The following is a 115,343-nucleotide window of genomic DNA, read 5'->3' on the forward strand; positions in this document are numbered from 1 at the left end:
AAAAATTATGGAAGAACTATTATCTAAAAAGTCCTATTATTGTAAACCAATAACAGGACTAAAAATGAATTGTAAATCTATTTTAGGATTAAGGATAAATATGTAAACTTATTTTAGGACGAGACATCATTGCGGGCACGAGCGGGACGCTCGCGCTAGCATCGTAAGTTAAATTAGTAATCTTAAACTTCTACTAACCCATCGCTGGCGCGAGCGTCCCGCTCGTGAATCTACACCCAGTAAGTTCTAATTATAAATACCTTTGTATATTCAAACTAGACAAAACATCTCATACCCAACAAGTTTTCTGCTTATTACTGCATTTCTAAGCAACAAAAAAGAACAAAAAATCTAAAATCTAAAATATTCCCCCCAACAAGATGCAACTTGTCCGATTCTCTCCTCAAAATTGTCTTTTCACACCCCTAATGTATTGATATTTAGAACGTACATTTGTTATACTAATTTCTAAATCATACCAAATGAACACACAAGATTTTACCACAACCCTCATAACTAATCATTCTCCGGAAGACGTTTTTAATGCCATTACCAATGTTCGCGGCTGGTGGTCGGAAGAGATTGAAGGAAATACAGCAAAACTAAATGATGAATTTAAGTATCATTACGAAGACGTGCATCGCTGCAAAATAAAATTGACAGAAGTAATTCCGAATCAAAAAATTGTCTGGTTGATAGAAGAAAACTATTTCAAATTTACAGCAGACGAAAAAGAATGGACCGGCACAAAACCTACTTTTGAGATCACAGAGAACGATGGCCAAACAGCGCTGCGATTTACTCATATTGGTTTGGTTCCCGATTATGAATGTTTTGAAATTTGTAGAGACTCCTGGACAAATTACATTCAAAACAGTCTAAAAAAACTAATTACAACCGGAAAAGGCCAGCCAAACGGCAAAGACAAACCACAAACCGAAAACGAAAAGAGATTGTCGGAAAAGTAATTAAATACCAACAAACTGTACTTTTATAAATTCATGACTTCATCAGATTAGAAAGTTAATAAAGCGATAATTTTTTAAATTCATAAACAGTTATTTCATAACTTAGTTAGCTTTTTAATCTTTGAAATCATGACTAAGAAATATATTGCAAAAGACTTTTTAAAACTTGCTGCAAAAGGGCATTCGCATGAAGCATTTCGCCTGTATGTCAGTAAGGATTTTAAGCATCATAATGTTTATTTTAAAGGGGATGCCAATACACTGATGCTGGCAATGGAAGAATCCTCCAGACAAAATCCGAATAAAACTATTGAAATTCATCACGCAATAGCAGATAAAGATTTAGTTGCCGTACATTCACATGTCAAACAAAATGCCAATGATTCGGGTGTGGCCGTAGTTCATATCTTTAGATTTGAGTCCGGAAAAATAGTAGAACTTTGGGATCTGGGACAAAGTGTTCCCGCCAAAATGATCAATGAAAATGGAATGTTTTGAAAAAAATGTGAGTTGTAAAATGTAATCTGAGAATGAAAACTGAAACTGAAAACTGAAACTGAAAACTGAGACTGAAAACTAAAACCGTGACTAAAAAAACAAAAAAGACCAAAAACACCAAATGACCACACTTCTACGAACTTCTATTTTAGTATCCGTTCTGTTACTACTTTCAAGCAGCCCTTCCTTTTCGCAAAAAAAAGACCACTTATACACCCAAATAGACAGTTTAATTAAAGTTAGTGATCCTAAATTTAATGGTGTACTTCTTATTTCAAAAAAAGGAAAAACAGTTTATGCTAAAGCGCTGGGTTCTGCTGATTTTAATAAAAAGATCCCATTGACAATCAACAGCCAATTTGAAATCATGTCAAACAGCAAGCAAATCACCGCTGTTTTGATTTTAAAAGAAGTTGAAAAAGGGCGTATTGATTTACAGGCACCTATTAAAAAATATCTTCCGCATCTCACACAAACCTGGGCAGATTCTGTTACAATTCATCAGTTATTAAATCATACCCACGGAATTATCGATTTACAAAAACCGCTATTGTTTAAACCCGGAACTGATTTTAAATATGGTGATTTAAGTTTTTCTTTACTGGGACAAATTGTTGCCTTTAGTACCCAAAAAAAATATCCGGAAGTAGCAGCTGATTTGTTTAAAAAATTAAACATGAAAAACACTTACTGTTATTCTAAAGACAAAACAACACAATTGGTTTCGGGCTATATTAATGACAAAAATGTTTTTACAAAAAATGATAAATCCGGAATAACCGCCGAAACCGTTTCTGCTAATGGGATTATATCAACGGTTACCGATTTAGCAATTTGGAACAATAATCTCCATAAAGGAAAAATCCTGAAACCCGAGACCTACCAATTGATGCTTCGTTATACTATCAAGGCGCAGCACAATCTTTTTGGGAAAGAAAAAGAAGGCTATGGTTATGGACTACGAATCGTCGATCAGGGAAATCCAAAATATATGGGGCATTCCGGGCTGGGCGATGGCTTTTCTTCCGTAAATTTATACTTCCCGAAAAGTGATGTCAGTTTGATCGTTTTAGAAAATCAGATGAATACAAACTCTGAATTGTTTTACCAAACCGAAATCAAAATCAAGGCGCTTTTATTAAAAAGTGATTTATTAAATAAAAAATAATCTGTCATGGCTGTAAACAAAACAATAGAAACGGAAGGCAGTGTTAACGATTTCATTAACGCTGTTGAGGACAGTACGAAACGAAACGACTCGTTTGAACTTGTTAAATTAATGCAGGAACAAACCGGTTTTGAAGCCAAAATGTGGGGACCCGCCATTATTGGTTTTGGAAGTTACCATTACAAATATGCCAGCGGTCGTGAAGGCGATGCACCGCTTGTCGGATTTTCACCAAGAAAAGAAGCAATTTCTCTTTATTGTTATGTTACATCTGAAAACAGAGAAGAACTTCTTTCTAAATTTGGAAAACATAAATCCGGAAAAGGCTGCATTTACATCAAAAAACTAACCGATATTGATGTTGAAGTGCTCAAAAAAATGATTTCCCTTTCGGTTGAAAACTTAAATGAATTATACCCACCAAAATAAACCATGACAATAACTTTTATACTACTGCTTGTCCTTTTAGCCGTTTATCTTTTTTTACAGGATGCCCGATTTGGTAAAGCTCCCACTGGCGAAAGACTTGCATTAATCAAAAAATCTCCGAATTATAAAAACGGAAAGTTTGAAAATGAACATTTTACACCGGACCTTACGGAAGGATACACGATGACAGGAGTGTTGTTTGAGTTTTTATTCAAAAAAAAGGAACACAGAATTCCTGCGGATTTAATTCCTTCAATAAAAACAGATTTGTTAAACCTACCTTTAGATAAAGACATTTTAGTCTGGTTTGGACATTCTTCTTATTTTATTCAGATGGAAGGAAAGCGAATTTTAGTCGATCCTGTTTTTAGCGGTAACGCCTCCCCTATTGCCGGCACTACGAAGGCTTTTAAAGGAACCGATATCTATACCGTTGATGATCTTCCTGAAATTGACTACCTATTGATTACACACGATCATTACGATCACTTGGATTATAAAACGATTCTTAAACTAAAGTCCAAAACAAAGCAAATTGTCTGTGGTCTCGGTGTAGGTTCCCACTTTGAATTTTGGGGATTTTCATCCGATAGCATTATTGAAAAAGACTGGTATGAAAAAATAGAACTTGACGCCAATATTACACTTTATACAGCGCCAACAAGACATTTTTCCGGTCGTGCTTTCAAACGTTGCAATACACTATGGCTCTCTTTTATTTTACAAACCCCAACCTATAAAATGTATTTGGGAGGAGACAGCGGTTACGATACTCATTTTGCTGCTATTGGAGAGAAATATGGTCCCTTTGATCTTGCTTTGGTTGATAATGGCCAATACGACATCAAATGGAAATACATTCACAACCTGCCTGAAAATGTAATTCAAGCTGCAAAAGATCTAAAAACGAAACGATTGTTTCCGGTTCATTCTTCAAAATTTCCATTGGCCAATCATGCCTGGGATGAGCCTTTGAAAAGAGTAACCCAATTAAATCAAAACGAAACAAATCCGATTCCGCTAATTACGCCAATGATTGGTGAGTTAGTTGAACTAAAAAATGAAAAACAGGAATTCCGTCAATGGTGGAAAAATGTAAAATAAAAGTACCGAATATGAATCCTTCAGCCTATACAATTCGAAATGCCGATCCTTCAGAATTTAACAAAATTGGAGAACTTCTTATTCTTGTTTATTCACAATTAGATGGCTTTCCAAAAGAAAATGAACAGCCCAATTATTATAAAATGTTAGCTAATATTGGCGATTTCACCAATCATCCTGGAACAGAACTTTTAGTTGTGGCTGATGATCAGGATACAATTCTTGGTGCTGTAGTTTATTTTAATGACATGAAATATTACGGTTCCGGAGGTATTGCAACTCAGGAACAAAATACGGCAGGTTTTAGATTATTGGCTGTAGATCCCGTTGCCCGCGGAAAAGGAATTGGCAAATTACTGACTGAGGAATGTATTGGCAAAGCCAAAGCAAACCAACTGGATCAACTTATTATTCACAGTACTTTGTCTATGAAAACAGCATGGAAAATATATGAAAATTTAGGTTTCAAACGGTCTGAAGATTTGGATTTCATGCAGGGAGAACTTGCCGTTTTTGGATTTAGATATCCGTTAAAGTAAACACATTCTTCAAATAGTAAAAGCATATAAAAAGTAAAACAGCAATACATCAAAAAAATTGAAACAGACAATATCCATTTTCCTGATCACATTTTTATTAAGCATTTCTTTAAGCGCTCAAAATACCTACGTTTTTCTGGGTTCTTATAACAGAGACAAAACTGCAGCATCCATTCTGGTATATCAATTAGATACTGTAAAAGGAAAACTGACCCAAGTGGCGTCGGTCAAAAACCTCATTAACCCCTCGTTTTTAACGGTTTCACCAAACGGAAAATATGTTTATGCCTGTACCGACAGTAAAACTCCAAATGCAGGAAGCGTAAGCAGTTTTGAATTCAATCCACAAAATAAGACACTTACTTTTTTAAATAAACAATCTAGCGGTGGCGAGAATCCGGTCTATGTTTCCGTTCATAAAAGTGGGAAATGGCTGGTAAACGGCAATTACACCGAAGGAAGTGTTTCTGTATATCCGTTATTGGAAAATGGAAAAATCGATTCGATAGCACAAAATTTTCAATATCAGGACGGAAGTGTAAACAAAGAAAGACAGGCCCGCTCACACATCCATTCCACAATATTTTCTCCGCAGTACGACTATCTATTTCTACCCGACTTAGGAGCCGATAAAATACGTTGTTATCAATTTGATGCCACACAAAAACAGCCATTAACAGCAACCGAAATTCCATTTACAAAAACAGATCCTGAAAGCGGACCACGTCATTTGACTTTTCATCCCAATCAAAAATTTGCGTATTGTATTGAAGAAATGTTAGGAACAATCAGTGCTTATGGCTATGAAAATGGGGCTCTGCAAAAAATACAGAAAGTAAATACACATCCCGACACTATTACAGAGGGTTTCGAAAGTTCGGACATTCACATTTCACCTGACGGAAAATTTTTGTACGCTACAAACCGAGGAAAAGAAAACAATATTGCCATTTTTACTATTGATGAAAAAGGACTTTTAGCCAATATCGGTTATCAGTCGACCTTAGGAAAACATCCGAGAATTTTTGCGATTGATGAAACCGGAAAATTCCTGATCGCATCCAATGTGCTAACTGGAAATGTGGTGGTTTTTAAACGAAATCTAAAAACGGGATTGCTTAAAAAAACGGGGAAAGAAGTACAACTGGAAAATGTTTCCTGTGTTCAAATCAAAAAAATATAATTTAAAAACACCATTAAATATGAGTACATCACTTTTAAATTTGCAGCCTGAAGTATTAGAAAACGAATTTGTAAAATTAGTTCCATTACAGCAAACTGATTTTGAAGGTCTTTTTGAAGTGGCTTCTGATCCGTTAGTATGGGAACAACATCCAAATAAAAACAGGTACGAGAGAGAAGTCTTTCAAAACTTTTTTGAAGGAGCAATGGAAAGCAAAGGCGCTTTTCTGATCCTTGATAAAAGTACAAACGAAATAGCCGGAAGCACCCGTTTTTATGAATATGAACCAGAAAATAAAAGTATTTTTATCGGTTATACTTTTTACGGAAGAAAATTTTGGGGAACAGGATTTAATTCCCATGTGAAAAAAATAATGCTCGACTATGCTTTTGATGCTGTTGATAAAGTTCAATTTCATGTTGGAGCAGAAAATTATCGTTCACAAAAAGCAGTTGGAAAACTGGGAGCAACAAAAGTAGAAGAAATAGACGTTGCTTATTACAATGAACCCTCTCGTCATAATTTTGTGTACGAGCTAAAAAAATAAACCAATACAAAATGAAAAGAATAAGCATTTTCTGCGGTTCCAGTTTTGGAACGGAAGCAATCTACCAAGAGCAAGCCACTTTGCTCGGACAAACATTAGCAAAACAAAATATAGAATTGGTATACGGCGGTGCAGACGTAGGTTTAATGGGTGCTCTTGCTGACGGCGCTTTAAGTGAAGGCGGAAAAGTAATTGGAGTACTTCCCGGCTTTCTGCGTTCAAAAGAAATTGCACACAAAGGCCTAACCGAATTAATTTTGGTAGAAAGCATGCACGAAAGAAAAACCAAAATAAACGATTTATCAGACGGTGTCATAGCACTTCCGGGTGGTTTTGGAACACTTGACGAGCTTTTCGAAATGCTGACCTGGGCACAGTTAGGACTGCATAAAAAACCAATTGCAATCTTAAACATCAACGGCTATTATGATTCCTTGTTAGAACTTACACATACTATGGTTGAAAAAGGTTTCTTAAAAAATGTAAATCAGGAAATGCTTTTAGTAAGCGATTGTATTGATGATCTATTGGAAAAAATGAGGAATTACAGCCCGCCAACAGTTGGAAAATGGATTGATAAGGAGAAAGTGTAAATCTTTATTTGCTTTAAAAGTAAACGACTAATCAGGGGGCTACGTTGGTAACTCCCATTGTAAAACATCAATTAAAAGCAAGAATAAAGGAAAGCCCTTGCGTAGCCTTCGACTTCGCTCAGGGTGACATTGGGCGACAAAATAATGGATTGGTAAGGTAACTGTGGTTTTAAGAAAGACAATCCATAATCTCACCTTTTACAAATATCATTTCACAATACCATTTTACAAACCTCTTTTCACAAAAAAGTTCTTCTCAAACAAATCGTATTACTTTTCAAACAAGTCATGAATAATCAATATTTCTAATTTTACATTGTTAACCAAACGACATAAATATGGACACATTTATTATTGATACAAAAACCGTTACACTTCTATTAGCCACTCTATTTACGGGGCTTTTAGCGGGTATTTTCTTTACTTGGGCTAATGCCGTAACACCGGGAATCGGTAAACTTGATGATATAAATTATCTCAGAGCCTTTCAAAATATGAACCGTACGATTCAAAATCCGCTATTCTTTTTGGTCTTTTTCGGTTCGATGCTGTTTTCTTTTATAGCAGCGTATTGCTATAAATCCAATAATGCTGTTTTTTGGGTTGTTACTGCTGCAGCTCTCCTTTATTTTATTGGTGTTTTTCTTGTAACGATTCTGGGAAACATCCCGCTGAACGAAATGCTCGACAAAACCAACCTGACCTCTATCACGCTCCAAGAAGCCACTATTTTGCGAGGTAAATTTGAAGCAAAATGGAATACCCTGCATCTTATCCGAACCGTCATCTCCTTACTTTCTTTTTTACTTTTAATTATTGGCTGTCTGTTAAAAAACAATACTGTTCATTAACTAAAAGCGAAACAATAATTTTTTATCTTAGAAGGTCTGAAAAAAAGTTTCACGTTTCACGTTTCATGTTTCAGGTTTCAGGTTACTGGCTATAAATTTCACGGCATACATTTTACAATTCACATCTCACACCTATACAAAATGAAAACAGAAAACAACAAATTCGCAAAAGCCGAAATGCTGATAAGAAAACCTGTTTCAGAAGTTTTTCAGGCTTTTATAGATCCGGAAATCACAAGTAAATTTTGGTTTACCAAAGGCTCCGGAAAATTAGTAGAGTACCAGCCAATCGAATGGGTCTGGGAAATGTATGGTTTTTCGTTGACGGTTTTAACAAAGGTCATAGAAGAAAACAAAAAGATTGTCGTTGAATGGGGAAATACCGGAGAAACCACAACAGTAGAATGGATTTTTACTCCATTAAACAAAAATGAAACTTTTGTAAGCATTACAAATTCAGGTTTTGTTGGCGATACAGACAAAATAATAGATCAGGTTAGGAATTCAACAGAAGGCTTTACATTGGTTTTAGCCGGAGCCAAAGCATATCTAGAACATCAAATTCAATTGAATTTGGTTTTAGATCGTTTTCCTAAAGGGCTGGCTTGAGTGAGCTGTTTCTTGCGAAATGTATCTTGTGAAATGTAAAATATTTTACTTAGCATGTCATTTCGACTTTAGGAGAAATCACACCAGAAACTCCGTTTCTATTTTCCGCAATTTTGTCATACTGAGGAACGAAGTATCTCCGTTCGCTGAATCGATACCGTTGAGCTTCACTTTACGGATTATCTCATGAATTTTCCTCAATCTTGTCATACTGAGGAACGAAGTATCTCCGTTCGTTGAATCGATACCGTTGAGCCTCAATTTACGGATTATCTCATGAATTTTCCGCAATCTTGTCATACTGAGGAACGAAGTATCTTAGTTCGCTGAATCGATACCGTTGAGCTTCACTTTATGGATTATCTCATGAAGATACTTCGTTCCTCAGTATGACAAACTGGGCGTGAGCTGCGTGTGGGATTTCTCGACTTCGCTCGAAATGACAAAATTCAGACATCCCTGAAACCAGTAATCAGTAATCAGTAATCAGTAACCTAAAACCTAAAACCTGAAACTTGAAACTTGAAACCTGTAAAAATGTAAAAATGCAAAATGCGAAACATAAAGTGTGAAACTTGAAACATAAAACGTCTAAAAACGAAAATGTGAAATATGAAACGTGTAACCTGAAACCTGAAACAATAAAACCAATGACCATCAAAAAACCCACCACCATAAACGAATACATCGGTTCTTTCCCAAACGACGTACAAGAAATTTTAGAAAAAATACGAATGACGATTCAGAAAGCGGCTCCTGATGCCAAGGAAAAAATCAGCTACTCCATGCCTGCTTTTGATCAAAATGGGATCGTTGTTTATTTTGCTGCTTTCAAAAACCATATTGGTTTATATGCTTTGCCAAGTGGACATGAAACTTTTAAGGAAGAACTTTCAAAATACAAATCCGGAAAAGGATCTGTCCAATTTCCTTTAAACGAACCGATGCCTTTTGCTCTGATAACTAAAATTGTAAAATTCAGAGTAAAAGAAAATTTAGAGAAAAAAGTAAAAATATAAAGTATGGAAATACACTCCATATCACCTACTCTATTTTGTTAATAAAACTTATATTTTAAGAAATTTAAGCACTACATATTCTTTTATCTTTGAGTTTTAAAAACCAAAAAAACGGAAGCTGAAGTGCACAAAAAATTATACGGACTAGATCATTTAAGAACATTTGCAATCAGTTTTGTTTTTTTATTCCATTATCAAATTCCAATTTTTGGGCATCCGGAATGGTTGACCGATTTTGCTAAATTTGGCTGGACAGGAGTAGATTTATTTTTTGTATTAAGTGGTTTTTTAATCTCTTCTCAACTTTTTTTTCAAATTAAAAATGGAACCGAAATCTCGTTTAAAGATTTCTTTATAAAACGTTTTTTCAGAATACTTCCGGCTTTTTGGTTTGTTACGGCAATCTATTTTTTATTTCCTTATTTCAGAGAGAAAGAAGCACTTGCACCCATATGGAAATTTGTAACTTTTACACAGAATATAGGATTAAACATCCAGGATTTTGGGACTTTCTCTCATGCCTGGTCCCTTTGTGTGGAGGAGCATTTTTATCTGATATTGCCAATCGTACTTCTCTTTTTACTTAGAAACAACCTTTTTTATAAATCCTACTGGATTCTAATAGTCTTATTTGCTTTTGGTTTTGCGATTCGCTTTTTTAGTTGGCAGCATTTATACCTTCCTTTTATTGAAGCAGAAAATTCATGGCTGTATTGGCACAAATACATCTATTATCCTACTTACAACCGCTTAGACGGACTTTTGATTGGTGTTTCTATCGCCGGAGTTTATCAATTTATGCCCGATTTATGGGGAAGGCTTTCAAAATTCGGGAATTACTTTTTAGCCATTAGTCTATTTATACTAACCGCTGCCTACTTTTTATGTATGGAAGAAAGATCTTTTTACGCTTCTATTTTCGGATTTCCACTTGTTGCTTTAGGGTACGGATTTATGGTTTTGGGTGCCATATCTCCCACCAGTATTTTGTACAAATGGAATTCTAAAACAACCTCTTTTATTGCAGCACTTTCCTATGGAATTTATTTAACCCACAAAGGAATTATTCATATTACCCAACAATTACTTCTAAAACTTACTATTGATATTGATAGTAATTTATCGCTCATAATTAGTACTCTATCCTGTATAATTGCTGCATTCCTACTTCATCAGACAATTGAAAAGCCCTTTATGAGATTACGGGCTAAATTTTTAAAAGAGCAATAGGTTTTATTTCTTAAACTCCCCAAAGTGCCACAAAACACCGGACGGGTCATGTAAAAAACATTCCCTTCCCCAGTCGAGATTTCGAATTGGTGTTAATTTTACTCCGGCATATTTCTCCGGAAGATTTAAGGCTAAAAGTTCCTTGTAATAACGGTCAACATCATCGACTTCTAAGAAAATCATCGTGTTTTCTATCCACTCTTTAGCATAATAATCCTGAAGGTAAAATGCCGTTTCCCCCGATTTGAAAACAGAGAAGTTAGCTTCTAATACGCCTTCTTCAAAGCCCAAATCACTGTAAAAACGTCTTGATAATTCAAAATCTTTTGCTCCGATAAACGGTCGTATTGACTTGATTTTATGTTCCATGATATCTTTTTTTAAATTAATATCGTAACGCTAAAAATCCGGTTTTACTTATTAGAACCAAGCTGACTACGCAAATCAACATTCAGGCTATATTGCTCTTCCACCGGAATAATTTTTCGGGAGTTCTTATTAATATCTCCTCCTTCTTTTGACCAAAGAAACGGATAAAAGTTAAAAACCTCGTCTCCTTTTAATTTTGAAACCTCTTCTCTCCATCCTTTCCATCTGTTGCCCTCATAAAATTTATCCAAATCATTATAAAAGCAAAATTGTAAAAATTCAGTGTACGTAATATCAAGTGGTTCGTATTCTAAATTATCAGGCGAAAAATAATATATCTTTCCTAAGTCTGTTCCCAGTCCGCCACCATTTAAGAGATAAAAACCGCCTATTGCATCATCTGCCACGATCAAAAAAGAAGGTGCTTCTCCAAATTCCTTAAATGCTTTTCCCTTGTTCCAATCCGGAAGTGTGCGATTAAATTTTGTATTTCCGGAACCTAAAATTCTAATCCATCCATCATCAATTAAAAGACCTCCTGTCATAAAAACTATAGCCCCCATTGGTGATTGGGTCGTAACTTGTGTTTTGTACAATACTTCTTTTGCTTTTGCCGCATCAACCGGTAAAATTTCAACTTTATTCGTTGCTGTTTTAATCCAACCTTCAACAACTGTCCAGCCCGGATCAGTTTTGTTTATGAGTTTATCTACTGCTTGCATTTTCGTTTGAGCTGTTGTTACAAAAGTTATAGATAGCGCTATAACGGCAAAAAAATTTCGTGTCATTGTCAAGGGTACCAATTCTTATTCTATTTTTCTTAATTTTTCTTCAATATACTTCCCAGACCTCTACCAATTTGCTCAATCGCCTCAATACTTTTCTTAAGCGGCGTTGCGGTAAAATCTTCGTAGGCATCCATGGCACTTTCTTTACGATCGTCCTGAGGATATACCAATATTATGTTATTATCATCAAATGATTTTTCGAATTTCTGCGGCAATTTGTCAAAGATCGACTGGTAGGATACCGAACCTTTACGGGATAAATTAAAAACAATTAAGTCAGTTGGTTTAATTTCATCCGAAATAGCATCAAAATCTTCCCAATCCAAAATACTTTTAAAACCTAGTTTTGCATTTAATCTCAAATTAGCCGCAATTTGCGTAATGGACTGATGCGTTTTATACTCGGCATAAATAACGATCGGGATGCTTAATTCCTGAGACAATCGACTTATTTTTTGCAGCAAAAGATGAAATCCGATTCCTCTTTCTGAAAAAGGAGGACAAATAAAAACCAGCCTTTTTTCTTCTATAAATGTTTTCTGAAATCTGCAGATAAACAAACTCTTATCTACATTATTGATTATTGAATCTACGTTTTCTCCAAAAATCTTATCCAGAAAACCTGTTTTTCTTGGCCAGCCGATAATCACAATATCGGACATAATTTCTTTTGAAGTACGCGCAATTCCACTTGCCGGATTGTGGTCAATTCTGGCGATTGTGGTGATTTTTACTTCAGAGGCAGAACCTTGAATTACAAATTTATCAACCGCTTTTTTATATTTTAAAATATTAATTTCGGCCTGATCGTTGTTCGGAACAATCGTTAACAGCGTCACCGGATTTTTAGATTTTTTATCCTTGATCAAAAGAGCAAAATCCAAAAGACTGGACGTTGCAGAAGTTTTAGCCAGCGGAATCAAAATGTGTTCTTCTAAAGTCTGATCTTTATTAGCATCTTCCGTAGAAACTTCTTCTTCGCAAATTGCGATTTTTTTAGCCGCTTTTTCAGTGGCAAAAGAAGCCACAATACAGGTTATCAGAATTAAAATAATTGTTCCGTTTAAAATATTTTCATCCAGAATTTTCGCCTTAAATCCAACCAATATAACCGCCAGAGTTGCTGCTGCGTGCGCACTACTCAATCCGAAAATAAGCTGTCTCTCGGTTTTTGTATATTTAAAGACTACTTGTGTAAAAAACGCCGCAATCCATTTTCCAAAAATAGCTACAACACTCAGGGTTCCTGCCACGATTAAAGCGGTCGGTCCACTTAGAATTACACTAATATCAACCAGCATCCCAACAGAAATCAGGAAAAAAGGAATAAACAAAGAATTCCCGATAAACTCGATTCTGTTCATTAACGCAGAAGAATGCGGAATAAGAGGATTTAATGCCAAACCGGCAACGAAAGCACCAATAATAGGCTCTACTCCTGCTACTTCGGCTAAAAATGCCGCAAAGAAAACAACCGAAAGTACAAAGATATAGTGGGCGTGTTTTTCACTTTCCAATTTTTTAAAGAACCATTTGGCAATCCTCGGAATAACCAAAAACATAATGGCAGAGAAAATAGCCAATGAAACCCCTAATTTTATCCAGAAAGCCTGATTCAGATTTCCCTGACTGCTTCCCATAATTACCGCAAGAATAATCAAAACCGCGGTATCGGTCAAAATGGTTCCCCCGACTGTTATTGCAACGGCCTGATTTTTGGCAATTCCCAATTTACTAACAATTGGATAGGCCACCAATGTATGAGTTGCAAACATGCTCGCTGTTAAAAAACTGGCATTAAAATCGTACTGCAACAAATAAAAACAAACCGGAAATCCAATACAAAGCGGGAAAATAAAGGTGAATAAACCGAACAATAAACTTTTATTTCTGTTGGCTTTAAATTCATTCATATCGAGTTCCAAACCAGCAATAAACATAATATAAAGTAGTCCGATGGTCGAAAACAAATCGACTGCAGAGTTTTTTGCCAGGATATTAAGTCCGTGAGGCCCAATGATTACACCTGAAATAATCAATCCGATTATACCCGGAATATTTATTTTCTTTAATAAAATTGGAGACAATAAAATAATGAAAAGTATCAACGAAAAGATCAATACTGGATTGCTTAGTGGTAATTCGAATTCTTGTAAAAAATGCTTGAAAAATTCTATCATAGTTAAATTTTATCTTCTTTATGCTATTCCGTTTTTCGTCAAAGGACACCTTATTTTAAATGAAATCTCAGAACTTCGTTTTACTGATTTCTATAAAAAAAATCAAATTCTCCGGCATTTATTTCCTCACAAAAATACCTAAAAAAAACACGAACTTTTTACGAAAGTTCGATATTAAGAATTTAAATTTACATCGTTGCCAAATTATTAAAATTTAATATCTTTTTTAACAAAACTGCAACATTAACAAATGAAAATTAAGCTTCTTTGCATTATTCAATTATCTTTGTCTTAATAAAAATTGTACAATGGAAGAATGTATCTCTGTTTTTGATATGCTTAAAATTGGTGTTGGGCCTTCAAGCTCACACACTCTTGGTCCTTGGCGTGCTGCCGAACGTTTTTTAGAAGAATTAAAAGACGAATCTATTTTAGACGAAACTGCCAGAGTTAAAGTCGATCTTTACGGATCTCTTTCTCTAACCGGTAAAGGTCACGCCACAGATTTGGCTGTGATGTTAGGTTTAAGCGGTCAGGATCCTGAATATATTCCGGTGGAAGATATCGCTGGAATTATCAAAAATATTGAGACCAAAAACGAAATCATTCTTGGAAATCACAGTACGATTCCGTTTTATTTTCTTCAGGACATTGTTTTCAATAAAGACTTTCTTCCGTTTCATGCAAACGGATTAAAATTTACTGCATACAAAGCCGATAATTCAGAATACGAATCTACTTTTTATTCTATTGGTGGAGGTTTTGTTGTGAAAGAAGAACGCACCACCGCCAAAATAAAAGAGGAAATAAAATGTGCCTTTCCATTCCCTATTCAAAACGCCGTTGAACTATTAGACTATACCGTTACAGAAAACAAATTGATTTCTGAAATTGTGTACGAGAATGAAAAATCAATGCGTTCCGAGGCAGAAATTCATTCCGAATTAATGCGTATTTGGAACACTATGCTCGAATGTATGTATATTGGTTGTCACTCTGAAGGAATTCTTCCGGGTGGACTAAACGTGCGTAGAAGAGCTTTTGACATGCACCAAAACCTAATCGGATTATCCAATTATAATTCTCCGCAAACGTGGTTAGAAGAAATTAGAAAAACGGAAGTAAAATTTCGTCAGATCTTAAAATGGGTAAGTTGTTTTGCACTTGCCGTGAATGAAGTAAATGCCTCCTTAGGACGTGTGGTTACCGCACCAACTAATGGAAGCGCCGGAGTAATTCCAGCCGTTTTGATGTATTATTTGGTAATCGAAAATCACGATGCCGGAGAAAAAGAAATCAAACAATTTTTGATGGTTGCCGGAGAAATTGGAAGTATCTTCAAAAAAGGTTCTACGATTTCTGCCGCAATGGGTGGTTGTCAAGCCGAAATTGGCGTTTCGTCTTCTATGGCTGCAGCTGCACTTTGCGAATTGATGGGCGGAACTCCTGCACAGGTTTTAATGGCTGCCGAAATCGCCATGGAACACCACTTAGGTTTAACTTGTGACCCGATTGGCGGTCTGGTTCAAATTCCGTGTATTGAAAGAAATACCATGGGTGCCATAAAAGCCATAAATGCAGCAGAACTGGCTTTAGAAACCGATTCTAAAAATGCAAAAGTGCCTTTAGACAAAGTAATCAATACGATGTGGCAAACCGCTAAAGACATGAACTCTAAATACAAAGAAACTTCTGAAGGAGGTTTGGCAATTGCAGTGAACATGGCAGATTGCTAAAATAAAATTATTGCCACAAATTTCACGAATTTACATTAATCTCATAACAGAGAGTAAAAAAACAATTCGTGAAAATTCGTGAAATTCGTGGCAAAAAAATCAAAAACAACTCTTCATGAAAAAATACCACTTTATATTATTTTTTCTATTTTCCACACTGGTTCATTCTCAAGATCGTTATCACTTAAAATCAGACACCAGACTATTCACTTCAAAAAATAATACAGGAGAATTTTTAGGCTATTTCAAGTACGGAGCAGAAATTCAGTTATTATCCGAAAATGAAAAGGGTTGGTATAAAGTACAATCAGATAATTTTTCTGAAGGATATGTAGAAGCAAAATTTGTTTCGAAAACCTTAAATGCTGCCGATATTAAAATAAAAGACAAAGAGAATCCAATCATAGAAGGCAATGATAGCTATTATGGAGGGAATCATCTTTTTGTTTTAGTTGCCGGTTTAAAAGCAAGAACCTTACCCGACAGAAATTCAAAAGTAAAAGAAATTTTATTTACAGGAGATCCGGTTGCTGTAAACTATCTTCCTAAAAATCTAGAAGAATGGGTTAATATAAATGGTAGTTTTACCCCTGAGTATGCCCAATACACCATAGGAAAGTTTATTGGAGAAAGACCCGATTTTAATGCCTTGTTAAAGAATTTTGATCAACTTGATGTTACTGCCATTCCCGAACGTAAAACCATTGGAGAACGAATTGTAGAATTGGCCTGGAATAGTGATGTTTCAAAATTAGCTCCCGCGTATCAAAGATATTATGAAGTTGTCAAGCAATTAAATGACCCCAAACTAATTGCTGAAACCGATCTTAATATTGCTATAACCAAAGGGTTAGCAAAACCTAAAACGCCTGAACAGATTATGGCTTTGTGCAAAAAAGCTGAATTTATTCTCAAAGAACAAAAAACAAAATCACTCTATCTTACGCAAAAAGAGCTAGAAAAAACTTTTGGAAAACCAATTAAAAAAGCAACTATCAGCGACGACTGTGGGATTTATTTAAGCAATCTCTTTTATTATTACCCGGATTTAGAAGCTTCAGTTGATGAAAAACAAAACCAAGCAGAAATCATAAAGGTTTTCATCAACGAAAACAACAAACTAGTGCTGAATGCCAATTCAATACTCGACCATTCGATATCAGAAAAAGCTTTTATAGCAAAATACGGCAACTATATTGGTGCTTCTATAAAAACGCCACATTATTACACTTTACTATTGGGAGATGGTCATTTTACAATCGAATTTAAAGACGGAAAACTCCTTTCCATTGAAATAATCTTTTATTGCTGATTCCAATCTATAATTATTCAATACTTTTACATTCTCAAAAAAAATAAAATGTCAGTAGCAAAAAAAGATTATAAAAGAATCACAACAAAGTCATTGATCGAAATGAAAAGCAATGGAGAAAAAATCTCTATGTTAACTGCTTATGATTTTACAATGGCAAAAATTGTTGATACCGCAGGAGTCGATGTGATTCTGGTGGGTGATTCAGCATCCAATGTGATGGCAGGTCACGAAACGACTTTGCCGATTACTTTAGACCAAATGATTTACCACGCTTCGTCTGTAGTTCGCGCTATCGAAAGAGCTTTGGTTGTAGTAGATTTACCTTTTGGAAGTTATCAGTCTGACCCTAAAGAAGCTTTACGCTCTGCGATCAGAATCATGAAAGAAAGCGGTGGTCATGCTGTAAAACTGGAAGGTGGAAAAGAAATTAAAGACTCTATCAAAAAAATATTAAACGCAGGAATTCCGGTTATGGGTCACTTGGGTTTAACACCACAATCGATCTACAAATTCGGAACATACAGCGTTCGCGCCAAAGAAGAAGATGAAGCCGAAAAACTAATTGAAGACGCTAAAATGCTCGAGAAAATTGGTTGTTTTGGTGTAGTTCTTGAAAAAATCCCGGCACATCTGGCCGAAAAAGTAGCCAAAAGCATCTCAATCCCAGTTATCGGAATAGGAGCCGGTGGCGGTGTAGACGGACAAGTTTTGGTTATTCATGACATGTTAGGAATGAATAATGAGTTCAGTCCACGTTTTTTACGTCGTTATTTAGATTTATATCACGAAATGACTACTGCAATCGGTCAATACGTAACCGACGTAAAATCCAGTGATTTCCCGAATGAAAAGGAACAGTATTAAGAAAAGGTTCTAAGTTACTGAGTCGCTAAGTTTCTAAGTTTTCAACTTGAAACCTGAAACTTGAAACCTGAAACCTGAAACTTGAAACTTTAAAAATCTAAAATCTCCCCCCTCTAAGCCTTTCTAATGAAAATCGTTTCCGATAAAAATAACCTCCAGGTACTGCATGAAGACAACCATATTATTGTGGTCAACAAACGTGTAGGCGATATTGTACAAGGTGACAAAACAGGTGATAAACCATTGTCAGATGTCGTTAAAGAATATATTAAAGACAAATACAAGAAACCTGGTGATGTATTCCTTGGAGTGATTCACCGTTTAGACAGACCCACTACGGGAATTGTCGTTTTTGCACGAACAAGTAAAGCATTATCGCGAATGAACGAAATGTTCTCTAACCGCGAAACACAGAAAACCTATTGGGCAGTTGTAAAGAACAAACCTCTTGAAACAACTGCCAAATTGGTTCATTTTTTAAAAAGAAATGAAAAGAATAATACTTCAAAAGCACATGTAAAAGAAGTTCCGGACAGTAAAATAGCCAGTTTGGATTATACTGTTTTCAAAGAACTCCAGAACTATGTTGCTTTGGAAATCAATCTTCATACCGGTCGCCATCATCAGATTCGTGCGCAGTTATCCGCCATTGGATCTCCGATAAAAGGAGATTTAAAATACGGTTTTGACCGCAGTAATCCTGACGGAGGTATCCATCTGCACGCCCGCAAGTTAGTTTTTGTGCATCCTGTTTCTAAAGAAGATATCATAATTATTGCTCCTACTCCAGATGAAACGATCTGGAATGCGCTGTGATTTTATGATTAAATTGTTAACTTTTTAAATTTTATCAATTAACTTGCATAGAGAAAAATCAAGTTAAACATAAAAATGGACTACAGAAACGACATCGGATACAGAAAAGAAACGCTAAAAAAGTTACTCTATAACATTCAGAAAAGCGAGGATTTGATTGTAAAAGCGTTATACGATGATTTTAAAAAACCCGAATTTGAAGCTGTTTTAACCGAAACCAACTATGTTATTTCGGAATTGAAGGATACGATTAGAAACATTCGCAATTGGGCAAAACCAAAACCTGTTTTCCCGTCCCTTCTTAATTTTCCTTCCACTGATTATATTTTCAAAGAACCTTACGGAAATGTTTTGGTTATCGCGCCTTGGAATTATCCTTTCCAACTCGCCCTATGCCCTTTAATTTCTGCTGTTGCAGCAGGAAACAGAGTGGTTCTAAAACCTTCCGAACTTACTCCGCATACATCCGCAATAATAGCCAAAATCATCCAGAAAACATTTCATGTCAACCATGTAGAAGTTTTTGAAGGTGGTGTGGAAGTTTCCAATAAATTACTAGCACAACGCTGGGATTATATTTTCTTTACAGGAAGTGTCGCTGTAGGTAAAATTGTCGCCAAAGCCGCTGCCGAAAATCTGACACCTGTTACCCTTGAATTAGGTGGTAAAAACCCCTGTATCATTGATGAAACAGCCGATTTAAAATTAGCCGCCAAAAGAATTGTCTGGGGTAAATTTATCAATGCCGGTCAAACCTGCATTGCTCCGGATTACATCCTGATTCAGAAAAATATGAAAATCAATTTCATTTCTTTTCTGATGCAGGAAATCACAAAAGCTTATGGCAAAAAGATAGAAAAATCACCCGATTTTGCGCGCATTGTCAACACCAAAAACTGGCTGCGTTTGGCGAATATGATTGATCCGGAAAGAGTGTTATTTGGTGGAGAAACAGATGCTAATGCCTTATACATTTCACCAACTCTGATCGAAGAGCCAAGTTTGGACAGTGCCGTAATGAAAGAAGAAATTTTTGGACCAATTTTACCGATCCTTACCTATGAAACAGAAGAAGATATTAAAAATGTAATCAGCAGATATGAGAAACCTCTTGCTTTTTATGTTTTTAGCGACAACAAATCTTTTGCTAAAAAATTAATTACGACCTATTCTTTTGGAGGTGGCTGTATTAACGATACTGTTATACATTTTTCTAACAAAAGACTCCCTTTTGGTGGTGTTGGTCATAGCGGAATAGGAGCTTATCACGGACAATTGAGTTTCGATATTTTTTCCCATCATAAAGGGGTGGTCAAAAAAGCAAATTGGCTGGATTTACCTATGCGCTATGCTCCCTATAAAGAAAAATTAGTCGCCATTAAGCGCATATTAGACTGGCTATAAGCACTAAAACATTTTAGTAATGTTTCACCGATTTTAATAAGGAATTGATTAAAAATATTATATTTACGTCAGAAAAACAGCTAAACAGACCAAATATAAAACAACTTTACTCAAAAAAATGAAATCAACACTTTACCAAATTGAAGAAATTAGGAAAAATGGCTATGCATTAGATTTTTCTAATGTGTTTAACCATGCCTTCGAAAATTACAAAAAAATAGCGTTGTATGCAGGATTAATCTTATTGGTTTTTTCAATTCTTGCTTTTTTTCTTGGCAGTGGAATTTTGATTTCGCTATACGGTGTTCAACATTTTAATGAAGAATTCTTCAAGAATTTACAAAACGAACAACCTGAAAATTCAGTATTCCTTATTTATTCGGTAGTGATCGCTTTTGTTGCTGCGATTTTTAGTCCGTTTGCTGCAGGTTTTTTAAAAATGGCCGATTGCGCGGATAGAGATGAATCTTTTAGCGCCTCTACCATTTTTTCGTATTACACTTCACGTTATTTCCCGCCACTTTTTATTGCCACTCTAATAATCTCTCTACTTGGAGGTTTAATTTCAGTACTCTTTAACCTCATAGGCGTTCTGTATGTAGAGACTATCTTTACAGTTGCAATATCATTTTTCACGACACTTACTATTCCTTTGATCATTTTCGGTAACCTGAATGCAACCGATGCGATAAAATCAAGCATTATGATTGTAAGCAAACAACCTTTAACAATTCTGCTTTTAATTATTGTTGGTTCGTTGGCCTCTATGGTTGGTTTTATTGGTTGTTGTATAGGAATCGTGTTTACAATTCCGATTACCTACTCTGTAAAATATGCTATTTATTGTGCAATATTCAATATGGAAGATGAGAATTCTATTGATTCAATCGGTAAGTCAGATTTAGAATAATAATCGATTTCTAAATAGAAAAAGAGCTTAACCTACTCTTAAGAAAACTCCCCAAAAGCTAATTACTCAACCAAACCTACCCAAAATACAATGGTACAAGGCTATAGTTCCTTTAATTCATTGCTTTCAGGAATCCCCATTTTTGGAGATCTCTTGAAATCAAATGTATTAAATTGGTTTGTATTTACTTCTGACATCATTTTCTATAACAGCCCTAAAATCATCATTTTAGCACTGTCCTTATTTGGTTTTCTTGGTTTACTGATTTATCAATTTTTTAGAATTAAAACCAAAATTGGGTACTTCATCGAAAAAAAGAAAGAAGACGAAGCCGCAGACCGTGAATACCAACTCTACATATTATTCTTTGGGATAGCGGTTATTGTAATCGAAATTATTAATGAAATTTTTAAAATCAGACCCAAAAGTTTATTGATCTTAAATGTATCTATTGGTTTTTTAGTACTGATGGTGTACTTAATAACAGATAAAGTAAAGTTTCTGAGGAATAAAATTCAGCCGATTTTTATCTTCTTTTTCTTTGTTTACATCTCTTATGTTGGACACAATATTATCTACCTCTCCAATGATGTTGTACCGATAATTGTTTTTCTGATCTCTTTTTTCTTTTCTTATAACATTCTGAAGCCCATAAAAATCTATTGGTTTTTTGTTGGTCTGACTTTTACCTTTCAGATTATAACGGTAGTTTTTCATTTGATTCCGTTAAAATCGTCTATACTCTTAATTAATTTCTCGATACTCATCTTCATTATCAATCAGGTAAAATATGCCATTTTACTGAACAATCGTGATAATTTCAGATTTACAAATGAGATCGTCCACAAAGGAAACTCCTTGACAATTGCAACAAATAAAAAAGGAGAAATCTTATTTTGCAGCGAAACCATTACTTCAATTCTGGGTTATTCTCCGGACGATGTTATGGCAAAAAAATTCTGGAAACTCAATGAAGACCACGAGGTAAAACAAGAAAACTACATTAAAAAACAGATTGACGATAAACTCTATATTCAGAAATTAAAAAATACAAATGGCGAGTATAAATACATCCAATGGAAAGACAAAAAGTTTTCCGACGATTTAATTATTAGCATTGGTCAGGATGTCACCGAACAAATCATCGTTCAGGATCAATATAAAAATCTGATTCAGACGGCCACCGATATCATATTTGAAATCAATGCAAATGGGTATTTTACTTTTGTAAATGAGTTCGGATTTTCGATCTTAGGGTATGCTGAAAATGAAATAATTCTACAACATTATTCGAATTTTATTCATGACGATTACATCAAAAATGCGGTTGATTTTTATGAAAATTTAGAACAAAACGAAACCAATTACCCTACTATTGAAATTCCGGTACTAAAGAAAAACGGAGAGGAATTATGGATTTCGCAGAAAGTAATTATCCGCAAAAATGACCTGAATCAGACTATTGGTTTTGCCGGTATTGCTCGGGATATTACCGAAATAAAAAACATTGAAAACGAAAAAAGAAGACGTCACGAAAAAATTGAGGCGTATAACAATTCAACCAAAAAATTATCAACTACCGATTTCCGTAATTACAACACTTTTCAAACGGTAATTGATTCAATTATTGAGGAAGCAGCAACGGTATCAAAAACAAACAGAGTCAGTTTCTGGAGATATTCAAATGATATTATTACCTGTGAAAATTTATTCAGCAGTGACAAACAAACCACAAATGATAAAAATATTCTGGACAAGGAGTCTTATCCCATTTATTTTGAAACCTTAAAAAACAAGGCAATCATAAATGCTCCTGATGTTTTTGACAAATTAGAAACATCTGAATTTAAGCGCATTTATTTCACAAAAAACAAAATCAAGTCGATGCTTGATGCGCCCATTTTCCTAAACGGACAGTTGGCCGGTGTGGCTTGTTTTGAAAGTACCGAAGAAAAAAGAGAATGGGACAATGAAGATATTAATTATGCCAAAACCATATCGGATGTAATCTCACTCGCCATTTCCTCCCAAATGCGACTCAGAGCAGAGAAAAAACTGGAACTTAAAAGTGAATTACTTTCGGCTTTGGCACTGTGTACAGAAAAATTCTTAATGAGTAAAAGCACGGAGAAAATGTTTGAAGAAACCTATGAAATTATAGGAGAAGCTTCAAAAGTAGATCATATATTTTATTATCAAAAAGATTTTGACACCCAAACCATTAGTCAACAGTACAAATGGTCAAGAGAAGGCGTAAAACACCAAATAAGTGATTTACAGAAATTTACAGAAGATAATTTAAAAGAAATTGTTCTTCATTCTCAAAGAAAAAAAGTCTTGAGCACGCTGACGAAAAACCTTGAAGAAACTTTCTTCAAAAAATTACTGATTGCCAACGAGATTAAATCGATTTTAATATTGCCTTTATATGCCAACAATAACTTTTCCGGTTTTATTGGTTTCGACGATTGCACCAGAGAAAGAAAATGGACAGATGACGAGATTTACATCTTTCAGACACTTGCCAATAACATTTCATCGGCTTTAGAACGAAACAGAAATCAGGCAAAAATTAAGGAAAGTGAAGCCGCGATAAAAGCCAAAGAATTAGCAGAAGCAGCAAATAAATCGAAATCTGATTTTTTGGCCAATATGTCACACGAAATCCGAACGCCTTTAAACGGCATCATTGGATTCACACATTTATTGATGAAAACTAATCTTGAAGAAATTCAGGAAAAGTACATGACCACTATTAATCAATCGGCTCATTCGTTATTGGAAATTATCAATGACATTCTGGATTTTTCTAAAATTGAAGCCGGAAAACTGGAGCTTTTCATCGACTTATACGACATTCAGAAAATATTAGGACAAATCTTTGATCTGATTGTTTACGAATCCAATCAGAAGAGTCTTCAACTTGAATTAAATGTTGACCCGAATGTACCAAAATACATCTGGACCGATATCGTGCGCTTAAAACAAATTCTGATCAATCTGTTGTCAAATGCCATTAAATTCACAAATGAAGGTTCTATCAAACTTGCTGTTTCTATCCTTGAAAAAAAATCGGAAGAAAATTATACCATCCGTTTCGCGGTAATAGATACCGGAATTGGAATATTAGAAAAAAATCAGAAAAAAATATTCAAAGCTTTTTCCCAAGAAGATAGCTCTACAACGAGAAAATTTGGAGGAACCGGTTTAGGACTTACCATTTCAAATCAGCTATTGGCTTTAATGGAAAGCCGACTGCAGCTTAAAAGTAAAATAAACAGCGGAAGCACTTTCTTTTTTGACCTGAATTTAAATACCAGTCATAAAAACAACAATGAGAAATATAAAATTATTTCTAAAACGGTTGATGAGGAATACGATTTAGACCATTATGTGAATCATAAAAAAGTAAGTATTTTGATTGTGGAAGACAATAAAGTAAACATGCTGCTTCTAAAAACGATTTTAAAGAATCTGAATATCAACACCATCATTTACGAATGCGAAAATGGCTATGAAGCGGTAAATCAAATCGAAAATATCAATCCTGATCTGGTTTTTATGGACATTCAAATGCCAATTATGAATGGTTATGAAGCGACAAGAGCCATTAGAAACACCATAAACGGCAAACACATTCCGATCATTGCGGTCACGGCAGGCGCCGAAAAAGACGAGCGAAACAAATGTTTGTCGGCCGGAATGAATGATTACATTTCAAAACCAATTATTCGTGGCACTGTTGAAGAAGCCCTATCAAAATGGATAAGATAATTAACTCTACTACCTTTAGATAAATAAAAAGTTAATCCTCCTGATTGGCTTTTGTTTCAAAAAAATATATAAATTCGTAAGACCATAACCACAATAACCACTAATACAACACGATATGAAATGGCAAGGCAGAAGACAAAGTGACAATGTTGAAGACAGAAGATCTATTTCCGGCGGAAAAGTAGCCGTAGGAGGCGGAATTATTGGTATTATTATACTATTAGTAAACATTTTTGGCGGTGAAAATGCGCAACTTATAACCCCGGTTTTAGAACAACTACAAGGCGGACAACAAACCCAGACTGAAGCTGCTGCTCCACTAAGCAAAGAAGATGAAGAAATGGGCAATTTTGTCCGAGTTATGTTGGCTTATAATGAAGACACCTGGAGCAAAATATTCGAAGAAAATGGTATGACATACCAAAAGCCAAAACTGGTACTTTTTAGAGGTTCTGTTCAAACGGCCTGCGGAGGCGCCTCATCGTCTTCCGGTCCTTTCTATTGTCCGGGCGATAAAAAAGTATATATGGATTTAGGCTTCTTTGAGGAACTAAAATCTAAATTTGGTGCCAAGGGTGGCGACTTTGCCATTTCATACGTTATAGCGCATGAAATTGGCCATCACATCCAGACTTTACTGGGCACCTCAGCAAAAATGCGAGAAGCGCAACAAGGAAAAAGTGAAGCGGAAGCCAATAAACTCTCTGTTGCATTAGAACTACAAGCTGATTTTTATGCCGGAGTCTGGGCACATCATAATAAAGAAAACCTCGATGCAGGCGATATTGACGAAGCTTTGAGCGCTGCAAGTGCCGTGGGCGATGATGCCATACAAAGTAAAATGCAGGGGCATGTAGTTCCCGACTCTTTTACTCATGGTTCTTCTGAACAAAGAATGTATTGGTTCGAGAAAGGCTTTAATACTGGTGACATTAAACAAGGAAATACTTTTTCAGAAGTTAGATAATTCACAAAACTAAATTATAACAACCCGAAAGGCATGATTTTTACGATCGTGCTTTTTTTGTTTTTAAACCATTTAAGTGATGTGAGTTACTATAAGCTGGGATGCTAAATTTACGGGATTGTTCTGACTGTTTCAAATCTAATTTAATCCTCAAAAAACGGATCAATGCAAAAAACTGGGACGTAGTAGAAATTATTTCTCGCAAAGACACAGAGTCGCGAAGTTAAAAAATCAAAACAAAAACTTAGCGACTCCGCGTCTTTGCGAGATTTTTTTAGAAGTTTTTCCAGAACTTAAGCATCAAACTTACATCACTCATATGCTTCGAAAAAAAGACCACAAAAAAAGCCTTGAATTTCTTCAAGGCTTTCCAAAATCCTGGGTGGCTGACCGGGTTCGAACCGGCGACCCTCGGCACCACAAACCAATACTCTAACCAGCTGAGCTACAACCACCATTTTCTTTGCGGTTGCAAATATACAATAAAGGTTTACTTCTGCAAAGAAAAAAATGGCATATCAGTGATGTAAATTCATTAAAAATTGTATTTGCTTGTAAATCACTTAGAATGTACTTGATTTTTTTTTGAAAAATTGCTGCGTCTGCTTGTTGATGAACAAACTGAAGTTTCTATATCATTAGTGGTTTATAGTGTTGAAGATTGATTCGAGCTTAAAAGACGCGTAGTTCCTTACGTAGCCTTCGACTTCGCTCAGGGCGACATTTGGTTTTACTTTGAGTCACAGTCCAATTCGTTTCTTGAAGCTTTCGACTGCGCTCAGAGTGATATTCGCATTTCTAAAGAATTCCGAATCAAGAACAAAATCTGGTGAGGAAATGTCAAAATAAAATAGCACGCAGATTTAGCAGATTTTTATCACTGCTTTTGCAAGAATCTGCTAAATCTGCCTGAAAAAGAAAAGTAAAATAAACTTTGATTCAAGTCTGAAGATCCTGTAGTTCCTTGCGTAGCCTTCGACTTCGCTCAGGGTGACATTTGGCTTTTTTAAAGATGTTCTTTATGCGCTTTAGAAATTGGAGATTATTGGCACTTAAAACAAAAAAGGTTGCTTTTTTTAATCCCGAGGATGGGATTATAGTAAACTGATGAAGCGTTTTCAAGAATTAAGCATCCCAGCTTATATTAACTTACATGACTTATATGGTTTCAAAAAAAAAAGACCACAAAAAAAGCCTTGAATTTCTTCAAGGCTTTCCAAAATCCTGGGTGGCTGACCGGGTTCGAACCGGCGACCCTCGGCACCACAAACCAATACTCTAACCAGCTGAGCTACAACCACCATTTTTCTTTGCGGTTGCAAATATACAACAAAGGTTTACTTCCACAAATAAAAAAATGAAAAATTTACAATAAATCTTCTAAACTATTGACTGCCAAACACCTTTCAACAGTGAATCCTTCGGCAAAATCCTTTCCAACGAGTCTTCCTAAGTCCTGTGCACGATAATTTAAACTTTCTAAGAAGTTTTTACTCGTAATTGGCGTTGCAGGTTCTTCTGAATTGGCATCATAAAATTGCGTTTTATAGGCCAAAATGGCTTCGATCTTTTTTTCTTCGAATCCAGTGATGTCTACAACAAAATCCGGTTCAATGTTTTTCCACTGAATATAATGATAGACTACTTTCGGTCTCCAAGCCTCCTGACTTACGCCGTCAACCAATGTTTTAATTTTTACTAATCCTGACAAAAAGCAAGCGTCTGAAACTAATTTACTTCCTTTTCCGTGATCAATATGACGGTCATCAATGGCATTGCACAAAACGATCTCAGGTTTATACTTTCGGATCATTTTAATGACTTCTAATTGATGATTTTCATCATTAATAAAAAAGCCATCGCGCATTGCTAAATTCTCCCGAACTACAACTCCTAATATCTTTGCAGCAGCAGCTGCTTCCTGATCTCTGATTTCTGCTGTACCACGGGTTCCCAATTCACCACGGGTTAAATCTACAACGCCCACTTTTTTTCCAAGTGATACTTCTTTTAAAATGGTTCCGGCACAACCTAATTCTACATCGTCAGGGTGTGCTCCGAAGGCTAATATGTCTAGTTTCATTTTTTTTTATTTTTTTGTTTCTTTTTGTTTTTTTTGTTTCAGGTTTCAAGTTTCAAGTTGCAGTTTACAGTACAAACTGAGACTGAGACTGAAAACCGAGACTATATCACTTTAATAGACAAAGCTCTCTTCATGGTCATTGATTTATTCACGCTTTCCTCCCACTCTTTTTCGGGAATACTTTCTTTGGTAATACCGCAGCCCATATACAAAATGGCCTTGTTTTCCTGAATCTGCATGCTGCGTAAATTTACAAATAAATCAGAACTTACGGCACTTGAAGCCAAACTGCTGTTTAACTCGCCTAGAAAACCCGTATAAAAAGTGCGGTCGTAATTTTCATTTTCAAGGATAAATGCTTTTGCTTTCTTTTTCGGTAAACCACAAACAGCCGGTGTTGGATGTAAGGTATCAATCACTTCTTCTAAAGTAGAATTTTCGTTTAAAACACCCGAAATATCGGTTTTGATATGCCAGATTGATCCTGCTTTTATACTGTAAGGCTCCGTAACGTTTACAGACAAAGCCACTTCACGAAGTCTTTTAATGATAAAATCGGTCACATATTGCTGCTCCTCTTTTTCTTTTTGTTGCCACAAAATCTCCACTTCCGAATTGGCTTTTTGTGTTCCGGCCAATGCAGTGGTCTCAAATTCATTTCCGTTTGCTTTAAGCAGTTGTTCCGGCGTTGCTCCCATCCAAAATCCGACTTTGGGATGAAAAAAGCAATAACAGAAAGTCGTCGGATACAATTGAATCAATTGCTGGAAAACAACGGTAAAATCAAATTCGGCTAAGGCAACGCTTTCGCTTCTTGACAAAACCACTTTTTTGAATTCATCGTTTTTAATTGCCTCAATTCCTTTGGCAACTAAATCTTCATAGTGTTTTTTAGCTGTTGCATCAAAACCCGAATCATTTATTTCAGTTAGAGCAATCGTTACACTTTCCTGCTCAGAAGTAATTATTTCCGATTCATTTTCAGGAATCAGGATCAGTTGTTTTTCATCAAAAGAAGCAAAAACAAAACCTTTCTCCGTAAAATTTGAAACGGTGTGTAAATCATTATTTTGTTGTAAAAGTCCAATTATTCTGTTCGAATTGGGTTTGGAATAAAGCACAAAGGGTAAATTTTGTGCTTTATGATTTTTTATTATAGAAAAGAAATTATTCATGATACTGTAAAAGTTGAGCTTTATACTCTAAAAGTTCTTTTTTGGTTTTAAAAAATGTTTTTGACAAAACATCCTGATAATCAATCATCGATTTCGATAGCAACTCCAAAACTTCATCTAAATATTGATTACCATTAAAATAAACCCATTCTTCCGATAAATACTTATTAAAGGAGACTCTCATCTCAATTGTTATTGCTTCCCTATAAACATTACTTTCCAGCATTTTTTCAATTTGAATCTTAAATTGACTTTCCTCTTCTTTTAGTAGCAACATATTCTTTTCAATAGCATCAAAAGTAGCCACATGATGCATAAATTCAGAGACTTTCAGCATCTTCATATAATACTCGAATTTTTCATCGTAGTTCTTATCTACATCAAAAAAACTATCATATCTGTTTTTTAACTCTCCCCCTTTACCCTGACTATTTGCCAATTCTAAAAATACAGAATAAATACGAATATCATTTTCAAGAATTTCCTCTTTAATTTCTTTCAAATCAACTGTTAATTTATCGATCAACTCATCGCAATTTTTTGATGAAATTTTATGTCCATCATAATTGAATGATTTCACTTTATAACTTCCATTTGAAATTTGTTTTAAAACTTGAATGTCATTTTCTAATGAAATTGAACTGTATATCAAATCAATTGAAGCGTTACTAAACAAATCACTCAATTCATATTTTTCAGCTGAAGAATTTAATTCCTGAGTTTTACAATCAGGATTCTTGTTATCGTAATAATTATTGTAAACCTCATCAAAAGACCCGGACAAAAACTCACTTTCAAACTCTTCAAAAAATTGCTCGTTTTTGTTGTAAACGACCGCATCCGGATACGAAACTGCCAAAAACAACTTGTCTGTAAACTTATTCTGCAAATCAACACGATTGTTTAGCAAACAGGTTGCTAATTTGTCGCTTGCAATAGACTTTTCTATCCCTAATTTTTTTAGTTCCGAAATTCGGTCTTCAATACTAGGATGCGTATCCCATTTATTTTCGATTACAAGCTTTGATTTATTATACCGATTCAAAAAATCTGTAGTCAATTGTGGCAAATCATTCTGAACTTGTAATTTACTTTTAGCTGCAATAAAATTCATCACCAAAGTCTGTTGCTCATATATGTTTTTTGTACTAATAGATTTCGGGATTTTATCTCCATAATAATCTAAAACCTTATTAAACGAATGATTAGCAAGATCCAGACGGAGTAAAGAAGTGATTAAAGGTTCAGAACCCGTTACATTTGCAGCAACGGCATCAGCATGAAATTCCATTTGTCTGGATAAACTGTAATAACTTAAATTTACAACCTCATAAACCTGCCTCAAAACCCATTGAATTCCTTGCACAATTTTTACTGCTAATCCGGCAAAAAAAGCAAAATACCCATTTACACTTCCCCAGCTTTGTGCAATAGAATTATAAGAATCATTATCAAAGAGCATATTATGGATAATCCTGTTTACATTATAAACATAACTTCCTACTTTCATGCTTCTTTGCGAAAAATGACCAAATTCGTGAGCCAAAATAGCTTTAAGTTCTAATTCTGAAACTGAATTGATAAGTCCAACACCAATTTGAAGATTTTTCTTAATCGGTAAAAACATACTCCAAAAATTAGAATCATAAAAAACTGCAGCATTAACATCTGATGATAAATACACTTTTTTTGGAAAATCTGTCTTTACAGCACCTACAATCTCTTCAATAAAATCAAATAATTTAGGTTCTTCCTCTCTCGTAATTTCGACTAAATGAGATCGGTCAACTACATTTTTCACAAAAATAAACTTGAACAAAAAGATCAAGATTAAAATTCCCATACACAATAATCCACCACCAATCATAAAGGTCAAAAAACTAGGTTTGGCAACAATAAGCATTAGTCCTCCATAACCTGCCAAAACAGTAAGACCAATACCTGAAATAATGAGTAAAAGATAGACAATAAAAAAGAAGATAACAGAAAGAATCGCTTTTACGGTCCTCTCTCTAAACGTAGCAGAAACTGCCGCTGAATTTGTTTGAGCCATTAATTTTTTAAAATATTATTTTTAACTTTTCTTTCTATCCAAAACCATATTCGTCAATTTGCAGAGCGAAATCAGATTCCCAGCTTCATCTGTGATTTTAATTTCCCAAAGATGAATGCTTTTTCCCTTGTGAATAATTCGTGCTGTTCCGAAAACATAACCTTCTCGAATACTTTTTAGGTGGTTGGCAGAAATTTCGATTCCGCGAACTTCTTGTTCATTCGGATCTATAAAGAAAAAAGAGGCTGCGCTACCGACACTTTCAGCCAAAGCGACTGAAGCTCCTCCGTGCAATAATCCCATTGGTTGGTAAACAGCAGGGTTTACTGGCATTTTTGCCGTCAAAAAATCTTCTCCGGCGTCAATATATTCTATTTTTAACGTTTCCATCAAAGTGTTTTTCGAAAACTCGTTGCAGTGCGCTAAAATTTGTTCTTTTGTATACTTCATTAAAATAGGCTTTAAAATCGTAAAATTAAAGAAAAGATGAGATACAAATCCGAAAATCCAATTCTAATATTAAAATTCATTTATAAACCTGTCAGATTTTTGCTATTTTTACCAAAACATAAATCAAAGGCAAATACATTTTCAATAAAATTCAATGCCTTGGATTTCACAGATTATTAAGGAAGAAGGTATTAAGATTAAATAAACAAAAATCTTTATTAGACCCTTTCAATCTGCAACAAAAAAACTAAACCAATTCAAATGCGTCACTTTTTTGTACTCTTCATTTTCGGAATACTTTTAGCTGCCAGTTCCTGCCGGACTGATTTTGATACCACAGCCAGTTCAGGAAATTTAAAATTTTCAAAAGACACTGTTTATTTGGATACCGTTTTTAAAAACATCGGCTCAAGCACCTATCAACTTAAAGTATACAACACAAGCAAAAAAGACATTTCTATTCCGGTCATTCAACTCAAAAAAGGATTAAATTCTAAATATCGAATGACTGTAGACGGAATGAGCGGAAACAATGGTAAGATTTTTAACAATGTTACCCTTTTGGCTAAAGACAGTCTGTACATTTTTGTAGAAACCACAGCTGACATTACAGATGCTAACCCAACTGATTTTTTATACACGGATGAAATTCAATTCGACAGCGGAGCCAATCTGCAAAAAGTAGCTTTGGTAACCTTAATTCAGGACGCTGTTTTTTTATACCCACAGCAAAATCCGGACGGAACCAAAGAAAAAATTCAAATCGACGGAAAAGCTGTTGATGGTTTTTATTTGAATGAAACAGATGCAGTTAACGGAAACGAACTGATTTTCAACAACACTAAACCATACGTTATTTATGGTTATGCAGGAGTTCCTCAAAGCAAAACCGTCACTTTTGAAGCCGGAGCAAAAGTCTATTTCCATGCCAATTCCGGACTTTTTGTAGATAAAAATGCTTCTTTAAAAATAAACGGGGCTGCTTCAACCAGTTCAAAACTGGAAAACGAAGTTGTCTTTAGAGGAGATCGACTGGAATCCCTTTACGCGGATATTCCGGGACAATGGGATGCAGTTATTCTGGCGGACGGAAGCACAAATCACATCATCAATCATTTGACATTAAAGAATGCTACAATAGGTTTATCCATCAGAAACCAGGATGCTACAACAGTACAAATCAAAAACACACAGATTTACAACTGTTCCCAATATGGAATTTTAGCTCAAAATGCACGAATCAACGGAGAGAATATTGTTATAAATTATTCAGGACTGGCGAGTTTATCTTGTATTTACGGTGGAGATTACAACTTTACACATGCTACTTTTTATAACAATTGGTCGAGTAGCCAACATTTCGCCGTTCACTTAAGCAATCGTTTGGCCGGTGCAACACCCGAAACCAAAGATTTAACCAAGGCTACTTTTAACAATTGCATTATCTATGGTACAAGCACAAACGAATTTAACTTAGACAAAAGCGCAAATGCACAATTTGTATATCAACTGAATAACTGTTTATTGAAATTCAGTAGCACAAACAACAGTCCGGATTACCAGTTTAAAAATGATCCTGTTCACTACAATCAAATTATTCTAAACGAAAATCCGAAGTTTTATAATGCCTCTAAAAACAAATTCAATATAGATAAAACGTCTGCCGCTTTCGCGAAAGGAAATCAGGCTTATGCAATTCCATTGGATATTATTGGAAATACCAGAACTTCTCCTCCCGATTTGGGTGCTTATCAGAGTAAAGATTTTCCTAAATAAGTTTTACTGCCCATATAGCTGCCGAATTTAAACCATATAAGTGATGTTAAGTTCATTTAAACTTAGCTTAATAGCATGTTACTTATTTGGTTTCTAAGTTCATTAAAGTAAAATTTTCACAAAATAAGCTCTATTACTCACATAGCTGCCGAATTTGAACCATATAAGTGATGTAAGTTCATTTAAACTAAACTTAATAGCATGTTACTTATTTGGTTTCTAAGTTCATTGAAGTAAAATTTTTATAAAATAAGTTTTATTGCTTACATAGCTGCCGAATTTGAACCATATAAGTGATGTAAGTTCATTTAAACTTAGCTTAATAGCATGTTACTTATTTGGTTTCTAAGTTCATTAAAGTAAAATTTTCCTAAATAAGTTTTACTGCCCACATAGCTGCCGGATTTGAACCATATAAGTGATGTAAGTTCATTTAAACTTAGCTTAATAGTATGTTACTCATTTGGCTTCTAAGTTCATTGAAGTGAAATTTTCACAGAATAAGCTCTATTGCTCACATAGCTACCGAATTTAAACCATATAAGTCATATAAGTTCATTTAAACTTAGCTTAATAGTATGTTACTTATTTGGTTTCTTTACATCATTTCGGGATTTACCAAAATAAAAAAAATCCAAAAAAAATAAGTTTTACTACCCACATAGCTACCTAATTTGAACCATATAAGTCACGTCAGAAAATATAAGTTTCGTTTAAATGAACTTATATGACTTATATGGTTTAAAAAAAACACAGCAAAATCTGCGAGTAAAACCAGCACTAAAACAACCGTAAGAAAATATATCCAAAACTTAAACATCTCTTAATACCGCATACTTATAAAAATAGTAGGTTTGGCGCGATCAATAAATTAAATAACTGATTACCAATTTTCTGAAAATTTAATTTATCTTGTTCACCTAACCAAACCTAAACTATTATTTATGAAAAAAAGCTACTCTTCGTTTCTGTTACTGGTCTTTACTATTGCCGGTTTCGCACAGATTCCATCCGGTTATTACAACACCGCAACCGCAACCGGTTACACATTGAAAACACAATTGTATAACATTATAAAAGACCATACCAATAACGGATATGCAGGTTTATACACCACCTACCAAACTTCAGATGTAGACAATTTCTACGAAAATGACGGAACCGTTTTAGACATGTACTCCGAAAACCCGTCAGGAAAAGACCCTTATAATTACAGTACCGGAACTACACAAAGATGCGGTAACTATTCTGTAGAGGGTGATTGTTACAACAGAGAGCACATTATTCCACAATCGGTTTTTAATGAGCAATCACCAATGGTTGCCGATGCCCATTTTATTACACCAACAGATGGTAAAGTAAACGGAATGCGCTCGAACTATCCACACGGAGTGGTGAATTCCCCAACTTATACGTCTAAAAACGGAGGAAAACTGGGTCCGAATTCAACATCAGGGTATTCGGGAACTGTTTTTGAACCTATAAATGATTTCAAAGGAGATATTGCCCGAATGTATTTTTACTTTGCAACCCGCTATGAGAATACTGTTTCGGGTTATAGTTATGCGATGTTTGATGGTTCCAGTAACAAAGTATTTACAACCGTTTTTTTAAATATTCTTTTGCAATGGAATGCGCAAGATCCTGTAAGTGCAAGAGAAATTGCCCGAAACAATGCTATCTACGCCCGTCAAAACAATAGAAATCCCTATATTGATCATCCGGAATATGTAAACCAAATCTGGGGCGGTAGCACTTCTCCATCCGGAGACACTCAAGCTCCTACTACACCAACAAGTTTAGCTTCGACAAGTAAAACTGCGGTTTCAATTGTGCTTAGCTGGACCGCTTCTACCGATAATGTGAATGTTACCGGTTACGATGTTTATGCCAACAATGTTTTAAAAACTACTGTTTCAGGGTCAACTACAACCCTAACAGGCTTAACTGCTTCGACCAATTATTCGATCTACGTAAAAGCAAAAGATGCGGCAGGAAACACTTCTCCGGCCAGCACTACGATTGCCGTTACAACCGACAGTAGCGGTACAGGCGGAGCTGCCACCGAGTTACTTTTCTCTGAATATATTGAAGGTTCCGGAAACAATAAAGCTTTAGAAATCGCAAATAACACCGGAAGTGCCGTAAACCTGTCTATTTACACCCTAAAAAAACAAACAAATGGCGCAGGTGCCTGGAGTACAGGATTAGCCTTAACGGGAACATTGAGCAGCGGTGGTAAATATGTACTGGTAAACAGCTCCATTTCCTCGACTTGTTTCTCAACCAGTGCCGCCAATATTTCGACAACCGCAACCGAACTGGCTTTTAATGGCAATGATGCTGTCGGTTTATTTAAAAATGGTGTTCTGATTGACATCATCGGAACGTTTAGTGGCGGAACAGCCAACTTTGCCGCCGATGTTACGCTAAGAAGAAAGGCAACCGTAACTTCTCCATCCACAACATTTAATTTGACCTCGCAGTGGGATTCCTACACTAGTGACACCTGTAACAATTTAGCCAGTAAAAAAGCAAAAGTAAGCAAAGAAGAAACGGCTACTACTACCGATGAAATTCTGATTTACCCTAATCCGTCTAAAGGAAACTTCACTATTGGATTTCCTAATTCAACAGAGCACTATTCTGTTGAAATCCTTTCGTTTTCCGGACAAAAAGTTTTCGAAAAACGAAATAACACAGATTCCGAAATAGCAGTTCACCATCTTGCAGCGGGAATATACATTATCAAAATAGCCACCGAAGCAAAAACGGTTTACAAAAAAATCATAATCAACTAATTAAAAACTAGAACATTTATAATTTAAAAGCGGCAGATTGCCGCTTTTTTTTCACAAAAATCAGACAAGCTATTTTTTTAAATTATTTGAGATGTTTTTTTAATAACCGTTGATTGAAACCAACGGCAATTCAAAGCCAGTCCAAATTCCACCTGCAAAGCCTAATCGTCACAAAGTTTAAACATCCTAATACACCAATAAAACTTTGCGACTCCGCGCCTTTACGAGATTAAAAAAGCGAAACACAACAACCGCCTCGTTCCCACTTTCAAAACGAACTTACATTACTTGCTTTCATAAAAAAACAGCCTTTAATTTTTTTTCAAAAGAGATGGTTTTCAAATTTGCGCTTACTATTTATTTACACTAAATTTGCACTTCAATACAACAAACTACACAAAATGATCCATTTCTTTGAAAACCAAAGCAAAACTGTTTTTGCCGTACAAACGCAAAACGAAATTTCAGCTCAAGACATTTCAAAATTAAACTGGCTTTTTGCCGACTCCAATAAGATCGAAAAATCCGCACTGACGGATTTTTTTGTTGGCCCACGTGCCACTATGATTACACCTTGGAGTACAAATGCAGTAGAAATTACTCAGAATATGGGTATTTCGGGCATTATCAGAATTGAAGAATTTCACCCGGCAACGGAAGATTTCACCGATTTTGACCCGATGCTTTTGCAAAAATTCAGCCAATTAGATCAGGAAATTTTCACGATCAACGTACAACCGGAACCGATTCTCGATATCGATGATATTGCAGCATATAATAAAGCGGAAGGTTTGGCTTTAAGTGAAGAAGAGGTAGCTTATTTAGATAATTTAGCCGTAAAACTTGGAAGAAAACTAACCGATTCTGAAATTTTTGCTTTCTCACAAGCAAATTCAGAGCACTGTCGTCACAAGATTTTCAACGGAACTTTTATTATTGACGGTGAAGAAAAAGAAACTTCTCTATTCAAACTAATCAAAAAAACATCACAGGAAAATCCTAACGATATTGTTTCTGCTTACAAAGACAACGTTGCATTTGTAAAAGGACCAAAAGTGCAGCAGTTTGCACCAAAAACTGCCGATAAACCTGATTTTTATGAAGTAAAAGAATTTGATTCGGTTATTTCATTAAAAGCAGAAACACACAATTTCCCAACAACTGTAGAGCCTTTCAATGGAGCTGCAACCGGATCAGGAGGAGAAATTCGTGACCGTTTAGCAGGTGGTCAAGGCTCATTACCATTGGCAGGAACTGCTGTTTACATGACTTCTTACTCTCGTTTAAACGCAGAACGTAAGTGGGAAAATGCTGTTGAAGAAAGAAAATGGTTGTACCAGACTCCAATGGATATCTTAATCAAAGCATCAAACGGAGCTTCTGATTTTGGAAATAAATTTGGTCAGCCTTTAATTACAGGTTCTGTTTTAACTTTCGAACACGAAGAAAACAACCGCAAAATTGGTTACGACAAAGTAATCATGCAAGCAGGTGGAATTGGATACGGAAAACTGGATCAATCCATCAAAAAGAAACCACAGGAAGGCGATAAAATCGTGATACTAGGTGGAGAAAATTATAGAATCGGAATGGGTGGTGCAGCAGTTTCTTCTGCAGATACAGGCGCTTTTGGTTCAGGAATTGAATTAAACGCGATTCAGCGTTCTAATCCGGAAATGCAAAAACGTGCCGCAAATGCAATTCGTGGTTTAGTTGAAAGCGACAATAATCCAATTGTTTCTATTCACGATCACGGTGCGGGTGGGCACTTAAACTGTCTTTCTGAATTGGTGGAAGAAACCGGAGGTTTAATCGATTTAGATAAATTACCTGTTGGAGACCCTACCCTTTCTGCAAAAGAAATTATCGGTAACGAATCTCAGGAAAGAATGGGATTGGTTATTGGCCAAAAAGACATTGACACCTTACAAAGAATTGCCGACAGAGAGCGTTCTCCAATGTATCAGGTGGGTGATGTTACGGGTGATCATCGTTTTACTTTCCAATCTAAATCAAATGGTTCAAAACCGATGGATTATGCTTTGGAAGATTTCTTCGGAAGTTCACCAAAAACGGTAATGACTGACAAAACAATCGACAGAAAATATGCTGATGTTTCTTACTCGGCAAATGATTTCGAAAGTTATTTACAAGACGTTTTACGTTTAGAAGCGGTTGCCTCAAAAGACTGGTTGACCAATAAAGTAGACCGTTGTGTAGGTGGAAAAGTGGCTAAACAGCAAAATGCAGGTCCGTTACATTTACCATTGAACAATGTAGGTGTAATGGCCTTAGATTATTTAGGTAAAGAAGGAATCGCAACTTCTATCGGTCACGCTCCTATTGCCGCTTTAATTGATCCTGTTGCAGGAAGTAGAAATGCTATCGCAGAGTCGTTATCAAACATTGTTTGGGCTCCGATTAAAGACGGAATGAAAGGAATCTCACTTTCAGCTAACTGGATGTGGGCTTGTAAAAATGAAGGAGAAGATGCTCGTTTGTACGCTGCTGTTGAAGGTTGTTCTGAATTTGCTATCGAATTAGGAATCAATATTCCAACAGGAAAAGATTCCCTTTCGATGAAACAAAAATATCCAAACGACGAAGTAATTGCACCGGGAACGGTTATTATTTCTGCCGGAGGAAATTGTATCGACATTAAAAAAGTAGTAGAACCGGTTTTACAGAAAAACGGAGATGCTATTTATTATATCAATTTGTCTCAGGATGCTTTCCAATTAGGAGGTTCTTCTTTTGCACAAACCAGAAATACAATCGGAAACAAAACATCTACTATAAAAGATGCTTCTTTCTTTAAAACTGCCTTTAACACCATTCAGGAATTAATTTTAGAAGATCAGATTCTTGCCGGACACGATATCGGAAGTGGTGGTTTGATCACTACTTTACTAGAAATGTGTTTTGCAGATATAAATCTTGGAGCTAAAATTGATTTTTCTGCTTTCGCTGAAAAAGACTTGTTAAAAATTCTTTTCGCAGAAAACATCGGAATCGTTTTTCAAGCTAAAAATAATGCAGCTGTTGAAGCAAAATTAAGTGCCAACAATGTTGAGTTCTTCAAAATAGGTTCCGTACAAAATACCGCTACCTTGGAATTTGGAGCTTACAAATTGGATATTGCGAAGTACAGAGATATCTGGTTTGAGACTTCTTATTTATTAGATCAAAAACAATCTAAAAACGGAAGAGCTCAGGCACGTTTCGAAAACTATAAAAATCAAGTATTAAACTATACTTTCCCGGCACACTTTACAGGTAAAAAACCTGTCATCTCGAACGGAGTCGAGAGACCAAAAGCCGCTATTATTCGTGAAAAAGGAAGTAATTCTGAGCGTGAAATGGCAAATGCTATGTACTTAGCCGGTTTTGATGTAAAAGACGTTCACATGACCGATTTGATTTCAGGTCGTGAAACATTAGAAGACATTCAGTTTATAGGTGCAGTTGGAGGATTCTCTAATTCAGATGTTTTAGGTTCTGCCAAAGGTTGGGCCGGTGCTTTCTTATACAACGAAAAAGCAAAAACGGCTTTAGCTAATTTCTTCAAAAGAGAAGATACTTTATCGGTTGGAATCTGTAACGGATGCCAGTTGTTTATGGAATTAGAAGTAATCAATCCGGAACATAAAGTACACGGAAAAATGCTTCATAACGAAAGTAACAAACACGAGAGTATCTTTACTTCGGTAACCGTTCAGGAAAACAATTCGGTTATGTTATCTACATTAGCGGGAAGTACTTTAGGAGTTTGGGTTTCACACGGAGAAGGAAAATTCAACTTACCGGAACCGGAAGAAAATTACAACATCGTCTCTAAATACGCTTACGAAGGTTATCCGGCAAACCCTAACGGTTCGGATTACAACACGGCAATGATGTGTGATAAAACAGGAAGACATTTGGTAATGATGCCACATATTGAGCGTTCAACGTTCCAATGGAACTGGGCACATTATCCAAAAGACAGAAATGACGAAGTTTCGCCTTGGCATGAAGCTTTTGTCAATGCCAGAAAATGGATTGAGAAAAACTAAATATAACAAAAACGCCTCAGTACTATCCCCAAATAGCTGAGGCATTTTTTTATTTTCTTGCTAACGAAGCAAGACCGGTAACTATACCCGAAGCGGCAAAAGCTGCTAATCCGGAAGCGACTGCATTTTGACCAGCAAAATACTGATTATCAATCGTTAGATTACTAAATACTGTTCCACCTACAACTCCGGCTATTATTCCCAAACCAAGAACGGTGTAAATCCACCAAGGTTCCGGATCTGGATGTGGCGGCACTTTCCATGGTCTCCAACCAGGATATTTAGTACCACACCAGCCCATCATTAAAAAAAAAGCAGTTTCCATGATCTTATTTTTAAATTAAAGCCTACTCGTTTGCTTTTCGGCTTACGCATTTAATTATTTGATAAAATTACCGCAATCCAACTTTTTGCTCCTTCTGCTTTTTCCTGTTTTTTTTAGGGGAAAAACACCCTTTTTTATTCCTAACCTGAATTCGATTATTAAGTAACTGATTGATGTATCGCGATTTTCCTACTAAGCCTTTTTTAAACTCTGCTAAAGTCAAAAACATAAATAATGATCCCTACAAGGTTAAAAAAAGATCTTTCAGGAGACAGAAACAACGCATTAAATACTGATAAACAATACTTTAAACCCAAGCTATTAATCGATTTAAGGTTTATAATTTAATCTTTAGCACGGACTAAGATTAATTTAATACTATCTTAAGCCAGTTTCTTCCCGCTTAATTCATCTGACAAATATCTTTGCCTTATGAAAAAATACATGCCTAAAATAACACTGCTCATCACTTTACTTATCATAAGTCAATACACCTTTGCTCAAAATTCACCTTCCATAAAAGGAACTGTTTCTGACGGTAAAGTTCCAATTGAATTTGTTTCTGTAATCTTGAAAAAAAGTAATGACTCTACCAAAGTTGCTTCTTATGCCGTAACAGATGCGTTAGGAAATTTTTCTTTAGAAAAAGTCGTCTCAGGCGATTATCAGTTGCAATTCGAATTAATTGGATTTAAAACTGCTTCTAAAAAAATAACATTTACAAACACCGGCATAAATCTCGGTACAACGGTTTTACAAAACGACACGAACGTATTAAACGCCGTTATTGTAAATTCTAACAAAAAACAAATTCAAAAAACCGATGAAGGCTTTGTTTTTAATGCCGTATCAAATATTTCACAAACCGGCGGTACCGCTACAGACATGCTAAAAAGTATTCCAACTGTCGCCGTAGATGCTGACGGAGGCATTTCGCTACGCGGAAAAACTCCAATGATACTGATTAACGGAAAAAACTCCGCCATCACCAATATGGATCAGATTGCGGCAAGCAGTATCGAAAGCATAGAAGTAATCAGCAATCCGACTGCCAAATACGATACCAATGCCGAAAGCGGAATAATCAATATAAAACTCAAGAAAAACAATCAGGCCGGTCTTAACGGTGCTGTAGTTTTAGGTGGAGGATTTGGAGCGAAAGGCAGAATGAACAGCTCTTTACAATTAAATCAGAAAACCGAAAAATGGAATTTTGGCTTGGGTTACGACAACCGCTTTGCCGGACGAACAAAAAAAATAAAAGGCGAAAGAACCAATTATTTTATTGCTGACGAACATTATATCGATCAAAACAGAAGCGATCAACGAACAGAAGGATTACAAAATCTAAAATTTAATATTGATTTTTCGCCAAGCGAAAGAAACACATTCTCTTTTGAAACACTAGGAAATTTAGAAAATCAGGACAACGACGAAACTTTGCATACCGCAGTTCATACCAATACGAACCGCTTTTTTTCAAACAACATCAGACATTCTCTGGAACTGGAACGCTCAAAAGCAGCAGAACTGGCTTTTAATTATGATCGAAAATTTTCTGATAATAGAAAAAGCCTCAATGTAGGTATTACTTCGTCGTTCAATTTTCATAGAGAAAATACCGATATCGACACAAATAATTATGATGAGAATGAAGTCATAATTGGAGATCCAGCCCTTCAAAAAACACATAACTATGAAAAGGAAAATATCTCGAATGTCTTTTTAAATTATGCCGTTCCAATTTCAGAAAAAGCAATCGTCGAAACTGGATACAAAGGAACTTTTCGTTTTTTTAATTCCGATTTCCAAAGTGCGGACCAAATCAACAACGATTATGTGGTTAATCCTTTAGCCAGCAACATTTTTGATTTTAACGAACAAATCAATGCGGCCTATGGTCTTTTGAATTCTTTTATTGGCACTGCTGAAAATCCAAAATGGAAATACAATCTAGGCATTCGTGCCGAACAGGTTACTAACAATGGGAAAACACAAAACAACAGCGACAATTTCTCAAACAATTATTTAAAACTCTTTCCGTCAGCATCCTTACAACTGAACCTAAAATCAGATGAGTTTCTGAAATTGGGCTACAGCAAACGTATCAATCGTCCGGATTTAGACAATCTGAATCCTTTTGTCGACATTACAGATGCATTGAATCCACATGGAGGAAATCCATACCTAAAACCTGAAATTATACATATTGTAGAATTAGGCTATAATAAAGAATGGGAAAACTATTCCATCTCAGCAAATGCTTTTTACAGAAATGCCAACAACACCATCAAACAATATGCGGAACTTCAAGACAATGGCGTTGTTTTACTGAAACCGCAGAATATCGGCACAACTACCACGTATGGTCTGGAAACCATCTTTAGTCTAAAACCCTTTAAATTTTACAATGCAAACCTTAGTATAACTGCTTTTCAACAAAATATTGATGCCTCTAATCTGGCGCAGGATGTGGTCAATAAGGCTTTTAACTGGTATGGAAAAATCATTAATAATTTTGCTCCGTGGCAAGGAGGAAAACTTCAGATAATTGGAAATTACAATTCTGCATTGGCTACTCCACAAGGAAAAAGGATTCCGATTTATAATGTAGACATGGGTTTTCAACAAAAATTAGGAAAAGGAAATGCCCGCTTAGGACTGGTCGTAACCGATATGTTTAACACACTCGAAAGCGGCTATAAAAACAACACGGCACTTTTTAGTAACAACCGAACCTCAAAATCAGACACACGCGCTCTAATGCTTACTTTTGCTTACACATTCAAATCTGATTTCAAAGAAAAACTACTGGAAAATCAATTTTCAACAGAGTAACCTTTTTCCAAGATCACCGCAGTCTAAAAAAAAATTCAAAGAAAAAAAAAGAAAAAAAATCAGTTTCATCAGCGTTTTTGCGACAGCAAATCCGCGTAATCCGCGTCCTATCTATACGCATTCTTTGCACACAGACAAAACAGATTCGCTATCGCGAAGACGCGGATTAAAATGGATAAAAAAGCTAATTTTCTTAGATAGCAATCTTTGGAAATGAAATGTTAAAAAAAAATATCATTCTTGTAATTTGGAGTCATTTTTTATTGAAATTTGAACTATATTCGCTTAAAAAACCTGCTAAAGGATTTTTTGAGGCCCCAAAAACACTAAAATCTACATAGAATGAAAATTTTAAAAGCATTTCTTTTTGTCTTATTTTTTATTGCCACGCAATCTTATTCTCAGGAAATCAACATTGATAAAATTGTTTACAAAGGTCGCGAACGTTACATCACCACTACTATTTCCTATCCGATGCAGGGAACTTACTTGCCTATTGGAAAAAAAGAACCTAGTACAGTTCTAAATCCAGATGGAACAGGTATCATTCAAGATGATGATTTAAGCAAAAAAAAGATAAATTGGGGCGTTGAATGTACAGAAGAAGGTGTTGCTGTTTTTAAAGAAGGTTTCAACAGTGCCTCTTATACCTTTTGGTACAGAACAAATGATAGCGATGAATGGAATTACACGCAACTTTCCATTCATTTTGTCAAAAAGAAAATGTTCTTAATGGGAGAGAGAGTAAAAACGTATGAAGACTTTCATGTGCAATAAGCAGCAGGTAAAAATTAAACATTTCTTGATTTTTTCTGAAATTTACTAGTGAAAAGAAAACGTTTTCGTTGATTTTTAATAGTACTTATAATTTTTGCCATAAAATTCTACAAAATTAAAAATTATACCCATTTTTTATTTAATTTGCAATAAAATTCAATATTTTAAACATGGTTTCAATCACACGCCTTTTTGATTTTCCTTATTATCAACAAGAGACTTATAATCTACAGGTTGCGCTTGCAACCAAAAAAAATGGAACCTGGGAAAAAACATCAAGCCAGGAATATATTGCTAAAGCAAATGCTGTTTCAAGAGCATTATTGCGCATGGGCATTCAGAAAGATGATAAAATTGCTTTAATCACTTCTAATAACCGCACCGAATGGAATATCATGGATATTGGTATTTTACAAACCGGAGCACAGAACGTTCCGATTTATCCAACTATATCTGAAGAGGATTACGAATATATTTTAAACCACAGCGGAAGCATTTACTGTTTCGTTTCAGACGACGAAGTATACCAAAAAGTAAAAGCAATCCAAGCCAATGTTCCGACCTTAAAGGAAGTATATTCTTTTAATGAAATTGCAGGCTGCAAACACTGGACAGAATTACTGACTTTGGGTGCAGATGAAAGCAATCAGTCTGAAGTTGAAGCCAGAAAAGACAGCATTCAAGCCGATGATTTGGCTACTATTATTTATACATCAGGAACTACCGGAAGACCTAAAGGGGTTATGCTTTCACACAAAAACATTGTTTCTAATGTTTTAGACAGCTCACCGAGAATTCCTTTTGATCCGGGAAAAAGTACTGCTTTAAGTTTTCTACCAATTTGCCATATTTTTGAAAGAATGATTTTGTACATCTATCAATATTATGGTGTATCGGTTTATTTCGGAGAATCTATTGATAAAATCAGTGATAACCTGAAAGAAGTGCGTCCAACAGTTATGACAGCTGTTCCGAGACTATTAGAAAAGGTTTATGATAAAATCTATGCAAAAGGAGCTGAATTAACAGGAATCAAGAAAAAACTATTCTTCTGGGCTATTGATTTAGGTTTAAGATATGAACCGTACGGAGCAAACGGTGGTTGGTACGAATTTCAATTAAAAATTGCCCGTAAACTTATTTTCAGCAAATGGAAAGAAGGTTTAGGAGGTAATCTGGATTTAATGGTTTCAGGAAGTGCCGCTTTACAACCCCGATTAGCTAGAGTTTTTGCTGCTGCAGAAATTCCGGTTATGGAAGGATACGGTTTATCTGAAACATCTCCTGTAATTGCTGTTAACGACCAAAGAAACAGAGGTTTCAAAATTGGAACTGTTGGAAAAGTAATAAACAACGTTGAAGTAAAAATTGCCCAAGACGGTGAAATTCTTTGCAAAGGACCAAACGTAATGTTAGGTTACTTTAAAGATCCTGAGAAAACGGCTGAAGCTTTACAGGATGGTTATTTCCACACCGGAGATATTGGAGAAATTGACAGCGAAGGGTTCCTAAAAATTACCGATCGTAAAAAAGAAATGTTCAAAACTTCAGGCGGAAAATACATTGCTCCTCAATTAATTGAAAATGCGATGAAACAATCTCGTTTTATTGAGCAAATCATGGTAATTGGTGAAGGCGAAAAAATGCCGGCAGCTTTTATTCAGCCAAATTTTGAATTCGTAAAAGAATGGGCTAAAATCCATAAAATTACTTTAGGAGGTTCGAATAGTGAAATTGCTTCAAACGCTCAAGTAATCAAAAGAATTGATGAAGAAGTAGAAGGCATTAATGAAAAATTCGGTCACTGGGAAAAAATCAAACGTTTTGAACTAACTCCGGATGTATGGTCAATCGATGGTGGACAACTTACTCCTACCCTTAAATTGAAACGTAAAATCATAAAAGAAATCTACAAAGATCTTTATGTTAAAATCTACGGTAACAACTAAGAATCAAATTCTATATATTTTAAAGGACTGTCTCGCAAGGACGGTCCTTTTTTTTATTCCGTTATTTTAAAAATTGCTTTTAAACGGATCGGGTTCAAAAGTTGTGGAGAAACAAAAATCTCGCGAAGTCGCAGCGTCACAAAGTTAAAAAATCAGGATAAAAACTTGGCGACGCTGCGTCTTTGCGAGAAATAATTTTCAAGGGCAAAGAGGTAAAGGTCGAGAAATAAAAAAGAGCTCTGAACCTTACCTAAAAACCTCAGTCAGATTATTAAGTTACGGGTTTTACACATGGTAGTTTTCCTGCAAGGTTTTTTTTGACCTTGTAGGTATCATAATTTACTTTTTACAGCCACAAAATCTTTTTTTAAAACCAGGTGATTTACGTTTTGCACTGTAAGAACTTTTTTTCCGTACCAATCATCATTACTGTTTTAAACCTACAAAGTCAAAAAAAGACCTTGCAGGACAAAACATATTAAATGCCAAAAAGCCTCTACTAGTTACGCAAGCACCAATGCAAAATTTTAGCAATATTCTTTGCGTCATCTATACCACGATGATGCGTTCCTTCTAAGGGAATATCCAGCAAATGTAAAGCGCCGTTCATTCCGGTTGGTTTTTGTAACCCAAATTTTGCTGCGAAATTTACTTTTACATTAATGTGTTCCTCTCCCATTGGATACGGAATACCGAACGATTTACATTGTTTTTTTAACATATTCAGATCGTACTGACCGTAACTTGCCCAAGTATATAAATCAGGTTGATATTCATCAATCAATCTTCCGATAGCTTCCTCGAAACTTACCCCGTTCTTATCTAACAGATCCGCAGTAATAGTCGTTAACTCTGTACAAAACGAACTTACAGTTGAACGTTGTGGTTTAACCAAAATCCCTTCATTCTTTGTAATTTCTCCGGTTGTAGTATCCAAAATTGCTAATCCAATTTCAATAATTTCATTCTCCTGTCCTACAGGAACAGGTCCTTGCCAACATGTGGCTTCTAAATCAATAATTATAATTTTATCTGTTGTTTTCATTTTGTTTTACTTTTTCAAAACCAAATCTGCCTCAAAAATTGGTTTTTCTTTTTCAATTTTTTAATCCTTTGTATGGTTTCTCTTTTTCCATTTAAACTTCATTACATCCTTCACCATTGAATTATTCGTTTTATTAAAATGGATCAATTGAGAAGCTATTTCAGGGTTTTCATCAATTCGATCCGCCACAATTTCATAAGCGATAATCCTGGTAATGTCCTCCAGTGTTTTATCTTTAGCGAATTCATGCTTTAAAGTTTCCAGAAACTTCTCTTTATTCCTGTCTGTCACTTCCTTTTTGTAAACAGCTGTTATGGCATCAGATAATTCCTCCACTTCAATCGTAGCAAAATAATTATTCAGACAATTTGAGGCGTCTTTTTCACTTCTCCAGCCTTCCAACAATAAATCTTGTGCTTCTGTACTGTTTCCAATCTTATTTTTACAAACTAAAGCTGCTTTTAAATACTGATAATTAGTTTTATAGAAACCAACAACATTATAATAATTTTTATCGGCCTCTTCCTTGTTCTTTAAAATAGCATACAAATCCCCTACTTTTTCATGTTCGTTCAGCTCTTTGTAAAGCGCTAAAGCTTCCTTATAGACACAACCCTTTTCGTAACATTCTGCAGCCTTTTTTTTGTTTTGAAGATACTTTAGATAAACTGCTCCGGCCTCCCGATACAATTTGCCTTCTTCTAAAACGATTGCTGCTTTGTCATTTCTCTTTAGAAGTTTCAAATAAATGTGAGCTGCTTTCTCGTATTCCTTTCTTCTAACAAAATCTTCGGCTAACTTCTCATACTTACTTTGTAATGTGCTAAACCTCGCAGAGTCCACTAGAGCTGAACCTCCGCCAGAATTTGAAGATTTTCTTTGAAACCCGGACCAAAATGAAATCATAACAATCACGAATATCACGACACCAATAAAAACCAATATCGACGGAAAATTATCCCTTAGTTCTGCACCTTTGCAACTTCTAAACAAAATCACAAACACTAAAACGAAGCCATATCTAAAAAAACCTGTACCATTACTATCACCACCGGAAGATTCATTAAAAAACCGACCCAGCCATTCAAAGTTAAGTCTGCTTTCGTGACCTGGACTAAAAAAATAATTAGCCAAATTCCCTCCTCTTTCTGATCCAATTGTATCCAACGGAATTCCCAATTTCATTGCCATTTCCGGGTTCTTCTCTAAATAGGCTAAGAATTTATCCATTTCCCGATTATTTCCATTCATCAGCTTTTTTAGATTAAATGGTAATTTTTCAATCCTTTCTTCCTCTGAAAGTGGATTTTCAATCTCTTTTAAAAGTTCCTCTTTATCTACTTCAATTCGCAATGACGAAATCATGCGGGGTATCGCAACGCTTTTTCTTGGCTCTAAAACCTCAACAGCAACCTCATTTGGTCTTTTTAAAAAATCAGACCAGACCAACTCGTCTTCTAAAGCAACGAATCCTATCTCGGGATGTAACAGATGATACTTTTCAGAAAACAAGGTTTTCCATTCTTCTTTTACCAATTTTGGTAAAACAGTTGTGTGCTCCGGAATAAACAGCTTATCTTCTATAAGCTGGCAAAAATTGTTTTTTCCAATGTCTTTAATTGTACCAACAGCAGCGTTAAAAAAAACAATACAACCGTACAGCTCATTTGCAACCGTGCCCGGAACAGGGAAAACTTTTATGGTTTCTAACGAAAGACCCATTTGCTGAATTTCCTGAAGCCAAAACGATATCGATTTGCTTTTAATAATAATTCCTTCTCTCGGGAACGAATTAGTAGCCTGCATTTTTAATTTAAACTCCATATTGTACTACTTTCGAAACGAACGGTTTTAGGTACTTTTCTTCAAACAAATTATAATCAATATATTCTTGCGAATGTTCCTCGGATAAAAAATAAGTATTCCCGGTATATTCTGTTGTTGTGGCCAGAATTGTCTTTCTCTCAATTATAAAAGGAATATAAAATACCGGAAGCGATTTATCACTGCTTTCAAAAATTAAAATTCCTTCTTTGTTGGTAATTCTGCTTCCGTCACCAGATTCAAAAAATTTTGTTTCTATATAACAGACAGCCCCTTCTTGTTCTAATTCTTTTTTAAATTCTTCCGCAATGCTGATTTCTACATTTTCTAAAATAACGAATAGGTTACTGTCTACAAAAGCGTTAACATCTTTCAACGATTTACCTGTTTTTTTCACTATCAGTTTAATAATTGTAACTGGATTTGATCCTTTATACTTTAAGATTAGATTTGCTTTACGTTGCCATGCTTTACTTAAATCTAAAGCATGCCTTCTTGTCTTTACAAATTCAAGATTCTCGATAAGAAAATCATTTATTTGAATTTTTCCATTTACAATAGCAACATGTCCCAATCGTTTGGCAACATTGTATTTTGACCTGTCCTTTTTATAATTCTGAACAAAAAGAGACTGTTTCGTAAAATAATCATCAAAAGCTGTTGCGACCTGCGGATCAGAATTTGGTTGTATATTACAATTACTTTCTACACTCCAGAAATCAAGGTTATTGGTTACATAAAAAGTTTGTTCATACTCAAAAAAACTAAGATTTTTGTCCATTAGTACTTCAGGAAGGCCTTTACTACTCTTGCATTGGTTTGTTGCCAAATTAATAATCGTGATGACACGTAAAGGGCTATACGAATAGTTCAACAGTAAAAGCTCTCCCTTTGAGTTACTTCTTATCGCAAATTTACCAAGACTAAAAGGCAAATTTGAAGCTATTTTTATAAATCCTTTTTTAAATCCCATTTCATGAAACAAGAACAAATTACCTCCTGCATACATATAGTAATGACCACATTCGTAAAGAATGTTCTGATAATTTCTTTCAGCCGGATACAACAAAGGAATACCATCGTCATTGCTTGTATTAAAAACAAACTGTTCTTTTACGACTCCGTTCTTTTTCCATAGTTCGTCTAACGGTATTATGATTTCCTGAAGCTGTTTTTTTCCTTTATTCTGATTTTTATAAATGTTGATTCTTCCTTCTACTTGGTTAACCAAAACATATTGAATACTGTCAAAATAGGTGCTCATCGCTTTTTGCATTACTTGCAATTTCAGACTTTCATCAGACGAAATAAAAAAGACTTCTTGCTTTTTATGATCAATCGCATTTTCTAAAAAAAACAAATCCAATCCTGCTTCACAACTCAATTTACCACTCAATTCGTTTAGTCCCTCAATAACCTGATTTACGTTTTCAAAGTAAACCTCCTGATACCTATCTCCAACAACAAAAATCTTACACTCAATATCGGTTTTTGGATGTGTCGCAATGGCCAAAGCCGATGCAAACCCCAGAATTTTAGGATTCCCCCAATTGATTAAAGTAGTATCGATCAATAAAATTCTACAAAACTTATCTGCTTCGGGCGGTACTTCTCTCTCTATGTACAAAGCCTCACTATTGGCAATTCTGGACATAAAAACAGCATCGTCATTGGCAAATTCAGAAATTATCAATTTGTCAAAATCACCCTTATTGGACAAATCAGAAATTCCACCCAATGGCTGTACACTTGACATATTGTGATGTAACGGAATATTAAGTCCCGACCAAATACGTTTTACTAAACTCCCTACCTGAAATGTTTTTTCTTCCCGAATAAGTGCTACTATAAAATCCAGGGGTGTTTCTGATGCAATTTGTGCTTCCAAAACTTCCTCGCTTACCTGTTCTCTCAACTCTTCTTCAGGTAAATTTTCCATTGCTTTCAGTAAAGACTGAATTGTTGGAAATTTTGCCTTCAATAAAGCCATCGTTCTGAAATCTTTGATAAAATTAGATTCGTTGAAAGATACTTTATTTCCTGCCCGTATTAAATGATGTCTGTGATTTTGATATTCATCGAGTACACTCTTTGCTTTTTCAGCTGAAACTCTGTTATGACAATCTTTAAATATAGTCTGAAACAGCTGTAAACGTTTTTCACCATTTTTGTATTCGTCCGGTAAAGCGGATAGTATCTTTAAAAAATCAATCGCTGCTCCTACTCTAAAAAAATTAGAATCGGGTTTATGATGAAAACTTTTATTTATTCTGTTGTTTGCCAGTTGACTTATCCACTCAATCGTATTTTCATTATCCGGATTTGTAGCGATCACAGCCAACAGTAATGACCCCAAAGGCGGAAAGCTCTCTTCTGAAAGAAATCGCAAAATTTCAAAAGTAAATTTCTCGTAAGCAATTGTCTTTCCATTTGGAATTACAATTGCCTCAAAAACCTCTTCTTCAGAAAAAAGCTCATTGTCCCATTCCCAAAAATAATCTTCATAAGATTGAAAGTATTTTTCTAATTCCATTTTTGTTTTATGAAAAAGTTAGACGAAACGAACTAATTGAAAGTGGTTTCATTTTGTTTTTAGGAATACGAAAACAACTGTTATCTCTATTCCAAATCAGTAGGTCTTCTTCTAAAGGATTACTATTCTTTTGTATTGTTTTAGCTAAAATTGACCATTCAAAGTCATACCCTGTTGGCAGTAAAAAATTCTCTTTTAACCAATACGTGTTCCCTTTTACAGGCAGCAACGGATTTCCAAGTACCAGTATCTTTTGGTCTGCCACAATCCATTTTAAAGGTTTTAATCTAAAGTCCGGAGCTGTTTCTATATACGATTGAATTTCACTAAAATCTGTAAGCAAAGCATAGGGTTCCTGTACAATTTCTGACGGCTTTAAACGTATCTCAATGTTCTGGTCAATACCAAAATAATTGTGATTGAATCTTGGCATCGAAACCGGAAGTGCTCGCATAATCGGTGTCCATAATAATCCCGAAGGAAGTTTTTTTGACGGTAATAAACTTCCTTTTTTAAACAGCAAATTTTCTTTTAATTCATAAATAACATGAAACGGAATCTGCTGAATTTCTATCGCATTTAATTGTTCCGGTGCAAAATCTTTTAGCCACACCAACTGCTCATCAAAAGCTAGTTTTATGGTCTCCCAGTTTCTAATTGCTCCTAAAAATTCTAAATCTCTTTTATTTATTTCTAAAAAATACATTTTATACCGTTTGAAGAATTTTTTGCCACAAAGCCTCTATTTCTTTTTGAATGTATTGCTTCTGCTCCTTGTTATTAATCCAATCACAACGACTTTGCAAATAGCGCAATTTATCTTTAATCACATTTTGCTCTTCAAAAGAAAGAGACTCGTCCTGCCATCTTTCAGTCAAATGTTGCATCTCTTTCATCACTTCCTCAGGATTTGGAACTTTATTGTACAAAGCCTGTGGGTGCTGGCCATCTGAATCGTCTTTTTCGATAGTCTGATTAATTATGCCCTCCAGAATTTCTATTTGTTCTTCGTTATCCCAAATGTATTTCAATACCCATAAATCAGATAAAACCGCTTCCTCCCTACCACACATTAAAGCACTTGCTGCGATTAAATTCTGCAACTTTACTGCACGTCGGTCTGATACTTTTATTTCTGTATTTCTCAAATTATGAACAATATCCACATATTGTTTGCGGATTCCGGTCAGATCTATAGTTCTACAAAGCGACTGTAACTCTCTAATTTCGTCTGCCGTAATCGTTGGTATTTCTTTATTGCCACTGCTTTCTATTTTCCAACCTGCCAAAAGTACCTCATGAAGTAAATCCGGATCTACATAATCACATTTTACACGAATAAGAAAACGGTCTAATAAAGCATTTAAGGCCTCATCTTCCGGCAGCACATTACTGGCACCAATAAACATTAACGCCGGAAGTTTCTTTGTCTCCCTTCCTCTACGAAATATTTTCTCGTTTAAAGCCAACAATAAACTATTCAAAATAGCCGAGTTGGCATTAAAAATTTCATCCAGAAAAATCATAGAAGCCTCAGGCATCATACCTTCTGTATTCGTAACCAATTCTCCTTCTTTAAGTTTACGAATATCAAAAGGCCCAAAGATTTCGTTTGGTTCTGTAAAACGAGTTAAGAGATATTCAAAGTTTTTACCTCCTTCAATTCCATTCGATAATGCTCTTACCAATGCGCTTTTTGCGGTACCCGGAGGTCCTAATAAAAAAGCATTTTCTCTGGCCAGTAATCCAATTCCTAATAAGTCAATAATCTCGTTTTTTCCAACAAAAACATCTTTGATGTGCTGTAAAACGTTATTTAATTTTTCTGTAGATTTCATTTCTTTTATGTGGGTAATTTTTTATTTATAGCGGTCTTTTTTTATTTTACAATTCCTTCCAAAACACTTGTTTATGAGCTCCAAATCCGGCCATCAGTTCCTGATTTATTTCTTTGATTGCTGCTGTTTTTAGGGCTTTTCTTTCAACAACCCGATTCAAATACAACTGTTTAAGACTATCATCAGAGAAAACAGTGTCTAAATTGATTGTTTCATAATCAACATCAAATCCTATTGCCGAATAATGAAAATCTGCCAGAAGCTGTTCTAAAATAGGAATTGCAAGATCATCTGCATCTATTCGTTTCATTTCTATAATGAGCTGAGGCAAAAATCTCAAACACAAATCAGCCGATAACAATGCCGAAGCGCTTAATACACCTTTATATTTAGGCAGAAAGAGATCCAATTCACTTATTTTATGCTCCCGATACAAAACCAATTGTGCAGCAAAATATACCGTTTTTGCTCCCCAACCGGCTGCCTCCCGATTAAACTCCGGAGCCTTCCAAGGATAGTCAAGAATTTCATTTTCATATTCCGTTTCTAAAAACAAAATGACCTCCTCCTCTTCTTCTTTAGAAATAGTGCTCATCTTGTTGTACAGTATCACCTGCTCAATTGTTCTGAGATGATAAATCGTTTCTAAAAAAGGTAACTTATTAGTATCCATGACTTTTACTTAACATTATTCAGTTCCTGCTGATTTACAAAATCGCGTTCGCACTTCTTTTCAAAAATAGCTTTTCTTTTCTAATCTAATTTCAGAAATCTGCATTGAAATCATTGCTTAAAAACTCAGCTTCACCAAGAGCAAATACCCTTTATATTTTGAACAGAACAAAGATTAAACACAACTGCGTAATTATTTTGCGCAGTTGTGTTTTTTGCTAAAATTAGTCATTCAGCCATTCAATCATAGTTATCAAATAAACCTCTCTTGCAGCTTCAAATCGGGTGATATTAAGAATCGATTTACTTCCTAAAAATATTTTAACAAACTAGATCAAAAGTGTGTTACGGATCAAAAAAAACCTGCGAATTGGCATCCGCAGGTTTTCATTCTCTATTCGATATTTTTTAGTTTCGGTTTTAGTTTATCTGCGAAACGCCAATTTTTTCAAGCGTTACTTTAGCATCACCACCTCCGGTTTTTTTAATAATGATTTCATAATTCGAATTCGTTTTCAATAAATTATCCGAAATATAATAGGAGAAGCTCTTTTTTATCCCATCTTCACTTATTGCATGACTTTCATCAACTCCATGATCATGTTCAAGTCCAAAGAACGTCATTGTTCCAACGTATACATCTTTTTTCTTCGGATAACGAAGATAAACGGTGTAGTAATCTTTTGGTTCTTTGTACGCTACTACATCCAAATTTAGTACAATTTTGGCATTTGCTTTACTGGTAAAAACTTTATTGGTATTTTGTACAAGTTTACTGGTTACTTTATGACTATAATCAGTTCCCCCAAGTGGCTTACCTACTTTTTGTTCCCAGATAACAGCTTCTTTTGAATCTTGAAATGACACTAATTTTTTAGTTTTCGTTTCATTGGCCGCTACAACCGGAGTTTTAGAACCATAAAGTAAATTATCGTATTTGTAATCTAAATCGAAAACGATCTTGTACACTTCTTCCATTGTATAAGTAAGGTGATCTCCGTTGGGTGCAATAAACTGATAAGGCCACGGGTCCGCTTTTAGCTGTTCTAAAGTAGGGCGTTCTCCGTAAGCCGAAACATCCCAGGACTCCCAAATACGATCGACCATACTGTGATGCAACCAGAAAACAGGGTCAAATCCTGCCGAATCAACATTTGCCATTAAACCCGATGTCACCTTTTGGTATATTTCATTATAATAACTTTCGCTTGGATCTGCATATCCTCCACCTATAAGATTATGCATAAAACCATGAGGCGAACCTTCAAGGTTTTGACTAAATCCGGCCGATCCGGTAAAGGAAGGATTGGTTCTCAATTGTTCAAGCGCTAATTGTATCTGCGTAAGTTGCTTTTGAGGAATCGGTTTTCCGTTGTTCAGAACCGTATATCGGGCTGCTGTAAAGAGCGAACCTGATTTGTCTCTTATGGGTTCTGCCAAGATATTATCGACTGTATCTTTACTTCCATAATTCCAATACGGTATAGCAAAATCGTCTTTTCCGGATAATTCACGAACAATTTTTTCTAAAAACCAAATGTACATTCTGTGCCATAAAAGAAAATTTAAAGAAGCTGCATCTGACCCATTATGTGTACAATCACCCCAAGCCCATAATTTATCTTTATCGGTCTGATACGCCGCACAAAGCGCATTAGGACCGTTAATTGCATTCGGGATATTATGTATTGCTCCCTGATAGTACCAGGAAACACCCATCTCACAGCCCATTGCACGCATTTTCTCAAAAGCGATATTCATTGCTTTCAGATTTTCCTGTCCTTGTGGCGTATTGGCGTTCCATCTAATGTATTTCACATTACTTTTACTTTGACCATAGGAGAGCCCCGAAATCAAAATAATAAAGAATAAAAGAGTAATTTTTTTCATTTTGTTTGTTTTTAGGTTTATAATCAGTTGTGTATTGCTGTTAAAGCACATCGACTTCAAAAGTCAAAATCTTCACATAGCTGGGATTGGCTTTATCATAAATTTTAAATTTTACAATGCCATTACCCGATTTGTTTGCCGGAATCACGTGTATCGCTATAAATCCCTGCTGATCAGCATTTAGTTTATTAAAAGCCGAACCTTTCGGAATCCCGATCTGGCAAGCCCCATGCTGACACATCGAGCAATCCCATTCTTTTGGAAAAGTGTTTGATACCGTTTCCCAAACCAAATAGATGGGTTTGTTAGAAATATTTTCGACTTTGATTTTAGAAATATCCAGTCGCTTATTTTTCTGCAGACTTTCCTTATTTGTTGCATTACCCACTACCGAAAAAGTAGCTTTGCTTTGCGCAAATGAGTTCAAAGAAGCAAAAAATAAAATAAAATATAAGATCCTTTTTTTCATGAGTACTGATTTAAATTTTAATAAAAAACCGGAATTTCAGCCTTGTATGCTACCTTTTTTGAAATCGGTTCTATAAAATGATACCTAATCTTTTCCTTCTCGTTTACCTGATCTAAAAAAACAAGCACTTCAAGACATTCCCCCGAATGAAGCTGTATTTTATATCCGATAGGGTCTGCAATCAGATTGTGATCACTTCCCGAAATAAACTTCAGTATCGCATCAGATGGAAACTGTATTTCATGAAGGTATAATCCCGAATTAACCAAACGAAGAAGCACCTTCTCTTTTTTATTCACAAACGATTGTAATCCTTTGTTTTCTATCGTTGTTTTTCCATTAATCAAGAAATAATTGGGCTTGTAGAGCGGAAGAAGTATGGGCTTGTTAGAAACATCATATGCTGTACCCATAATAGCGTCTGTATGCCATTTGGTATCTATTTCGTTACTGCACCATAGCATTTCCTGCGATGGTTTGTGGTCTAAAGAATCTGTTTCTTTTGGGCGTATAATAAGCACTCCAAACATACCGGCCTTAAGATTGAAGGGATAATTCTCGGGACTATAATACAGATAAGTTCCTGCTTTTTTAGCCTGAAAAGAATAAAACCCATGCACCATATGATGAATTGGCTCTTTGACCTTCATTACTTCGTTTTCCGCATTCCGCTGCTGGAACTCCATTTCTTTACAATATAAAGAGACCGGATTTCCTTGCGAGATATTCCAAAAATCAATACTTACACTATCTCCTTCCCTAGCCTCAATCTGCGATCCTGGGAAAGTAACCTGACCGGAAAGCGAGTCCGTAAAACCGAAAGTTCGTATGGTTACGTTTTTTGCAATCGCTAACTTCCCTGTTGTTCGGCCAATAATTAATCTTTCGTTTTGAGCAGACAAAAAGGGGCCGGTGCATACAAAAAGAAATACCAATATACACTTACACCGTCTTTTCATTTCTAAACTCAAATTATCATGTACCAACAATGGTTTGCTATTACAAGTCAAATTTAGAGTTATTTAAAATCAAAAGACTGCGTATAAACACCTGTTTTAGTAGTAAAAATCCGAATTCTATTTCAATTTACTTCTTGAGATAAAATTTAAACAAAATGGAAGGAAATTATTTTTAACAATGTCTTTTTAAGAACAAAATGCATACAACTTTAAAGGTAATCCTGTTATAATCAAAGAGCAAAGCATTCTTTAATTGGAAAACTTTCTGAAGATTCTTGTACTATTTTATTTCGAGCTAAACGAGATAATTTAGGTACTTCTAATAATCTCTTTTCAACACTAATTTTTTTGCTCTTTATATTTTTTCAGACTAAAGTGATTTCTCCAAATATAAATAGAAAGAGTTCATATATAAAACTAGCATTCCTTTATATCAAGTTTGTTTTTAATATTGTCCAAGCTCCAAGGACTTGCGAAGTAAAACTGGATTGGCTTCGATTCCCGTTTAAGTTTTTACCCGAATATATAATTATTGTGTATTTATGTACCCAAAACCATTTGCAAATAGTGATTGTATTCAAACGTTAAAGCCTTAAAACAAAAGCAACGATATAAAACAATTAAAAAACAACTTGAATAGAAGTTTTATGGATAGTATATATTTCACTTCTCTTTCTCCTTCAGAAGGTGCTACAGGAACTACAATTAGATTGTCTACAGATGACAATCCTTATAAGGAGAAGATACCACCGCGATCATTAAAACTTGTTGCTATACATTTTATACCTTATCGATATCCTGCCGTTCATTCCCCTATTATTGCCGATTCTGGTAGAATATTAGACGAAATCGGTTACTCCCGCTTTTTGGTTAGAGTTCCTTCGGGTATTAGAGTGGGAGAAAATTATGGAGTCCTTTTTAAATTAAAGGAAATAAAATCAAAAAAAGAGTTTTATTTTAGTACTGGTGGTCGGCATCACTTCACCGTTAGATGACAATGTAAACGCAGACTTGAAGTCTTTTAGCGTGATGTGTGCTACACTTTTATAGACCAATCCCTCTACTATTTATTCTAACCGCAAGGAGCGCAAAGGATCGAAAAGATTTTTTTTTGCACGCAGATTTAGCAGATTTGGCCGATCTTATTTACCTCTTAAAAAAATCTGTGTTATCTGATGCCCGATAGCAAACTGTCGAAGCAAATCTGCGCACAAAAAAATTAGGTATAAATTAAAAAAGAGCCATACTCTATAATTAAACTAAGCACGCCTTGCGGTTATTTTATAGATTAGAATACGACATCTTAGTTGCCCGTGTCATTTCGACGTAAGGAGAAATCACACTAGAAATTCCGCAAAGCAAATCGACAATCGTTGTAGAAATACTTATGCGATTTCTGCTTAGGTTAAAAGGACAAAAAACAAAAAGCTCCGCAGTGACGGAGCTTTATTGATATTCTAAAAACTAGAACACTACATTTTAACTTGCTGCACTACTACAGACTTTTTGAATTTCTTCATCTGTAAATGCTGCCAACGTTAGGGCTAAATTTCTGCTCGTGCGTAAACAACTGAGCATTTTTAGCCTTAAATCAAGATCGCCACCGTACTCCGTTTCGAGCAGTAACTCGAAAATTTCCTGCAAATACAATGGTTGTTCTTTAAATTCTCCCTCAAACCATTCGTTCGAAAGGAATTTGGCCACGGATGGCATTACATCATTGTTTGATGTTTTTTGATTTTCTTGTGTCATAATTAAAAATATTAGACCTCGAAGTGTTTTTGACAACTACAAAGATATGTTTTTCTACAACAAAAACAATGTATTTACTTACAAAAAAATATTATGATAAATATTTCTCCCTTTTTTAGAAACCATATTTTTCCTCACGCTTTTTAAACGCATCTTTTCCTCCCTCAACTATATCTGCAATATGTTCTCTAATTCCCATACTTTTCAATAGATCCTCTTCTTTCTCAATAACTGCAAAAGAATTTTCGAGCGCCCCATTTATATAGTCAAATTTATAAGGGCTACTACTTTCCATATTATTTTGCCCTTTTTGATTAGCAACAATTATATTCTCAGCATCTGCATTCACAACAATGTTTGGATTATGTGTTACCAGAATGATTTGTCTGTCTTTCTTCTTTTCTTTTAAATATTCAACCAATTCTCTTGAAACCGAACGATTATCAAGGTTATCTTCAGGCTGGTCAATCAATATAGGTCCCTTTTCTTTACTTAATTTAATCATTAATTTTAACAAAATGAAACTAGCTTTACCTGTTGACATTTCATGAATATCATCATTATCAGATTTTACATCCCAGTGATCAAAAAAATAGTCTTTCAAAATTCTTTTGCATGCTTCCTTTGGTGAATAACTATTTTTCAATACAATTTTTTCATCTTCTATTTTATTAAACAACTCTTTTAAAGAATTTAATATTTTATCAAAATCAACGTTAGCTAATGCTGTAGTATAGTTTTCATTTGGATATAGATATTCAAAACCTTCATTTGTAAAACGGTTAATATTATTCTTTAACTCATTAAGTAATTTATAAAATTTAGGAAAATCATATTTTACCGACCCGATAATTTCTACTTTGTCGTCTTGATCTTCTATAGATGAAATCCGCGGCTTTAATTCCTCAATTATTTGATCATATATTTTGAAATTATTTTCAAAATCAATAAATATTTTTTGCTTTTGTTCGAATAAAGTTTGTTTTTTTATATCAACATCATTTTGAAACTGTTTTATTTCACTCAACTTGGTCTCGTCTAGTGAAATACTTTTTTGAATTGCTTCTATTTGTTTTCTATTTTCTTGCTTTTCGATAAATGGTATTAAATCTTTGTTTAATTTCTCACTATTCTTCCTTAAGTTATTAATTATTTTTTTGAATTCATTTTCTACTAAAAAATCTCCATCTTCATTTTTTAACAAATCTTTTTCCATTGAATCTAATTCTCCAAGTATTGCCTCTATTTGCTTATATTTAAGATTATAATATTCTTTTATATTTATAGTAACAATTGAATCGAAAACAATTTTTTTCTTATTTAATTGTTCAATAATTATTCTCTTTAAATCATTATTGAAATTTTTAACTTTTTCAAAATCAAGATTAAGAGTGTTTTCTTGAATCTCTAATTGATTTTTTTGTTCAACTAACTCATTATATTTTTTTAAATCTTCTTCTGAAAATAATTTATTCAGTAATTCAATTTTTTTCTTATTTGCTTCAATTCCTTCTTGTATTGCTTTAACATCACCTCTATTTGCTAGATCAATTTCCTTTTTCTTAACATCTTCTTTTAAAGAAAAATAATAGTCTATATCTCTATTTCTCTGAACATCGTTCTTTTTAATTTCATCAATAAAGTGATCATATTTCTTTTTATACGGTATATCTTCAAGAATTAAATTTCTAATTAATACTTTTAATGTCGCACCATTCTTCCTACTTTTATCTACAAGATTTGATAAATGATTTTGAGGGATATATTTAATACTTGGTAGAATACTTGACTGTGTGCTTCTATCAGCTAGAGACTGTTTACTACCTGAAAATAATTTTATATTAAAATTAAAAGTTGGGTCATTCTCTCTCAAATCATATAAATCCCTATACCTATCATCCCCAGAATCTTTATATTTTAAAATTTCATCATCTAAATTAGGATACAAGGTTTTACCTATCTTATAAAGAAGAATTGATTTACCAGACGATTTACCTCCAATAATTACATTTAAATTTTTATTTAATTTAATTGGCATTGGTGTAAACATTTTATCAGATAATGATTCAAAACTAATTTCGTCAATCATTAAATTATCTAATTTCTCCGATTCAGGTTCTTCCTTTTGAATCTTAATTCTTTCTTCAGGCTCATAAATTATCTGCTTTAAACCTTCAAATGTTGGATCAGCCTTAATCCATGTAAAACAATGCCCAAGTTCTTTGGAATTAGTATCATTAATATCTTTAGCAAAACTATGTGAATCGCTACAATGCATTAATCTACTACTTACATTTTGCTTTTTTAGCGCATCTTTTCCTTTAACTGCTTGTTCTACTGTAGGGGAAGCAGAAAACACGAAATGAGTTCCATTAATTACACTCTTTTTTTCCAATGCTGAATTTTCCCATCTAAAATCCTCCCACTCCGCCTTTCCGATTGCTTTGAAATATTTACCTTTAAGAAATGTATTTGGTTCAGAACCTTCTCCTAAAATTTCTTGAATCTTGGATAACTCAAAATTTAAATTATTAAAACCCAATTCTATCGGGCTAATATTTGTTCTCTTTTCTTCTGGCGTACCTTTTATTATATGATTACCTAAATCGATTAAGGTTTGTCTTGTAATTACACCTCCCCAAGTATAGCTATCAGGACAAAAAGCATCTAAATTTCCCTTTCCTCTCAAATTTGACAAAAAATGAGTTTCAATTTGATCAACTTTTAGTAACGAATCATCTGCAAAGATTATATGATAATTTAATCGCCCTAATTCTTTACTACCAACAAATTCTTTTAATCTAAATTCTATGACCGGCAGAATTAACTCAACAGAACTAAGTCCTCCTTGCTTTTTATATTCTAATACTTTTTTGTATCCATCAATAAATAAATAATCATTAATACCTATAACCTTAATATTTCTTTCAACTGCAAGTCTTTCTAATTCTTCAAAATATCTTTGCCAAATTATTTCAGTATCACCACCATAATCAGAACATAATGTAGCTGGCGTATGAACGTGTAAATCCCATTTTCTCCATTGTGAACCTTTATTGATAATTATACTCATGCTATTTAGGTTTTACTTCTTTAATAATTAAAAATTCTATTAACAAATCTAAATCCAATCCACTCAACAATTTTACGGATTTCCATAAATCCAAGAATTGAAGCTTTTTCAAATATAGCTAAAACAAACATTCATAAAATCAAGTATAAACACCTAATTTTAAAACATAAAAAAAACGTTTTAAAACTAAAACGCTTTTTTGTTATCGATACAATTCCTCCCGAATCCTAATCAAAGTCTTTATAATCTTCTCTTCATCCGGAGCTTCTTGAATAGCCGAAGTTTTATAATAACTTTCAATAGAAACAATCAAATCATCAGCCATTTGCAGTAAGTCATCGTATGCTCTGTTTCCGGCTTTTATGTCTAATAATTCCTCTCGATTGTTAACTTTTATATTCAGTTTTCCGGTAGAACCAATTTGTTCAGCGGTTTGCAAAAGTCGGATGGTGTGCATCATGTTTTTGCTGTCGTAATTTTTACCGTGTTGCTGATTGGTGTTGTAACGGTCTTCGTTTCGTTTCTCGATCCAGCTCCAATAATCGGTATATTCTTTACAGTATTTCGAATAACCGTCTTGGTTGCAGGATAAATAAGCAATACTATTTTGACCTTTAGGAACAGACGAAAGCGAAACATCATTTGAGGTTTCTTTTTGTATAATTCCTTTGTACCCCAATGTGCTGTCGGCATCGTAAAATAACGCAAACATTCCTTTGGAATTCGGTAGATTCACCAATCCGCATTGTTCCTGATTTAGGTTATTTTCTGTCAGATAGGCTGTCAAAGAAATTGTTTCGTAGCCTTTTAGAATATAACAAAAATCTAAAAGGCTTTTCTTTTCCTTCGGCATTGGATTGACGATTTTCTTGTTTAAACCTCTCGCTTTTTTAATCTGCGATACGGCATAACCAGCAAAAGAATCTTTGCAGAGTTTAGACAAAAAGTCTTCTATCTTTAAACAATCCATCAACGGGTGTTTGTACAGTATACAATCTTCGGGAGTGGCAAGAATCTCCAGGATATTGGGGTTATTCTTTAGAAGCAATTCCACAAAACGACCGATTTCGTAATAGACCTCATCGTTGGTTTCGTTTGCTATTTGCGGAATATACTCTAAACCAAAGAATTTCTCTTTCGGCAGATAATAAACACCTTTTATGTCGGTATCAGAAGCGGGCGTATTTAACCCAAAAGATTTACTTCCTGAAATAACTTCAAAAAGAATCAGGTTTTGGGATTTTAGGTCTTGTATGGTCATTTTAAATTCTTTTCTTTTTTTCTTTTGATGTGCTACTTTCGCTAAGCCATTTTGCTTGTGCTCTGGCTTGCTCTAACGTAACAGGTTTTTGCTTTGCTAGTATTTCCATACCAATTTTTGCTCTTTCTTTAAATGATATGTTGCAGTTCATTTTTATGAAGTTAAAGACCGAAGGTAAGAATTATTCTCCTGCGATAAACTAAACAGATTATTGCTGAAATTTGCATTCGTTTTGCTGTTGAAATTATTTCTCGCAAAGTCGCAAAAGCGCAAAGTTTTTTTTCTAAGAAACTTTGCAACTTTACCTCTCTGCATCTAAATTCCAAAAAAGCTCTTCGCATTCTTTGTCGTTTCTTCCGCTATTTTATCTAAAGGAATACCTTTAAACTGTGCAATCGTTCCTGCCACATAAGGCAGAAATGCAGGTTCACAACGGCGTTCGTGGTACTTTTTTAAGAGACTGTTTGGAACATTTTTCGGGAGCATAAAGGGCGCATCGGTTTCGATCATTATTTTGTCGAGTGGCACGTATTGAATGACTTCTTTTAAATGTTCAAAACGTTTGCTGTCTGATATTGCTCCGGTAAAACCAAGGTAAAATCCGTTGTCGAGATACGTCCTGGCTTCCTGCAAAGTTCCTGTAAAACAATGCACAACGGCTTTGGGCAGTTTTGGCAAATACTCGCTCGTAATGCTCATAAACCGTGTGAAAGCAGCACTTTCGTGCAGAAACAAAGGCTTCTGAATCTCGACTGCTAATTCTAAATGGGCTTTATAACAGTCTTCTTGTACGTTTCTGGGCGAAAAATCACGATCGAAATCAAGTCCACACTCTCCTACTGAAACAACGTGTTTCTGCTGTAATAAATTCTTAAGTTTCGAAATACTCTGATGGTCAAAACTCTTCGCATCATGCGGATGTATTCCCGCAGTAGAGTATAAAACCCCCGAATATTGTTTGGCAATCTTTGATGATTCTTCGCTGTTTCTTATGCTTGTTCCCGTAAGGATCATTTTTGTTACATCGGCATCTATTGCGTCTTGTACGATATCGTCTATATCGTTTTGGAATTGTTTATTGGTTAGGTTGATACCTATGTCTATATATGTTTTCATATTTTTTTCTTGTGAAATGTTTAATGTTAGAAGCGAAGTGCCTGCTAACATGTATTTTTTTATTTTTTTCTAAGTAAAGACGCAAAGTTTTTATCTCTCAGAACCTCGTAACTCAGACCCTCAGCACCTTTCTCTCCCCCCATCTGTCAGGCTGAGCGAAGTCGAAGCCCCTTTTATCTTAACCAGCCTTCGACTTCGCTCAGGGTGACAATCGTGCAAATAAGAAATTTTCTCAGAACCTCAGTAACTCAACACCTTTGTTCCTCTGTACCTTTGAACCTTTCCCAAAAATTTCTCGCAAAGCCGCAAAAGCGCAAAGTTTTGTTCCTCAGAACCTCAGCACTTTTCTCCCTCCATTTGTCAGGCTGAGCGAAGTCGAAGCCCTTTCCCCTAAAAATCCCCGTAATAGACCTGAAAACACGGCAACTTCAAATCATTTCTCCAGGTATCTACTACTTGATTTCTGTCGTCTAATACAAATTCAACAAAATAATTATCCTTGATAAATTCATTGTAAATCTCAGTTTTAATGATTGAATCTTTTCTATAGTCTTTTGTTTTTCGCATGATTAGAGCATCGTAACCGATTTCGTGTTTTGCCAGGAAACGTAAAGTCGGTTCTCTGTATTGGTCTTCTCTTCCTGAAACTAAGAGTATTTTATAACCCAATTTCTTGTAGTTTCTCAATACATTGGCTACCGGATTATTCAATTCATCTTCATCACATTTGCTGGCGTCAAAGGGGTTTCTTCCATTCATTAAGGCTAGAGTTCCGTCGAGGTCGCAGATAATAGCTTTTGGCAGCTCCGAATTTTGAACACAGTATTCAGGAGAATCTTTGAAAAACTGACGGTGCATTTTTCGGATTACTTTTTCTCCAACCGGTTTTGCTCTCAAGGCATCTCTTTCTATACAAACTTCAACATCAGTGTTTACTTCTATTACTTCAACCACCACTTTTTCATTAAATTTTGCGTTGTATTCTTCTACCAATTGTGAAACACGTCTAAGATTTGTTTCAGACAAATTAGTATCATCAATCACAAGACTTTTTCCCTCTTCAAGAGATTTTGTGATTAAGATATCACGAATTTTTTTGACAAACTTCTCGTTTTTCTGACTTGTAAATCCGTTATCAAACATAGCACGCAAATCATCTCTATTAATACGTTTGTATGTTTCAGGATTTTCTGAAATTATCTTTTTTGCCAAAGTCGATTTACCGCTTCCAGGCAATCCTTTCATTAAAATTACTTTTCTCATTTTATTCTTCTCCTTTATTAAACGGTTTTTCAAATGTTGGGCGAATCATTTTCCAGATTATGGGCGAATAATCTCTATTTTTAAGCATCGAAAATAGTATACTTGGATGTTTACAAGTCAAAAAATAGAGCGCTGTTTCTTTTACCGATTCCAGAACTTTAAAATCTTTTTGGCATTGCTTTTCGATTACGACATACTTATTTTCTAAATCGGTTTTGGTTTGTTTCACCCAGTCGAAAAATTCATCGGGTACACGTTCTAAAACTTCTTCCATCGATTCATTGGTTCTCAGATATTCCCAAATATTCAGATTAGAAACCTGAGTGATAATTCGATGCAAACGAAGGTATTCTTCGAACTTAATTTTCACTCTGAAGTTATTGGAATATTTAATCACAAACCCTTCTTTATTTTCTTTATTCATTGCAGACAATATATGGATATCGGTAATTCCGTCGTACTTTTCAACTATTGGAAAACCAATGTCTTCAAGCGGAAATTCTTCTCCGGATTGTGTATCAATAACCGCCAGTAAAACCAACTCTTCCGAAGTTCCATAATCTAAAACAATACGATTCTGGGGATAAATAATCTCAAACAAATAGGTTTTATTTTTATCTAAAAGCGACCAGGAATCTTTATATTTCCCATGTAGCATTTCATTTGCTTTATCAGATTGGTCACTGGCAAATGAACCCCGGCTTGCCATAAACGGGACCTCTTCGATCCAATATAAAATTCCCATTGAACCATCCATTTTATCATAGACTTCAAAAGAAGATTTAGGAAGTATTTGATTTTCACATTCACCTAAATTAAAAAACTTAGCAAAAGGTCTCGCCACGATATTAAAATCTTCATCTAAAATCAGCCCTCTGCAACTTAATGTAATTTCATTCCATATTCTCTCAAATTGTGCATTTTGAGTATAATTGTAGATATATAAATTATGCTTAGGGTGTTTGTTTACCTTGACATAGTTTTTGGAAATCATTTCTTGTAAAAGTGTTGTATTCATGTGTTCTAATCTTTCAAACAAAGATTCAAAATTAAGTACGCAATTATTTTGCGCAGTTTAAATTATTCTAACTGCTAAACATAATATGTACCGTTCCTACGGAACTTAATTTTGATGCACGTTATTTTTCAACGGATTAAAATCCGTTGCTAAAAATGAAATCGTTCCGATGGAACTTGCTTTGACTATTATAATAAATAATATTCCTTAAATTTTACCAGATTATAAATGGCATTTTTTTATATTTAATAATCTTCAAAAAAGAAATATGGGATAACATGAATTTTAATTTGCTATAGTTACGAAGTAAAAAACAAAAAAAGTTCGATAGAAACAATAAATATTCTAGCAACGGATTTCAATCCGTTGAAAAAATAACACGTAACAAAATTCAATTCCATAGGAATGAAAAATATCATAGCAACAGATTTCAATCCGTTGAAAAAATAACGCGTATCAAAATTCAATTCCATAGGAATGAAAAATATTATAGCAACGGATTTCAATCCGTTGAAAAATGACGTGTATCAAAATTCAATTCCACAGGAACGACAAATATTCTAGCAACAGATTTCAATACGTTGAAAAATGACGTGCATCAAAATTCAATTCCATAGCAACGACAAATATTCTACCAACAGATTTCAATCCGTTGAAAAAATAACGCGCATCAAAATTCAATTCCATAGGAATGAAAAATATTATAGCAATGGATTTCAATACGTTGAAAAAATAACGCGTATCAAAATTCAATTCCATAGGAATGAAAAATATTATAGCAACGGATTTCAATCCGTTGAAAAATGACGTGTATCAAAATTCAATTCCATAGGAATGAAAAATATTATAGCAACGGATTTCAATCCGTTGAAAAATAATGTGCATCAAAATTCAGTTCCATAGGAACGACAAATATTATAGCAACGGATTTCAATACGTTGAAAAAATAACACACATCAAAATTCAATTCCATAGGAACGACAAATATTCTACCAACAGATTTCAATCGGTTGAAAAAATAACGCGCATCAAAATTCAATTCCATAGGAATGAAAAATATTATAGCAACGGATTTCAATCCGTTGAAAAATGACGTGTATCAAAATTCAGTTCCATAGGAACGACAAATATTCTAGCAACGGATTTCAATACGTTGAAAAAATAACACGCATCAAAATTCAATTCCATAGGAATGAAAAAAATTATAGCAACGGATTTCAATACGTTGAAAAAATAACGTGCATCAAAATTCAATCCCTTGGGAACGTCCTATTTATAATAGCAAAAACCACGAACTCTTAAGAATTCGTGGTTTCCATCCTAATCTATTAATAATTGTGTAACCGCAGCAGCGTTCATAGCCCATTGTGCGTTGTATACCTCATCAGCATTTTCATCGTCGATGATTGTCAAATTTTGAGCTTCCGCTTTTAATTGTAACAGACTACCGATATTTAATTTACTGTTCAACTTTGCTAACAATGCCTGAACTCCTTTAAAGTCCAAACCTTGTACCACCTGACCTCCGAAAGTCATCTCTAACCAAACGATTTCTCTTTTGGCTACATCCAAGACTCCAAAAACCAAACCTTTCGCAGCACTTTGTGTCACACGAACCTGATGATCTACGCAAGACGGATCGTAAGCAACTCCGGTTGTTTCTGAAATTTTCATCGGATATTTGCTGTTCATCCAGCCTACAACAAGATTTGGCGAAATACTTCCGTTGCTGTACGCATTGCAAGTAAAGGTTACAAATTTTGCGTTGGCTTTTGCCAATTCGTCTATATTGATGTTGATGTATTCGGCCGTTCCAATTTTATTCGGAATGCTTATGATATCACCACTATGCTGACAGCCTGTTGTTGTCAATCTTCTAAACGAACAGATATCGGCACTTTTCTCGTAAGCGATATGACAGCTTAAATCCATATCCAGATGTTGTGCCGGCAAATCTACCCCCCACTGCATAAATAATCGCACTTCGTTGCCTTCAATCGGAAAACGGGTTCCCATTAAAGCTACCGATAAATCCTGAACAGAATCGCTTCTATCGCCAATCGAAACCGGCATGTTGTACAATTGTGAATCGATATAGATCGTTTTATTGGTATTTTTAATCGCTGCGAATCTTTTTTTCATAGCCAAAATACACAAATCCTCAATCTGATTTTTCATCTCTTCTAATTGCAATTCGTCATACAATCTTAACAACGCATTTGGATTTACCCGTTTGTTTATCCCCCCCAAAGGCTTCACACTTCTCTGCATGTTTTTATCAAAATAATTTTGTGCATACATATTCAATGTGAAAATCAATCTTGCCGGAACTTTATCGATAATTTCAGAAAAATGTGCAATCGTTTCGTCTGCACCAAACCAAAGCATATTTGAAAATAACGAACGTGCAAACAAACCCGGACGTTGTTTCAATAAGTCAAATGTTTTAGCTGCGTCAAATTTTAATCGGGCTGTAGTAACTTTACTTTGCCAAACTTCATAGGTTTGGTTGTAAAATACATCTAATAAATCGGCTAATTTTTCAAAACCTTTTCTTTTACTGTATTCAGTCAAACGCAACGCTCTTATAAAACGCACCCACATTCCTCTTTTTGGATGCATGATTTCACACATTGTCTGAACATCCATATCTAAATGGTTTAACCAGGAAGCGACCATCAAACATTCTTTTCTTGAATATTTAAGTTTTAAATCTTTTTTAGCCAAAACTTTAGACTTTGCGCTTTGATCTGCGACAAAATTGAAATGTTGTCCGTTTTTAGACGCTCTTTGCACAATTGTTTTTGGCTCGATAATTTGCAATAAACCGGTGTTTTTAAACCATAAATATCGCAAGATATCGGTTGGAGTTTTAAAATACTGAACCGCCTTTTCAGCTTGACCGTTTTCAATTAAAACATCGATCAGCAACATCAAAGTTTCTTTAATTGCAATCTCTACCTTTGGCAAAGGCAAGTATTTCATAGCTGTTTTTAAGCTTTCGACCTGCGTTGCGTCTAAAGCGGTTTTAGATTGCAATAACGATTTATAAAAGTCTTCCAAGGCTGTTTCATCCCACAATTCAAGCACTTTTAATTTACTTCCCTGACCGAACTTTTCGATTTTACCAAATTCGAATGGAGTACCACAAAACGGGCAACCGTTATATCTTTCTAGAGGAAAAGTATGATCGGGAATGATATGTCCACATGGCAAATTCGTACCATTGGTTCTATTAAAAACATTAGCAAAAAAAGTGGCTACATGATCAAAAACAGATTCTCCTGTTGGAATATTCCATTCTTTAACCAAAGGTGTCCAATTTTTCCCTGTTCCTAAAACCTCTTTTAATACCTCTAAAACATCCACTTTGTAATTCGGGCTTACATTGTTTAAAGCATGCAATAAGGATTCCGAAAAGGTAAATCCGAGTTTGGAAACATTGGCTGCTAAAACCGATGTTGTTGCCGATAATTTTTTGATATCATTGGCTATGTATTCACTTGGAATAAAGATAGCATTTTGACGTAAACTGATTTTTACTACTTCTTTTGTTTTCATTTTTTTTAAATTTTAAAAATTTAGATAATGGTGTTTCTGATTCTACCCTAAAGATTTTGAAGTAAGAAACACTTGACCTTAAATTTGAAGGTAATGGATTAACTGAACTAATGGGAGCGGGTTACCGCGAAGAAGTAAGTTAATCTTGACCCTCTGTTTTATTAATGATAATTCTAAAACTTGTTCGGATTCGAACCGAAATTAGCCGTGTTCTGAAGTAAGTTTTATTTGACCATTAATTGTGGAGCAGGTGGGGTTCGAACCCACGACCGATGGCGTGACAGGCGGAAGTAAGTTTTAATTGGCCTTTTACAGGTAATTCCAAAACTAACATTGCTCTAACCGCTGAGCTACTGCCCCAATTGTATGTTTGAGTTTAAAAGATAATTGTACAAGTAAATTTGGAAAGTTTTCGAAGTAACTTACACTTGACCTGATCAACTCAATTTCTATTTCTATGAACTTGTTTTATTTCTTGAACAAAGATTTCAAAACCACTACGCAATTATTCTGCGTAGTGAAATAAAAATTGTATTTTTGATTAAATCTCTTATATGAATTTACAAGAAAAGTATACCGATTTGTTTAGCCGAATTGGCTTTAGCGCTAATGAAATTGAGGCTTTATGGCTTGATTTAGAAAAAGCGTATTCCGGTAAATCAAGGCATTATCATAATTTAAATCATTTGAAAGAAATGATTGAATTGTTTGATGAATATCAAAATCGTCTCAAAAATCCGGATGAAGTTTTGTTTAGCATTTTCTACCACGACTACATTTATAAAGCCACACGAAAGGATAATGAACTAAAAAGTGCCGAATATGCATTGAAATTAGAGACGCACAGCAGTGCATCTCTATTGAATAAAAATTTAATTTTTGATGCTATTTGTGCAACACAATCCCATAAGCAAAATGACATTGAAGATATCAATTGGCTTATTGATTTTGATTTAAAAATACTTGCTAAAGATTGGGATGATTATCAAATCTACTTTAACCAGATTAGAAAAGAGTATCGCATCTATCCTGATTTTCTATACAATCCCGGAAGGAAAAAGGCACTGGAACATTTTTTAGAAAATGAATTTATTTTTCAGACAGAGGAATTTAGAAGATTGTTTGAGGAGAAAGCAAGAATTAATATTGAAAAAGAGATTTCTTTATTAGCGTAAATGCGTGAGGGATAGAGGCGATATCCTTTTGACAGCGAAGCAAGACAAAAGATAAAGCCGAAAGCCCGACCCGAAGGGACACGCCCAAAAAATTAAACTATGGCTCAAAACAAAAATGCTCTCATCAGATACAAAACGATAGACAAATGCCTGCAAAATTCTTATAGAACCTGGACTTTAGAAGATCTAATGAATGCCTGTTCTGATGCTCTGTATGAATATGAAGGAAAAGAAAATCCGGTAAGCAAACGAACCGTGCAGCTCGACATTCAGATGATGCGCAGTGAAAAACTGGGATACAACGCACCAATCGTTGTTTACGAAAAGAAATATTATAAGTATGAAGAGGATAGCTTTTCTATAACCGATATTCCACTTACGGAAACCGATATCAATGTGCTCACCGAAACCGTTTCGATGCTGAAACAATTTAAAGACTTTTCTTTGTTTAGCGATGTATCGGATATACTGCAACGTTTGGAAGATAAAATCTACGCCGAAAAATCACATACAAAACCTGTAATTTATCTGGATAAAAATGAAGGACTAAAAGGACTCCATTATCTCGATGAAATTTATCAGGCCATTATTAAAAAAACGGTTTTGGTACTTACCTATAAATCATTCAAATCTACAGAAGAAAGCACCTTCAATTTCCATCCTTTTTTATTGAAAGAATTTAACAACCGATGGTTTTTAATTGGAAAACGAAAAGGCTCTGCTCCCATCACTAATTTAGCTTTGGACAGAATCGTTTCTATAGATTATGATTTTAATCTTCCTTATATCGAAGAAGATTTTGATGCCGAATCATTTTATAAAAATGTAATCGGCGTTACCGTAAATACAGGTTCAAGACCCAGAAAAATTGAGCTCTGGATAGATGCCATAAATGCGCCCTATGTACTAACAAAACCTTTACACCAAACACAACGGCTTATTAGAGAGAATGAGGACAAAAGTATTATTATACATTTATTCCTTTCACCAAATTATGAAATGGAACGTATACTATTGGGCTTTGGTGACGGAATTGAAATCATTAGCCCCGAAAATCTCAGAGACCGCATGAAAAGAATACTCGCGAAGGCGTTGCAAAGATACGAGTAGATGAAATTCCAAATTTTTAAATTCCAAATTCCAATTGCTGTAGAGATGCACAGCAGTGCGTCTCTACGTGGTGCATCTCTACGTGGTGCGTCTGTTCGTGATGTGTCTGTTCGTGGTGTGTCTCTACATGGTTCATTTGTACGAAACATTTTGTATTTCACAAACAAACATTTTACATTTTACAGAAAACATTTCACCATACAAATTCAATATTTCATAAAAATTACCTTAAATAAAAGAATCATTATTATTTTGAATGCCAAAAACAAATTACAAACCAATTAAATTTATTAAAATTCAAAAAAAGAATAGTATATTTCAAATAAAAAACAACCCTAAACCACTCTAATTCAGAGACATTTTTTTATTAACAAAAAATTTATCTTAAAATTATATGCATGCATAGTATTTTTTGATTATATTTGAAATCGATATAGTTACATATGAAAGACAAAACAATAGATTATATTTTGAGAGCTACATGGCAAGCCGTATCAAGAATGTACAACGAAGAAGCTGCTAAATACGATGCCACCATGGCCACCGGGTTTGCGCTTTTGAGTATCGACAAAGAAGAAGGTACTCCCTCAACAGCTCTTGGACCAAGAATGGGAATGGAAGCGACCAGCTTAACCAGGACGCTTAAATCAATGGAAGAGAAAGGTCTTATTGTTCGCAAAAAAAACCCAACAGACGGTCGCGGTGTCTTAATTTATCTCACCGAATTTGGAAAAGAAAAAAGGGACTTATCTAAAAATACCGTTTTGAAATTTAATGAAACGGTAAGAAAACATGTTTCTGACGAAAAAATGAAACATTTTATCGAAGTATCAGAAATCATAAATGAATTAATTCAGGATAAAAATATATTTAATCAAACGGAAAAACCAGAAAATGAGTAATCTTAATTCAAATAAGTAAACTCAAATTCAAATAAAAAAACAAAATATTAACTACGTATGAAACGCACAATTAAAAAAGTCGCTGTAATCGGATCCGGAATTATGGGTTCAGGAATAGCTTGCCATTTTGCTAATATTGGTGTTGAAGTTTTACTGCTTGACATCGTACCGCGCGAGTTGACAGAAGCTGAAGCTAAAAAAGGATTAACACTTGAAAGCAAAGCAGTTCGTAACCGATTGGTAAACGATCATTTAGCAAACTCCTTAAAATCTAAACCCTCTCCTATTTACAGTCAGAAATTCGCAAACCGAATTACGACCGGAAATACGACAGACGATATGGCAAAAATTGCCAACGTAGATTGGATTATTGAGGTTGTTGTCGAGCGTCTGGATATTAAGAAATTAGTATTCGAACAAATCGAAAAATTCCGCAAACCGGGAACTTTAGTTACTTCTAATACTTCCGGTATTCCAATTCACTTTATGAGCGAAGGAAGAAGTGAAGATTTTCAACAACACTTCTGTGGGACACACTTTTTTAACCCTGCGCGTTACTTAAAATTATTCGAAATCATTCCTGGCCCAAAAACTTCAACTGAAGTATTGGATTTCTTAAATGAGTACGGATCTAAATTCTTAGGAAAAACTTCGGTTGTTGCTAAAGATACTCCGGCATTTATTGGAAATAGAATTGGTATTTTCGGAATTCAAAGTTTATTCCATTTAGTAAAAGAAATGGGATTAACAATCGAAGAAGTTGATAAATTAACGGGGCCGGTAATTGGTCGTCCAAAATCAGCTACTTTCCGTACTGTTGACGTTGTTGGTTTAGATACTTTGGTACACGTTGCCAACGGTATTTACGAAAACTGTCCGAACGACGAACAACACGAATTGTTTAAACTTCCTGATTTCATCAACAAAATGATGGAAAATAATTGGTTAGGAAGTAAAACAGGACAAGGTTTCTACAAAAAAGTAGACCGAGACATTCTTTCTTTAGACTTAGATACATTAGAATACCGTCCGGCTAAAAAAGCTTCTTTTGCTACTTTAGAATTAACTAAAACTATTGATAAACCAATCAATCGTTTTAAAGTTCTGGTAAAAGGAAAAGACAAAGCAGGAGAATTCTACCGTAAGAGTTTCGCCGGAATGTTTGCTTATGTGTCAAACAGAATTCCTGAAATCTCAGACGAATTATACAAAATAGACGATGCCATGAAAGCTGGTTTTGGATGGGAAAATGGTCCATTCGAAATTTGGGATGCCATTGGTGTTGCCAACGGAATCGAAATCATGAAAGCAGAAGGTTTAGCACCTGCTGCATGGGTTACTGAAATGTTAGCGTCAGGAAGTGAAAGTTTCTACTCTGTAAAAGAAGGAGCCACTTATTTCTACAACATTCCAACAAAATCTCAAGTAAAAGTTCCGGGACAAGATTCATTCATTATCCTAAACAACATTCGCGAAAGCAAAAAAGTTTGGAGTAACAGCGGTGCAATTATCCAAGATTTAGGAGATGGAATTTTGAACTTAGAATTCCAATCTAAAATGAATACCATTGGTGGTGACGTTCTTGCTGCTATCAATAAAGCAATCGACTTATCTGAAAAAGAATACCAAGGTTTAGTAATTGGTAACCAAGCAGCGAATTTCTCTGTTGGTGCTAATATCGGTATGATTTTCATGATGGCAGTTGAACAAGAATACGACGAATTAAACATGGCAATCAAATTATTCCAGGATACGATGATGCGCGTACGTTACTCCTCAATTCCTGTAATTGTGGCACCTCACGGAATGACTTTTGGAGGTGGATGCGAAATGAGCTTACATGCTGATAAAGTCGTAGCTGCTGCTGAAACTTACATGGGATTAGTTGAATTCGGAGTTGGTGTACTTCCTGGTGGTGGTGGATCTAAAGAAATGGCTTTAAGAGCTTCTGATTTATTCCGTAAAAACGATGTGGAATTAAATGTTCTTCAAGAATATTTCTTAACGATCGCTATGGCTAAAGTTTCAACTTCAGGTTATGAAGCTTTTGACACTGGACTTTTACAACACGGTAAAGATATCATTGTAGTAAACAAAGACCGTCAGATTGCTGAAGCCAAAAAGCATGCTTTGTTAATGGCAGAAGCAGGTTATACACAACCGATCAGAAGAACTGATGTGAAAGTATTAGGAAAACAAGCTCTTGGAATGTTCTTAGTTGGAACAGATCAAATGGAAGCCGGTAAATACATTTCTGAGCACGATAAAAAAATCGCAAACAAACTGGCTTACGTTATGGCTGGTGGTGATTTATCTGAAGCAACATTAGTATCTGAACAATATTTGTTAGATATCGAACGTGAAGCTTTCTTATCTCTTTGTACAGAGAGAAAAACATTGGAAAGAATTCAATACATGTTAACTAAAGGGAAACCACTTCGTAATTAGAAAATAGAACAAGGAGAAAAGAATATAGATTTCAGACAACAGTCTATTCTCTATACTCTATTTTCTATACTCTTAAAAAACAAAACAAATGAAAACAGCATATATCGTTAAAGCTTACCGTACTGCGGTAGGAAAAGCACCAAAAGGGGTTTTTAGATTTAAAAGACCTGATGAATTAGCTGCAGAAACCATTCAGTTTATGATGGACGAACTGCCTGATTTTGACAAAAAACGTATCGATGACGTTATGGTAGGAAATGCCATGCCGGAAGCAGAACAAGGACTAAACGTTGGACGTTTGATCTCTCTAATGGGATTAAAAGTAGAAGATGTTCCTGGTGTAACTGTAAACCGTTATTGCGCATCCGGTTTAGAAACTATCGGAATGGCTACTGCTAAAATTCAATCAGGAATGGCTGATTGTATTATTGCAGGTGGTGCAGAAAGCATGAGTTTTATTCCAATGGGAGGTTACAAACCAACTCCGGATTACAAAGTAGCGGCTGCAGGTCACGAAGATTATTACTGGGGAATGGGTTTAACTGCTGAAGCGGTTGCCAACCAATATAAAATCTCAAGAGAAGATCAGGATGAGTTCGCTTACAATTCTCATATGAAAGCTTTGAAAGCACAGGCAGAAGGAAAATTTGACAAACAAATCGTTCCAATTACTGTTGAGCAGACTTTCATTAACGAAAATGGTAAAAAAGAAACTAAATCATACGTAGTAAAACAAGACGAAGGTCCAAGAGCCGGAACATCTGTTGCTGCATTATCAGGACTAAGACCTGTTTTTGCTGCTGACGGAAGTGTAACTGCCGGTAACTCTTCTCAAATGAGTGACGGAGCTGCTTTTGTTTTAATCATGAGTGAGGATATGGTGAAAGAATTAAATCTTGAGCCAATCGCCAGATTAGTAAACTTCGCTTCTTCAGGTGTTGAGCCTAGAATTATGGGTATTGGTCCGGTAAAAGCAATTCCAAAAGCATTAAAACAAGCTGGATTGACTTTAAACGATATCGAATTAATTGAATTAAACGAAGCGTTTGCTTCTCAAGCTTTAGCAGTTACTCGTGAATTAAATATTAATCCGGAGATCGTAAACGTAAACGGTGGAGCAATTTCATTAGGACACCCATTGGGTTGTACCGGTGCGAAACTTTCTGTTCAGTTATTTGACGAAATGAAACGCAGAGGTAACAAATACGGAATCGTTTCGATGTGTGTTGGAACTGGACAAGGTTCTGCTGGGATTTACGAGGTTTTATAAGATAGTATTCGCAAAGTTTGTCATTCTGAGGAACGAAGAATCTTCGTAAGTAACTCCATAAAGATTGATAATCGGTACGGATAATTGTCGCGGAGATTCCTCCTTCGTCGGAATGACAATATTGAGAATAATCAGAAACAAAAAACATACAAAAAAACATAAGCAATGGCAGATACTATCGAAAAAAACGTAACCCGTGGTGGTCAGTTTTTAGTTAAAGAAACAAAATGCGAGGATGTCTTCACACCGGAAGATTTCTCGGAAGAGCAGTTAATGATGCGTGATTCTGTAAAAGAGTTCGTAGACAAAGAATTATGGGCACATAAAGATCGTTTCGAAAAGAAAGATTATGCATACACTGAATCTTCTATGCGTAAAGCGGGTGAACTTGGACTTCTTGGAGTTGCAGTTCCGGAAGAATACGGTGGATTAGGAATGGGATTTGTTTCTACTATGTTAGTTTGTGACTACATTTCAGGAGCTACAGGTTCTTTCTCAACTGCCTTTGGTGCTCATACAGGAATTGGAACTATGCCAATTACCCTTTATGGAACTGAAGAACAAAAGAAAAAATACGTTCCTAAATTAGCCTCTGGAGAATGGTTTGGAGCTTATTGTTTAACTGAGCCGGGTGCAGGATCTGATGCTAACTCAGGAAAAACAAAAGCTGTTCTATCTGAAGACGGAAAATACTACTCGATCACAGGACAAAAAATGTGGATTTCGAATGCAGGTTTCTGCAGCGTATTTATCGTTTTTGCTCGTATTGGAGATGATAAAAATATTACAGGTTTCATTGTTGAAAATGATCCGGCTAACGGAATTTCAATGAATGAAGAAGAACATAAATTAGGAATCCGTGCTTCTTCTACACGTCAGGTTTTCTTCAACGATACAAAAGTACCGGTTGAAAACATGTTGTCTGAAAGAGGAAACGGTTTCAAAATTGCAATGAATGCTTTGAATGTTGGTCGTATTAAATTGGCTGCTGCTTGTTTAGATGCACAACGTAGAGTTACAGCAAATGCTGTAAAATATTCAAACGAAAGAATTCAGTTTAATACTGCAATTTCAAGCTTTGGAGCAATTCGTGCTAAATTAGCTGAAATGGCTACTAACGCTTATGCAGGTGAAAGTGCTTCTTACAGAGCTGCAAAAGATATCGAAGACAGAATTGCTGCCCGTGAAGCGGAAGGAACTTCTCACCAAGAAGCTGAATTAAAAGGTGTTGAAGAATATGCTATCGAATGTTCAATCCTAAAAGTAGCAGTTTCTGAAGACGTACAAGCTTGTGCTGACGAAGGAATTCAGATTTTTGGTGGAATGGGATTCTCTGAAGACACTCCAATGGAAAGTGCCTGGAGAGATGCCCGTATCGCTAGAATCTACGAAGGAACAAATGAAATTAACAGAATGCTTTCTGTTGGTATGTTAATCAAAAAGGCTATGAAAGGTCATGTTGATTTATTAGGACCGGCTATGAAAGTTTCTGAAGAATTAATGGGAATCCCATCTTTTGATACTCCTGATTTTTCTGAATTATTTGCTGAAGAAAAATTAATCATTGCCAACCTGAAAAAAGTTTTCTTAATGGTTGCCGGAAGCGCTGTTCAAAAATACGGTCCGGATTTAGATTCACACCAACAATTATTGATGGCAGCTTCTAATATCTTAATCGAAGTTTACATGGCTGAAAGTACTATTTTAAGAACTGAAAAATTAGCCAAAAAAGAAGGTGAAGCTAAAGTTCAAGAGCAAATTGCAATGGCAAAATTATACTTGTACAAAGCAGTAGACATCGTAAACTTAAACGGAAAAGAAGGAATCATTTCTTTTGCTGAAGGTGACGAACAACGTATGATGTTAATGGGACTTAAACGTTTCACAAAATATACAAACAATCCAAATGTAGTAGCTTTGAGAGAGGTTATTACTTCTAAATTAGTTGCAGAGAATGATTACTGCTTCTAATATAAAAATAGTTTTTAGCTTTTAATTTGTTTAAACCCGCACTTGTCCGAAACAGTGCGGGTTTATTTTTTTTTGATCTTTTGCCACGAATTGCACCAATTTACATGAATTATTTCTTTGCTAAAGATTCCTATAAAGGGCGTTTAGTACTTTGCCAAGAAGCCATTAACTTCACAAGCCTATGACAAAAAAAAAAGCCACAGATTAAATGATTAAATAATCTGTGCAAATCTTTTTAATCAGTGGCAAAAAAATTAGTGCCAATTGGTGAAATTCCCAGCAAAAACATAGCTAAGTACCTGTGTAAATTTTAATACAAAGAATTTTAAATCCCTTTTAATCCGCGTCTTCGTGATAACGGATCTGTTCAATCCGTGTGCAAAGATCATGTAGAATTGGACGCGGATTATACGGATTTGCAATAGCAAAAACGCTCATAAAAACGGGTTTCTCTTTTTCTTATTAAACTCAATACTATTTGTGCTTCATTTTTACTGCTGTACATTTTTTAACTTGAGTTTTATTTTTTTCTAATTAGTTGGTTTCATAATCAAATCATTATCCCGATCAGAACTTAGATTTAAAAACCGCTCGTATTCCCTTAAAACATCTGAAATGATGCCATCTTTACTTAAATATTGAACATCATATCCCATCCTGTGATCTCCAAAATAAGTAATCGGATGAAATGTAATTTCTGAATCACTGTCGGGGCTGTTTTTTTCGTTTATTAAAGTTTCAGAAATAGTGAGTGCCTGAGCCATTACACCGTATTTAAAATTCCGCAACTGATCAAATTTGATTTCCAATTCAATCGCGTGTTGAGGCGATGAAAATGAATTGATATTCGCATCGACATTATTGTTGGCTAACTCTGCTTTTAATTCTATAAATGCTTTTTTCACGGTTGTGTCAATAAATCTGTGTACATCTTTCTTTTCAGAAAACGTCAGGATTTTTTCGAGATGCTCTTTCCAATTATTGTTATTCCAATTTAAACTTCCGTGGGAGTATTTTTTAATACTGTATTCATTATCCGCGACAAGTGCTTTCCATAAGTTATAACACAACAAAATCATTATAATTCCAAACGGCAAGGCCGATATAAGGGTCATTGTCTGCAATGAGGCTAATCCGCCTGTTCTTAACAAACTTAAAGACAAAAGCGATAATAGAACTCCCCAAAAAACACTTTGCCATTTAGGCGAGTTAATAGCTCCTTTTGAAGCAATACCATTCATTATAAAGATACCCGAATCTGCAGAAGTGATAAAAAACACACAGATAATTAGTATAGACAAAACATTCAAAAGCGTCGTAAAAGGGAAATAACTAAAAAAGTTAAACAATAAAGTATCGGGGTTATTGGCTAATTGACTTAAAGCGCCATGTGCTACATGTTCGTCTATCCATACGGCACTGCTTCCAAAAACGGTCATCCACAAAAAATTAAAAAAGGCAGGAATAAACAAAACAGCCAAAATAAACTCTCTGATTGTTCTTCCTTTAGAAATTTTCGCAATAAACAATCCTACGTAAGGCGCCCAGGAAATCCACCAAGCCCAGTATAAAATCGTCCATTTAGAAAACCACTCTTGACTGCCTTTTTCATAGGCGTAGGTATTAAAAGTAAGTGATATAAAATGACTTATGTAATACCCCAACCCTTCTGTAAAAGTGCTTAAAATATAAATTGTTGGTCCAAATACCAATATAAACAACATCAACAGTACAGCCAGCAGAATATTCATTTCACTTAATTTCTTCACCCCTTTTCCTAAGCCAGAGATTGCCGAAAAAACTGCGATTACCATTACCACTAAAACAATAGCAACTTGATATTTAAAATCCGTATCCGGAATAATTTTAAGACTTACCAATCCGGCACATAACTGTACAACTCCAAAACCTAAGGTGGTTGTAATTCCGAAAAAAGTACTGCACAAACCAAAAACATCAATTATATCACCAAATCTTCCATGTATTTTATCCTTTAACATCGGATAAAAACCACTTCTAATCGCAAGTGGCAAATTATGTCTATAAGTAAAATAAGCCAACGACAATCCTACCACACCATAAATAGACCAGGCATGAAAGCCCCAGTGAAAGAAAGTATACAATTGTGCTTCTTTGGCCCGAAGATCAACGGCCAAATTAGCATTAGCAGGAGTTGCGTAATGCGACATGGTTTCACTGACTCCAAAATACATTAATCCAATTCCCATTCCGGCCGCAAAGAGCATTGCTACCCAGGAGAAAAAAGAATAATCCGGTACCGAATCGTCATGACCCAATTTAATTTTCCCCAATTTACTGGTAGCCAATCCTATTAGAAACAACACAAAAACGGTCACTAATAACACATACAACCAGCTCAGATTTTTAAAAACCAACTCTTTTATAAAATTGAAGACCTCTTCCGTTTCAGTGGAGAAAAAACCACAGCATAGAGAAATTGCGATAATTATTGCCAAACTTGGAAATGCAACAGATTTGCTGAAATTTGTTTTAAACACAACTGAAGTATTTAATTTATTCATAATTGAAAATATTTAAAAACCGATTAATTACTAGGTAAAAGCCCAAACAAAAAGCAACATTAACCACTGATTTACAAATGATTGCAAGAAGAAAATCTAACTATAGTAAATTTACTTAAAAAGAAACAGTAATCCACAAAAAAACAAACAGTGGAAAATCAATGTTTTAAACGAAGCTAAAAAATAAGGAGGAAAATAAAACTTAACCTAAATGTTCTATATTTAACATTCTAAAAACTTCAAAAAACAAAAAATGAAACAACTCAATCTAATTGCTTTCTTTTTATTGTGTAGCTGTACGATATCTACTTTTGCTCAAAAAAATAAAAAGATGGACATCATCGCGTATTATACAGGCGATGACAAATTAATCAACGAATATGAAATAAGCAAGCTAAATCAAATTATTTTTAGTTTTTGCCATTTAAAAGAAGGAAAATTAAGCGTTGACACTCCAAAAGATTCTGTCACAATCAAACATTTGGTTTCCTTAAAAGCTTCCAATCCGCAACTAAAAGTGCTTTTATCCCTTGGTGGCTGGTCTGGTTGCGAACCTTGTTCAGCAGCATTTTCAACCGCTGAAGGAAGACTCCTTTTTGCTAAATCTGTAAAAGAACTCAGCGACTACTTCAAAGTAGACGGTTTAGATTTAGATTGGGAATATCCGGCTATAGAAGGGCTTCCGGGGCATTTATACCAACCTGCTGATAAAACTAATTTTACAGAACTAATCAAAATTTTGCGCAGTACTTTAGGAAAAAAATACGACCTGAGTTTTGCTGCAGGGGGCTTCCAAAAATACCTGGACGAATCTGTAGAATGGAAAAAAGTGATGCCATTGGTAAATCGTGTAAACATCATGAGTTACGATTTGGTAAACGGATATGCTACCGTTACGGGTCATCATACGCCTTTATACAGCACTAACCCGAAAGAGGAATCTACAGACCGAGCGGTTGAGTATCTACTAAAACTAGGTATTCCGGCAGAAAAACTAGTGATTGGTGGTGCTTTTTATACGAGAACATGGAAAGAAGTAGCAAATGTAAACAATGGTCTATATCAACCGGGAGTACATATTCAAGGAGTTTCTTTCAAAAATTATGCTACAACTTATACAGAAGCTAACGGATGGAAATACTTTTGGGATGACAAAGCAAAAGCGGCTTATTGGTACAACGAAAAAGAAAAAACATTTGCAACCGGAGACAATGTTACTTCTATAAAAGCTAAAGCGGAATATGCAAAAGCTAAAAAATTAGGTGGAGTTATGTTCTGGGAACTTCCTTTAGACACTCCTCGTGATGGATTGGTTAATACCATTTATGAAGTTAAAACTGCTAAATAAACTAGCTGTAAAGCAAAAAAAAGGGGCGTTATTTTCGAAATAACACCTCTTTTTATTTGTAGCCAAGCGTTAACCTGCATAAATACTACTTAACACATAGAGACATAGATTTGGACTTAAATCTTTAAAACGTTTCTACCATCCATGCGGACTATACTTTTAAGCGTTAAACAAAATACACTCGATATATTATTATTTAATTTTGCTCTTATCTAATTCCCCAATAAAAGGAATTGCTTCCAAAATCTCGGCTTTAATAATCGTTTGCAAATAGACTTCTAACTGAATAAATTTTGCTGCATTAATTGCTCCAACGGCTTTTTTAGCTTGCCCGTACGTTTTACAATACAACTTCTCATAGTTCATATGATTTTTCAAAGTTCCTTTGGCTAATTCATCCGCTTTTTCATCTGTAAGCGTTTCGTAATTTGCAGCATAATCATTTATTAATTTAAATTTCGCCTGACCAAGCGCATTTCGCTGCTCCTCGTATTTATCATAAATTTTAATAAAAGCAACATTTTGAGCATCAGATAAATTCATGTATTGCTTTACCAAATCAGCTTTAGATTTACCGTAAATACTTTGCAAAACCTCAACATCTTCTTTAAACGAAGATTGAGAATAACCCCAAGAGGCCGAAACACACATAACGAAAACAAGAATTAATTTTTTCATAATTTAAATGTTTAATGGTGAAATGTCAATTGTGAATTGTAAAATTTGATTTTTGATATTGTAAAATTTAATAGTGCTTAAAAAAAGGAATATTGATAGGAAAGTGTTAAGGCGTAATAATTTAAACCATTGTTAGTATAAGCACCTACATGATATTGTAATTTTACGGACTGGCCTTTTGCAACGGGTGCAGCAAAAGTCCCTCCTACTCTCCAATTGTCAATTTCACTGTCGTCTGAAACTCCGTCTGTGATTGTTTTTCCTCCAAAAAACCAGTTGGTGTTAAAGCCAATCCACATATTATTTTTAAAGTAATAACTTGCGTGCCCTTGAAGGCTGTACGTATGCTTTTGTTCTAATTTTTTACCCAAAAAATCATTGTTATTGGTATAAAACCAAATTCCTCCGTAAGCTTCTGCATAGAAATGAGAAAACCGTCTGGAAACTCCAATTTCAGGTTTAAAAGCCCAACGATTTGTTCCTATATTAATCTTTTTATCATCGTAGTATTTTCCGGTTGGAATCGAGGTTACTAAACTGACTCCCAAAATGGTTTTTTGCTCAAAATCCTTAAAATCTTTTTTATCGAGTGCCGGAGACCCCAATAAATTGATTCCCAATCGCACTTTCATGTCTGCTAAACCTGATCTGGTTCCAGTCAAAACAGCACCATTGGTAGCCGTCAGCGATCCGTCCATAAAAGTATACGGAAGGGAGACCTGTACACGCGCCAGTTTGTTCGCAAGTCCAAAAGTTCTGATATAACTTCCGACCAAATTATGACTCTGAATGGTAAAATCCTTAACAGGCAACGATGGATCTGTTAATACGTTTCCGTCCATAAAACCATAACCAACGGCAACCACATTAAGATCTTTGGCCACGTTGGCGTAAACTCTGGGTTCTAAATCCTGACTGTAAATTGAAAATGAAATTAAAGATAGTACTACTACAAAACGATGTCTTTTAGACAAAATAGGAAAAACTTTTCTTGGCATAAACGAATAGATTCAAGGCATAATAATCAAACTAAAACTCTATTTTTTATTCTCTTCTGTTTTGGGAGCTCTGATCTTTCCGTCATACGAAATCACACCTCTATTATTGCTGTTAATAGACACATTTGCTCCTCCATCATAAAACACAGAAAACAAAAGAACATAAACATCACGTTCCCCTTTTACCGTCATTTTGATGTTGTATCCTTTTTTCTTATTCTCAATTGTAATATTTTCAGGTTTTCCTTCAAATTTCATTCCCCCGTCTGATGAGCCATAGGCCACATTATAGCCCCGTCCGAAATAAGGCAAATCACAGGTTACTTTTTCTTCACTAACCTTCATCGTGTAGGTGTTGAAATCTAAAATGATCGTTCTGTATCCCATCGGATTGGCTCTCTCAGCGTCAAAAACAAAATTTTTAGAATTAATCAGGGCTTCGGTTTCTTTTTGCTTTTGAAGTTCCCTTTCTGCTTTTAACTGTTTTTTCGTTTTTTCCTGAGCGAAACCATTGCTGGTTATAAAGGTAAATAACACCAATAAAAATGATAATTTCGTTTTCATAAAATGAATTTAATAATGTTTAAACAAAAAGACTTTTTATTTTTTGGTAAATCGCATCATAGCGATATCGCCCGAAATGAAGTGCAGTGTTTTCCCTTCATCCGTAATATCATACGAAGTTATTTTAGGAAGGGTGCTCATAAAAGTCTGTTCCCCCTGATTGTTCGTACACATCTTTTTTGTAACGGCCATGGGTTGCGTAAAATCAATTTTGTTTCCGTCAATACTCAATTTACCGTTAAAATTATTGCAGCTGTTACTTCCTGAAACCCGTTTTTCCTTTAAATCAAAATTGATTGTTGGTTTTCCATTGGGGTACAAACCCTCAAAAGTTATTTTGGGCCCGGATATATAATTGAGTTCCCAGGTTCCTTCTAATTTAGAAGCAGTATCTCCTTTTTTACATTTAAAAACATTACATGAACTTAGCATAAGTCCAAAAAGAACTAAAACAGAAATATATTTTTTCATAACGTTAAGTATTAAAAGTTAACCAATTATAAAAACAGTATTCGCGATTTTTTCTTTAAAGTGTACACGAATTTAAACAATATTTTCGGTATATCTTTAAAACTTATCTTTAATTACAACCCTTAATTTTAGATTTTTTTAACTTTTATAGTCCCCCAATTCAGTCCTTTTGTGTTAATTTTACTTACTATTAAACTTAAAAGCCTCTTTAATGAAAAAAATAATTGTCTCTTTCGCTATAATTACAGCCTTAATCATTGGTTGTAAAACAAGTACAAAATCAAATGATGCCAAAACACTGACCATCGCATTGGAACCAAAAAGTAACAGTACGGTAACCGGAACTGCCACTTTCACCGAAAAAAAGGGTAAAGTAACTTTTGTTGCAAAAATGTCGGGTTTAAAACCGGGAGTACATGCGATACACATTCATGAAAAATCAGATTGTACGGCTGCCGACGGAAGTTCTGCAGGAGGTCACTGGAACCCCACTTTTAAGAAACATGGTAAATGGGGTGTTGGTGAATATCACAAAGGCGATATCGGAAACTTCACCGCAGATGAAAAAGGAAATGGAACGATTACAATGACTACTGACGAATGGTGTATTGGTTGTGAAGATGAAACCAAAAACATCTTAGGAAAAGGCTTAATCGTGCATCAGGGAGTTGATGATTTCACCTCTCAGCCAGCAGGAAATGCAGGAGCCAGAGTTGCTTGTTCCGGAATCATAAAGTAAAAAACACGATAACCACTAGATTTAACAAAATCTAGTGGTTATTTCATTTAAAATTAATCTTAACATCAGAAAAAAATATAGCTTTGTAGCCTCAAACTAAAGTTAATGATTAACCCATCGGCATCAGGCTGGATAGATAAATTTTTTAGCGAACAGAAGTTCTCAGAAGCAATCCCTTTTGAGACGGTGGATTCGTTCTATAATAAAGTCAGAGAAACGGGCTTTATTTATGGCCATATCATCTCTATTAATTCTCAAATTCCTGTTGCGATACAAGGCTGGTTTAAAACCGAAATTTCTAAAGTTGCGCTTTTAAACACCTTATACAATATGTATTGTTTAGAAAAGAGAAGTTCTGAACCAAACAATTTTATAGCGGAAGTTTTAAAATTCTATAAAGAAATGAATCCCGAAGGATTTAGTTTGTTTAAAATTTTACTTCCAAAAGATACCCCTTCTTTAGCCTTAGAAAACATAATCGATCAGCGCGTTCAGACTAATGACAGCATTATTAGTAAAAACTTTTCGCATCTGGTAACCAATGCCTTATTATTTATTGATGTGTTGGCTTTCAGACAGTATTTAGCACATGGCGAAATTCCTGAAAAATACTTAAAACGAATTGAAGAAACCGTTCTGGGTATTGTGGCTTTAGCCTTAAAAACCAAAACCGTTAAATCACAGCATGACGATTTATTGATTAAATTGTTCGAAGCTTCTATCCGTTATTCCAAATTTTCAAAAGTTACAGTAGACACGTTAGAAACGCTGCAATTGGATTATTTTAATAACAAACTGGAGCAATACTACCTAATTGACATGGCCGGAATGGCACTTTGGAGCGATGGTGTCGTAGAAAACGAAGAAGCTTATTTCCTGCACTCCTTAGGATCGATGATGGGTGTTGCTGATGCTTTTGTAACGACAAGCATCACGACAACCAACACCTTTATTACGACTCATAAAAAGAAAATCCCATACTTTAATTACTCTAATCCGGTAAAGCATTTTTACGATCAGATGACACATACTGTTGTAAAACTGATTGTAAGAAACAAAAACAGATTGGTTAAGGAAATCGTTCAAAGCAAAGAATTAATGATTCTGTTGGCGTATTCTACAACAAGAGATCTGGATGCCAAAGAAAAGAAAAAGGTAAAAAAACAACTGCTGGATATTTGTAAAACGATTCCATCATTAACTATCTTTTTACTTCCGGGCGGAAGTTTGTTATTACCGATTTTAATCAAGTTTATTCCAACTTTGTTGCCTTCGGCTTTTAATGAGAATTTAGACGAGAATGAATAAAAAAAATCGCCCTTTTGAGGCGATTTTTTATTCAAAAGTTTGTACTAACATCATATAGACTTACTGTGTGATTGAATTCTTAAAAATTATTCTATTCTCTTATTGAGTGAACTGAGTGATTACCGTTTAGAAGTTTATTATTACATTGAAGTTTAAATTCATCATTATATTTTACTTTTTTTTATGAAAAATGCCCCCAAATAGTGTCTAACTTTTTGGAGGCATGTTCATTCTGGAATGGCTTTTTTATTTAGTCATTCAGAAAGTGATTAATTTACAGCTATTTAAGATATGTTATTTCTGAATAGGTTTAAGAATGAATATATTCTCATCTTTTTCCAAAGAAAACTCTACATTATTTTCGAAATATTCTTTATTTGTTACAAAAAAAACTTTATAAGATTCCGAATCATTGAAAACTAAATTTTGTTCATATACTATAGTTTTGTTTTTAACAAACAAGATGAGACGAGATATGTCTTTATCTCCATTGTATTTAAATCCAATTGTTTCACTAACTTCTTCATTTGATACCCCTTCATCGAAAAGGTATAATTTATCATAATCAAAAATATTATTGAAATTTACAACACATTTATCTTTGCAATTCGAATATACATTTTCAACATAATTATCTAATTTGTCATCTCGTAAAATATCACACGATTGAAAACAAATTATTAAGATTACTATAAAAATTAAAAATCTACCTTTCATATTATATAAATTAGCCCCTAAGGAATTTCATTTGTTTATCTTGTCTTTCAGATTCTTTTTTCCAAAACTCATCACTTGCTTTTTGTTGTTCCTCAGTTCTTCCATTGTTATTTAATTTACTTAAAAGTTGTTTCAATTGATTATATTGTTCATCTGATAATTTATTCCTATTAATTATAAATACTTCTGCACCTTTCCCAAGAGTAGTTTTTGTTGCTGTAAATAAGCCTTCTTCTTTAAATATTTCTAAAACTTTCATCGCCAAATCTTTCATTCCTAGCTTAGGATTGGCTTCTCCAATTTCTCGACCAATAATGTTGTTTGATAAATCAACTTTTTCGTCAACATGTGCCAAGGCTGTGACATGATAAATTCCTCTTCCAGTTTCAGTATCAGGGTTTTCTTCGTGAGCATCTCCAGCTTCCTTTGCAATCATTGAACCAAATTTAGATGCAATAGTTGCTTGCCATAAAGTATGTCGGAATGCACCAATTTGAGAAGCTTCATCTACTTTTTTGCCATCAGCATCAATTGTTTTTTTCAAAACACCATCCGTAGTAGCAAATCTTGTTGAATTGGTTGAAATATTATTTGTTCCTTTTTGATATTCTCCGATTTGTGTAGCAATAGCTAAATGTGTTAATGCGAATTGAATTGTCCTTAACCATGCAGGTCCAGGTCCTAATGAATTTCCATCAGGGTCAACAAAAAAGACTGGATTATTTACTGCATAGTTATATGGCGACCATCTTCTGCTTTGCTCCGCAAGCGGGTCAATATTCATCCATCTTCCAAGTGCAGGGTCATAATTTCTCGCTCCATAGTCGTACATGTTAAGCCCCAGCTCGTCTTGGAGTTCTTTTCCATTATACTTATACTTATAAGGGTTTGTGATTATTTTTATAAGTTTTTACCTTTTAAATATAAAATTTCAAGAACATGATTAAAAGGATAAACTTACTGTTTTATTACTCAAATCCAAAAATAAATCTTCAAAACAGCAGTAAAAATCACTAAACTTTTACTGAAGAAAATTGTCCGTCTGTTGAGTCTTTTCAGATGAGTTCGGAGCGTCAGATTCTTTCTTCAATATGATTTGTTCCAAAACGTTTAACAGAATGCATTTTCTCATCAATCAGATACCTGTAGTTTTTAAGTCTGTCCGTATATATCTTTTTTGCTTCTGCTAATTTCAGAGTTTCCAAAACACGATTTAGAGTTTTGTTAGTTCGTTTCCCGACATTAAAACTCACCACATTTTTAGAATTCTTTTCGAGCGCATAAACGAGCCAGATATAATTTTTCTTATGTCTTATATAAGTACACAGTTCATCTACTTCATAAGTTTTCTCTTTGCTTATAATTGGCTTGGCAATACTTCTGGCAATTGATATAATCCTTTTTAATAATGTTGTGGTGGATATTTTCAGAATTCTTGCCGTGCTTCTTATTCCTAAACCTTCTTTTGTGAACTGAATGATACTTTTATCAATATCAAGTTTGTATGCTTGATAACTATAACTTTCAACTCTTGTTTTCTTGCAAAGTCTGCAAACATATCTTTGATTACCAGACTTTGTTTTCCCATATTTTATCATGTTTTTAATTTCACCAACACATCTGCAACACCAAGTCGGGTTTGAAGTCATTTCTTTCGATTTAAGGCATTATAAACTAAAAAAACAACCCGAAGGTTGTTTTAATCTTACTGCGATATTACTATAAATCCTTGATAATCTGTAAATGTTAGATGGAATTATTAACCACCAACACATCTGATACATTACCCACATTTAATCCAATTGCTATCATCTAATTTATTTGGAACTTTTATTTTTCCTTTAGACGATTCAATATATTCTTGAATAAAACCTATATATTTAAATAAATCTTTATCATTAGCTTTTATATCATTAAGAAATGAAATCAATTCATGCAAAGAATTATATACATTGCTAAAAGTCAACAATTTTAATTGCTCTCCATTTTTTAAAAGAATTAACTTTCTTCTGTGAGCATTTAAATTTGATACAATAAAAACCCCTGTAAGTTCAGTTTCGATTTCCTTACCACTTAAAACTTCTGTAAAAAGTAATGGCATCTCTTGTGATTGAATACTATCTGTAATGCCCATCTTAAAAAAATATTGCCTTGCAAATTTTTCAGCACAATTATTATATTTATTAGCTATCTGTGCATTTAATAGTTGTGTCATAATTAACATAATTCCCAAAGCAATACGTGAAAACATCATAGTAATTTTATTTTTTTAATTCGTCAATCATTTTATTTGAAACTTTAATAGCAGGACCTTCTTCATTATTTGGATTATTAATTCTATGAATAATATCAGCCAGACTTGCATGGGCAATCTCATGACCAAAAGTAACGCCGATTAATTGAGAAAAATTAATTCCATTAGGTAATGACTTCCCGTAAGCATTCATAATATTAGTTGCATTTTGTTCTACAGTTGCTGTTACATTTTTTTCGTATATCGTCATGTCAAAACCTTTTACTTTAACTCCAGAGACATCTCCTGCTGAGTCTCTTTCGGTAACTTTTACATAACCATTTGATGATGGTGCCGTTTCTCCCCAGTTCTTCGAAGTGTTCTTCCATTACTGCGATCGCTGTGCGAAGTCTCCCGACTTCGCACACACTGCTATATTCCGCTACAACTTTTTTCGCTCATGGGAAAGGGTACGAAGTCAAGAGACACCTCTCGCACCAGCTTAAAAAAGAGAAGAGTGCAAAAAAAAAACACTCACGCAGATTCTGCAGATTTTAGTCGAAATGTAGCGAAAAAAAATCTGCAAAATCCGCAGAATCTGCGTGAAAATAAAACGAAAATCCCTTAACTTAATGACATTGCGCTCGCGGGGTATTCTACAACAAGAGATCTGGATGCCAAAGAAAAGAAAAAGGTAAAAAAACAACTGCTGGATATTTGTAAAACGATTCCGTCCTTAACTATCTTTTAACTTCCGGGAGGAAGTTTGTTATTACCGATTTTAATCAAATTTATTCCAACTTTGTTGCCTTCGGCTTTTAATGAGAATTTAGACGAGAATGAATAAAAAAATCGCCTCAGAGGGCGATTTTCTATTTCTTAAAGATTGTTTAACTGATAAACATCATCTAATTCTTCATTCGAACTAATATTTACATTCAAATCTGTTACGAAACCGGAATTTAGACCGTAAACCCAACCGTGAAGTGTTAGATCCTGACCATTTTTCCAGGCTCCTTGCACGATTGACGTTTTAGCTAAGTTGTAAACCTGCTCTTTGGCATTGATTTCTACAAAAGCATTAAAACGCTCTGTTTCATCTACAATCGAATTTAAATATTTGTCATGTAAACGGTATTCGTCTTTAATATGACGAATCCAGTTGTCGATAATTCCAACGGATTGATTCCCCATAGCCGCTTTTACACCACCACAACCGTAATGTCCGCAAACAATAACGTGTTTCACTTTTAATACGTTTACTGCATAATCCAGAACGCTCAACATATTCATATCAGAGTGAACGACCATATTGGCAATGTTTCTGTGTACAAAAACTTCTCCAGGTTTAGCACCGATAATTTCATTAGCAGGAACACGGCTATCAGAACATCCGATCCATAATAATGGCGGAGTTTGTCCTTTGGCTAAATCTGCAAAAAAATTAGGATCTAATGCTAATGATTTCTCAACCCACTCTTTATTGTTTTCTAATATTTGCTTATAAAAATCTTTCATTTTTTGTTTCGTTTTTAGTTAGTATTTCTAACTTGATTAAAGGTATCAAAAATAATTTTACCGGACGGCAGCTTAATTTCGATACTTCTTTCATTTCAGAAATACCTCAATTAATTTATTTTTATTTTTTAGAATCTTCGTTTGCAACCTCTTTTTTCACCATCGTTCTCTTAGCAACATCATAATAATGTTCGATAGATACGTGATTATTGATATCCGGTGAATTTTCCAACTCGTAAGCTTCTTTAAAGCCTTTAAGTTTTACTTTGATATTTTGATCAACAGCACGTGTCCCTTTAAATTCGCGAATTAAATCTAAAACGTCATGTGCAATATACTCTGTATCGTGTGCATTAATAATTACTTTAGAATTTTCAGGAATTTCATTCAATGTCGATTTGATTGCTGCCTTATTTAGGAAGGAAACTTCCTGAGCCAAATCAATATGAATAACATCTCCGTCTTCGTATTCTTCTTTTTTGAAACTGTAAGCTCTTTTTAAATTTCCTCTCAATACAAAAATAATACTGATTACAATTCCCAGAGCAACTCCTTTAAGTAAATCTGTTGCTACTACAAACACTAATGTCGCAATAAAAGGAACAAACTGGTATTTACCTTTTTCCCAGAAATGTTTAAATGTTGCCGGTTTCGCTAATTTATATCCAACCAAAATCAAAACGGTTGCTAAAGTCGCTAATGGAATTTTATTTAAAATTGTTGGAATAGACAAAACACTAAGTAACAAAAGCACACCATGAATGATGGCTGACATTTTAGATTTTGCTCCTGCGTTATTATTTGCAGAAGATCTCACCACAACTGATGTCATTGGCAAACCACCTAAAAGTGAACTTAATATATTACCAATTCCTTGTGCTCTAAGCTCTACATTGGTATTAGTATAACGCTTCTGAACATCCATACGGTCAGCGGCTTCAATACATAACAATGTTTCAATAGACGCTACAATAGCAATTGTTAACGCCACAACCCAAACCTGAGGATTCGATACCGCAGCAAAGTTTGGCAAAATTAAAATAGATTTGAATTCATCAAAAGACTTTGGAACCGGTAAAGAAACCAAGTGCTCTTTTGTAATGGCTAATGAACTTCCTGAAGAAACAAAAATTTCGTTTAAGACAACTCCGGCAACAACAGCAACAAGTGCCCCCGGAATCAATTTAAGATTCTTTAAAAACGAAATCTTATCCCATGAAATTAAGATCACCAAAGAAACCAAAGAAACCACTACCGCTCCTAACTGAATATGATTTAATATATCGAATAAAAACGAGAAGGTATTGCTCCCGTCGTTTTGAATAAAGGCCTGATCTCCTTCAAAATCAGCATCGTAACCAAAAGCGTGTGGCACTTGTTTTAAGATGATAATGATTCCGATACCGGCTAACATTCCTTCGATAACATTTGTTGGAAAATAATTTGAAATACTTCCGGCTTTTAAAAATCCTAATGCCAATTGAATTAATCCGGCAATAAAAACAGACAATAAAAACACATCGAAAGCGCCAAAATCGGTAATAGCAGTTAAAATAATAGCTGTTAAACCAGCTGCCGGCCCCGAAACACTAATATGAGATTGGCTTAAATAACCAACCACGATACCACCAATAACACCCGAGATAATTCCGGAAAACAAAGGAGCTCCAGATGCCATTGCGATACCTAAACACAATGGAAGAGCCACTAAAAAGACCACTAAACCTGACGCAAAATCAGATTTAAGATTGGCAAAAAGATTGATTTTTTTTGTCATAATACAATACTAAGAATTGATACATTAAAGAGCAACTGCATTTATCTATAAATACAGTTCGTTTAAAATAATCGGAAGTATTATGCCAAGTTGGGTGGTGGAGCAAATATACTCGGAGAAATATTATCTAATTCGACAATATTACCGGATACTATATTTTTTGATTCATTAAAAACCGGCATAACCAATTCATGCTGAAATATAGCCGCGTAAACAGCTGCTTTAAGTTCTTTGTGTGATTGCTCTTCTTCAGAGCAACTGAAAGTTACGCACGTATCACTACCTTTCTTTAGCACACAAACAATTGTTGGTGTTGCCAAAAAAGCAATAAATAGAAATAGTAATATGCGAGCGATTAATTTCATTGTGGCAAAAATAGCGTTAAACGAATAAAATCAAAGCGAGAAGGCAAAAATTTTATAGAAATTTAACATTATTAAAAAATCAGAATGACAGCAATCCGTCATTCTGATTTTAATCCATTTATAATTAACTATTTATAATGATTCTTCCAACCAGGCATTCATCATCCAGATTGTTTTTTCTTGCTCTGCAATGAAATCACTCATCATAGAATTGGTCCCTTCGTCATTGATTTCACCAGACTGACTAAGGATTTCTCTTTCAATTTTTAATAAATCTGATAACGAATGTACAATCAAATGAACTGCCTTTTCATCATTCGAGATGTTTTTTCCAACTGTTAATTTGTTGTTTTTGATATAATCTTCAAAAGTATGTAAAGGAGTTCCTCCAATTGTCAAAACTCTTTCTGCAATCATATCTATTTTTAATTGAGCATCTGTATACAATTCTTCAAACTTCACATGCAAATCAAAAAAACGTTTCCCACGAATATTCCAATGAATCCCGCGTAAATTTTGATAATATACCTGGAAATTGGCTAACAACACATTTAATTCTTTTACTAATAATTCCGACTCTTTTACAGGTAATCCTAAAATATTTGTTTTCATAATCCTTATTTTTACACTAATTTACTACAAATTTATTGTAAGTTCTTTAAATTTTATATCAATAAAAATTATATTTTATTATTTTTGTATCAAAAAATACTATCAAAATGACGATCACTCAATTACAATATGTGTTAGCTGTTGCCGAGCATAAAAATTTCACTCTTGCTGCCGAGAAGTGTTTTGTAACGCAGCCTACATTAAGTATGCAGATTCAAAAAATCGAAGAAGAACTTAACATTTTAATTTTCGACAGAAGTAAAAAACCAATCCAACTTACCGATATTGGTCATAAAATTGTAAATCAGGCCAAGAATATTGTAAATGAAGCCGACAGAATAAAGGATATTGTAGAACAACAAAAGGGTTTTATTGGCGGTGAATTTCGTTTAGGGATCATTCCAACCATTATGCCAACGCTGTTGCCCATGTTTTTAAACAATTTCATCAAAAAATACCCAAAAGTAAAACTTCTTATTGAAGAGCTAAACACAGATGAAATTATTCTAAAACTAAAGAATGGTCATCTGGATGCTGCGATTGCCGCGACACCACTTGAGGATGAAAAAATTAAAGAAATCGTTTTGTATTTCGAACCCTTCGTAGCGTACATACCGGAACATCACGCCAGCTTTGAAAAAACCGAAATTGAGGTAGCCGACTTAAATCTAAATGAAATTTTACTTTTACAAGACGGGCATTGCTTTAGAGACGGAATTTTGAATTTATGCAAAAATGGATCTGACATCGATCAGACCAATTTTCAGATTCAAAGTGGAAGTTTTGAAACCCTGATAAAATTGGCAGACGAAGGCCTTGGTACAACGTTACTTCCGTACTTGCACACCTTAGACTTAAAAGATTCCGATAAACTGAAACTTCGTAACTTTAAGGAACCAAAACCAGCTCGTGAGGTAAGTTTAATTTACCCGAAAAGCGAATTAAAAATGCAAATCATTGACGCCCTCAGATCTACAATCGCCGGAGTTGTAAAAGGAGCAATTGTTTTTCAGAATGTTCAAATCATCAGTCCGCTACAAAAAAAATAAGCGCATAAAAAAGGAGCCAATTGGCTCCTTTTCTTTTATACTTTAATTAGTAGTAGACTTTGTTTTAATTCTGGTTTCTCAATAATGAAATTTAATAACCATTCTTGTAATTGTTCCATTTCGTACGGTAACAGTGTTTTGATAGCTTTCTCTAATTCCTTACAGAAAAGTATCGGATCGAAACTTACTCTCTCAAGTATTGATTTCGTGTAATCAAACATCATTTTAGACATAATAAAATAAGATTTTTGGGGGTTATCTCTATTTTTAAACTCGCAACAAATTTAAACAAATATCAGGTCGAATGGTATATTTTAACTTATTTTTTTAAAAACTTTATCAACTAATACGTTTTCTTATTACATATAAATCAATATAGAATCATTCTAAACAACTCATTTAAACCTTTTTAAAAGCCCTGAACATTTCTCTTTTTCCCGGTGGCCCCGCTAACTTCTCCACCGTAAATCCAACAGAAATCATACTTCTTTTAACAACTCCGCGAGCGGCGTATGTTACTAAAACGCCATTTGGCTTTAAACTATTGTACATTTTCTGAAAAATTTCGGTACTCCAAAGCTCCGGTTGCACCCGATATCCGAAGGCATCAAAGTAAATCAAATCAAAAATTTCAAAATCGTTTATTTCATCAAAAAATTGTTTCCTTTTGGTTAACGTAAAATCAGCGCTGATTTCAACTTCTGCATTCCATTCGCATTCATGCATTTTTTCAAAAACGGTAACATACTGATCTGCTTCCAATTCGGAAACATAATTCATTTCTAAAACTTCTTTTGCTTCAACCGGGTAAGCTTCTACTCCAACATAGTTTATTTTCTGTTGCTTTTGGGCCGATTCCAAAAAGGTAATAAAGGCATTCAATCCTGTACCAAAACCAATTTCAAGAATACTGACCGCTTTATCTTCAAACAAGGAAAGTCCGTTTTTTATAAACACATGTTTCGCTTCCTGAATTGCACCATGCTTCGAGTGATAACATTCATCCCATTCCTGCAAATGAATTGTGGTTGAGCCATCTAGCGTTTTAATTATTTCTCTTTTCACCTTTTAAACCGTTTATCATACAATATCGCTGATTTTCAAGCGATTTTCGGAGTCAAATTTAGTCAAAACAACTGCGTAAAGTCATAAAAAATGAGAGTTTTTTCATAAATTCTTTACAAAACTATGCCAATTATTTCAGTTTATTAAAAGATAGATAAATCTCAGTTAAACGCGGCAATTAATGCAGTTATACTAAGCAAATTATATATTTTTCCTTAATTTTGCATTTAATAAAATCTATTTATACCAAAACATTACCGTAGTTCATTCTATAGTGATGCAATTACATAAAAAACTTTACATTATTATGAGTACAACTCAAACAAGCAAAATTGAAATCAGAAAAGCTACTTCATCGAAAATAAGCGGAGTTGATTTTGAAAACCTAAGCTTTGGTGCTGTTTTTACAGACCATTTATTTGAATGTGATTTTAAAGACGGTCAGTGGCAAAATCCTGTCATTAAGCCGTATGCTCCTATTCTGATGGACCCTTCTTCAAAAGTCTTCCACTATGGTCAGGCTATTTTTGAAGGCATGAAAGCTTACAAAGATGACAATAATGATATTTGGTTGTTCAGACCTGATGAAAACTTCAAACGTTTTAACAATTCTGCAGTACGTATGGCAATGCCGGAAGTTCCTGAAGCTGTTTTTATGGATGGTTTAAATGAACTATTAAAATTAGATCAGGAATGGATTCAAAAAGGAAACGGAAGCAGTATGTACATCCGTCCTTTTATGATTGCAACCGGAGCAGGTGTTATTGCAAATCCATCTGACGAATATAAATTCATGATTTTATTATCTCCTGCAAAATCATATTATTCAGGTGAAGTAAAAGTAATTATCGCGGAACACTACAGTAGAGCTGCAAATGGTGGAATCGGTGCTGCAAAAGCGGCCGGAAATTATGCTGCTCAGTTCTACCCAACTAATCTGGCTAACAAAGACGGTTTCCAACAAGTAATCTGGACAGATGATGCCACACATACTAAATTGGAAGAAGCCGGAACAATGAACGTGTTCTTTAGAATAAACGATACTTTATTGACTGCTCCAACCAGCGAAAGAATTTTGGATGGTATTACCCGAAAAAGTTTAATTGCTATGGCAGAAAAAGAAGGTCTTAATGTAGACGTTCGCCCGGTTATCGTTTCTGAATTGGTAGAAGCGGCTAAAAATGGATCTCTAAAAGAAATTTTCGGAGCCGGTACAGCTGCCGTTATTAGCGTAATCAAAGGATTCTCTTATCAGGATACTTACTACGAAATGACTCCAGTTGAAAATTCGTATGCTTCTATTTTAAAAGAAAAACTAACAAGTCTTCAAAACAAACTTTCTGAAGATACTTTTGGCTGGACTGTTAAAGTTCAATAAATAAAAATATTTTTAGTTTTAAACCCGACAGGTTTCAAAAACCTGTCGGGTTTATTTTTTTAAAAATTTTTATTTTTTTTATAAAAGTTTCGAAAAATCCGGTTTGAAATAATTAGGCCCCTTCATTACTTTTCCGTCTTCGCGATAAATAGGCTGACCGTCTTCTCCTAATTTACTCATATTACTGCGTTGGATTTCGTCAAAAACAGCTTCAATTTTATCTTGCAGTCCATGTTCGATAATCGTTCCGCATAAAATGTACATCATATCTCCAAGCGCATCGGCAATTTCTACGAGATCATTATTTTCAACTGCTTCCAGATATTCTTCGTTTTCTTCTTTCATCAAATTATAACGAAGGTGTTTTTTGTTTCCTCCCAAATCTGCAATTGGCGTTTCACTGTGTCCGATTTTAAAAGCAGTATGAAATTCCTTAACTGCATCTATTTGCTTCTTCATGATTTTATTTAATTAAATGAACTACCAAATTAGTAACTATTCGTGTACAATTATCTAAATTTGCCAAAAATAATTTCAACTATGTTTAGTCAAGGACAATTAATATTCGCAGTCTGTTTTTTTATTGCATTCGTAATCGTAATGATTTTTGCTTATCGAAAAGATTTGGCATTACACAAAATTTTCTACAAAGGAAACTACAAAGTATTGCTCACCTTCCTGCTTTTTATTGTTATTCTATTTGTGATCAAATTCTTTTTTAAAAGATAAGTATCGATTTTTTTCTTATATTTAAAAATCAAAAATAAATTACTGTTAGATTTCCATTTAGCATTTTCAAAAAAGAGTTCATTTTATTTTTTTTGAATGAAGTATAATCCGAAAGTATCGTTTTAATTCCTGTACTATTCCACGCAATAGCAGAAAATTTATAACTTTACGACACCAAATAACCTACCCAATGAAGATTTTAAAATATCTATTTCTTTTAGCGTTACTAAGCCTAGTTGCCCTTAGTGTTTTTGTAGCTACTCAAAAAGGAGATTTTACTATAGAACGAAGCAAAGTCATCAATTCACCACGAAATACCGTTTATAATTACATAAATGATTTTAGAAATTTTGAAGATTTTGAATCATGGGCGGTTGAAGATCCAACGATGCGAATGTCTTTTCCAAGTAAAACAATTGGTAACGGAGCCACTTTTTCATGGGAAGGTAACGAAGGAAAAGGAAATGCAATTACCCTGAAAACAAAAGAAGGAGAAAGCATTCAACAAAAAATGAACTTTGACGGAACGCAAGCTGATGTAAATTGGACATTCAAAGATACATTGGCGGGTAAAACAAAAGTGACCTGGAAAGCAAAAGGAACAATGAGTTTCCTATTTAAAATTTACACCTCTATAAATGGTGGTTCTGATAATGTGATTGGAACTATGTACGAAAAAAGCCTTGTAAATATTGACAAAAACTTAGATTACGAAACAAAAACGTATACCATTAAAGTCAATGGTGTTGTTAAAAAAACAGAGACTTCCTACATCAAACAAACTTTTACAAGCGAAATTCAAAAAGTAAATAAAAATGCCCGTGTTGTAATTCCAAAGCTTATACAATTCAGCAAAACAAACGGTTTACTTACTAACGGAAAACCTTTTGTCATTTACCATACTTACGATACAGCAACCGGTTTAGCCAAAATATCGATTTGTTTACCTATAAACAGAGACATTTCTATTAGCGCCGGCAGTGACATACTATCGGGAAAACTTAATGGTTTTGAAGCTGTAAAAACAACTCTTACAGGAGACTACTCACACACCAGCGAAGCAATTGCCAAAACAAAAACTTTTATAAACAACGAGAAAATCGTTCCCGAATTAAGCTGGTCACATCTTGAAATCCTGACGATTAATAAACTAGATGTAAAAAGCCCGTCAAAACTAATGACGGAGATTTATTTCCCAACAAAACCTAAAGTTGTTCCTGTTGCAACTCCTGTTTACAGACCAAGGACTGAAGCAACTACAGAACCACAAAAACCGGCAACACCGGCAACATCTACAGAAGAAGAACAATCAGAATTCTAAAAAATAACAGAGGCAGATTAAACCTTTTCTTTTAAATTCATTCTAACAAGATATAAACCAAAAGCTTGACAGACGAGAAGGAATTTATAGCACAATTATTAAATCCTAAAACGCAAAATACAGCGTTTCAAAAACTCGTGTCTGATTATCAGAAACCCTTGTATTCTCATATTCGAAATATTGTTTTGAATCATGATGATACCGATGATGTGCTACAAAATACTTTTGTTAAAGTTTTTCAATATCTAAAAAACTTTAAAGGAGAAAGCAAACTTTTTTCGTGGATGTATCGCATTGCAACCAATGAAGCTTTGACTTTCCTGAATCAAAAAGCAAAACTGAACGGTATAACCTCTGAGGCTCTTCAAAATAAAACAATCGACAATTTAAAAGCCGACGTTTATTATGACGGAGATGATATTCAGATAAAACTTCAGAAAGCGATCGTAACGTTACCTGAAAAACAGCAATTGGTATTTAAAATGAAATATTTTGAAGAATTGAAGTACGAAGAAATTGCAGAAATTCTGGGCACTTCAGTAGGCGCCCTAAAAGCATCTTACCATCATGCGGTAAAAAAAATTGAATTATTTGTCACAACAAATTAAACCTTTTGTGACAAAACCTATCTTACAGACATTATGAAAGCATTTAAACTAGAAAACGAACCGAAAATAACAACAGGATTTAAAACTCCGGAAAACTATTTTAATGATTTTTCGGCAAAAGTTTTACAGCAAATTAATGAGCCTGAAGTAAAAGTCATTCCGTTCTATAAACGTAAAAAAGTACTCACCCTACTCGCAGCTGCGGTTGTTGTTTTTGCACTTATGATTCCGATCGTAAACAATTACAAAAACACATCAAAAGAACTGGATGAAAAAACCTTAGAAACCTATTTGGCCTATCAGTCTAATCTGAACCAATACGATTTAATCAATCAGCTTGACACAAAAGATATCGAATCTCTGAACAAAAATGTTGCTCTCGAAGACGAAACTCTTGAAGATGTCCTGGCTACCAATCCTAATATTGAAAATTTAATTTCAGAATAAAACAAAAAACTCAAAAATATGAAAATCAAAAATATACTTCCAATACTTCTATTTTTCGTTAGTTTTTCATTTTATGCACAAAGCGATAAATCAGACGAAAAACGAGAAAAAATCAAGGCTTACAAAGTTTCATTTTTGACTACTGAACTTGAACTTACTTCAACAGAAGCAGAAAAATTCTGGCCTGTTTATAATGCTTATGACGACAAACAATTTGAATTACGTCATGATAAAATGAAAATGTATCTACGTAAATTAGATGATGATAACATCAATTCACTTTCAGAAAAAGAAGCTGCTGCACTACTTTCTCAAATAGAAAGCACCGATAAGGAATTATATCTTTTACGCGAAAAGTATTCCGCAAATCTTAAAAAGATTCTTTCGGCAAAAAAAATATTAAAGCTTAAAAAATCAGAAGATGATTTTAATCGAAAGTTATTAAAACAATATCGAGATAAAGCAGGAAAAAACTAATCCCACAAGAAACAACAGCGATAGGAACCCTATATAATAATACTTACTTTATTATTTAGGGTTCTTATTATTTTATAGAAAATGAATTCGGACCATTTTATTATAACCAGCCGCGATTGCTGTGTTTTTATTAATAAAACGAATCGTAAAGAGTTTAGTATCATTGGACAATTCTTTCCAGTTTGCCCCACCGTCCTGAGAGTACTGAATTCCCGAAGCTCCTACACAAACCAATTCTTTAGCATTACTTCCCGGCACGTATTGCACACATGAAGCATATCCAAATCCCTGATCCTGTCCCGTTAATTCCCAGGTTTTCCCTCCGTCTTTTGTAAAGGCCTTATTATCCGTTTTCTGCTCCGGAAGTTCGTAATCACCCCCAGCAACAAATCCATGTTTAGAATCATAAAAATCGGCAGTAAAAATACCCGTCATTGTTTTTCCCTGAACAATTGGGGTATCCACAACTTTCCAGGTTCTTCCTTTATCCGATGAATGAAAAACACGCGCTTTTTTACCTCCGGACACCAACCATGTATCATTTCCTTTAATTACGATATTAGAATTACTGGCTGCAAAAGCGGCTTCTCCCTTGGCATTTGTTGGTAATTTATCCGAAAGGATTTTGGTCCAGGTTTCGCCTCCGTCACGGGTAACAATAATCGAAAAAGTATCTTCTATAGGGTCACCAATAGCAATTCCTTCTTTATCATTCCAGAACTGCATGCTGTCGTAAAACACTTTCGCGTTAATCTCTTTATACACTAATTTGACCTTAAGTGTTTTTTTAGAAACCTGATACAACAATGCCGGATTAGCGACACTTAATAAAAAAACATTTTTTGAAGTCTGAGCAATACTTCGAAACTCTAACTTTAAAGTATCCCGATAAATACGATCTTCAAATTTTTCTTTTTTATCTAAATCAAAATAACCAAAACGGGAATTATCTGCTCCATACCACACCTTGTTTTTATCAATTGAAATGGCACGAATACTAATTTTATCCTGAACTAAAGTTTCTATTTGCACTGAGGTAAAACCACTATTCACGACTTCTTCATCGTTGTCATTCAACGTTTTAAAAGACACAAGCAAGACAAAAGCACTAAAAAACAGGATCCCTTTTTTCATATCGATTATTTATTTTTCTTGCTAAAATACAATTATTTATAACATATAAAATAGCTTTTGTTTTTTTTTCTGGCACAGTAATTGGATACCTCCAAATATTAATCTTAATATGATTTGTCATGAAAACCAAATTACTTTTTATAGCATTACTAACATTAGGTTTTAGTAGCATTCAGGCACAAAATCAAACTACTGTTTATGCAAAAAACTCAGATATAAGCGATAATTTAGATCTTAGAGCTGTTGCTTCCATATTTGGAGAATCGGCAAATCTTCAGGATTTTGAAAGACGCTTAAACGATCCAAAATATCAGATTTCGAATCTTGACTTAAACGATGATGATCAGGTTGATTATTTACGTGTTATCGAATCTGTAGAAGGCAGAACTCACGTTGTAATTATTCAGGCTGTACTTGACCGTGATGTTTATCAGGATATTGCAACAATTGACGTAGAGCGAAACAACTCCAGTAAAGTTGTGGTTCAGATTGTAGGGAACTCGTATTTATATGGAGCCAATTATATTTATGAACCGGTTTACAATGTGACTCCGGTAATCTACACCTCTTTTTGGGTTACGAATTACAGACCGTATTGTTCAACCTGGTATTGGAATTATTATCCAACCTACTATTCAGCGTGGAGACCTTTCCCGATTTACAGATACAGAAACAATGTCAACATTTATATCAACGTAAACAACCGTTACAACTATGTAAACCAAAGAAGAAGTTACAGAGCAACGGCATTATACGAAACAAGACGTTCTTACGGTTACGAAACCAGACATCCGAATTACAGTTTTTCTCAAAGACATTCGAACGTTAACAACAGATATGAACTAGATCAAAGACGTGTTGCCAGCAGAGACTATAACAGAAATCAAAATAGTTACGACTCTAACAGATCCAACACAGGCAGAGGCACCGGTTCAGACAGAAACTATACCGAAAATAGAAGTTCTAATACCAACAGAACCTATACAGACAGGTCTAACACAAATAGAACCAGTACAGACAGAACTTATAGCGACAGAACTAATACAAATAGAACTGCCACAGATAGAACCAGTACAGATAGAAATTATAACTCGAATCGTGGCACTTACGACAGAACCAATTCAGCAACCGTGACGAATCCGGTAAGAACAGAAAATACGCCGCGAGCTCAAGTTGACAGAAGTTCAAACGAAAATAATTCGAGAACTTATTCCGAAAACAGAGCAAATTCAAACCGAACTGCTCCGGCACAGCGAACTGAAAGTCCAAGAAGTTACTCGAACAACAGTGGTGGTTCAGAAAGCAGAGGAAACAGTTCAAGAGCACAGGCTCCACAACGATCTGAATCTCCAAGAGCAAATCAGGAATCAAGAGGAAGTCAGCCACAAAGAGAAAGCGGATCGAGCTCAAGAGGCGAAGGAAGAAGAATATAATTTTCCCCTTTTTCATCACCAATAAAAATCAAAGCACAATTTTACGATTGTGCTTTTTTTTATCTTTATCCATTATAATTGACGCTAATATATTTTAAAACAGTAAATTTGCAACCGTCTTTTATAAAAATATACATGAACGCATCGCATAAAAACTTACACAGTAAGTTGTCTATTGGGGGTCTACTAATCACATTAGGAATTATTTACGGAGATATTGGTACTTCTCCATTGTATGTAATGAAAGCCATCCTTGGTGACCACACCATTAATGCAGACATCGTTCTAGGCGGTATTTCTTGTGTCTTCTGGACATTAACGCTACAAACCACGATAAAGTATGTCCTTATCACTTTAAGTGCCGATAATCATGGTGAAGGTGGTATTTTTGCTTTATATGCCTTAGTCAAAAAAACAAAAATACAATGGCTCATAGTACCGGCAATTATAGGAGGTAGTGCCTTATTGGCCGATGGTATTATCACACCACCCATCTCCGTTTCATCCGCTGTAGAGGGAATTAAAACCTATTATCCGGAGATCAACACCATTCCAATTGTTATCGGAATTTTGTTTATCCTGTTTACCATTCAACAATTTGGAACCAAACTAGTCGGTAAATTCTTTGCACCGATGATGTTGATTTGGTTTGCTATGTTAGGAACGCTGGGAACGATTCAAATTGCCAGTCATCCTGAAGTTATAAAAGCAATTAACCCTTATTATGCTTACCATTTATTACAGATACATCCGGAAGGATTCTTTGTACTTGGATTGGTATTTCTATGTACAACAGGAGCAGAAGCTTTGTACTCAGACATGGGTCACTGTGGTAGAAAAAACATCAGAATCAGCTGGATTTTTGTTAAGATGACTTTAGTATTAAACTATTTTGGTCAGGCAGCGTATTTAATTCACCACGAAGGTCAAACCTTGCAAGCTTTAGGAGGAGAAAATGGAAATCCGTTTTACCTAATCATGCCGGATTGGTTTCAACCGGTAGGAATCGTTATCGCAACTTTAGCTGCGGTAATTGCGTCACAAGCTTTAATCAGTGGATCGTTTACTTTGATCAACGAAGCCATGCGTTTGAATTTCTGGCCAAAAGTAAAAATCAAATATCCGACCGAAGTAAAAGGTCAATTGTATATTCCTTCTATTAACTGGTTGTTGTTTTTTGGTTGTGTTGGTATTGTACTACACTTCGAAAAATCAAGTAATATGGAGCATGCCTACGGTCTTGCCATCGTATTATGTATGATCATGACCACGATCTTATTAAATTATTACCTCATCATGAAACGTATTAAATTATTTTTCATGGTGCCGCTAATTACAATTTATTTGTTAATTGAATTTAGCTTTTTGATTGCCAATGTGACCAAATTTGCAGAAGGTGGTTACGTAACTTTAATCATTGCTGCCGTTTTAATTTCGGTAATGACTATCTGGTATCTGGCTAAGAAAATTAATAAAAACTATACTAAAATTGTCAAAATTGACGATTACAAAAAAGTATTAATGGAGTTAAGTGAGGACTTAACAATCCCAAAATATGCCACGCATTTAGTTTATATGACCAATGCCAATCGTGTAGACGAACTCGAGCAAAAGGTAATGTATTCGATCTTGCAAAAACGTCCAAAAAGAGCCGACATCTATTGGTTTGTACACGTTAACATTTTGACTGAGCCATATAAAACACAGTACAAAGTGACCGAAATCGCCAAAGATGATATCTACAGAATCGATTTTAATTTAGGTTTTAGAGAGCCTACGAAAATCAATTTAATGTTCCGTGAAGTAATCAGAGACATGGTAAAAAGAGGCGAAGTTGATATTACCAGCCGTTATGAGTCATTGAACAAAAACAATATTATCGGAGACTTTAAATTTGTATTATCTGAGAAGTTCCTTTCTAACGATAATGATTTAAGATGGCACGAAAATATTATCATGAACTCTTATTTCTTCATCAAAAAACTAAGTTTATCTGAAGAAAGAGCTTTTGGTCTGGACAGTAGTTCTGTAAAAATAGAGAAATTCCCAATGGTGCTTCATGCTCCTGAAAACATTGGATTAACCCGAATTACAAAATAAAGGTATTCTAAAATAAATACAGAAAAACACTCTTTTATACTTTATTAGAGTGTTTTTTTTTCTTTTTAATGAAAGTCAAAATAACAATCAAAATTAAAAATTTAACTTTCAATCAATTAATAGTACCTTTGCAACTCAAATAATTAAAATGAGATTACACAGAAATTTAGTTTATACTACCATTGATTCTTTGAATGCTATCTTCAATGAAGGAGAATACGCAGACAAAGTGGTAGCAAGAGCCTTAAAAAAAGACAAACGTTGGGGAAGTTCTGACAGGAAATTTGTTGCTGAAACCATATACGAAATAGTTCGTTGGAAACGATTATACGCTGAAATTGCCGAAGTTAAAGAACCTTTCGACAGAGACAATCTATGGAGAATGTTTGCCGTTTGGGCTGTTTTAAGAGGATACCCGATTCCGGATTGGAGACAATTAGAAGGAACTCCTGAAAGAAAAATAAAAGGTCGTTTTGACGAACTTTCAAAAATCAGAGCTTTAAAAGAATCTATTCCGGACTGGATGGATGAATTGGGAGTTAAAGAGCTAGGCGAAAAAGTTTGGGCAACAGAAATTGCTGCACAAAACCAACCTGCTAAAGTTATTTTAAGAACCAATACACTTAAAGGAACAAAAGAAAATCTGAGAAACACCTTGATGGATTTGAATATTGAAACAGAATATTTGAAAGATCAACCTGAAGCTTTAGTTCTAAAAGAAAGAGCCAATGTGTTTTTGACAGATGCTTTTAAACAAGGACTTTTTGAAGTTCAGGATGCCAACTCACAATTGGTTGCCGGTTTCCTTGATGTAAAACCAGGAATGCGAGTTGTAGATACTTGTGCCGGTGCCGGTGGAAAAACATTGCATATCGCTTCTTTAATGGAAAACAAAGGACAATTGATTGCAATGGATTTGTATGAAAGCAAATTGAAACAATTAAAATTAAGAGCCAAAAGAAATGGTGCTTTTAATATCGAATATCGTATTATCGACACTACAAAAGTAATCAAGAAATTACACGAAAAAGCGGATCGTGTGTTGATCGATGCACCTTGTAGTGGCTTAGGAGTTCTAAAAAGAAATCCTGATGCAAAATGGAAATTACAGCCGGAATTTATCGATAACATTCGTAAAGTTCAGGCAGAAGTTTTAGAGAGTTATTCTAAAATTGTAAAACCGGGCGGAAAATTAGTTTACGCAACTTGTTCTGTTTTACCATCAGAAAATCAAGAACAAGTAGAACGTTTCCTTAAAACCGAAATCGGAAAACAATTTACCTTCATAAAAGATCGTAAAATATTAGCTTCAGAATCTGGTTTTGACGGATTCTATATGGCTCTGTTAGAGCGAAAAGAAACTTTGGGGTAAATTCCAATAAAAAAATTCCAAATTCCAATACTGTTGTGTTGGGATTTGAAATTTTTTATTTTTTTATTGAAATTTGGGATTGCGAAAAATTAAATTCAAACTCCAAACTAAAGATTAAATTCCAATAAAAAAATCCCAAATTCCAACCTGTAAATTGGAATTTGGGATTTTTTTATTGGAATTTTCAAAACTTAGTTTTGTAAACTTTTTTTGCGTAATAATTTTCCGTTTTCGTTTTCTTTGAATTTTGGGACGAAAACAATTTCTTTTGGCTTTTCAAACTTGCCTAAAACATCAAAAAAGTCAGTCGCAAATTCTTGTTTTTCGCCTTCAATGACCAAGATTAGCTTTTCTCCTAAAACAGAATCAGGCAAGCTCGTTACAAAAAAGCGATTCGCTATTTTTCCGGTTAGTTTGGTTTCTATCTGTTCCGGAATAAGTTTCACTCCCCCACTGTTAATCACATTATCAATTCGTCCTAGAAACACAAACTGATTTTCGTTTACCAGCTCAACCAAATCATTTGTAACAATTGGCTGATCAGAAACAGCAGGCACAGAAATCACCAAACAATCACGATCGTCTTTTGCTATTTTTACATTCGGCAAAATCGAAAAAGCAGCTTCTCCTACCCTTTTAGCAGCAATATGCGTTATGGTCTCGGTCATACCGTACGTTTCGTATATTTCGGTCTTTAAAGGCAATAATTTTTCTTCTAAAACAGTATCAATTTTTGCGCCGCCAATAATTAACTTTTTCACATTCTTTAGTTCCTCTATTGAATTTTGAACTTGCAAAGGAACCATTGCCACAAAATCATATCGCTCCTTCCTTAGCCCTAATGGTGCCACACTTGGCGATACTACATCGAGATTCAAACCTAAAATAAAACTGCGAACCAACATCATTTTACCGGCTATAAACTGAACCGGCAGACAAAGCAATGCTTTATCTCCGGGATTTAAATCAAAAAAATCTCCCGTTGCTAAAGCTGATTGAATCATAGCCCGCTTTTCTAAACGCAATAATTTTGGAAGACCAGTTGTGCCCGAAGTCTTCGTTTCAATGTAGTCTTTATCATCGAACCAATCCAATAAAAACTCTCCTATCGCCTGTTCGTAAACATCCCCTTCTTTGATATAACTATAGCCAATTCGACTCAAGTCTTTTCCGTTTAGGTGATACCCATTAAGTCTAAAGTAATTATGAACTTTTTTATGTGTTAATTCCATCGTGATCGTTTTAATTTAATGATTTGCAGTATCAATTTTGCCTGTTAATTTTTCTTTCCAGTTGTTCCATCCATATTTTTTGGCAAAAATAAAGAGTAAAACCGGATACACCACAACAACCGGTAAGATAACATCGAAGCCTGCTGAAGGCTCAGACATGTCTTTAAAAATAGAATGTGTCTGAAAAACAGACCAATCCGAAGTGACCAATAAAGCGCCTATCAGATTGTTAGCAGCATGAAAGCCTAGAGACAATTCAATTCCTTCATCCATAAGGGCTAGAATACCCAGAAATAAGCCTGTACCGATATAATAAACCATAATTATATACCCCATTTTTTCTACTTCGGGATTAAAAACATGCATCGAACCAAAAATCACCGACGTCATCAATAACGGAAACCATCTGTTTCTGGCCAAATTAGCAAACCCCTGCATTAAATAACCTCTAAAAACGTATTCTTCTGTACTGGTTTGTATTGGAATTAATACAGCGCCTAATACCACCAAAATCAAAAAAGGAATTAAATTAAAATTCCACACAAATTTTTCAGGAGATCCAAAGTAAACCGCTGCGAAACTCAGAATAGAAAAAAGAGACCACAAAATAAACGAAAACGAAACCCGCTTCCAGTCAATTTTTTTCCGCGATGTTGTGATCGATAAAATGGTCTGATGATGTAAATATTTCACCACAAAATAAATCCCCGCAAATGCAAAAGCAAAAGAGATCATTACCAAAAACAAAGTCGTATTTGGCTCAAACATTCTCATAACAGAAGCATTATCTGTTGGAAAGACCGCATTAGAACTAAAGCTTTTATAAAGTACAGCAATCGAAAAAGGAATCTGACCAATAAACGACGCTCCGATAATAAAAACCGACCCCAGAAGGTATTTCCAAAATTGATTTTCGGGTTTAATTCCTTGTTCTAAAAACATATTAGGATAAAGTTTAAAAATGAGAATTCAGTTTAATAAGTAAATCTTATTTTTGGTGTTGCTAAAATACCGAATTTTTTACTTTAACAATCTCATAACAAATTAAAAATACTAAAATGATCGAAATCTATCACAATCCACGTTGTGGAAAATCAAGAAACTGCCTTGCCTTTTTAGATCAATCTAACGAGGATTACAAAATCATTCCCTACCTGACCGAAACGCCTTCTTTTGAAGATTTAAAAGCATTACTTCAAAAACTAAGTCTGCAACCCATTCAATTAGTAAGAATCAAAGAAAAAGTGTGGATTGAAAATTATAAAGAAAAAACGCTGAGCGATGATGAAATTATTCAGGCAATGGTCGATAATCCAATTCTGATCGAACGTCCAATCGTTATAAAAGACGGAAAAGCTATTATCGGGAGAGACTTAGATCTGGTTGCTTCTTTCTTAGATTGATTATAAAAAACGGCATTAACATTTTATTGTGATTTGTCTCTTTAAACCAAAAGCTACATTTGGTGTCTAATGAAAAAAAGTAACCAAACATAACAATGAAACAAATCAGATTTGCTGTAGTACTTGTATTCCTATTTACAAGTTTTTACAACTATGCACAACAACCACCCAGCGGTAAAAACAAAGTAAAAGTTACCGGGAAAGTTTTCGAAAAAGTTAGCAAACAAGCTCTTGAGTATGCTACTATTTCTATAATGCTTCCTAATGACACCAAAGTTATTGCCGGAGGAATTACCAATCCTAAAGGAGAATTCGAAGTAGCAGTTGCACCGGGTACTTACGATATAAAAATTGAGTTTATTTCGTTTAAACCAACAGAAATCAAGCAAAAAAGTATTCAAGACGACACTAATTTAGGTGCCGTTAATTTATCTGAAGATGCAGCGCAATTAAGTGAGGTTGTGGTTCGTGCAGAAAAGTCAACAGTAGAAATAAAACTGGACAAAAAAGTATATAATGTCGGACAAGATATGATGGTAAAAGGCGGAACGGTAAGTGATGTACTGGATAACGTACCGTCTGTTTCCGTTGACACCGAAGGAAATGTAAGCTTAAGAGGCAGTGACAATATCCGAATTTTAATTGACGGAAGACCATCAAACGCTATTAACGTTGCTGAAGCTTTACGCCAACTTCCGGCAGATGCTATTGATAAAGTTGAAGTTATTACCAATCCATCCGCGCGTTACGATGCCGAAGGAGGATCAGGCTTGATTAATATTATTCTTAAAAAAGGTAAAAATCAAGGTTTTAACGGAACTTTTATTGCTTCGACCGGAATTCCTGAAACGTACGGATTAAGCGCCAATCTAAATTATAAAACCGAGAAATTTAATTACTTTACAACGGCCGGTTACAATCACAGAACAAATGAAGGTGGTGGACTAACAAATACAGAGTATTTCAAAGCAGACGGTTCTACCAAAGAATTTTTAGATGAAAATCGTGACACTAGAAGAACAAGAGACGGTTTTAACGGAAGAGCGGGTGTCGAATGGACTGTTGCTCCGAATACATTTTGGACGAATGCCATCAATTATCAAAAAAACACGGGAGAAGACCGCGATTTAATCGGTTTCGATAATTTTGATGCTAACCACGTATTTACAGGTTCCACATACCGATTGAATAATGGTGATACTGAAAGTGAAAACTTTGAATATACGTCAAACTTAATCAAAAACTTTAACGACAAAGGTCATAAACTTACTGTTGATGCTTCTATTTCAAGAAACAGAGACGATAATAACAGTTTAATTACGGGCTCGCAAAATTACAACAGCACACTAAACGATCAGGTACAAAAGCAAGTGCTTTTACAGGCAGACTATGTTTTACCAATTAGCAAAGGAAGTCAGTTTGAAGCGGGATACAAAGGAAGTTTCGGCGATTTAAACAATGAGTATTTTGTTTTAGATCCGGCAGGAATTATTGATCCTAAATTATCAAATACTTTAGAATACAAAGAAAACATAAATGCGTTTTACACGCAATATGGACTTAAAATCAATAAACTTTCTTACTTGTTTGGCTTGCGTTGGGAAGACACCAATATTCAGGTTAATCTTTTAGACACTAAAGAGTTTAATACCAAAAAGTACAATAATTTGTTTCCAAGTGCTTTTATCAGTTACGAAATTTCAGATCAGAGTAACTTCACAGCAAGTTACAGCAAACGTGTTTCAAGACCAAGAGGACGTTTTATGAACCCTGCCGTAAATTATTCCAGCAACATTAATATTTTCAAAGGAAATCCGGATCTGGATCCTTCCTTAACAGACAAATATGATATTGGCTACATTAAACGTTGGGAGAAATTAACTTTTAACACCTCAGCCTATTTCGAAAATACAAAAGACGTATTCAGCTTCGTAAAAGCGCCAAATGGCGACCAAGTAAACGGAATACCGGTAATTGTGAATACACCAATCAATTTAGGAAACGAGCAAAAATTTGGTTTTGAATTCACCCTTAATTACACTCCTTTCAAAAAATGGAGACTAAACAGTAACTTCAATTTTTACAACGTAAAAACAACCGGAGAAAACTCATACACAGACAGCCAAGGAGTTCTTATTACCCAAAATCTTGACAATCAAGCCAATTCCTGGTTTGCAAGAATCAACTCTAAATTAACTTTACCGTACAAAATAGACTGGCAACTGACTGCTATGTACAATGGTGAACAAAAAACGGCACAAGGTAAAAATCTGGGGCAATTTGGTATGAATACCGCTTTTAGCAAAGATGTGTTAAAAGACAAAGCTACAATTGCATTCAACATTAGTGATATTTTCAATTCACGCATCATGAGGTCTTACACTTATCTTCAAAATGACAAAACATTAGAAAGTCAAACATCTTATAGTGAAATGCAATGGCGTAAACGTCAGTTTAACTTATCGTTTACCTACCGTTTTAACAAACCAAAAAACGACAGAGAAAAGAATGGCGCTCCTAAAAATGAAGGAGGCGGTGATGGCGGAGATTTTCCGGGATAATGACTATCAAATTATATAAAAAAAGGGGCTGTCTACATAAAAAGACAGTCCCTTTTTTATTTAAAAATTGAACAACTACGAGGCTATTAAGATTCGGCTAAAGCCTTTCCTCTACTCTTTTCTATATCTCCAGCTAAAGCTGGAGGCTATTGAAAAGAATTTTACCTCTTTTTGAAGGATCAAGTCCGAAAGTTATGGGGAAGTAAAAATCTCGCAGAGTCGCAAAATCGCAAAGTATTAATGAAAAAACAGAAGAAAAACTTTGAGACTCTATAACATTTTTAGAAATCCAAAGCGAGAAAGTAGAAAACAGAAAATTAGAGCTTAAAAATACGAGAAAAACTTAGCGGCTTGGCGTCTTTGCGAGATTCAAAGCAAGAAGTTGGAAAATTAGGTACTTAAAAAGCTGTGGCGAAAAAGTATAAGATCTGCTACTGCTAGCAAAAGAAATCTAAAAATTATTCCACAACTTTTGAACTTGATTCGAAATTACAGAACTACAAGATATTTGTTCCTCCACAACAATATGTCTTGATCCTTTTTGAAGTCCTTAACTTTTTGACTTAAAAAAAAAAAAAAAAAGGACTCGTAAAAACGGGTCCTTTTTTTATGAAATCAATTAATTAACTGATTGTTCTTCTTTCTTTTTTGCTCTCATTTCTTTGAACATCTCCCAGCTAGCACCCGTAACCCAATAAGATACGAATCCAACTAAGAAAAACATCAACCAAAACCCTATAGTTAGTATGGTTAAGAAAAGTAAAAAGCCTAAGTACTGTGAAAATTCAAACATGTTTTCCGGAATTTTTGAATGTAGGCACAAATGTAACTCTAATATTTTTCGTTGCCAATAAAAACCAAATCATTTTTTATAAAATAAGAATAATTAGTGTATTTAAAATCATTTTAAATAAGGATTTTTTTTTAAGTTTACAGACGCGGGAGTACGGGGTGGTTTTTAGTCTCGGTCTCAGTCTCAGTCTCAGACTACAGTTTACAAATGGCATTTTACAAATACTGATATTACAATAAATAATTTTTTACATCAAGCAAATGAAATACAGAATAGAAAAAGACACCATGGGGGAAGTTCAAGTCCCAGCCGATAAATATTGGGGTGCTCAAACAGAACGTTCAAGAAATAATTTCAAAATCGGACCATCGGCCTCTATGCCAAAAGAAATTATAGAAGGTTTTGCTTACTTGAAAAAAGCTGCGGCTTATGCCAATCATGATTTAGGTGTTTTACCAATAGAAAAAAGAGATGCCATCGCAGCAGTTTGTGACGAAATCTTGGCCGGTAAATTGGACGATCAGTTTCCGTTAGTAATCTGGCAAACAGGTTCCGGTACACAAAGTAACATGAACGTAAACGAAGTAATCGCCAACCGTGCTCAGGTGCTTAAAGGTTTTGAAATTGGAGAAGGCGAGCAATTCATAAAAGCCAATGATGATGTTAATAAATCGCAATCATCAAACGATACTTTTCCTACCGGAATGCATATTGCAGCTTATAAAATGATTGTAGAAACTACAATTCCCGGTGTTGAAAAATTAAGAGATACACTACACGCAAAAGCTGTAGCATATAAAGATGTCGTAAAAATTGGTCGTACTCACCTTATGGATGCTACTCCGCTTACTTTAGGACAGGAAATTTCCGGTTACGCTGCTCAGTTAACATTCGGATTGAAAGCTTTAAAAAATACCTTAGCACACTTAGCTGAAATTGCTTTGGGCGGAACTGCAGTAGGAACAGGTCTTAACACTCCAAAAGGATACGATGTAAAAGTGGCTGCCTACATTGCAGAATTCACCAATCACCCTTTTATAACTGCTGAGAACAAATTTGAAGCTTTGGCTGCGCATG

The 115,343-nt window shown here is 34.7% G+C and carries 94 protein-coding genes, 3 tRNA genes and 3 pseudogenes (1 of these 100 running past the window's edge); 51 read left to right on the plus strand and 49 right to left on the minus strand.

Features of this window, described 5'->3' with window-relative positions; translation table 11 throughout:
- The first annotated feature begins 482 nt into the window (after positions 1-482).
- From ACHRV3_RS20380 to ACHRV3_RS20440, 13 genes are all read left to right on the plus strand, one after another.
- Positions 483-968 carry an SRPBCC domain-containing protein gene (locus ACHRV3_RS20380; RefSeq protein WP_395435944.1) on the plus strand — a complete coding sequence of 162 codons (486 nt, stop codon included), beginning with the start codon at positions 483-485 and terminating at the stop codon, positions 966-968.
- A 129-nt stretch (positions 969-1,097) separates the two neighbouring features.
- Positions 1,098-1,466 (plus strand): nuclear transport factor 2 family protein, encoded by a 369-nt coding sequence (locus ACHRV3_RS20385; RefSeq protein ID WP_047773589.1) that lies wholly within the window; start codon positions 1,098-1,100, stop codon positions 1,464-1,466.
- A 121-nt stretch (positions 1,467-1,587) separates the two neighbouring features.
- The gene (locus ACHRV3_RS20390) at positions 1,588-2,634 is read left to right on the plus strand and encodes a serine hydrolase domain-containing protein (protein WP_395435945.1); all 1,047 of its coding nucleotides are present in this window, start codon (positions 1,588-1,590) and stop codon (positions 2,632-2,634) included.
- Between the two features lie 6 nt (positions 2,635-2,640).
- Entirely contained in the window at positions 2,641-3,063 is a 423-nt protein-coding gene (locus tag ACHRV3_RS20395; RefSeq protein WP_047773592.1) for a DUF1801 domain-containing protein, read from the plus strand.
- Between the two features lie 3 nt (positions 3,064-3,066).
- Positions 3,067-4,167: an MBL fold metallo-hydrolase gene (locus tag ACHRV3_RS20400; protein ID WP_395435946.1), complete on the plus strand. Its 1,101-nt coding sequence runs from the start codon at positions 3,067-3,069 to the stop codon at positions 4,165-4,167.
- Positions 4,168-4,178: 11 nt separating this feature from the next.
- Positions 4,179-4,706, plus strand: coding sequence for a GNAT family N-acetyltransferase (locus ACHRV3_RS20405; protein ID WP_395435947.1), 528 nt, complete (start codon positions 4,179-4,181; stop codon positions 4,704-4,706).
- Between the two features lie 58 nt (positions 4,707-4,764).
- Positions 4,765-5,889 carry a lactonase family protein gene (locus tag ACHRV3_RS20410; RefSeq protein WP_395435948.1) on the plus strand — a complete coding sequence of 375 codons (1,125 nt, stop codon included), beginning with the start codon at positions 4,765-4,767 and terminating at the stop codon, positions 5,887-5,889.
- Between the two features lie 19 nt (positions 5,890-5,908).
- Entirely contained in the window at positions 5,909-6,436 is a 528-nt protein-coding gene (locus ACHRV3_RS20415) for a GNAT family N-acetyltransferase (RefSeq protein ID WP_047773784.1), read from the plus strand.
- A gap of 11 nt (positions 6,437-6,447) precedes the next feature.
- Entirely contained in the window at positions 6,448-7,029 is a 582-nt protein-coding gene (locus ACHRV3_RS20420; protein WP_395435949.1) for a TIGR00730 family Rossman fold protein, read from the plus strand.
- A gap of 338 nt (positions 7,030-7,367) precedes the next feature.
- On the plus strand, positions 7,368-7,880 hold the full coding sequence (locus ACHRV3_RS20425; RefSeq protein WP_395435950.1) for a DUF1772 domain-containing protein: 513 nt from the start codon (positions 7,368-7,370) through the stop codon (positions 7,878-7,880).
- Between the two features lie 141 nt (positions 7,881-8,021).
- Positions 8,022-8,489, plus strand: a complete 468-nt coding sequence (locus ACHRV3_RS20430) for an SRPBCC family protein (RefSeq protein ID WP_395435951.1) — start codon at positions 8,022-8,024, stop codon at positions 8,487-8,489.
- A 650-nt stretch (positions 8,490-9,139) separates the two neighbouring features.
- Positions 9,140-9,508, plus strand: coding sequence for an iron chaperone (locus ACHRV3_RS20435; protein WP_395436001.1), 369 nt, complete (start codon positions 9,140-9,142; stop codon positions 9,506-9,508).
- A 123-nt stretch (positions 9,509-9,631) separates the two neighbouring features.
- Positions 9,632-10,738 carry an acyltransferase family protein gene (locus tag ACHRV3_RS20440; protein ID WP_395435952.1) on the plus strand — a complete coding sequence of 369 codons (1,107 nt, stop codon included), beginning with the start codon at positions 9,632-9,634 and terminating at the stop codon, positions 10,736-10,738.
- 3 nt (positions 10,739-10,741) lie between these two features.
- On the opposite strand, the gene ACHRV3_RS20445 is transcribed toward ACHRV3_RS20440, so the two are convergent.
- Genes ACHRV3_RS20445 through ACHRV3_RS20455 form a run of 3 tightly spaced genes read right to left on the minus strand, consistent with a single transcriptional unit; the run spans position 10,742 to position 14,075 of the window.
- Positions 10,742-11,107, minus strand: coding sequence for a VOC family protein (locus ACHRV3_RS20445; RefSeq protein ID WP_395435953.1), 366 nt, complete (start codon positions 11,105-11,107; stop codon positions 10,742-10,744).
- Positions 11,108-11,151: 44 nt separating this feature from the next.
- Positions 11,152-11,895 (minus strand): DUF2625 domain-containing protein, encoded by a 744-nt coding sequence (locus ACHRV3_RS20450; protein WP_230002657.1) that lies wholly within the window; start codon positions 11,893-11,895, stop codon positions 11,152-11,154.
- Between the two features lie 32 nt (positions 11,896-11,927).
- A complete protein-coding gene (locus ACHRV3_RS20455; RefSeq protein WP_047773608.1) occupies positions 11,928-14,075 on the minus strand; it encodes a cation:proton antiporter in 2,148 nt (715 codons plus the stop codon).
- 308 nt (positions 14,076-14,383) lie between these two features.
- Between ACHRV3_RS20455 and ACHRV3_RS20460 the strand changes: the two genes are divergently transcribed.
- The 8 genes from ACHRV3_RS20460 to ACHRV3_RS20495 all read left to right on the plus strand — a co-directional run bounded on the left by ACHRV3_RS20460 (position 14,384) and on the right by ACHRV3_RS20495 (position 25,861).
- Positions 14,384-15,811 (plus strand): L-serine ammonia-lyase, encoded by a 1,428-nt coding sequence (locus ACHRV3_RS20460; RefSeq protein ID WP_230002658.1) that lies wholly within the window; start codon positions 14,384-14,386, stop codon positions 15,809-15,811.
- A gap of 115 nt (positions 15,812-15,926) precedes the next feature.
- Positions 15,927-17,123: an SH3 domain-containing protein gene (locus tag ACHRV3_RS20465; RefSeq protein ID WP_395435954.1), complete on the plus strand. Its 1,197-nt coding sequence runs from the start codon at positions 15,927-15,929 to the stop codon at positions 17,121-17,123.
- Positions 17,124-17,171: 48 nt separating this feature from the next.
- On the plus strand, positions 17,172-17,990 hold the full coding sequence (panB, locus tag ACHRV3_RS20470; RefSeq protein WP_047773614.1) for a 3-methyl-2-oxobutanoate hydroxymethyltransferase: 819 nt from the start codon (positions 17,172-17,174) through the stop codon (positions 17,988-17,990).
- A gap of 126 nt (positions 17,991-18,116) precedes the next feature.
- A complete protein-coding gene (locus ACHRV3_RS20475; RefSeq protein ID WP_230002660.1) occupies positions 18,117-18,806 on the plus strand; it encodes an RluA family pseudouridine synthase in 690 nt (229 codons plus the stop codon).
- Positions 18,807-18,881: 75 nt separating this feature from the next.
- On the plus strand, positions 18,882-20,210 hold the full coding sequence (locus tag ACHRV3_RS20480) for an aldehyde dehydrogenase (RefSeq protein ID WP_047773617.1): 1,329 nt from the start codon (positions 18,882-18,884) through the stop codon (positions 20,208-20,210).
- 118 nt (positions 20,211-20,328) lie between these two features.
- The gene (locus ACHRV3_RS20485; protein ID WP_230002661.1) at positions 20,329-21,120 is read left to right on the plus strand and encodes a hypothetical protein; all 792 of its coding nucleotides are present in this window, start codon (positions 20,329-20,331) and stop codon (positions 21,118-21,120) included.
- A 90-nt stretch (positions 21,121-21,210) separates the two neighbouring features.
- Complete coding sequence (locus ACHRV3_RS20490; protein ID WP_047773625.1) at positions 21,211-24,894, plus strand: response regulator; 3,684 nt, start codon at positions 21,211-21,213, stop codon at positions 24,892-24,894.
- A 115-nt stretch (positions 24,895-25,009) separates the two neighbouring features.
- Positions 25,010-25,861: a neutral zinc metallopeptidase gene (locus ACHRV3_RS20495; RefSeq protein ID WP_047773627.1), complete on the plus strand. Its 852-nt coding sequence runs from the start codon at positions 25,010-25,012 to the stop codon at positions 25,859-25,861.
- Between the two features lie 381 nt (positions 25,862-26,242).
- Here the strand turns inward: ACHRV3_RS20495 and ACHRV3_RS20500 are convergent.
- From ACHRV3_RS20500 to ACHRV3_RS20525, 6 genes are all read right to left on the minus strand, one after another.
- Positions 26,243-26,316, minus strand: a tRNA-His gene (locus ACHRV3_RS20500).
- Positions 26,317-27,088: 772 nt separating this feature from the next.
- A tRNA-His gene (locus tag ACHRV3_RS20505) sits at positions 27,089-27,162 on the minus strand.
- A gap of 65 nt (positions 27,163-27,227) precedes the next feature.
- The gene (gene bshB1 / locus ACHRV3_RS20510) at positions 27,228-27,944 is read right to left on the minus strand and encodes a bacillithiol biosynthesis deacetylase BshB1 (protein ID WP_395435955.1); all 717 of its coding nucleotides are present in this window, start codon (positions 27,942-27,944) and stop codon (positions 27,228-27,230) included.
- 101 nt (positions 27,945-28,045) lie between these two features.
- Positions 28,046-29,119 (minus strand): chorismate-binding protein, encoded by a 1,074-nt coding sequence (locus tag ACHRV3_RS20515; RefSeq protein ID WP_395435956.1) that lies wholly within the window; start codon positions 29,117-29,119, stop codon positions 28,046-28,048.
- A complete protein-coding gene (locus tag ACHRV3_RS20520) occupies positions 29,112-31,172 on the minus strand; it encodes a M48 family metallopeptidase (protein ID WP_395435957.1) in 2,061 nt (686 codons plus the stop codon). The genes ACHRV3_RS20515 and ACHRV3_RS20520 overlap by 8 nt, the downstream gene beginning before the upstream one ends.
- Before the next feature lie 21 nt (positions 31,173-31,193).
- Positions 31,194-31,622 carry a PaaI family thioesterase gene (locus tag ACHRV3_RS20525; protein ID WP_395435958.1) on the minus strand — a complete coding sequence of 143 codons (429 nt, stop codon included), beginning with the start codon at positions 31,620-31,622 and terminating at the stop codon, positions 31,194-31,196.
- Positions 31,623-31,883: 261 nt separating this feature from the next.
- On the opposite strand from ACHRV3_RS20525, the gene ACHRV3_RS20530 reads away from it, so the two are divergent.
- From ACHRV3_RS20530 to purL, 3 genes are all read left to right on the plus strand, one after another.
- Positions 31,884-33,398 (plus strand): hypothetical protein, encoded by a 1,515-nt coding sequence (locus ACHRV3_RS20530; protein WP_395435959.1) that lies wholly within the window; start codon positions 31,884-31,886, stop codon positions 33,396-33,398.
- 944 nt (positions 33,399-34,342) lie between these two features.
- Entirely contained in the window at positions 34,343-36,199 is a 1,857-nt protein-coding gene (locus ACHRV3_RS20535; protein ID WP_395435960.1) for an endonuclease, read from the plus strand.
- 401 nt (positions 36,200-36,600) lie between these two features.
- A complete protein-coding gene (purL, locus tag ACHRV3_RS20540; protein WP_395435961.1) occupies positions 36,601-40,254 on the plus strand; it encodes a phosphoribosylformylglycinamidine synthase in 3,654 nt (1,217 codons plus the stop codon).
- Positions 40,255-40,303: 49 nt separating this feature from the next.
- Here purL and ACHRV3_RS20545 read toward each other — a convergent pair whose 3' ends face one another.
- Positions 40,304-40,579, minus strand: coding sequence for a hypothetical protein (locus ACHRV3_RS20545; RefSeq protein ID WP_131701510.1), 276 nt, complete (start codon positions 40,577-40,579; stop codon positions 40,304-40,306).
- Positions 40,580-41,011: 432 nt separating this feature from the next.
- Here ACHRV3_RS20545 and ACHRV3_RS20550 point away from each other — a divergent pair, with 432 nt between their 5' ends.
- From ACHRV3_RS20550 to ACHRV3_RS20560, 3 genes are all read left to right on the plus strand, one after another.
- The gene (locus tag ACHRV3_RS20550; RefSeq protein WP_395435962.1) at positions 41,012-43,417 is read left to right on the plus strand and encodes a TonB-dependent receptor domain-containing protein; all 2,406 of its coding nucleotides are present in this window, start codon (positions 41,012-41,014) and stop codon (positions 43,415-43,417) included.
- 342 nt (positions 43,418-43,759) lie between these two features.
- A complete protein-coding gene (locus tag ACHRV3_RS20555) occupies positions 43,760-44,194 on the plus strand; it encodes a hypothetical protein (protein ID WP_047773645.1) in 435 nt (144 codons plus the stop codon).
- 170 nt (positions 44,195-44,364) lie between these two features.
- A complete protein-coding gene (locus tag ACHRV3_RS20560; RefSeq protein WP_395435963.1) occupies positions 44,365-46,143 on the plus strand; it encodes an AMP-dependent synthetase/ligase in 1,779 nt (592 codons plus the stop codon).
- Positions 46,144-46,642: 499 nt separating this feature from the next.
- Here the strand turns inward: ACHRV3_RS20560 and ACHRV3_RS20565 are convergent, their stop codons facing one another.
- From ACHRV3_RS20565 to ACHRV3_RS20605, 9 genes are all read right to left on the minus strand, one after another.
- Positions 46,643-47,188, minus strand: coding sequence for an exonuclease domain-containing protein (locus ACHRV3_RS20565; protein ID WP_395435964.1), 546 nt, complete (start codon positions 47,186-47,188; stop codon positions 46,643-46,645).
- A 60-nt stretch (positions 47,189-47,248) separates the two neighbouring features.
- Positions 47,249-49,012 carry a hypothetical protein gene (locus ACHRV3_RS20570; RefSeq protein ID WP_395435965.1) on the minus strand — a complete coding sequence of 588 codons (1,764 nt, stop codon included), beginning with the start codon at positions 49,010-49,012 and terminating at the stop codon, positions 47,249-47,251.
- Positions 49,002-51,545 carry a ribosomal protein L7/L12 gene (locus ACHRV3_RS20575; protein ID WP_395435966.1) on the minus strand — a complete coding sequence of 848 codons (2,544 nt, stop codon included), beginning with the start codon at positions 51,543-51,545 and terminating at the stop codon, positions 49,002-49,004. Before ACHRV3_RS20575 ends, ACHRV3_RS20570 begins: the two co-directional genes overlap by 11 nt.
- Before the next feature lie 7 nt (positions 51,546-51,552).
- Positions 51,553-52,251 carry a hypothetical protein gene (locus ACHRV3_RS20580; protein WP_395435967.1) on the minus strand — a complete coding sequence of 233 codons (699 nt, stop codon included), beginning with the start codon at positions 52,249-52,251 and terminating at the stop codon, positions 51,553-51,555.
- A 1-nt stretch (position 52,252) separates the two neighbouring features.
- Positions 52,253-53,383: an AAA family ATPase gene (locus ACHRV3_RS20585; RefSeq protein WP_395435968.1), complete on the minus strand. Its 1,131-nt coding sequence runs from the start codon at positions 53,381-53,383 to the stop codon at positions 52,253-52,255.
- Positions 53,384-53,429: 46 nt separating this feature from the next.
- The gene (locus ACHRV3_RS20590; RefSeq protein WP_395435969.1) at positions 53,430-54,056 is read right to left on the minus strand and encodes a hypothetical protein; all 627 of its coding nucleotides are present in this window, start codon (positions 54,054-54,056) and stop codon (positions 53,430-53,432) included.
- Positions 54,057-54,475: 419 nt separating this feature from the next.
- Positions 54,476-55,945 (minus strand): tyrosinase family protein, encoded by a 1,470-nt coding sequence (locus ACHRV3_RS20595; protein ID WP_395435970.1) that lies wholly within the window; start codon positions 55,943-55,945, stop codon positions 54,476-54,478.
- Between the two features lie 40 nt (positions 55,946-55,985).
- Positions 55,986-56,414: a hypothetical protein gene (locus tag ACHRV3_RS20600; protein WP_395435971.1), complete on the minus strand. Its 429-nt coding sequence runs from the start codon at positions 56,412-56,414 to the stop codon at positions 55,986-55,988.
- Positions 56,415-56,431: 17 nt separating this feature from the next.
- On the minus strand, positions 56,432-57,316 hold the full coding sequence (locus ACHRV3_RS20605) for a multicopper oxidase domain-containing protein (RefSeq protein ID WP_395435972.1): 885 nt from the start codon (positions 57,314-57,316) through the stop codon (positions 56,432-56,434).
- A gap of 704 nt (positions 57,317-58,020) precedes the next feature.
- Between ACHRV3_RS20605 and ACHRV3_RS20610 the strand changes: the two genes are divergently transcribed.
- Positions 58,021-58,368 (plus strand): hypothetical protein, encoded by a 348-nt coding sequence (locus tag ACHRV3_RS20610; protein WP_395435973.1) that lies wholly within the window; start codon positions 58,021-58,023, stop codon positions 58,366-58,368.
- A gap of 484 nt (positions 58,369-58,852) precedes the next feature.
- Here the strand turns inward: ACHRV3_RS20610 and ACHRV3_RS20615 are convergent, their stop codons facing one another.
- The 9 genes from ACHRV3_RS20615 to ACHRV3_RS20655 form a co-directional block, all read right to left on the minus strand.
- Entirely contained in the window at positions 58,853-59,125 is a 273-nt protein-coding gene (locus ACHRV3_RS20615) for a hypothetical protein (RefSeq protein ID WP_395435974.1), read from the minus strand.
- A 115-nt stretch (positions 59,126-59,240) separates the two neighbouring features.
- Entirely contained in the window at positions 59,241-62,198 is a 2,958-nt protein-coding gene (locus ACHRV3_RS20620) for a TrlF family AAA-like ATPase (protein WP_395435975.1), read from the minus strand.
- A gap of 202 nt (positions 62,199-62,400) precedes the next feature.
- Positions 62,401-63,459, minus strand: a complete 1,059-nt coding sequence (locus ACHRV3_RS20625; protein WP_395435976.1) for a DNA polymerase beta superfamily protein — start codon at positions 63,457-63,459, stop codon at positions 62,401-62,403.
- 1 nt (position 63,460) lies between these two features.
- The gene (locus tag ACHRV3_RS20630; protein ID WP_395435977.1) at positions 63,461-63,610 is read right to left on the minus strand and encodes a hypothetical protein; all 150 of its coding nucleotides are present in this window, start codon (positions 63,608-63,610) and stop codon (positions 63,461-63,463) included.
- A gap of 164 nt (positions 63,611-63,774) precedes the next feature.
- Positions 63,775-64,575: a TatD family hydrolase gene (locus tag ACHRV3_RS20635; protein ID WP_395435978.1), complete on the minus strand. Its 801-nt coding sequence runs from the start codon at positions 64,573-64,575 to the stop codon at positions 63,775-63,777.
- Between the two features lie 390 nt (positions 64,576-64,965).
- Entirely contained in the window at positions 64,966-65,838 is an 873-nt protein-coding gene (locus tag ACHRV3_RS20640; protein WP_395435979.1) for an AAA family ATPase, read from the minus strand.
- Between the two features lies 1 nt (position 65,839).
- Positions 65,840-66,856 carry an RNA ligase gene (locus ACHRV3_RS20645; RefSeq protein WP_395435980.1) on the minus strand — a complete coding sequence of 339 codons (1,017 nt, stop codon included), beginning with the start codon at positions 66,854-66,856 and terminating at the stop codon, positions 65,840-65,842.
- Positions 66,857-68,176: 1,320 nt separating this feature from the next.
- Positions 68,177-70,417: a hypothetical protein gene (locus ACHRV3_RS20650; RefSeq protein WP_395435981.1), complete on the minus strand. Its 2,241-nt coding sequence runs from the start codon at positions 70,415-70,417 to the stop codon at positions 68,177-68,179.
- Positions 70,418-70,659: 242 nt separating this feature from the next.
- Positions 70,660-70,777 (minus strand) — tRNA-Asp (locus ACHRV3_RS20655).
- Between the two features lie 194 nt (positions 70,778-70,971).
- Here ACHRV3_RS20655 and ACHRV3_RS20660 point away from each other — a divergent pair.
- From ACHRV3_RS20660 to ACHRV3_RS20690, 7 genes are all read left to right on the plus strand, one after another.
- Positions 70,972-71,592 carry a hypothetical protein gene (locus ACHRV3_RS20660; protein ID WP_395435982.1) on the plus strand — a complete coding sequence of 207 codons (621 nt, stop codon included), beginning with the start codon at positions 70,972-70,974 and terminating at the stop codon, positions 71,590-71,592.
- Positions 71,593-71,691: 99 nt separating this feature from the next.
- The gene (locus ACHRV3_RS20665) at positions 71,692-72,702 is read left to right on the plus strand and encodes a helix-turn-helix transcriptional regulator (RefSeq protein ID WP_395435983.1); all 1,011 of its coding nucleotides are present in this window, start codon (positions 71,692-71,694) and stop codon (positions 72,700-72,702) included.
- Complete coding sequence (locus ACHRV3_RS20670; RefSeq protein ID WP_395435984.1) at positions 72,703-72,987, plus strand: hypothetical protein; 285 nt, start codon at positions 72,703-72,705, stop codon at positions 72,985-72,987. It abuts the gene before it with no gap.
- 158 nt (positions 72,988-73,145) lie between these two features.
- Positions 73,146-73,604: a MarR family winged helix-turn-helix transcriptional regulator gene (locus ACHRV3_RS20675; protein WP_395435985.1), complete on the plus strand. Its 459-nt coding sequence runs from the start codon at positions 73,146-73,148 to the stop codon at positions 73,602-73,604.
- Between the two features lie 57 nt (positions 73,605-73,661).
- A complete protein-coding gene (locus tag ACHRV3_RS20680; RefSeq protein ID WP_047773684.1) occupies positions 73,662-76,052 on the plus strand; it encodes a 3-hydroxyacyl-CoA dehydrogenase/enoyl-CoA hydratase family protein in 2,391 nt (796 codons plus the stop codon).
- An 88-nt stretch (positions 76,053-76,140) separates the two neighbouring features.
- Positions 76,141-77,322, plus strand: coding sequence for a thiolase family protein (locus ACHRV3_RS20685; RefSeq protein WP_395427844.1), 1,182 nt, complete (start codon positions 76,141-76,143; stop codon positions 77,320-77,322).
- A gap of 165 nt (positions 77,323-77,487) precedes the next feature.
- Positions 77,488-79,293, plus strand: coding sequence for an acyl-CoA dehydrogenase family protein (locus tag ACHRV3_RS20690; protein ID WP_047773689.1), 1,806 nt, complete (start codon positions 77,488-77,490; stop codon positions 79,291-79,293).
- A gap of 530 nt (positions 79,294-79,823) precedes the next feature.
- Here ACHRV3_RS20690 and ACHRV3_RS20695 read toward each other — a convergent pair.
- The gene (locus ACHRV3_RS20695; protein WP_230002697.1) at positions 79,824-81,836 is read right to left on the minus strand and encodes a BCCT family transporter; all 2,013 of its coding nucleotides are present in this window, start codon (positions 81,834-81,836) and stop codon (positions 79,824-79,826) included.
- Positions 81,837-82,089: 253 nt separating this feature from the next.
- Between ACHRV3_RS20695 and ACHRV3_RS20700 the strand changes: the two genes are divergently transcribed.
- Positions 82,090-83,184, plus strand: coding sequence for a glycoside hydrolase family 18 protein (locus ACHRV3_RS20700; RefSeq protein ID WP_047773693.1), 1,095 nt, complete (start codon positions 82,090-82,092; stop codon positions 83,182-83,184).
- Positions 83,185-83,376: 192 nt separating this feature from the next.
- Here the strand turns inward: ACHRV3_RS20700 and ACHRV3_RS20705 are convergent, their stop codons facing one another.
- The 4 genes from ACHRV3_RS20705 to ACHRV3_RS20720 all read right to left on the minus strand — a co-directional run bounded on the left by ACHRV3_RS20705 (position 83,377) and on the right by ACHRV3_RS20720 (position 85,895).
- Positions 83,377-83,862, minus strand: coding sequence for a hypothetical protein (locus ACHRV3_RS20705; protein ID WP_395435986.1), 486 nt, complete (start codon positions 83,860-83,862; stop codon positions 83,377-83,379).
- Positions 83,863-83,939: 77 nt separating this feature from the next.
- Positions 83,940-84,860, minus strand: coding sequence for a transporter (locus ACHRV3_RS20710; RefSeq protein WP_082210581.1), 921 nt, complete (start codon positions 84,858-84,860; stop codon positions 83,940-83,942).
- Positions 84,861-84,899: 39 nt separating this feature from the next.
- Entirely contained in the window at positions 84,900-85,424 is a 525-nt protein-coding gene (locus tag ACHRV3_RS20715; protein ID WP_395435987.1) for a DUF4251 domain-containing protein, read from the minus strand.
- A gap of 36 nt (positions 85,425-85,460) precedes the next feature.
- Entirely contained in the window at positions 85,461-85,895 is a 435-nt protein-coding gene (locus ACHRV3_RS20720) for an META domain-containing protein (RefSeq protein WP_395435988.1), read from the minus strand.
- A 211-nt stretch (positions 85,896-86,106) separates the two neighbouring features.
- Between ACHRV3_RS20720 and ACHRV3_RS20725 the strand changes: the two genes are divergently transcribed.
- Together ACHRV3_RS20725 and ACHRV3_RS20730 are read left to right on the plus strand one after the other, a co-directional pair.
- Positions 86,107-86,634: a superoxide dismutase family protein gene (locus ACHRV3_RS20725; RefSeq protein WP_047773702.1), complete on the plus strand. Its 528-nt coding sequence runs from the start codon at positions 86,107-86,109 to the stop codon at positions 86,632-86,634.
- 105 nt (positions 86,635-86,739) lie between these two features.
- Positions 86,740-87,942: an LETM1-related biofilm-associated protein gene (locus ACHRV3_RS20730; protein WP_047773704.1), complete on the plus strand. Its 1,203-nt coding sequence runs from the start codon at positions 86,740-86,742 to the stop codon at positions 87,940-87,942.
- A gap of 294 nt (positions 87,943-88,236) precedes the next feature.
- Here ACHRV3_RS20730 and ACHRV3_RS20735 read toward each other — a convergent pair whose 3' ends face one another.
- The 6 genes and pseudogenes from ACHRV3_RS20735 to ACHRV3_RS20760 form a co-directional block, all read right to left on the minus strand.
- On the minus strand, positions 88,237-88,659 hold the full coding sequence (locus ACHRV3_RS20735) for a hypothetical protein (protein ID WP_395435989.1): 423 nt from the start codon (positions 88,657-88,659) through the stop codon (positions 88,237-88,239).
- 10 nt (positions 88,660-88,669) lie between these two features.
- Entirely contained in the window at positions 88,670-89,203 is a 534-nt protein-coding gene (locus tag ACHRV3_RS20740) for a DUF6973 domain-containing protein (RefSeq protein WP_395436002.1), read from the minus strand.
- 147 nt (positions 89,204-89,350) lie between these two features.
- Positions 89,351-89,542 (minus strand): annotated as a pseudogene (locus tag ACHRV3_RS20745) (RHS repeat-associated core domain-containing protein); the annotation flags it as partial.
- 89 nt (positions 89,543-89,631) lie between these two features.
- Positions 89,632-90,308 (minus strand): annotated as a pseudogene (locus ACHRV3_RS20750) (IS1 family transposase).
- Between the two features lie 134 nt (positions 90,309-90,442).
- The gene (locus ACHRV3_RS20755; protein WP_395435990.1) at positions 90,443-90,913 is read right to left on the minus strand and encodes a hypothetical protein; all 471 of its coding nucleotides are present in this window, start codon (positions 90,911-90,913) and stop codon (positions 90,443-90,445) included.
- Between the two features lie 7 nt (positions 90,914-90,920).
- Positions 90,921-91,163, minus strand: a complete 243-nt coding sequence (locus tag ACHRV3_RS20760; RefSeq protein ID WP_395435991.1) for a hypothetical protein — start codon at positions 91,161-91,163, stop codon at positions 90,921-90,923.
- Positions 91,164-91,529: 366 nt separating this feature from the next.
- Here ACHRV3_RS20760 and ACHRV3_RS20765 point away from each other — a divergent pair.
- Positions 91,530-91,739 (plus strand): annotated as a pseudogene (locus tag ACHRV3_RS20765) (LETM1 domain-containing protein); the annotation flags it as partial.
- 32 nt (positions 91,740-91,771) lie between these two features.
- On the opposite strand, the gene can reads toward ACHRV3_RS20765, so the two are convergent.
- The 4 genes from can to ACHRV3_RS20785 form a co-directional block, all read right to left on the minus strand.
- A complete protein-coding gene (gene can, locus ACHRV3_RS20770; protein WP_047773706.1) occupies positions 91,772-92,410 on the minus strand; it encodes a carbonate dehydratase in 639 nt (212 codons plus the stop codon).
- 121 nt (positions 92,411-92,531) lie between these two features.
- Positions 92,532-94,187: a SulP family inorganic anion transporter gene (locus tag ACHRV3_RS20775; RefSeq protein WP_047773708.1), complete on the minus strand. Its 1,656-nt coding sequence runs from the start codon at positions 94,185-94,187 to the stop codon at positions 92,532-92,534.
- Between the two features lie 80 nt (positions 94,188-94,267).
- Positions 94,268-94,552: a hypothetical protein gene (locus tag ACHRV3_RS20780; protein WP_047773710.1), complete on the minus strand. Its 285-nt coding sequence runs from the start codon at positions 94,550-94,552 to the stop codon at positions 94,268-94,270.
- 132 nt (positions 94,553-94,684) lie between these two features.
- Complete coding sequence (locus ACHRV3_RS20785; RefSeq protein ID WP_047773712.1) at positions 94,685-95,164, minus strand: Dps family protein; 480 nt, start codon at positions 95,162-95,164, stop codon at positions 94,685-94,687.
- Between the two features lie 107 nt (positions 95,165-95,271).
- Between ACHRV3_RS20785 and ACHRV3_RS20790 the strand changes: the two genes are divergently transcribed.
- A complete protein-coding gene (locus ACHRV3_RS20790; RefSeq protein ID WP_047773714.1) occupies positions 95,272-96,213 on the plus strand; it encodes a LysR substrate-binding domain-containing protein in 942 nt (313 codons plus the stop codon).
- Between the two features lie 35 nt (positions 96,214-96,248).
- Here the strand turns inward: ACHRV3_RS20790 and ACHRV3_RS20795 are convergent, their stop codons facing one another.
- A complete protein-coding gene (locus ACHRV3_RS20795; RefSeq protein WP_017496117.1) occupies positions 96,249-96,446 on the minus strand; it encodes a hypothetical protein in 198 nt (65 codons plus the stop codon).
- Positions 96,447-96,612: 166 nt separating this feature from the next.
- Positions 96,613-97,278: a tRNA (5-methylaminomethyl-2-thiouridine)(34)-methyltransferase MnmD gene (gene mnmD, locus ACHRV3_RS20800; protein ID WP_395435992.1), complete on the minus strand. Its 666-nt coding sequence runs from the start codon at positions 97,276-97,278 to the stop codon at positions 96,613-96,615.
- Between the two features lie 307 nt (positions 97,279-97,585).
- On the opposite strand from mnmD, the gene ACHRV3_RS20805 reads away from it, so the two are divergent.
- Positions 97,586-98,656 (plus strand): branched-chain amino acid aminotransferase, encoded by a 1,071-nt coding sequence (locus tag ACHRV3_RS20805; protein WP_047773795.1) that lies wholly within the window; start codon positions 97,586-97,588, stop codon positions 98,654-98,656.
- Positions 98,657-98,734: 78 nt separating this feature from the next.
- Here ACHRV3_RS20805 and ACHRV3_RS20810 read toward each other — a convergent pair whose 3' ends face one another.
- Positions 98,735-99,115 carry a nucleoside triphosphate pyrophosphohydrolase family protein gene (locus tag ACHRV3_RS20810; RefSeq protein ID WP_047773717.1) on the minus strand — a complete coding sequence of 127 codons (381 nt, stop codon included), beginning with the start codon at positions 99,113-99,115 and terminating at the stop codon, positions 98,735-98,737.
- Between the two features lie 460 nt (positions 99,116-99,575).
- Between ACHRV3_RS20810 and ACHRV3_RS20815 the strand changes: the two genes are divergently transcribed.
- The 4 genes from ACHRV3_RS20815 (at position 99,576) to ACHRV3_RS20830 (ending at position 102,238) form a co-directional block, all read left to right on the plus strand.
- Positions 99,576-100,706 (plus strand): transcriptional regulator, encoded by a 1,131-nt coding sequence (locus tag ACHRV3_RS20815; RefSeq protein ID WP_395435993.1) that lies wholly within the window; start codon positions 99,576-99,578, stop codon positions 100,704-100,706.
- Positions 100,707-100,771: 65 nt separating this feature from the next.
- A complete protein-coding gene (locus tag ACHRV3_RS20820; RefSeq protein WP_395435994.1) occupies positions 100,772-101,314 on the plus strand; it encodes an RNA polymerase sigma factor in 543 nt (180 codons plus the stop codon).
- Between the two features lie 33 nt (positions 101,315-101,347).
- Positions 101,348-101,761 (plus strand): hypothetical protein, encoded by a 414-nt coding sequence (locus ACHRV3_RS20825; protein ID WP_047773724.1) that lies wholly within the window; start codon positions 101,348-101,350, stop codon positions 101,759-101,761.
- Between the two features lie 18 nt (positions 101,762-101,779).
- A complete protein-coding gene (locus ACHRV3_RS20830) occupies positions 101,780-102,238 on the plus strand; it encodes a hypothetical protein (protein WP_047773726.1) in 459 nt (152 codons plus the stop codon).
- A gap of 72 nt (positions 102,239-102,310) precedes the next feature.
- Here the strand turns inward: ACHRV3_RS20830 and ACHRV3_RS20835 are convergent, their stop codons facing one another.
- Positions 102,311-103,372 (minus strand): WD40/YVTN/BNR-like repeat-containing protein, encoded by a 1,062-nt coding sequence (locus ACHRV3_RS20835; protein WP_395435995.1) that lies wholly within the window; start codon positions 103,370-103,372, stop codon positions 102,311-102,313.
- A 119-nt stretch (positions 103,373-103,491) separates the two neighbouring features.
- On the opposite strand from ACHRV3_RS20835, the gene ACHRV3_RS20840 reads away from it, so the two are divergent.
- The 3 genes from ACHRV3_RS20840 to ACHRV3_RS20850 all read left to right on the plus strand — a co-directional run bounded on the left by ACHRV3_RS20840 (position 103,492) and on the right by ACHRV3_RS20850 (position 108,277).
- Complete coding sequence (locus ACHRV3_RS20840; protein WP_395435996.1) at positions 103,492-104,805, plus strand: hypothetical protein; 1,314 nt, start codon at positions 103,492-103,494, stop codon at positions 104,803-104,805.
- A gap of 135 nt (positions 104,806-104,940) precedes the next feature.
- The gene (locus ACHRV3_RS20845; RefSeq protein WP_047773731.1) at positions 104,941-106,905 is read left to right on the plus strand and encodes a KUP/HAK/KT family potassium transporter; all 1,965 of its coding nucleotides are present in this window, start codon (positions 104,941-104,943) and stop codon (positions 106,903-106,905) included.
- Positions 106,906-107,053: 148 nt separating this feature from the next.
- Positions 107,054-108,277, plus strand: a complete 1,224-nt coding sequence (locus ACHRV3_RS20850; protein ID WP_047773732.1) for an RsmB/NOP family class I SAM-dependent RNA methyltransferase — start codon at positions 107,054-107,056, stop codon at positions 108,275-108,277.
- A gap of 191 nt (positions 108,278-108,468) precedes the next feature.
- Here the strand turns inward: ACHRV3_RS20850 and ACHRV3_RS20855 are convergent, their stop codons facing one another.
- Positions 108,469-109,509, minus strand: a complete 1,041-nt coding sequence (locus ACHRV3_RS20855) for an AMP-binding protein (RefSeq protein ID WP_395427830.1) — start codon at positions 109,507-109,509, stop codon at positions 108,469-108,471.
- A gap of 15 nt (positions 109,510-109,524) precedes the next feature.
- Complete coding sequence (locus ACHRV3_RS20860; protein ID WP_395435997.1) at positions 109,525-110,451, minus strand: lysostaphin resistance A-like protein; 927 nt, start codon at positions 110,449-110,451, stop codon at positions 109,525-109,527.
- Between the two features lie 116 nt (positions 110,452-110,567).
- On the opposite strand from ACHRV3_RS20860, the gene ACHRV3_RS20865 reads away from it, so the two are divergent.
- The 3 genes from ACHRV3_RS20865 to fumC all read left to right on the plus strand — a co-directional run.
- On the plus strand, positions 110,568-110,912 hold the full coding sequence (locus tag ACHRV3_RS20865) for an arsenate reductase family protein (RefSeq protein WP_395435998.1): 345 nt from the start codon (positions 110,568-110,570) through the stop codon (positions 110,910-110,912).
- Positions 110,913-111,007: 95 nt separating this feature from the next.
- The gene (locus tag ACHRV3_RS20870; protein WP_395435999.1) at positions 111,008-113,473 is read left to right on the plus strand and encodes a TonB-dependent receptor domain-containing protein; all 2,466 of its coding nucleotides are present in this window, start codon (positions 111,008-111,010) and stop codon (positions 113,471-113,473) included.
- A 1,053-nt stretch (positions 113,474-114,526) separates the two neighbouring features.
- Positions 114,527-115,343 carry the 5' portion of a class II fumarate hydratase gene (fumC, locus tag ACHRV3_RS20875; RefSeq protein ID WP_395436000.1) on the plus strand. The gene runs 569 nt beyond the window's last position, so only the first 817 of its 1,386 coding nucleotides appear in the window; it begins with the start codon at positions 114,527-114,529; its stop codon lies beyond the right edge, outside the window.

This window comes from Flavobacterium sp. FlaQc-49 (genome assembly GCF_044005985.1).
Classification (GTDB): Bacteria; Bacteroidota; Bacteroidia; order Flavobacteriales; family Flavobacteriaceae; genus Flavobacterium; species Flavobacterium cupriresistens.

Bases quoted from the DNA above. Each gene is read 5' to 3' on its own strand.
- ACHRV3_RS20400 (WP_395435946.1), top strand. From the start codon at position 3,067: ATGACAATAACTTTTATACTACTGCTTGTCCTTTTAGCCGTTTATCTT.
- ACHRV3_RS20570 (WP_395435965.1), bottom strand. From the start codon at position 49,012: ATGGAGTTTAAATTAAAAATGCAGGCTACTAATTCGTTCCCGAGAGAA.
- ACHRV3_RS20385 (WP_047773589.1), top strand. From the start codon at position 1,098: ATGACTAAGAAATATATTGCAAAAGACTTTTTAAAACTTGCTGCAAAA.
- ACHRV3_RS20490 (WP_047773625.1), top strand. From the start codon at position 21,211: ATGGTACAAGGCTATAGTTCCTTTAATTCATTGCTTTCAGGAATCCCC.
- ACHRV3_RS20615 (WP_395435974.1), bottom strand. From the start codon at position 59,125: ATGACACAAGAAAATCAAAAAACATCAAACAATGATGTAATGCCATCC.
- ACHRV3_RS20870 (WP_395435999.1), top strand. From the start codon at position 111,008: ATGAAACAAATCAGATTTGCTGTAGTACTTGTATTCCTATTTACAAGT.
- ACHRV3_RS20530 (WP_395435959.1), top strand. From the start codon at position 31,884: ATGCGTCACTTTTTTGTACTCTTCATTTTCGGAATACTTTTAGCTGCC.
- ACHRV3_RS20525 (WP_395435958.1), bottom strand. From the start codon at position 31,622: ATGAAGTATACAAAAGAACAAATTTTAGCGCACTGCAACGAGTTTTCG.
- ACHRV3_RS20455 (WP_047773608.1), bottom strand. From the start codon at position 14,075: ATGATAGAATTTTTCAAGCATTTTTTACAAGAATTCGAATTACCACTA.
- ACHRV3_RS20550 (WP_395435962.1), top strand. From the start codon at position 41,012: ATGAAAAAATACATGCCTAAAATAACACTGCTCATCACTTTACTTATC.
- ACHRV3_RS20840 (WP_395435996.1), top strand. From the start codon at position 103,492: ATGAAAACCAAATTACTTTTTATAGCATTACTAACATTAGGTTTTAGT.
- ACHRV3_RS20390 (WP_395435945.1), top strand. From the start codon at position 1,588: ATGACCACACTTCTACGAACTTCTATTTTAGTATCCGTTCTGTTACTA.
- ACHRV3_RS20600 (WP_395435971.1), bottom strand. From the start codon at position 56,414: ATGAAAAAAAGGATCTTATATTTTATTTTATTTTTTGCTTCTTTGAAC.
- ACHRV3_RS20640 (WP_395435979.1), bottom strand. From the start codon at position 65,838: ATGAGAAAAGTAATTTTAATGAAAGGATTGCCTGGAAGCGGTAAATCG.
- ACHRV3_RS20380 (WP_395435944.1), top strand. From the start codon at position 483: ATGAACACACAAGATTTTACCACAACCCTCATAACTAATCATTCTCCG.
- ACHRV3_RS20630 (WP_395435977.1), bottom strand. From the start codon at position 63,610: ATGAACTGCAACATATCATTTAAAGAAAGAGCAAAAATTGGTATGGAA.
- ACHRV3_RS20545 (WP_131701510.1), bottom strand. From the start codon at position 40,579: ATGGAAACTGCTTTTTTTTTAATGATGGGCTGGTGTGGTACTAAATAT.
- ACHRV3_RS20405 (WP_395435947.1), top strand. From the start codon at position 4,179: ATGAATCCTTCAGCCTATACAATTCGAAATGCCGATCCTTCAGAATTT.
- ACHRV3_RS20565 (WP_395435964.1), bottom strand. From the start codon at position 47,188: ATGAAAACAACAGATAAAATTATAATTATTGATTTAGAAGCCACATGT.
- ACHRV3_RS20610 (WP_395435973.1), top strand. From the start codon at position 58,021: ATGGATAGTATATATTTCACTTCTCTTTCTCCTTCAGAAGGTGCTACA.
- ACHRV3_RS20680 (WP_047773684.1), top strand. From the start codon at position 73,662: ATGAAACGCACAATTAAAAAAGTCGCTGTAATCGGATCCGGAATTATG.
- ACHRV3_RS20430 (WP_395435951.1), top strand. From the start codon at position 8,022: ATGAAAACAGAAAACAACAAATTCGCAAAAGCCGAAATGCTGATAAGA.
- ACHRV3_RS20460 (WP_230002658.1), top strand. From the start codon at position 14,384: ATGGAAGAATGTATCTCTGTTTTTGATATGCTTAAAATTGGTGTTGGG.
- ACHRV3_RS20725 (WP_047773702.1), top strand. From the start codon at position 86,107: ATGAAAAAAATAATTGTCTCTTTCGCTATAATTACAGCCTTAATCATT.
- ACHRV3_RS20720 (WP_395435988.1), bottom strand. From the start codon at position 85,895: ATGAAAAAATATATTTCTGTTTTAGTTCTTTTTGGACTTATGCTAAGT.
- ACHRV3_RS20715 (WP_395435987.1), bottom strand. From the start codon at position 85,424: ATGAAAACGAAATTATCATTTTTATTGGTGTTATTTACCTTTATAACC.
- ACHRV3_RS20700 (WP_047773693.1), top strand. From the start codon at position 82,090: ATGAAACAACTCAATCTAATTGCTTTCTTTTTATTGTGTAGCTGTACG.
- ACHRV3_RS20705 (WP_395435986.1), bottom strand. From the start codon at position 83,862: ATGAAAAAATTAATTCTTGTTTTCGTTATGTGTGTTTCGGCCTCTTGG.
- ACHRV3_RS20835 (WP_395435995.1), bottom strand. From the start codon at position 103,372: ATGAAAAAAGGGATCCTGTTTTTTAGTGCTTTTGTCTTGCTTGTGTCT.
- ACHRV3_RS20445 (WP_395435953.1), bottom strand. From the start codon at position 11,107: ATGGAACATAAAATCAAGTCAATACGACCGTTTATCGGAGCAAAAGAT.
- ACHRV3_RS20475 (WP_230002660.1), top strand. From the start codon at position 18,117: ATGAAAATCGTTTCCGATAAAAATAACCTCCAGGTACTGCATGAAGAC.
- ACHRV3_RS20520 (WP_395435957.1), bottom strand. From the start codon at position 31,172: ATGGCTCAAACAAATTCAGCGGCAGTTTCTGCTACGTTTAGAGAGAGG.
- ACHRV3_RS20675 (WP_395435985.1), top strand. From the start codon at position 73,146: ATGAAAGACAAAACAATAGATTATATTTTGAGAGCTACATGGCAAGCC.
- ACHRV3_RS20805 (WP_047773795.1), top strand. From the start codon at position 97,586: ATGAGTACAACTCAAACAAGCAAAATTGAAATCAGAAAAGCTACTTCA.
- purL (WP_395435961.1), top strand. From the start codon at position 36,601: ATGATCCATTTCTTTGAAAACCAAAGCAAAACTGTTTTTGCCGTACAA.
- ACHRV3_RS20495 (WP_047773627.1), top strand. From the start codon at position 25,010: ATGAAATGGCAAGGCAGAAGACAAAGTGACAATGTTGAAGACAGAAGA.
- ACHRV3_RS20625 (WP_395435976.1), bottom strand. From the start codon at position 63,459: ATGACCATACAAGACCTAAAATCCCAAAACCTGATTCTTTTTGAAGTT.
- ACHRV3_RS20780 (WP_047773710.1), bottom strand. From the start codon at position 94,552: ATGAAATTAATCGCTCGCATATTACTATTTCTATTTATTGCTTTTTTG.
- ACHRV3_RS20660 (WP_395435982.1), top strand. From the start codon at position 70,972: ATGAATTTACAAGAAAAGTATACCGATTTGTTTAGCCGAATTGGCTTT.
- ACHRV3_RS20785 (WP_047773712.1), bottom strand. From the start codon at position 95,164: ATGAAAACAAATATTTTAGGATTACCTGTAAAAGAGTCGGAATTATTA.
- ACHRV3_RS20865 (WP_395435998.1), top strand. From the start codon at position 110,568: ATGATCGAAATCTATCACAATCCACGTTGTGGAAAATCAAGAAACTGC.
- ACHRV3_RS20735 (WP_395435989.1), bottom strand. From the start codon at position 88,659: ATGAAAGGTAGATTTTTAATTTTTATAGTAATCTTAATAATTTGTTTT.
- ACHRV3_RS20620 (WP_395435975.1), bottom strand. From the start codon at position 62,198: ATGAGTATAATTATCAATAAAGGTTCACAATGGAGAAAATGGGATTTA.
- ACHRV3_RS20415 (WP_047773784.1), top strand. From the start codon at position 5,909: ATGAGTACATCACTTTTAAATTTGCAGCCTGAAGTATTAGAAAACGAA.
- bshB1 (WP_395435955.1), bottom strand. From the start codon at position 27,944: ATGAAACTAGACATATTAGCCTTCGGAGCACACCCTGACGATGTAGAA.
- ACHRV3_RS20855 (WP_395427830.1), bottom strand. From the start codon at position 109,509: ATGGAATTAACACATAAAAAAGTTCATAATTACTTTAGACTTAATGGG.
- ACHRV3_RS20790 (WP_047773714.1), top strand. From the start codon at position 95,272: ATGACGATCACTCAATTACAATATGTGTTAGCTGTTGCCGAGCATAAA.
- ACHRV3_RS20775 (WP_047773708.1), bottom strand. From the start codon at position 94,187: ATGACAAAAAAAATCAATCTTTTTGCCAATCTTAAATCTGATTTTGCG.
- ACHRV3_RS20585 (WP_395435968.1), bottom strand. From the start codon at position 53,383: ATGAAATCTACAGAAAAATTAAATAACGTTTTACAGCACATCAAAGAT.
- ACHRV3_RS20665 (WP_395435983.1), top strand. From the start codon at position 71,692: ATGGCTCAAAACAAAAATGCTCTCATCAGATACAAAACGATAGACAAA.
- ACHRV3_RS20795 (WP_017496117.1), bottom strand. From the start codon at position 96,446: ATGTCTAAAATGATGTTTGATTACACGAAATCAATACTTGAGAGAGTA.
- ACHRV3_RS20535 (WP_395435960.1), top strand. From the start codon at position 34,343: ATGAAAAAAAGCTACTCTTCGTTTCTGTTACTGGTCTTTACTATTGCC.
- ACHRV3_RS20450 (WP_230002657.1), bottom strand. From the start codon at position 11,895: ATGACACGAAATTTTTTTGCCGTTATAGCGCTATCTATAACTTTTGTA.
- ACHRV3_RS20685 (WP_395427844.1), top strand. From the start codon at position 76,141: ATGAAAACAGCATATATCGTTAAAGCTTACCGTACTGCGGTAGGAAAA.
- ACHRV3_RS20395 (WP_047773592.1), top strand. From the start codon at position 2,641: ATGGCTGTAAACAAAACAATAGAAACGGAAGGCAGTGTTAACGATTTC.
- ACHRV3_RS20595 (WP_395435970.1), bottom strand. From the start codon at position 55,945: ATGAAAAAAATTACTCTTTTATTCTTTATTATTTTGATTTCGGGGCTC.
- ACHRV3_RS20860 (WP_395435997.1), bottom strand. From the start codon at position 110,451: ATGTTTTTAGAACAAGGAATTAAACCCGAAAATCAATTTTGGAAATAC.
- ACHRV3_RS20650 (WP_395435981.1), bottom strand. From the start codon at position 70,417: ATGAAAACAAAAGAAGTAGTAAAAATCAGTTTACGTCAAAATGCTATC.
- ACHRV3_RS20465 (WP_395435954.1), top strand. From the start codon at position 15,927: ATGAAAAAATACCACTTTATATTATTTTTTCTATTTTCCACACTGGTT.
- ACHRV3_RS20480 (WP_047773617.1), top strand. From the start codon at position 18,882: ATGGACTACAGAAACGACATCGGATACAGAAAAGAAACGCTAAAAAAG.
- ACHRV3_RS20690 (WP_047773689.1), top strand. From the start codon at position 77,488: ATGGCAGATACTATCGAAAAAAACGTAACCCGTGGTGGTCAGTTTTTA.
- ACHRV3_RS20560 (WP_395435963.1), top strand. From the start codon at position 44,365: ATGGTTTCAATCACACGCCTTTTTGATTTTCCTTATTATCAACAAGAG.
- ACHRV3_RS20420 (WP_395435949.1), top strand. From the start codon at position 6,448: ATGAAAAGAATAAGCATTTTCTGCGGTTCCAGTTTTGGAACGGAAGCA.
- can (WP_047773706.1), bottom strand. From the start codon at position 92,410: ATGAAAGATTTTTATAAGCAAATATTAGAAAACAATAAAGAGTGGGTT.
- ACHRV3_RS20645 (WP_395435980.1), bottom strand. From the start codon at position 66,856: ATGAATACAACACTTTTACAAGAAATGATTTCCAAAAACTATGTCAAG.
- ACHRV3_RS20830 (WP_047773726.1), top strand. From the start codon at position 101,780: ATGAAAATCAAAAATATACTTCCAATACTTCTATTTTTCGTTAGTTTT.
- ACHRV3_RS20670 (WP_395435984.1), top strand. From the start codon at position 72,703: ATGAAATTCCAAATTTTTAAATTCCAAATTCCAATTGCTGTAGAGATG.
- ACHRV3_RS20825 (WP_047773724.1), top strand. From the start codon at position 101,348: ATGAAAGCATTTAAACTAGAAAACGAACCGAAAATAACAACAGGATTT.
- ACHRV3_RS20695 (WP_230002697.1), bottom strand. From the start codon at position 81,836: ATGAATAAATTAAATACTTCAGTTGTGTTTAAAACAAATTTCAGCAAA.
- panB (WP_047773614.1), top strand. From the start codon at position 17,172: ATGTCAGTAGCAAAAAAAGATTATAAAAGAATCACAACAAAGTCATTG.
- ACHRV3_RS20580 (WP_395435967.1), bottom strand. From the start codon at position 52,251: ATGTATTTTTTAGAAATAAATAAAAGAGATTTAGAATTTTTAGGAGCA.
- ACHRV3_RS20485 (WP_230002661.1), top strand. From the start codon at position 20,329: ATGAAATCAACACTTTACCAAATTGAAGAAATTAGGAAAAATGGCTAT.
- ACHRV3_RS20845 (WP_047773731.1), top strand. From the start codon at position 104,941: ATGAACGCATCGCATAAAAACTTACACAGTAAGTTGTCTATTGGGGGT.
- ACHRV3_RS20730 (WP_047773704.1), top strand. From the start codon at position 86,740: ATGATTAACCCATCGGCATCAGGCTGGATAGATAAATTTTTTAGCGAA.
- ACHRV3_RS20515 (WP_395435956.1), bottom strand. From the start codon at position 29,119: ATGAATAATTTCTTTTCTATAATAAAAAATCATAAAGCACAAAATTTA.
- ACHRV3_RS20850 (WP_047773732.1), top strand. From the start codon at position 107,054: ATGAGATTACACAGAAATTTAGTTTATACTACCATTGATTCTTTGAAT.
- ACHRV3_RS20435 (WP_395436001.1), top strand. From the start codon at position 9,140: ATGACCATCAAAAAACCCACCACCATAAACGAATACATCGGTTCTTTC.
- ACHRV3_RS20810 (WP_047773717.1), bottom strand. From the start codon at position 99,115: ATGAAGAAGCAAATAGATGCAGTTAAGGAATTTCATACTGCTTTTAAA.
- ACHRV3_RS20815 (WP_395435993.1), top strand. From the start codon at position 99,576: ATGAAGATTTTAAAATATCTATTTCTTTTAGCGTTACTAAGCCTAGTT.
- ACHRV3_RS20710 (WP_082210581.1), bottom strand. From the start codon at position 84,860: ATGCCAAGAAAAGTTTTTCCTATTTTGTCTAAAAGACATCGTTTTGTA.
- ACHRV3_RS20575 (WP_395435966.1), bottom strand. From the start codon at position 51,545: ATGGAATTAGAAAAATACTTTCAATCTTATGAAGATTATTTTTGGGAA.
- ACHRV3_RS20635 (WP_395435978.1), bottom strand. From the start codon at position 64,575: ATGAAAACATATATAGACATAGGTATCAACCTAACCAATAAACAATTC.
- ACHRV3_RS20760 (WP_395435991.1), bottom strand. From the start codon at position 91,163: ATGACGATATACGAAAAAAATGTAACAGCAACTGTAGAACAAAATGCA.
- ACHRV3_RS20590 (WP_395435969.1), bottom strand. From the start codon at position 54,056: ATGGATACTAATAAGTTACCTTTTTTAGAAACGATTTATCATCTCAGA.
- ACHRV3_RS20755 (WP_395435990.1), bottom strand. From the start codon at position 90,913: ATGATGTTTTCACGTATTGCTTTGGGAATTATGTTAATTATGACACAA.
- ACHRV3_RS20555 (WP_047773645.1), top strand. From the start codon at position 43,760: ATGAAAATTTTAAAAGCATTTCTTTTTGTCTTATTTTTTATTGCCACG.
- ACHRV3_RS20425 (WP_395435950.1), top strand. From the start codon at position 7,368: ATGGACACATTTATTATTGATACAAAAACCGTTACACTTCTATTAGCC.